Genomic DNA, 115343 nt, shown 5'->3' on the forward strand with positions numbered 1-115343 from the left:
CCTGATCGCGGCGTCGTTGACGTGGTAGGTGCGGACGAGTTCGTTGGCCGCCGCGTGCTTGCGCATCACGCGCTGGTGCGCCTCGGCGTTCCGGGCGTACCCCTCGTAGGGGCCCACGATCCCGGCCAACTCCGCCGACCGTCGGTAGGACACGGCCGTCATCAGCGAGGTGATCGCCGCGGCCAGCGCACGCCCACCCTCGGAGTCGTACGCGTGTCCCGTGGCCATCAGCAGCGCACCGAGGTTGGCGTAGCCGATCCCCAGCTGGCGGAACTTCCGCGTGGTCTCCGCGATGGCCTCGGTCGGGAAGTCGGCGAAGCAGATCGAGATGTCCATCGCCGTGATGACGAGCTCGACCGCCTTGACGAACAGTTCCGCGTCGAACGTGCCGTCGTCACGCAGGAACTTCAGCAGGTTCAGCGAGGCGAGGTTACAGCTGGAGTTGTCCAGGTGCATGTACTCCGAGCACGGGTTCGAGGCGGTGATACGCCCCGACTCCGGGCAGGTGTGCCAATCGTTGATCGTGTCGTCGTACTGGATGCCGGGATCGGCGCATTCCCACGCGGCCTGGGCCATCTTGCGGAACAGCGACCTCGCGTCGACCCGCTCGATGATCTCCCCGGTCGTCCTGGCGCGCAGCCCGAAGTCACCTCCGGTCTCGACGGCCTGCATGAACTCGTCGGAGACACGCACGGAGTTGTTGGCGTTCTGGTACTGCACCGACGAGATGTCGGCGCCGCCGAGGTCCATGTCGAAACCGGCGTCCCGGAGCGCCCGGATCTTGTGCTCCTCCCGCGCCTTGGTCTCGATGAATTCCTCGACGTCGGGGTGGTCGACGTCGAGAACCACCATCTTCGCCGCACGACGCGTGGCCCCACCCGACTTGATGGTGCCCGCGGACGCGTCGGCGCCCCGCATGAACGACACCGGTCCCGAAGCCGTCCCGCCGGAGGACAACAGTTCCCGCGACGAACGGATGCGCGACAGGTTCAGGCCCGCGCCCGAACCGCCTTTGAAGATCAGACCCTCTTCCTTGTACCAGTTGAGGATCGATTCCATGGTGTCGTCGACCGACAGGATGAAGCAGGCGCTGACCTGCTGCTTCGAACTGGTACCGACGTTGAACCACACCGGCGAGTTGAAGCTGAACACCTGGTGCAGCAGCATCCATGTCAGCTCGTGCTCGAAGATCTCGGCGTCGGCGGCACCGGCGAAGTAACCGTGTTCGAGCCCCGCCTTGACGTAAGTCTTGACGACGCGGTCGATGAGCTGCTTCAGGCTGCTTTCCCGTTCGGGACTGCCAACCGCCCCACGGAAGTACTTGCTGGTGACGATGTTCGTCGCGTTGAGCGACCAGAAGTCGGGGAACTCCACACCACGTTGCTCGAAGTTCACCGTGCCGTCACGCCAGTTGGTCATGACGACATCGCGCTTCTCCCATCGCACCTCGTCGTAGGGGTGCACGCCCTCGGTCGTGAAGACGCGCTGGATGCGCAGGCCCTTACGCGCGCCCGAGCTACCCCGCTTCTTGCTCGGTTTCGGCGAGGATTCCGCGCCGACCCCCACGGTTTCTGTCATGACTCCCACTCCCGCGTTCGAAACTGGCGGCGACGCCACGCGTCGTCCGCGTCCTCAGTCGCTGTGGTCCTGCTGGGCCGATGACTCCGACTCGGCGATCGCCTCACGCAGGTTCTTGATCTCGGCCTCGAAGTCCTCGATGGACGAGAAGGACCGGTACACACTCGCGAACCTCAGGTAAGCCACGGCGTCGAGTTCCCTGAGGGGACCGAGTATCGCCAGCCCGACCTCGTGGCTCGGTATCTCCGCGACCCCGGTCGCCCGGATCGACTCCTCGACCTGTTGAGCGAGTTTTTGCAGGGCGTCGTCGTCGACCGGACGGCCTTGACAGGCGCGCCGCACTCCCCGGACCACCTTGTCGCGGCTGAACTGCTCGGTAACCCCCGACCGCTTGACGACGGCGAGGACCATCGTTTCGGACGTAGTGAACCGGCGTCCGCAGGCTGAACACGACCGACGGCGTCGAATCGCCTGGCCTTCGTCCACCTCGCGGGAATCGACGACACGAGAGTCCGCGTGCCGGCAGAACGGACACCGCATCGGTCGAGCACCTCCCTGTTCTCACCCGCAGAGCAGGAACACCGTGTCCCTGTCCTGTGTTCGTCGCGCCGCGGCCACACCACACGTGATCCGTGACCACCGTTGATCACAGCTGTCCGCGATCGCTTACGGCACCTTTTCGAGTACCCCAACGATGAACGACAACCGCGATCGTAACCCAACTTATAGACCAATTACAGCGATGTAACTACTAGATGTGGTGGTTGACCATAGAAGGCCGCGAGGGTGCGCGCAACCGCACCCCCGCCCCCCGACGGGGTGAGAACCGACATAGGATGCTCCCCCTTCGGCCCCATGACCCCTTCGAGCACGGGCACAAACCCCGGACAGCCTACGCGTGGGGCGAACCGGTGACACGGGGGCTACCGGAGGACGGCTCCCACACCCCGAAAGCCCGGCGGACCCTCCGACTGCACGCACCCCGGGGGTTCCCGGAATGCCGCCGTCAACCACCCCACGCTCGACGCCGCCGACCCCGACCCGACACAGCGGCCCTGTTCGACCACCACACGCCATCGCGTCCCGTTCGCGACCACCGTGGCGATCCCCGAACATACCCACCGTCGAACACCCGTGCGAATACCGACACTCCCGCGTGCGAAAATTGGGCGACATCGACGCGCAGGTCGAACAAACGTTTGAGATCCCCGCCGAGGCGGGTTAGCGTCGTGAGCGGAGTTCGACAGAGCCCGACCTCGGGTCGGCCGGCGATTGGGAGGCGTAACGCGGTGGCACGCAAGACAACCGACAGCGGTAAGGTTTCCGACCTTCCGCAGGCGGTCGAGGCCCCGGACACAAACCTCACGCCGCGGCAACAGAAAGTGCTCGAGGTGATCAGGACGTGGGTGGACAAGTACGGGTACCCGCCCAGCGTCCGGGAAATCGGTGAAGCGGTTGGGCTCACCTCCACCTCGTCGGTTTCCCATCAATTGAAGGCGTTGCAGCGCAAGGGATATCTGAGGCGCGACGCCAATCGCCCCCGGGCCGTGGGCGTACTCGCGTTGGATTCGGAGCACCCCATCCCCCCGACCACCTCGGCCACCGCGGAACGCTCCATGCCCCAACCCGCGTTCGTACCCCTGGTCGGCCGTATCGCCGCAGGTAAACCCGTATTGGCAGAGGAATCGATCGAAGACGTCTATCCGCTGCCCAAGGACATCGTCGGTGAAGGCGATGTATTCCTCCTCAGCGTCACGGGCGATTCGATGATCGATGCCGCTATCACCGACGGCGACTGGGTGGTGGTCCGGCAACAACCCACCGCTGAAAACGGCGACATCGTGGCAGCGATGATCGACGGTGAGGCCACGGTGAAAACGTTCAAGCGCAAGGACGGCCATATCTGGCTGGTCCCGCAGAACGAGGCGTACGAACCGATTCCGGGGGACGACGCCACGATCCTCGGAAAAGTGGTCGCGGTTCTCCGACGGTTGTGAACCGCGGCGGATACGTGCTCGGAACACCTCAAAGGCCATTCAAAGCCCATTCCCGATCGTCACCACCGGTGTTTCCGCATCGGACCGCGTAACCGCGTCTTTTCCGCGACCTCACCGGAGTGGTCAACGGCGGCGCCGGCCGAATCCGGCCAGCAACACGGCGGCGAGCGCGATGGCGATGAGGAAACTCGGCACCACTCCGAGACCGGAACCGTGTTCGGTCGACTCGGTGGGCCCGTCCTCGGCGGTTTCCGGTGTCGTGCCCGTTCCTCGTTCCTCGACTCCGGCGGATGCGTCGCCGACGAGACCCACGGCGTCCGGAACGGCCCGCAACGGCTCACCGCGCCCCTCACTGGCCGACAACAACGTCCCGTCGGGGGTGAAGGCGATGGCCTCCCCCTGCCGCTCATGAGGAAGCGGAACCCGCACCGGTTCCCGCGAGAAAGCCGCAACGATGTCGCCCTCGGTCACCGGGTACAGATAGGCGTCGGTGTAGGTCCGTACCGCCACCACACTCCCGTCACTGGACAACGCCGCACCCGTGATCAACACGCTGCCCGCCATGCCGACCGGCCCACCCGGTGTCCGGGTCGGCAACAGTGAGATCGTGGCCACCTTCTCCAACGGGGTGGGCCCAGGACTGGTCAGCGGCTGCGCGGGCCGATAGACCCGGCTGGAACCGAGGACGTCCTTCGTGATGATGTACGGCGTGCCCTCACGGTCCACGACGAGCGCCTCGGCGTCTCGAGGTCCGTCCGGGTAGGTGAGCCGATACAGCACCGACGTGCCGTCCCGCGACAGCGCGTGCAATGCGACCGTCTCACGTTGACCTCTGTTGTCCCCCGTATCGCCGAGCCAGAAAGTGCCGTCGGGTCCGAGCGCGAGGTCCTCGACGTCGTACGGGTCCGTGGGGGCCGTGATGAGGTCACGTACCCGGCAGTCGTCGCCGAGGACCGCCACCTCCAGTCGCGTGCCCCCGTCGTTGACCGCGTAGAGGTGCGTCGAGTCGGCGGCGAGACCGGACAGCTCCTCCAGTCGCGGGTCGTCGATGACACATCGGACCTCGGGTTCGGGCACGGCACCGTCTTGCTCGGCGTACGCGGCCGAGGCGGTCCCGAACAACAGCGTCAACATGAAGGTGACGATGCCGATTCCGAGGCCGAACGTTCTCACACCGCTACGGTAGCCTCACGCTCCGGAACCATTCGTGGCGTAATCCGCAAGAGCCGCCGCGAGCTCGGGATGCACCCTGGCCCGCAGGTGCGTGCCCTCGGGGCGGTGCTCCTCTGCGAGCACCTCGCCCTCGGCGTACGCCTTCGCGACGAGTTCCCCTCGGGTGTAGGGCACCACGACGTCCACGACGGTCTCCGGCTTGGGCAGCCGAGCAGCGATCTCGGACAGGAGGGTGTCGATGCCCTGCCCGCTGTGCGCGGAGACGACGACCGCATCGGGCAGCAGATTACGCAGCCGCGCCAGGGTCATCTCGTCGGCGATGTCGGCCTTGTTGATGACCACCAGCTCAGGCGGTAGCGGTTCGGCCCGCTTCTCGGCGATTTCGGCGAGGACCTCGCGCACGGCGACCACCTGGTCCTCGGGCGCGGCGGCCGCGCCGTCGACGACGTGCAGCAACAGGTCGGCGTCGGCGGCCTCGTCGAGTGTCGAGCGGAACGCGTCGACCAACTGGTGAGGCAGGTGCCGCACGAACCCGACGGTGTCGGTCAGCGTGTACACCCTGCCGTCCGGCGTCTCCGTCCGCCGGGTGGTGGGATCGAGGGTGGCGAACAGGGCGTCCTCCACCAACACCCCGGCCCCGGTCACCGCGTTGAGGATGCTGGACTTGCCCGCATTGGTGTATCCGACGAGCGCGACGCTCGGCACTTCGTTGGCCATCCTGCGTCCCCGCTTGGTGGCGCGGATGGTGTCCATCGCGGCGATCTCCCGGCGCAGCTTCGCGATGCGCTTGTTGATACGCCTGCGGTCGGTCTCCAACTTGGTCTCACCGGGGCCACGCAGACCCACACCGCCGTTCGCGCCGCCCGCGCGACCACCGGCCTGTCGCGACAGCGACTGACCCCACCCACGCAGGCGGGGAAGCAGGTACTCGAGCTGGGCGAGCTCGACCTGTGCCTTGCCCTCGCGGGAACGCGCGTGCTGGGCGAAGATGTCGAGGATCAGCGCCGTACGGTCGATGACCTTCACGTGCAGCCTCTCCTCCAGCTGTCGCAGCTGGCTGGGTGAGAGCTCACCGTCACAGATGACCGTGTCCGCTCCGGTGGAAGCCACGATGTCGGCCAGGGCCTTCACCTTGCCCGACCCGATGTAGGTGGCGGGGTCCGGCCGTGAACGACGCTGGACCAGGCCTTCGAGCACCTCGGAGCCCGCCGTCTCGGCCAGGCGCGCCAGTTCGGCCAGCGACTCCTCGGCCTGTTCCGCCGTCCCTTCGGTCCACACGCCGACGAGGACGACCCGTTCCAACCGCAGCTGTCGGTACTCGACCTCGGTGACGTCGGCCAGTTCTGTGGACAGCCCCGCCACCCTGCGCAGTGACGCGCGGTCGGAGAGTTCGAGCTCCCCGTCGGACAACTCGACGCCGTCGAGGTCGGCCTCGGGAAGGAAGTTCTGCGTCAGTTCTGTCATCGTGCCTCTATCGTCCCACGCTTCGCGGGAAAGAACGACCCATTTATCTGCTCGGATACAGGGCTACGTACACCGCGGTGCGCTCCGCGTCCTCGTCGACCGGCTCGGTGCTGAACTCGTTGAGGACGGTCTGCATCCGCTGTTTGAACTCGTCGAGCCGCTCGGGGGGGACCTGCGCGACCAAACGCCACTGGGCCATGTTCTCCGGGCCCACGTCGGCCACCTCGGCGAGGAACGCCTCGAAGATGGCGTTGCCGACGGCGGGGTCCTGGCCGATGTCGAGCTGCCACGACAGTCCCGTGGAACGGTACGGGATCTCCTTCGCGCCCCGGGCGCCGCGCCGAGCGGGCTCGGGTGTGAGAAAACCTGCGTCCACGAGTTTGCGGACGTGGTGCAGCGTGGTGGCCGGGTCCTTACCCAGCCGCTGCGCCAATTCCTTGTTCGTCAGCGCTTCCGCATAGGTCAACCGGATGATCCGCAACCGTATTCCCGATGCGAGCGCGCTGGCTTCGACCTCTGTGGCTTTACGTCGCCTCGTGACCACAGGGGCACTCTACGTCGTCGAATAAATGATTGACAGTTTCCAATCACTCAGTTCATACTGCCCCCCATGCCTGGGGACACGCTGTGGCGCCATCGCGACTTCCGCCTGCTGTGGGCGGGTCAGACGGCCAGTCAGTTCGGCACCTTCGTCGGTGTGACCGTGCTTCCCGTCCTCGCGGTCACGACCCTGGCCGCGACACCTCTGGAGATGGGACTGCTGACCGCCGCCGAGAACGCCGCGTTCCTCCTGTTGGGCCTCCCCGCGGGGGTGTGGGTGGATCGGATGCGCCGCAGACCGCTCATGGTGCGTGCCGACCTCATCCGAGGACTGCTGTTGCTGACGATCCCACTCGCCTGGTGGGCCGGAGCGTTGACACTGGTTCACCTGGTCACCGTGGCCACGCTGGTGGGCGCCTGCACGGTCTTCTTCGACATCGCGTACCAGTCGTACCTGCCGTCACTGGTGGGACGGGGAAAGCTGGTGGACGGCAATGCGAAGCTCCAGGTCAGCCAGTCGGTCGCCAATGTCGGCGGCCCCGGGCTGGCCGGTACGCTCACCCACTTGCTCGGTGCCGCCAACGCATTGGCCACCGTCGGTGGAAGTTATCTGGCGTCGGCATGGTTCCTGCGTCGTATCCGGACCGAAGAACCCCCGCCGACCCCGCACGCCGGTCAACCGGGTCTGCGTGCGCAGGTGGCCGAGGGGCTGCGGTTCGTGTTCACCACTCCCTCACTGCGGGCCATCACGCTGTGCACCGCCTCGGCGAATTTCGCGGGCGGCATGTTCACCGCGGTGGAGGTACTGTTCTTGACCCGCGAACTGCACCTGTCCCCCGCCGGTGTCGGCTGGCTGCTCGCCTGCCACGGAGTCGGTGGCGTCCTCGGCGCGGTCACCGCGGGCCGACTACTGGAACGCGTCGGTCTCGTCCGTGCCATCTGGCTGGTACCACTGGTGACCTGGCCCGCCCAGCTGCTCGTACCACTGTCCGAACCGGACTGGCGCATCGCCCTCGCCGCGGTGGCGTTCGTGATCGTCAGCTACGGGATCATCGTCTACAACGTCGCACAGGTCAGCTATCGCCAGACCCTCTGCCCCGACCACCTGCTGGGCCGCATGAACGCCAGCGTGCGGTTCCTCGTCTGGGGAGTGCTGCCGATCGGAAGCCTGCTCGGTGGTGTGGCAGGACAGTGGTTGGGCGTATCGGCGACCGTGTGGCTGTGCTCGGCGGGCAACGTCCTGGCCCTGTTGTGGGTGTTGCTGTCCCCGCTGCGCCGCACCCCGGACCTGGTGCCACCGAGTACCCGCCCGGTGGCCAGCTGACCCGGATGCCCCGGATACCGCTGCTGCGCTCAGCCGAGGGCCTCCCACCACGCACGGTCGAGTTCGCCCTTGGCGACGAACTCCGCCGGGCCGGTCAACGTCGAAACGCCCTTGCCCACCGTGACCGACACCCGGCCCCCCGGAATGTCGACGGTGGACTCCCCGGTGTCGACACCGCGCAGGTGCAACGCCGCGGCCACCGCCGCCACCGTGCCGGTACCGCACGCCCGAGTCTCGCCGACACCGCGTTCGTAGACCCTCATACGCAGCTCCTCGGAACCGAGCACGTTGACGAACTCCAGGTTGACCCCTTCGGGGAACACCTCGGTGTCGTACCTCGGCGCGTCCCGAAGGTCGAGCTCGTCGACGTCGTCGTCGAGCACCGACACCAGATGCGGGTTACCGACGTCCACGGCCACACCGGACAGTTCGCGCCCACCCACAACCGCCACGGAGGTGCCGGTGATCGTGGCCGCCCCCATATGCACGGTCACGGAGAGGTCGTCGTGCACGCGGACGTGACGGTCACCCGCCCTCGTCCCCACCGGGAACTCCGGGCCGGCCTCCAGACCGGCTTCGACGAGGTAGCGTGCGAACACTCGCACACCGTTGCCGCACATCTCCGCGATCGAGCCGTCGGCGTTGCGGTAGTCCATGAACCACTCGGCCTCCGAGTCGCTCGGACCGGCGTCCAACGCGGCCGAGCGCACGACTCGCAGCACCCCGTCGGCACCGAGCCCCCGCCGCCGATCACACAGCGCCGCAACCCGTTGGGGGGTCAGTTCCAGCGACGCGTCGGGATCGGGAAGTAGCACGAAGTCGTTCTGCGTGCCGTGCCCCTTGAGGAACTCGATGCCAGCCATGCCGACAAGATTACGGGTCGAGCTGCGAGAGCACGGTGTCGACCAGATCGGGAGCGCCACCGTCGAACCACCGGATGCGGTCGTCCCGACGGAACCACGACCGCTGTCTGCGCACGAACCGGCGTGTCGCCACCACGGTGGCCCGCTCCGCCGCGGCGAGATCACCGTCACCTGCCAACGCGTCGAGTACCTGCCGATACCCGAGCGCCCGCGACGCCGTCTTGCCCTCCCGTAGGCCCTGTTTCTCCAAACGCCGCACCTCGTCGACGAGTCCGGCGGCGAACATCCGCTCGACCCTGCGCTCGACCCGTTCGTCGAGTTCGTCGACAGCGCGATCCACCCCGATCAGCACCGTGCCGTAACGCGGCGGCCCCGGTTCGGGCAGATTGGCCGAGAACGGCTCCCCGGTCAACGTGATGACCTCCAGCGCGCGCACGATGCGGCGGGTGTCGGTGGGCAGGATCGTGTCGGCGGCCTTCGGATCGAGTTCCGACAGTCGTCGATGCAGTGCCGCCGTGCCCTCGACGCGAGCACGCTCCTCCCACTGCTTGCGCACGGCGGGATCGGTGCCCGGGAAGCGAAGATCATCCACGATCGCCTGCACGTACAGCCCGGACCCACCGACGATCACCGGCACCGTGCCACGCTCCAACAACGACTCGATCGTCGCGCGAGCCTGCGCCTGGTAAGCCGCCACCGAAGCCGTCTCGGTGACGTCCAGCACGTCGAGCAGATGGTGTGGCACGCCCCGCCGTTCCTCGGGCGTGGCCTTGGCCGTACCGATGTCCATGCCGCGGTACAGCTGCATGGCGTCGGCGTTGATCACCTCACCGCCCAGCGCGAGCGCGATCTCGACACCGAGCGCTGTCTTGCCGGTAGCGGTGGGGCCGACGACGGCGACGGGAACGATCACCGGCCGACCCACCTCGCGACGTGATAAGCCACCCCGAACGGCGCGTCCGAATACAACACCTCTCCACACCATCCGGTCCTCGTTCGGGCCAGCCCCGCGAGTACCTGCCACGCCGCCCGCCCTTGGGCCTGGAGCTCGGCCGCCAGAGCCGGGTCCACCGCCAACAGGGCTTCGTGGTCCGCCTCCGCCAACGCCGTACGCACCCGGGCGTCGAAGTCCTCCGCCCTGGCGTCGGGCCATCCTGAAGGCGCGGTCTCATGCCGGGTGGAACCGTCGCCCAGCACCAACAGCGCACGCTCCTCCGCGGCTGCGAGCTGCTCGCCGAGCGTCACACACTCGGCGACGTCCGCGTGTTCGGCGACGAGCTCCACTCGCACCGAAGCGGCTCCCACCTGTTCCCGCAACCACCCCGCCACGAGGACGGACAGCGGGAGCTCCCTCGGTGCAGCCGCGGTGGGGGCACTGCTTAGGCTGACAGGGACATCCACACCGAAACCACGGAAGCTGCCCTGTGTGTCAGGCTCGATCGTGGCGCGTCGCGCGCCGACGCCCACCGCCAGCCACTGCTTGCTGACCTCGGCCAACGCACGCGCCGCCGCCAACGTCGCGTCCCGCACGGCGGCGGTACGCTCCACCGCGCCCGGCACGAGCGCAGGCACGAGCAGCGGGGGCTGAGGCACCACGACGGCACACGAGATCACGCGTTCCGAGGTTACCGGCAGAGTCACGGGAGGTACCTATCGAGGTATGGAGTACCCAGAACCGGTGTTACCTGTTTGAATGCGGCCTACAGACCCGTACACGCACGACCCGGCCCCGCACCATAGCGGGGCGCCCGCGGCATCCGCGGGCCGGACAGCGAGAAGGAGCCGGCCATGGCCGAGCAGAACAATCCCCGCGGCAGTGACGCCCACGACGCCTCCGCGGACGTTCCCACGCCCCACCAGGTGACCCAGTCCCCCGGTGGCACACAGGCACCCGCTGTGCCGGCCGCCGAAACACAGCCGTCGCGGTGGGGACGTGTCGACGACGACGGCACTGTGTACGTGCGCACCGCCGACGGCGAGCGTGCTGTCGGTGTGTGGCAGGCGGGCTCGGCCGAAGAGGGACTGAGGCATTACGCGCGCAAATTCGACGACCTCCGCACCGAGGCCGAGCTGCTGGAGACCAGGCTGACCTCCGGCGCGGGCGACCCGAAACAGGCGTTGTCGAGCGCGACGAATCTCCGCGACCGCCTCACCGACGCCGCTGTCGTCGGTGACCTCGACGCCCTGCGTGCGCGGCTCGACCACATCGTCGAACGCGCCGAACAGGAGGTGCAGCGGCAGCGGCAGGAGCGCGAGCGGGCCAAGGCCGAGGCGGTGGCCCGTAAACAGGCGCTCGTGGAGGAGGCGGAGGAGATCGCCGCGTCGTCCACCCAGTGGAAGGCAGCAGGCGATCGACTCAAGGCCATCCTGGAGGAGTGGAAGACCATCCGGGGGGTCGACCGCAAGACCGACGACGAGTTGTGGAAGCGGTTCTCCAAGGCCCGCGAGGCGTTCAGCCGTCGCAGGGGTTCCCACTTCGCCGAGCTGGACAAGCAGCGGGCCGCGGCCAAACGCCGTAAGGAGGAGTTGATCGCGGAGGCGGAGGCGCTGTCCGACTCCACCGACTGGGGCCCCACCACCGCCCGGTACAAGGAACTCATGGCCGAATGGAAGGCCGCAGGCCGCGCCCCCAAGGACGCGGACGAAGCCCTGTGGCAGCGGTTCCGGGCGGCGCAGGACGCCTTCTTCTCCCGTCGTGCCGCGGCGTTCTCGGAACGGGACGCCGAGTTCGCCGAGAACGCGGCCCGCAAGGAGGAACTGCTGGTCGAGGCCGAGAAGATCGACCCGTCGGCCAACTTGGACGCCGCCAAGGCCCAGTTCCGTCGCATTCAGGACAGCTGGGACAGGATCGGCAAGGTGCCTCGGGACCGTGTCCGGGAACTCGACGGTCGGTTGAAGGCCGTGCAGGACAAGATCCGCCAGGCCGAGGAGGCTCGCTGGCGGAGGACGGACCCGGAGGTGCAGGCGAGGGTCGCCCAGTTCCGCGAGCGAGTCGAGCAGTTCGAGGCCCAGGCTGCGAAGGCACGTGCCGCGGGCGACGAGCGCCGCGCGAGACAGGCCGAGGAACAGGCGGCGCAGTGGCGCGAATGGCTGCGCACAGCCGAAGAAGCGGTGGCCAACCGCTAGTGGAAAAGCAAAGCGGTGGGGAGCATTCCACTCCCCACCGCTTTTTACCGCTCTGCTGCTTCTGTTGCTCTACTGTTGATGGTCTTCAGGAACGCGACCAGGCGACCTGCATCCAGTGGACGGCCAGCACCAGCATCGCGACGGTCGCGACGACGAGACCGATTCCGGGGCCTGTTCCCGATGCCCCGCCGAGACTGGACGACTGCTGCGACCACACAGCGAGGATGCCGTCGACGAAGGCGAACCATCCTCCGACAGCGCACACCCACGTCAACCACCACCTGCGGGTCGCCAACGCGAGCGCGGAGGCCAACACCCCGAAGCCGGTGGACGTCGCGGCGAACAGCTGCGGGATCGGGCCCGCCTCACCGAGCAACGCCTCCCAGCCCGCGTGACCACCGGCCCACGGCAGCACGAGCCCCACCACCAACGCGAACACGACGACCGCGATGGTGAAGCCGCGACGCCCGAGCTCGACCGTCTTGACGGCCTTGCCGAGCGTCTCGTTGACGTCGGCGGCGAGCCGCTCGAGTCCCGCGTCGTTCTCAGCCGCGTCCGAATCGGACTTCTCGTTCACAGCGAACACCCTTCCATACCGGCGCTCACGGTGGCCGTGGGCTTCGGGCCGAACGAGGGCAGCCCGAGGCTGACGCCTTTCGTTCGAGGCCGCAGCCCGGCCTCCACATTGTCACCCGCTTTGGTGCGACGATGCGACAACACGTCCCCGTCGGCCACGAGGTGGTGCGGCGCCGCATAGGTGATCGTGGTCTCGACGATGTCGCCCGGACGGATCTCCCGGTCGATGGCGTCACCGCGCGGCGTGAAGTGAACCAACCTACCGTCACGGGCACGGCCACTCATCCTGTGGGTCTCGGCGTCCTTACGACCTTCCCCCGTGGCGACGAGCAGCTCCACCGTGGTGCCGACGAGCTTGCGGTTCTCCTGCCAGGAGATGTCGTTCTGCAGTTCGACGAGCCGGTCGTAGCGCTCCTGCACGACTTCCTTCGGCACCTGGTCGGGCATCTCGGCGGCCGGGGTACCGGGACGCGGCGAGTACTGGAACGTGAAGGCGCTGGAGAACCGCGCCTGCCGTACCACTTCGAGAGTCTGTTGGAAGTCCTCCTCCGTCTCGCCGGGGAAGCCCACGATGATGTCGGTGGTGATGGCCGCGTCCGGCATGGCCGCCCTCACCTTGTCCAAGATGGACAAGAATCGAGCCGACCGGTAGGAGCGACGCATCGCCTTCAACACGCGGTCGGAACCCGACTGCAGCGGCATGTGCAGCTGATGGCAGACGTTGGGGGTCTCCGCCATCGCGTCGATCACGTCGTCGGTGAACGCGGCCGGGTGCGGCGAGGTGAACCGCACGCGCTCCAGACCGTCGATGGAACCGCACGACCGCAGCAGTTTGCCGAACGCGTACCGGTCACCGAACTCGACGCCGTAGGAGTTCACGTTCTGTCCCAGCAGCGTTACTTCCAGCACTCCCTCGGCGACGAGCGCTTCCACTTCGGCGAGGATCTCGCCGGGACGACGGTCGCGTTCCTTGCCGCGCAGTGACGGCACGATACAGAAGGTGCACGTGTTGTTACAGCCCACTGAGATCGAGACCCAGCCCGAATAGGCCGATTCGCGTCGCGCGGGCAGCGTGGACGGGAAGGTCTCCAGCGCCTCCACGATCTCCACCTGCGCCTCGGCGTTGTGCCGGGCCCGTTCCAGCAGCACGGGCAGCGAGCCCAGGTTGTGCGTACCGAACACGACGTCCACCCAGGGCGCACGTCGCACGATCTCTCCCCGGTCCTTCTGCGCCAAACAGCCGCCGACGGCGATCTGCATCCCGGGATTGGCCGCCTTGGCGGCGCGCAGGTGACCGAGATGACCGTAGAGCTTGTTGTCGGCGTTCTCACGCACCGCACAGGTGTTCAACACGACCACGTCGGCTTGCTCGCCCTCGGCGGCAAGTGAGTACCCAGCTTCCTCAAGCTGCCCGGCGAGGCGCTCCGAATCGTGCACGTTCATTTGGCACCCGAAGGTGCGGATCGTGTAGGTGCGGGTCACGCCTGCCAGGGTAGGTCAACGGTGTTCGGCCACTTCGTCGCGCCCGGGTCCCTCACAAGTTAGAGTTCGATAACACCCCACAGGGGCCACTCTCGTCTGCACCCGCCGACACCTAAGGTTACTTTTTGATTCAAAGAGCGCACTGGATTGCCCCAAAGGTGTTAAATCCGAATATTGCCCGTGACAACCCGCGACCCGCGGCTTGCCGTGTGATGGAGGTCAGATGAGCACCGCGACGCCCACGCCGCCGATGATCCAGGCGGTGGCGGTGAACAAACATTTCGGCGACCTGCACGTGCTCATGACATCAACCTCGAGGTCCCGCGGGGCCAGGTCGTGGTCGTCCTCGGACCGTCCGGTTCCGGCAAGTCGACCCTGTGTCGCGCGCTCAACAGGCTCGAGCCGATCGACTCAGGGGAGATCAGCATCGACGGCAAGCCGCTTCCCGCCGAGGGCAGGGCGCTGGCCGCTCTGCGTGCGGACGTCGGAATGGTCTTCCAACAGTTCAACCTGTTCGCGCACAAGACGATTCTCGACAACGTCACGCTCGGGCCGATCAAAGTGCGCAAGGTCAGCGCCGAGGAGGCCCGCAAAACAGCGATGGAGCTGCTCGACCGGGTCGGAATCGCCAATCAGGCCGAGAAATACCCGGCGCAGCTGTCCGGCGGTCAGCAACAACGCGCCGCGATCGCGAGGGCGCTGGCGATGCGTCCCAAGGTGATGTTGTTCGACGAGCCCACCTCCGCCCTGGACCCCGAGATGGTCCAGGAAGTACTCGACACCATGACCGAGCTCGCCGACGACGGCATGACGATGCTCGTCGTCACCCATGAGATGGGCTTCGCCCGGCGGGCCGCTCATCGGGTGGTGTTCATGGCGGACGGCGAGATCGTCGAGGACGCCACCCCCGACGAGTTCTTCACCGCTCCCAAGTCGGACCGGGCAAAGGACTTCCTCGGCAAGATCCTGACGCACTGACAGTTATGGCCAGTCACGGCGGCGTTCGCCGCCCCAACCGGAAACAGGAGAGGCACATATGAAGATCCGCACCCTGACGGCGGGACTGCTGGCGGCATGCCTCGCGCTCACCGCGTGCGGTAAGGAGGGCGGTCCGTCCGACGGCGGCGACGGTGGGAACGGCAACGGCGACACCGCTGCTTTGAGCTACGAGGTGGCCGAGGACGTCACCGTCGAAGGCTCCCCGACCTTCGACCAGATGAAGAAGACCGGCCATGTGGTCGTCGGTGTCAAGGACGACCAGCCGAACCTCGGGTACAAGGACCCGACGAGCGGCGAGTACAGCGGTTTCGACGTCGAGATCGCCCGGCTGATCTCCGCCAAGCTCGGATTCGACCCGAAGAAGATCGAGTACAAGGCCGTCCCGTCCGCGGGTCGGGAACAGGCCATCATCAACGGTGACGTGCACTACTACGTCGGCACGTACACCATCAACGACAAGCGCAAGCAGCAGATCAGCTTCGCCGGCCCGTACTTCATCGCCGGACAGGGCCTGCTAGTCGCCAAGGACAACGAGGACGTCAACGGCAAGGACGACCTCAAGGGCAAGAAGGTCTGCTCGGTGAGCGGGTCCACGCCGATCCAGAACGTCCGCGACGAGGGCCTGACCGAGCCCGAGAACATCGTCGAGTTGCAGACCTACTCGCAGTGCGTGTCCGAGCTGCTCAACGGCCAGGTCGACGTCGTCACCACCGACGACGCCATCCTGCTCGGCTACGCCGCCCAGCAGCCCGACGAGCTGAAGGTCGTCGGCGAGTCCTTCACCGAGGAGCCCTACGGCATCGGCCTGCCGAAGGAGGACGACGCCCTCCGGGACAAGGTGAACGACATCCTGGAGGAAGCCATGGAGGACGGCACCTGGCAGGAGATCTACGATGCCACGCTCGGCAAGTCGGGCACTCAGGCCGACATGCCGGAAGTCGAACGCTACTGACGCCGACGCAAGGCCCTCGGTGGTGACCAACCCCCTCATCGGTGGAACCGCCGAGGGCCACACACGTCGGCAGCCCCATCAGTCCCCGCACCACCGAGGGAAACATGGACGTACTGCTGGACAACCTCGACCTGTACGGGCCGGGTTTTCTCAATACCATCAAACTGTTCGTCTTGTCGGCGATCGGCTCGTTGGTGCTGGGCACCATCCTGGCGATGCTGCGCGTGAGCCCGGTGCCGATCCTGCGCGCCGCGGGCGCGGCATACGTGACGTTGTTCCGTAACACGCCGCTGACACTGCTGTTCTTCTTCTTCGTCTTCGCCTTCCCGCTGCTGGAAGTCGCCGACCTGTCATACTTCTGGGCCGCCGTCGTGGCGTTGACCATGTACACGGCCGCGTTCGTGTGCGAGGTCGTGCGGTCGGGCATCAACACGGTGCCGGTCGGCCAAGCCGAGGCCGCGCGGGCGATCGGGCTCACGTTCGGACAGACGTTGAGTCACGTCGTGCTGCCGCAGGCGACACGCTCCGTCGTGCCGCCGATGGTCAGCACGATGATCGCGCTGCTGAAGAACACCACGATCGCGGCCGGGTTCTCGGTCGTCGAGGCGGGAGCGATCCAGAACTACCTGTCCGAGCGCGGATACAGCGTCTTGATCGGGTTGCTGTGGGTCGCACTCGGCTTCGTCATCCTGATCACTCCCATGACTCTGCTGCAACGCAGTCTCGAGAAGCGCTGGAGCGTGGCCCGATGAGCGCCGTCCTGTTCGACGTCCCGGGGCCGAAGTCGCGAGTACGCCACCGCCTGTACGCGGTGGTGGGGGTGCTCGCCATCGCGGCGGTCATCGGCTACGTCATCTACAAGTTCGCCGACGCCGGCCAGTTCGACGCCGGCATGTGGGAATGGGTCCTCTACGAGCAGGTCCAGCTGGAAGTCCTCGCGGCGCTGGGCAACACGCTGAAGGCGTTCGCCGTGGCGACGGTGTTGGCGCTCGCCTTCGGTGCGATCTTCGCGATCGCCCGACTGTCCGAGCACGCGGCCATCCGGGTCCCCGCAACGCTCGTCGTGGAGTTCTTCCGGGCGGTCCCGCTCGTGGTGATGATCTTCTTCTTCCACTACGGGCTCGCGCTGGGTGCGCCCTTCTATTCCGTCGTACTCGGCCTGACCCTGTACAACGGTTCGGTGCTGGCCGAGGTCTTCCGTGCCGGAATCCTGTCGCTGCCGAAGGGCCAGAGCGAGGCGGCCTACGCCATCGGCATGCGTAAGACGCAGGTGATGCGTCTGGTGCTGCTGCCGCAGGCACTGCGTGCCATGCTGCCCGCGATCATCAGTCAGCTCGTGGTGTTGCTGAAGGACACCGCGCTGGGCTTCCTCATCACCTACGAGGAACTGCTGCTCTACGCCCGCTACCTCGGCAGCATGCTCGAATTCGACCGGCCGCTGATTCCGATCACCATCGTGGTCGGCGCCATGTACATCATCATGTGCCTGGCGTTGACCGGTGTGGCGAAGTGGCTCGAATCGCGCAACCGCCGCAGCGAGAAGGCGATCGTAGCGGACGGTAAGGCCGAAACCGAGGAAGGCGTGCTCACCCCCGACAACCAACCGGTGTAGAACAAGCCCCTCCGAGCCGAGAGAAAGGGGCCGTCGTCCGTGTTCCGGACGGCCCCTTTCTCCACCTTCGCGTCGGTGCGCTCGGCGGTCCTCACCGTTCGCCTCGGCGGAAAAGCTTGTTACCCAGCCACACCACCGGGTCGTAACGACGATCGGCGACGCGCTCCTTCATCGGGATGAGCGCGTTGTCGGTGATGTGGATGTTCTCGGGACACACCTCCGTGCAGCACTTGGTGATGTTGCAGTAGCCGAGTCCGTGTTCGGTCTGCACCTGGTCCACACGGTCGGCCACGTCGAGCGGGTGCATTTCCAGCTCCGCGATCCGCATGAGGTAACGCGGCCCCGAGAAGACGGGCTTGTTCTCCTCGTGGTCCCGGATCACGTGACAGACGTTCTGACACAGGAAGCACTCGATGCATTTGCGGAACTCCTGCGAACGCTGCACATCGACCTGCTGCATGCGGTACTCGCCGAGCTCCAGCTCGGGCGGAGGCGTGAACGCCGGAACCTCCCGCGCCTTGACGTAGTTGTAGGACACGTCGTTGACGAGGTCACGTACCACCGGGAACGTGCGCATGGGGGTCACGGTGATGGTCTCGTCCTCGTCGAAGACCGACAGTCTCGTCATGCACAACAGACGTGGCCTGCCGTTGACCTCCGCCGAGCAGGAACCGCACTTTCCCGCCTTGCAGTTCCACCGCACGGCCAGGTCGGGTGTCTGCGTGGCCTGCAACCGATGGATCAGGTCGAGCACGACCTCACCCTCATTGGCCTCGACGGTGTAGTCACGCAGCTCACCGGCACCGTCGTCGCCGCGCCACACTCGCAGTTTCGCCTGGTAGCCCATATCAGGCCGTCCTTTCCGGATGGTCGGCCAGTTCCTCGTCGGTGTAGTACTTCTCCAATTCGGAGAGCTCGAACAGGGCGAGCAGGTCGGCTCTCATCGGCTCCTGCTCCTTGGTGGTCACCTCGATACGCGGGATGGGTGCTTCCCGGTCGGTGGCCGAACACACCAACAGCGTGTTGCGCCACTGCACGTCCATCTGCGGGTAGTCGTCGCGCGTGTGCCCGCCCCTGCTCTCGGTGCGACGCAACGCCGAGCGCGCCACGCACTCGCTCACCAACAGCATGTTGTGCAGATCCAACGCCAGGTGCCAGCCGGGGTTGTACTGCCGGTGCCCTTCCACCGTGACCGCCCGAAGACGCCCCCGAATCCCGTCGAGCCTCTCAAGGGCCGTCTCGATCTCCTCGGCCGTGCGGATGATGCCCACGAGGTCGTTCATGCACTGCTGCAATTCGATCTGGAGGGAGTAGGGGTTCTCGGCCTCCTGACCGTCCCGAGGTGGGTCGAACGGCGCCAAAGCCGTCCTCTCGGCCATCGCCAGGTCCACTGCGGACACGGTGGGCCGGTCGGTGAGCGAGTCGACGTAGTCCGCGGCGCCGAGCCCCGCCCTACGCCCGAACACCAGCAGGTCCGACAGCGAGTTGCCGCCGAGCCGGTTGGATCCGTGCATACCTCCCGCGCACTCCCCCGCAGCGAACAGGCCGGGCACGATCGACGCTCCCGTGTCCGGATCGACCTCGATGCCGCCCATCACGTAGTGACACGTCGGGCCGACCTCCATCGGCTCGGCGGTGATGTCCACATCGGCCAGTTCTTTGAACTGGTGGTACATCGAGGGCAGCCGCCGTTTGATCTCCTCGGCGGGCAGTCGGCTCGCGATGTCGAGGAACACGCCACCACGCGGCGAACCCCGACCCTCCTTCACCTCGGTGTTGATCGCCCGTGCTACCTCGTCCCGCGGGAGCAGGTCGGGTGTGCGGCGATTGTTGTCGGGGTCCTCGTACCAGCGGTCGGCCTCCTCCTCCGTCTCCGCGTACTGCCCCTTGAACACGTCCGGCACGTAGCGGAACATGAACCGCTCGCCCTCGGAGTTACGGAGCACGCCACCGTCACCACGCACCCCCTCCGTGACGAGGATGCCCTTCACGCTCGGCGGCCAGACCATCCCCGTGGGATGGAACTGCACGAACTCCATGCCGATCAATGTGGCGCCGGCCCGCAGCGCGAGCGCGTGACCATCGCCTGTGTACTCCCACGAGTTCGACGTCACCTGGAACGACTTGCCGATGCCACCGGTGGCGAGAACGGCGGCCGGTGTCTCGAACAGCACGAACCGACCGGACTCCCGCCAGTAACCGAACGCACCTGCGATCGCACCGTCCTGGGTCAACAACTCGGTGACCGTGCACTCGGCGAACACCTTGAGTTTGGCTTCGTAGTCGCCGTAGTCGACGTAATCCTGTTGCTGCAGCGAAACGATCTTCTGCTGCATCGTGCGGATCAGTTCCAGCCCGGTCCGGTCACCGACGTGCGCGAGCCGCGGATACGTGTGTCCGCCGAAGTTCCGCTGGCTGATCCGCCCGTCCGGCGTGCGATCGAACAACGCGCCGTACGTCTCCAACTCCCACACCCGGTCGGGCGCCTCCTTGGCGTGGAGTTCCGCCATACGCCAGTTGTTGAGGAACTTGCCGCCCCGCATGGTGTCCCGGAAGTGCACCTGCCAGCTGTCGTTCGGGTTCACGTTGCCCATCGACGCCGCGCACCCGCCTTCGGCCATGACGGTGTGCGCCTTGCCGAACAGCGATTTGCACACCACCGCGACGGAGAATCCACGCTGCCGTGCCTCGATCGCGGCCCGCAGACCCGCTCCGCCGGCACCGATCACCACCACGTCGTAGCTGTGCCGCTCGACCTCGGTCATGAAAAATTGGCCACCTTCATTGTTCGCGCAGGCCACGCCCTCGCGCGTCGGGCCCGCTCTTCCTGAATCAGTTGACAAAGCGCAGGTCGGGGATCGTCTGAGTGGACACCAGCCACACGTAGAGGTCGGTGAGGACGAGCGTGCCCAACGTGATCCACGCGAACTGCATGTGTCGGACGTTGAGCTTGCTGACCTGCGTCCAGATCCAGTACCGGACAGGGTTTTTCGAGAAATGCTTGAGCCTGCCGCCGGTGACGTGTCGGCACGAATGACAGGACAGGGTGTAGCACCAGAGGAAGAACACGTTGCCCAGCAGGATTAGGTTGCCAAGTCCGATACCGAACCCGCGCTCGCCGCCGAACGCCACGATCGCGTCATACGTGTTGATCAACGTGATGATCAGGGCGGCATAGAAGAAATACCGATGCACGTTCTGCACGACGAGCGGCAACCGCGTCTCCCCGGTGTACTGGGCGTGCGGTTCGGTCACCGCACACGCGGGAGGCGCGAACCACACCGAGCGGTAGTACGCCTTGCGGTAGTAGTAACAGGTGAGACGGAAACCCAACAGCAGCGGCAACGACAAGAACGCCAACGGGATAAAAACGGGAAGCTCGCCGATCGGTGTGCCGAAATGACTCGACCCCGGTACGCAGGAATCGCTCAGGCACGGCGAGTAGAACGGCGTGAGGTAGTGGTTCTCGGCATCCCAGTACCCCTCCCTCATGAACGAACGGATCGTCGCGTACACCACGAACGCGGCGAGCCCCAACGCAGTGAGCAACGGAGGCATCCACCACCGGTCGGTACGCAAAGTGCGTTGAGGCAACGCCACGCGCGCGCTCATGGGCTGCCCGTCGACTCCGTCCTTCGGGTCCGCGGCCCTCTCCGGGTGATCAGTGCTGGTCACGTTGATAACCACCCACGCCCTCGTCATCGGCACCCTTCCACAGCGCCGGGTCGTACGGGGTGTCGGAGATCTTGACGACATCAACCGGCTTTCCGTCGCCTCGCGTGGAGAGCGGTGACAGCTGCGCCAGCTCCGCCACGTCGATGTCGAGGCGGTCCACGTCGTTGATGATCCGGCGCACGGCGGGTGGCTCGCCGTACCGGGTTCGCAGCGCGCCCACACATTGTCTGAGCTGGCCGATGGCCCGGCGCAGCTCCGTCATCTCGGCACTGGACATGCTCACCTTCCGAATTCGTTGTCGCGTCCACCACCGGCATGGCCGGCCTCACCCGGCAACCTCCGGATGCGACAACTAGCACACTCAGACATCTTTTAGTGATCGAGATCACTCGAATGGGGAGCCTGAATCGATTTTGTCACGATATATTCAGGCTGTATCGTTTCAGCCATCACATCGACCACGACGCCGACGCCGACGTCGCACACCCCACGCGATCACACTCGGTGATCGCTTTTTCGATGCACGTACCTCCTGCCGAGCGACCGGAGAACACGCTGTTGAGCCTTCATCCCGCCATCACCGACGTCACCAATCGCATCGCCGAACGCAGCGCGGAGACCAGGCAGGCCTATCTCTCGCGTGTCGCCGATGCCGCCAATGAAGGCCCCGTGCGGGCCGGACTCGGGTGCAGCAACCTCGCCCACGGCTTCGCCGCCTGCTCCGGTCCAGACCTGCTGGCCGTCCGGGAAGCGCGCAAACCCGGTATCGCGATCGTCTCCGCCTACAACGACCTGCTCTCCGCCCACCAGCCGCTCGCCGATTTCCCGGACTGGATCAAGGACGCGGCCAGGGAGGCGGGCGGTGTCGCACAGTTCGCGGGCGGCGTTCCCGCCATGTGCGATGGCATCACCCAGGGCCGCTCCGGCATGGAGCTCTCCCTGTTCAGCCGGGATGTCATCGCGATGGCCACCGGCATCGCGCTGTCCCACGAAATGTTCGACGGCACCCTGCTGCTCGGCGTCTGCGACAAGATCGTGCCAGGCCTCCTCATCGGCGCACTCGCATTCGGACACCTACCCGCCATCCTCGTGCCCGCCGGGCCGATGCCCTCGGGACTGCCGAACAAGGAGAAGGCCCGCATCCGGCAGCTCTACGCCGAAGGCAAAGCGACCCGCGAGGAACTCCTCGACGCCGAAGCCGCCTCCTACCACTCCCCCGGCACCTGCACGTTCTACGGCACCGCGAACTCCAACCAGCTCGTGGTCGAGGTGATGGGCCTGCACCTGCCCGGAGCTACCTTCGTCCAACCCGGAACCCCGCTGCGGCGCGCACTCACCGAACACGCCGCGCGTCGCATCGTCGAGATCTCGAAAGGGGAGCAGTACACCCCGCTCGCGCACGTCATCGACGAACGCGCCGTCGTCAACGGTCTCGTCGCGCTGCTGGCCACGGGTGGTTCCCCCAACCACACCCTCCACCTCGTCGCCGTCGCCGCCGCCGCGGGCATCAAGCTGGCCTGGGACGACTTCGCCGACCTGTCCGCGGCCGTGCCGCTACTCGCGAACGTCTACCCCAACGGCAGCGCCGACATCAACCACTTCCACGCCGCCGGCGGCGTGCAGGTGCTCGTCGGCACCCTGCTCGACGCGGGCCTGCTCCACCCGGACGTCAACACCGTGGCGGGCCTCGGCCTCCACCGCTACCGGCAGGAAGCCGTACTCGACGAGGGTGAACTCACCTGGCGCGACGTGCCCACGAAGACCCTCGACGAAACCGTGCTGCGCACCGTCGACCGCCCGTTCGCTCCCGAAGGCGGACTGCGCATGGTGTCAGGCAACCTCGGACGCGCCGTCATCAAGGTGTCGGCTGTCGCACCGGAGAACCGGGTCGTGCAAGCCCCCGCACGCGTCTTCTCCTCCCAGGCCGACTTCACCCACGCCTTCCGGGCGGGCGAACTCGACCGCGACGTCGTCGTGGTGATCCGCAATCAAGGGCCTCGCGCCAAGGGCATGCCCGAGCTACACGCGCTGATCCCCGCCCTCGGCGTGCTCATGGACCGCGGCCACCGCGTCGCCCTCGTGACGGACGGCCGCATGTCCGGAGCATCCGGCAAGGTCCCGGCGGCCATCCACCTCACCCCCGAAGCCGCTGTCGGCGGACCGCTGTCCCGAGTGCAGGACGGCGACGTCGTTCGGCTCGACGCCGAAACCGGGCAGCTCGACGTGCTCGTGGACGCGGGCACGCTCGCCGACCGCGAACCCGCCGACATCTCCGCCGACGAATGGTTCGGCAACGGCCGCGAGCTCTTCACCGCCCTGCGCAGCACCGTGGGTCCGGCCGACCTCGGCGGTAGCGTCTTCGGCGGTCCCACCGTGCCCGGGTCCGCGAACACCCCCGTCGAGGCGAAAGGACTCGCATGAACACCAAGGACCTGATCGCCCTCTCGCCGGTGCTGCCGGTGGTGGTGCTGCACGACGCCGACCAGGCCGTACCCGTGGCACACGCCCTGCGGGACGGCGGCGTGCGGGTGATGGAACTGACGCTGCGCACCGACGCGGCACTCGAAGCCATCCGTCGAGTCGCCTCCGAAGTGCCCGACGTCGTCGTCGGAGCGGGCACCGTCATCAGTCCCGACCAGGCCAGGCAGGCCGCCGACGCGGGCGCGACCTTCCTCGTGACACCCGGCGCCACCGACACCCTGCTCGACGCCGCACTGGACACCCGGCTGCCACTGTTGCCGGGCGCGTCGACCGTCTCCGAGGCCATGCGTCTGGCCGAACGCGGATTCGACACCCTGAAGTTCTTCCCCGCCGAATCAAGCGGCGGAGCAGCCGCGCTCTCGGCCATCGCGGGGCCGTTGCCGCAGCTACGGTTCTGCCCCACCGGCGGTATCACGCCCGACAACGCCCCCCGCTATCTGGCACTGCCGAACGTGGGTTGTGTCGGAGGTTCCTGGCTCACCCCTCGGGACGCACTCGCCGCACGCGACTACGCGCGTATTGAGACACTCGCCAAGGAAGCCTCCGCCCTCGCGGCGGAGGCGAGAACAACGTAGGCGAGGCACAGCGGCTACGCCACACACCGCGGGAGGAGGCCGGCTGCGACAGTGTTGTCCTGGTTGTCCTGGCTGTCCTGGGACTGGTTCACCGCCGACGAGTACTGGTCGTCACGGCTGGTTTTCCAGCGGATGCTGGCTGCGGTCTACCTGGTGGCGTTCGTGTGCGCACTCAATCAGTTTCGCGCGCTGCTCGGCGAGCAGGGGCTCACCCCCATACCCGACTTCCTCCGCAGGGTGTCCTTCCGCCGCTCGCCGAGCCTTTTCCACCTGCACTACTCCGACGGATTCTTCGCCGCGGTCGCGTGGACGGGCATCGCCGTGTCCGCCGCGTTGCTCGTCGGAGTAGGCGACATCCTGCCCGTGTGGGCCTGCCTACTGCTGTGGGCTCTGCCCTGGGTCCTGTATCTGTCGATCGTCAATGTGGGCCAGATCTGGTACTCGTTCGGCTGGGAGTCGCTGCTGCTGGAAACGGGTTTCCTCGCGATTTTCCTCGGCCCCGCCCACACGGGCGTACCCGTGCTGGTGCTGTGGTTACTGCTGTGGCTGCTGTTCCGCCTCGAATTCGGGGCAGGGTTGATCAAAATGCGCGGGGACAGGGCCTGGCGGGACCTGACAGCTCTCCACTACCACCACGAGACGCAACCGATGCCGGGACCGTTGAGTTGGTACTTCCACCATCTTCCTCCGTGGGCCCACAAGGCGGAGGTGGTGGCCAACCACATCACCCAGCTGGTGATCCCGTTCGTGTTGTTCCTGCCCCAGCCCGCGGCCAGCGTGGCAGCCGGGATCGTCATCATCACACAGAGCTGGCTGATACTCAGCGGCAACTTCTCGTGGTTGAACTTCCTCACCATCACCCTGGCAGTGTCCGCGCTCGACGGCACGTTACTGGGCATACCGCCGCCGAAGGAGCTCGCCGCTCCACCGGTGTGGTACGCGGCCGTGGTGCTCGCGGTGACGGTCCTGGTCGCGGTGTTGAGCTACTGGCCCGTGCGCAACCTCCTCGGACGCAGCCAGGTGATGAACTACAGCTTCAACCAGTTCCACCTGGTCAACACCTACGGCGCCTTCGGCAGCATCACTCGTGACCGGTACGAGGTGATCCTCGAAGGCACCGATGAGGACGGCCTCGGCCCGTCCACCGTCTGGCAGGAGTACGAGTTCAAGGGCAAACCCGGCGATCCATACCGCAGACCACCGCAGATCGCGCCGTATCACCTGCGGCTGGATTGGCTGCTGTGGTTCCTGTCGTTGTCCTCTCGGTACGGAGGCAAGTGGTTGCCCGTCCTAGTCACGAAAATCCTGGCCGGCGATGCCCGAATCCGCCGACTGTTACGACGTGATCCTTTCGAGGGCGCCGCACCGACACACGTGCGGGCGCGACTGTTCCACTACCGGTTCACCACTCCCGCAGAACGTGCCGAGAGCGGTGCGTGGTGGGTGCGTGAGCCGGTAGGCGATGTGGTGCGCACCTGCCGGCTAGGAGCCGACGGCACGCCGGTCCCCGTTTAACGTCCCGCCCGCCACGGACACGGGCGTGACCTGCGCCTGCCGCCTCGCGTGTCAGGGGTCGAGGTCGTCGAGCAGGGTTGATTCCGCGCCCGCGTCACGGAGTTCGTCGCGAACCACCCGATAGGACAGTCCTTGCGGATATCCCTTGCGGGCCAACATACCGAGCAGGCGACGCGTCGCCTTCTGCTCGTCCACATCGACCATGGTGCGCAGTTTCTTGCGCACCAGTTGACGGGCGCGTTCCTCCTCGTCCTCCGAATCGATCGCATCGGCGGCTTCCACCGCGATCTCCGGATCGACCCCTTTGCGTTTCAGTTCCGCGACCAGCGCACGGCGCGCGAGCCCACGGTAGGTGTGACGCGACCGCACCCACATCTCGGCGAACGCGGCGTCATCCACCAGCCCCGCGTCGTCGAGTTTGCCGAGCAGTATCTCACTGACGTCGTCGGCGAAACCCTTCCTCCGCAGGGCTTGGCGAAGTTCCTCTTTAGTCCGCGGCCGGGCGGCCAGGAGATCGAAACAGACCTCCTTCGCTTTCCGCCACGCCTCCTCCGGTGGCAGCTCGCGCATCGGTTCGCGCACGGGCATTAGGAGACCCTAGAAGTCGACGGGCGCGGGCGCGCTGTCATCGGAGTCCTGCGCCCCGATCCCGAGCTTCTCCTTGATCTTCTTCTCGATCTCGTTCGCGACGTCCGGGTTCTCGCGCAGGAACCGCCGCGCGTTCTCCTTACCCTGGCCGAGCTGATCGCCCTCGTACGTGTACCAGGCACCGGACTTGCGCACGATGCCCTGATTCACACCCATGTCGATCAGCGAGCCCTCGCGGGAGACACCCACGCCGTAGAGGATGTCGAACTCGGCCTGTTTGAACGGCGGCGCCACCTTGTTCTTCACGACCTTCACGCGAGTCCGGTTACCGACCGGCTCGCCGGCGTCCTTCAACGTCTCGATGCGCCGCACGTCGAGCCGCACCGAGGAGTAGAACTTCAGCGCCTTACCACCGGTCGTCGTCTCGGGGCTTCCGAACATGACCCCGACCTTCTCGCGGAGCTGGTTGATGAAGATCGCGGTGGTACCCGAGTTGTGCAGGGCACCGGTGATCTTGCGCAGCGCCTGACTCATCAACCGCGCCTGGAGACCGACGTGCGAATCACCCATCTCGCCCTCGATCTCGGCCCTGGGAACCAGAGCCGCCACCGAGTCGATCACGAGGATGTCGAGCGCGCCGGAGCGGATCAGCATGTCGGCGATCTCCAGCGCCTGTTCACCGGTGTCCGGCTGCGAGACCAGCAGGGCGTCGGTGTCGACACCGAGGGCTTTGGCGTACTCCGGGTCGAGCGCGTGTTCGGCGTCGATGAACGCCGCGATCCCGCCCCCCTTCTGCGCGTTGGCCACGGCGTGCAGGGCGACGGTCGTCTTACCCGACGACTCCGGGCCGTAGATCTCCACGATGCGGCCCCGCGGCAGCCCTCCGATACCCAAAGCGATATCCAACGCGATGGCTCCCGTCGGGATGACCTCGACCGGCGGCCTGCTCTCCTCACCGAGACGCATCACCGATCCCTTGCCGAACTGCTTGTCGATCTGGGCAAGGGCTAGGTCGAGCGCTTTGCCCTTGTCCGGTGCTGCTGGCATGGAATCCACCTCATTGGCTCTTGGTATCGGACTGCTATCGGGTCCGTGGGATGTGTGTTGTCTCGAGTCCGACGGTACGACTCGGGTCCGACAATCCGTGGTCCGACCGGCGTGTTGTCCACAGACGGGCCTGGTTGTGGACAATACGATAGCCGAACACGTGTTCGATGTCGAAACGACACCCCGGCCGAGGCGCCCCGCGCGGTCTTCAACGTCGCCGCGGTCCCGGCATGGTTCCAGCGTCACCCCGACGCGCGGGTTCCGGAGCACCGTCCCGACGTCGGTTCGACCGGTTCAACGCCGTTCCTTCGGCACCTCGAACTCCACGCACACCTCGCGCCAGATCTCCTTGGCGGAAACACCCTCGTCGAGCGCCTGGTCGATGGTGCGCCCACCGAGACCGCTGAACACGTGGTCAGCGGCCAACATCTCGGCTCGCGGCGAACCGAACTCCTCCGCCATGAGCCGCCGGAATACCGTGATTCGCATCGGCTTCAGCGTAGTCGTGCGGTGACGACGCAAACCCCCGTAGGGTGAACTCATGGCGTTCGCACAGGCGTTCTCCGAACTCGAGTCCACCGCGCTCACCCTGGCCTCCATCGCCGTCGTCGGGAGCGCGCTCATCGTGTTGATCATCAACATGCGCCGGAGGAAGTGAGCCCGACTCACTCTCCGGGCTGGACGACCTGCTCGAAGTAATCGGCCATCTCGTTCGCCGGGGTGGCACCGCCCTCTCCGGTGATGTTGGCCTGGTACACGAACCCGGCGAGCGGACGATCGTCGACGGTGAACACGATGACCGACGCGGTACGTCCACCCGACGCGGTGTAACGGCCGGAGAGACCATTGCCCTTCCAGTCCGCCTGCACCTGATCGCCGCCACCCGTACGACTGATCAAGCCGTCGGTGTACTCCTCGATGGCCTCGGTGGAACCCGCGTGCAGATACGTGATCTGCGCTCCCGGCAGTCCCGGCGCCGAACAGGTCACCGTCGCCCCCAACTGTTCCTCGTTCGCCGCCGCGGCGGCGCCCGTACCAGTGCCGGGTGCGCATTCGTTGCCCTGCGGCACCGTGCCCGCGAGTTGCCGCAGACATCCGGTGAAACCCTGCTCGTCGGGTGAGCCCGGTTCCTGACACTCCTCCGCGGCGTAGGTGGTGATCGACGACGTGGGCCAGAACCACCACGCCGCCCCTCCTCCGAGCGCTACCACCACGACGGCGAGGGCCACGAGCCAACCCGTGCGTTTACGCCGTTTCTGACCTTGTTCCTTCGGAACCGAGGGGAACTGGGCGGTCTGCTGTGTCGCGCTCACACCGCCCACCATGCCCGGCCCGCTCGCCGGATACGCCGCGGTCTGCGAGTGCTGGGCGTACTGCGGGGACGGTTGGACCAGCCCCGCGGCGGGCGAGTACGGCCCCGTGATGGACGCTGAGGGCGCGGTGGAGGCCGGGGACGTTCCCGACACGGTCGTGGTGGTCGACGCGGCCGGGGGCGGGGCGACGGGCTGCGCGCCGGCCACATCGCCTTCGATCTGCTGGGTGCGCATGGTGAGGCCGTCGGGGCCCACGTGATGCGCGCCGAACGCGACAGCGGTCTCGGGCTGGTCGAGGCTGGAGGGCACCACGCCCAGTTTCTCGGCCAACAGGCTGCCCACGAGAGGAAGCCTGCTGGAACCGCCGACGAGGTAGATACCGGCGAGTCGCTCGGGGCTCAGCCCCGCCGAACGGACGGTACGTGCGAGCAACTCGACACTGCGCAACATCGTGGGGCGGACGAGCGCCTCCAACTCCGCCCTGGTGACCAGGACGTCGGAGAACGGCTCCGGCATCGGCACCTCGGTCTGCGGCAAGCGAGAGAGGGCCTCTTTCGCCGCTTTCACGTCCTCCTGGAGCGCTCTGCGAGCGCGTCGGTCGGCGGTCGATTCGGGCCGGAGGAGCCGCTGCCAACGTTGCGGATCGCTGTGCGAGACCTCGCGGCCCACGTGCACCAGCAGTGCCTGGTCGACGTCGAGTCCTCCGAGGTCGGGTAGACCGTCCTCGGCCAGCACCGTGAAGCCGTTCGGCGTGGCGCCGAGCACCGCGACGTCGAACGTGCCCGCCCCCAGGTCGTAGACGGCGAGGGTCTGTCCGGGGGCGAGGGCCTTGCCGGGGAAAGAGGCGAAGTGCGCCGCGGCGGCGACGGGTTCGGGCACGAGCGTGATCGCGTCACCCATCCCGGCAAGGCGCGCGGCGGACAGCAGCACGTTGCGACGCACAGGCCCCCACTGAGCCGGGTGGGAGAGCCGGACCTCCTCGGGTGGTTCCCCGCCGAGCTGACGCACCGTTTCGTCGAAGACCCGACGCAGCACGGCGGACAGTACCTCGCTGACGGGCACGACGTCGGTACCGAGGAGGAGGGTCTGTTCGTCGACCCTGCGTTTGGGGTTGGGTTCGAAGCGGGTCGGGTCGAGGCGAGCACGCCGCTCGGCGTCCTTGCCGACCACGAGACCGCCGTCTTCCTCGGCGAACACGGCGGAGGGCATCGTGGTCGAACCGTCGACATCGATGACTCTGGGTGGCCTCCCGTGCGCCGAGAGTACTGCTACGGTATTGGACGTACCGAGATCGACGGACAGAATCCCCACCAGTTCTCCCTTGTCGAGTTCCCGAGAATCCGCGAAGATGCTTTCACGTTCGTCGCCGCCGGGAAGACACACCCGCCGAAATCGCCCGCCCGGATCACGTAGGGCCACATGTAGGACCACGTAGAACCACGTAGGACCACACAGTCAGCAGGAATGTCGGCGCGGCGCGCATCATGAGGATGTGCCCGACAACGCAAGCGGCGACGTGTTGAAGTCGTTCTCACCCGCGACCAGGGAGTGGTTCGGAAGCGCTTTCGCCCGCCCCACCGCGACTCAGGAGGGAGCCTGGCGAGCCGCACAGGCCGGTGAACACGCGCTGGTGATCGCGCCCACGGGCTCGGGTAAGACGCTCGCGGCGTTCCTGTGGGCGCTCGACCGGTTGGCGACCACTCCCCCACTCAAGGGGAAGAAGCGGTGCCGGGTGCTTTACGTGTCGCCGCTCAAGGCGCTGGCGGTGGACGTCCAGCGCAACCTGCGCGCACCGTTGGCGGGGATCTCGCAGGCGGCGCGCCGGTTGGGCACGAAAACGCCGGACATCACCGTGGGCACCCGCACAGGAGACACGACCGCCGCCGAACGCCGGGCGTTCGTCCGAACCCCTCCCGACGTCCTGGTGACCACCCCGGAGTCACTGTTCCTGCTGCTGACGTCGTCCGCGCGGGAGTCGCTGCGCGGCGTCGAGACGGTGATCGTCGACGAGGTGCACGCGGTCGCGGGTGGCAAGCGCGGAGCGCACCTGGCGTTGTCCCTGGAACGACTCGACGACCTGCTCGACCGCCCCGCACAGCGCATCGGGTTGTCGGCGACCGTGCGTCCGGTGGACGAGGTGAGCACGTTCCTGGCCGGAGGAAGACCGGTTCGTGTCGTCCAACCGACGAGCGGCAAGATCGTCGAGGTACGGGTGGAGGTCCCCGTCGAGGACCTGGGGGAACTCGACGCGCGGGCCCGTCCGGAGCCGGCCGAACCGGCTCCGTTGCCCACGGAGGCCGATCCCACGGTGGGCGCCGAGGACACCGAGGACACCGAGCGGGCCACACCGCGGACGTCCATCTGGCCCGCCGTGGAGGAGCGGATCCTCGAGCTGGTGCGCGCACACCGGTCGACCATCGTGTTCGCGAACTCGAGGCGGTTGGCCGAGCGGTTGACCGCACGGCTCAACGAGCTGGCGGCCGAGCACACTGGGGCGGGCGGCTCACCGGGTCGGTTCCCCGCCGAGGCGGTCGGCCAGTCCGGCGTCACCGGTGCCGTGCCCGAGGGGATTTCCGTGGTGGCGAGAGCACACCACGGCTCGATGTCGCGGAAGCAGCGGACCCGCGTCGAGGAGGAGCTGAAGTCGGGCAGGCTGCCGTGCGTGGTGGCGACCTCGTCGCTGGAACTGGGCATCGACATGGGAGCCGTGGACCTCGTGATTCAGGTGGAGGCTCCGCCCACGGTGGCGTCGGGACTGCAGCGGATCGGGCGTGCGGGTCACCAGGTGGGGGCCACATCGACCGGGGTGATGTTCCCGAAGTTCCGGGGCGATCTCGTGTCGTGTGCGGTGGTGGCCGAACGCATGGCCGAGGGCGACATCGAGGCGGTGCGTTTTCCCCGCAATCCGTTGGACGTGTTGGCCCAACACGTCGTGGCGATGGTGGCCGTGGAGCCCCGCACGGTGGAGGACGTGGCGGCGACCGTGCGTAGGGCCGCTCCTTTCGTCTCGTTGCCCGACGATGCTCTGTACGCCGTGCTCGACATGCTCGCGGGGCGCTATCCGAGTGAGGAGTTCGGTGAACTGCGCGCACGCATCACGTGGGACCGGGTCACCGGCACGCTGCAGGGCAGGCCCGGCGCGCAGCGGCTCGCCGTCACCTCGGGTGGCACGATCCCCGATCGCGGCTTGTTCACCGTAATGACGCCGAGCGACGGCGAACGTCCGGGGTCGCGGGTCGGTGAGCTGGACGAGGAGATGGTGTACGAGTCCAGGGTCGGTGACACCGTGCTGCTGGGCACGTCGTCGTGGCGGATCACCGACATCACCCATGACCGCGTGGTCGTGGTTCCCGCGCCGGGCGAGCCCGCGAGGATGCCGTTCTGGCGTGGTGACGCTCCGGGAAGACCGATGGAGTTGGGCCGCGCGCTCGGTGGTTTCCTCCGTCATCTGTCCACTGCGGATCGGCAGGAGGCGTTTCACCGTCTGGTGAAGGCCGGTCTGGACGAACGCGCGGGCAAGAACCTGTTGGCGTACTTGGACGAGCAACGTGCGGCCACACGCCATGTGCCGAGTGACCGGACAGTCCTGTTGGAACGGTTCCGGGACGAGCTGGGCGATTGGCGGGTGGTCGTGCATTCCCCGTTCGGTGCGCGGGTGAACGCGCCGTGGGCCCTGGCCATCGCCGCGCGGCTGCGAGACACCCGGGGTGTGGACGCGCAGGTGGCGCACTCGGACGACGGAATCGTGCTGCGTGTTCCCGACGCATTGGACGAGGAGGGACGCGAGGTACTGGTCGGCGCCGAGGACGTCTTACTCGACCCCGACGAGGTCGAGTCGCTGGTCACCGCCGAGGTGGGCGGATCGGCGTTGTTCGCGGCACGGTTTCGCGAGTGCGCGGCACGATCGCTGCTGCTGCCTCGCCGTGACCCTCGACGTCGCACCCCGTTGTGGCAGCAGCGGCAACGGGCGTCGCTGCTGCTCGCGGTGGCGGCGAAGTACGAACGGTTCCCGGTGGTGCTGGAGGCCATGCGAGAGTGCCTGCAGGACGTGTACGACGTGAGCGGTCTGCGGGAACTGATGAGCGGCATCGCGGCTCGGTCGGTACGGGTCGTGGAGGTGGAGACACCCGCGGCGTCGCCGTTCGCGCGTAGCCTGCTGTTCGGCTACGTCGGCATGTTCCTGTACGAAGCCGACGCGCCGCTGGCCGAACGTCGTGCGGCGGCGTTGTCGGTGGATTCGACGTTACTGGCCGAGTTGCTCGGCACCGAGGCGATCCGGGAACTACTCGACGCCGATGTCCTCGCCGAGGTGGAACGGTCGTTGCAACGGCTCGTCCCCGATCGGCATGCCCGCGGGGTCGAGGACACGGCCGATCTGTTGCATTTCCTCGGCGACCTGACCGAAGCGGAGGCGGTCGAACGCGGAGTACGCCCCGAATGGCTGGCCCAGTTGGTGGCCGAGCGACGCGCGCTCGTGGTGCGCATCTCGGGCGAGGAACGTTATCTCGCCGTCGAGGACGCGGCTCGGGTGAGGGACGCGCTCGGGGTGGCGTTACCGGTGGGGGTGCCCGAGTCGTTCACCGAACCGGTCGACGACCCCTTAGGGGATCTGTTGCGACGCTACGCGCGTACGCACACACCGTTCTCGGCGCACGAGGCCGCCGCACGGTTCGGTCTCGGTACGGCGGTGGTCACCGACGTGCTAGACCGGTTGACGGCCGACGGCACACTGGTGCGGGGCGAGCTGCGACCACAGAGAGCAGCGGGTTACGAGGCGGGCATCGAGTACTGCGACGCCGCGGTGCTACGGAGGTTGCGGAGAGCGTCGCTGGCGAAGCTGCGCGCCGAGGTTGAGCCGGTCGAACACGCGGCGTTCGGCCGGTTCCTGCCGAGCTGGCACGGCATCGGCGTGCGACGGCATCGTGCCGAGCCCACCCCGGACGACGTGCTGTCGGTGGTGGAGCAGCTCGCGGGAGCCCCGTTGCCGGCGAGTGCCCTGGAGTCGTTGATCCTGCCGAGCCGTCTGCCGGGCTACCACCCGGCGTTGCTGGACGAGCTGACGGTGGCGGGAGAGGTGACGTGGTGTGGCTGCGGCGCGTTGCCGGGCGGTGACGGTTGGGTGGCTCTGGCACCGGCCGATGTGGCGGGCCTGTTGCTGCCGGAGGTCGAGGATGTTTCCGAGCACGGTCCGCTCCACGAGGCGATCGTGTCGGCTTTGGACAGTGGGGGTCTCTTCTTTCGGCAGCTGGTCGACCGAGTGAGTGTCGAGCTGGGTGAGCTGCGTACCGATGCCGATGTGGTCGAGGCGCTGTGGGATCTCGCGTGGGCGGGGAGGGTGTCGAACGACACGCTGGCGCCGTTGCGCGCCCAGGTCTCCGGCAGGGGTGCCGCGCACAAACCGCGTCGGTCCGCCCCTCGCGGGCGGTATGCACGGCTGCGAGCGGCTCGGCAGGCGATGCCCAGTCGCACCGGCCCGCCGACGGTGGCCGGGCGGTGGGGGCTGACTCCCGCGCGCGAGACGGACCCCACTCGACGTGCTCATGCCCGCACCGAGTCGTTTCTGGAAAGGCACGGTGTGCTCACCCGGCGAGCCCTGGAGACCGAAAGGGTGAGCGGCGGTTTCTCCAGCATCTACAAGGTGCTGCGCGGCATGGAGGACGCGGGCCAGGTCGTACGTGGCTACGTCGTCGAGGGGTTGGGTGCCGCACAGTTCGCGATGCGCGGCGCGATCGACCGGGTGAGAGCGTTCTCCGAGGCCGGAGGCCGGCGCGCGGAACACAGGGCCGTCGTGTTGGCTGCTGCCGATCCGGCCCAGCCGTACGGTGCCGCGTTGCCGTGGCCCGCTGTGGCGGGCACCACCAAGCACAGGCCGGCACGTAAGTCGGGCGCGTTGACGGTACTCGTGGACGGCGTTCCCGCGCTCTACTCCGAACGCGGAGGCCGGTCGTTGCTGTCGTTCACCGATGACGAGATCACTCTGCGTCCCGCTGCCGAGGCGTTGGCGGACGCGGTGCGCGACGGGCGGCTCGGGCAGTTGCAGGTGCAGCGCGCCGACGGCGAAGAGGTTCTGACCTCGAAATTGGCGACCGTGCTCCGCGATGCGGGGTTCCGCGCCACCCCGAAGGGCCTGCGGATACGAGGGTGACGGAGTGCGATCGGGGCACGGGCCCCGCGGCTAAGCTCGGACTTCATGGTGATGCGTGACCTCCGATACTTCGGCGACCCTGTGCTCAAGTCACCCGCGGACCCGGTGACGACGTTCGACGACTCGACTCGGGCACTCGTGGAGGATCTGCTCGACACGGTGGACATCCCGGGTCGGGCGGGGTTGGCGGCGCCGCAGATCGGCGTGGGGCTACGCGCGTTCAGCTACAACGTGGACGGCACCATCGGCTACGTGCTGAATCCCAAGATCGTTGAGCTTTCCGAGGAGAAGCACGAGGTCATGGAGGGCTGTCTGTCCCTTCCCGGACTGTCGTTTCCCACGGTGCGCGCCCGGCGGGCGACGGTCAAAGGTGTGGACCTGCGCAATGAGCCGGTCACGGTGTCGGGCGAGGGGCTGCTCGCGCAGTGCCTCCAGCACGAGGTCGACCATCTCGACGGCCTACTGTACATCGACCGCCTGACTCCGGAGCAGCGGAAGCAGGCACTGCGCGAAGCCAGGAGCAAAGACTGGTTTTGGTCGCGATAGGACATTCACTGCAACGACACGCGCGACCACTGAGATCGTTATAGTTCTGTGTCTATTCCCACTCTCTCGTGACACCTGCGTTGCCGGTTCTTAATCTGACCGGCGCTGAGCTCACCGGAGGATCACGGGAGTAAGGAACCATGGCAGGGCGGCATCGAGCCACGCGTAGTCGCCAACGCAGTCGTTACAGCATCCGCTATCGCGGTCGTCATCGCGCACCGAGATCAGCGACTTCCTGGATGGGTCCCACAGCACTTGGCACCGTCGCCGCCGGTCTTTTGGCATTGACTGTCCACACCACCAGCGGCCTCATGCAGAACGAAGACGCATTGCCCGCGGCCATGGCACTCCAGACCACGCCGGTATCCAGCTCCCCGAGCCCCACGTCGTCGTCCTCCCCATCGTCGACCACCGCGGAGAGCACGACCTCGACGGCGCCGGAGACAACCGAGACGACGAAGACCAGCGAGACCAGCGAGACTCCCGAAACCACGGAAACCACGGAGACCGTCGAAACCGCCGAGGCGGCCGCACCCGAACCGGCCGAATCCTCGGAGTCGACTCTCCAACCCTGCCCGACCGACCTGGAGGGCACCGAACCCCACGTTGCACAGGTCGGCCACCATGTGCTGACGAAGTTCGATGTGGACGCCGTGGGTGGCCGAGCCGAGCGCTCCAACCCGAGTGATCACCCACTGGGACTCGCTCTCGATTTCATGGTCAGCCCCGAGGTCGGCGACGCCCTGGCGGAATACGTCGTTGCTCACCGCGAGGAGTTCGGCGTCACCTACGTCATCTGGGAACAACGGATCAACAGTGGTAACGGCTGGTCGCTGATGGAGGACCGGGGCAGCCCCACGGCCAACCACATGGACCATGTGCACGTGTCCTTCGCCGCCGGGGCAGAGGTGCCCGTCACCTGCTGAGCCGATTCCCACCGAAGCGGTCGACCACGGCGGCGCCACGGCCGCCGACGTACCCATGCCTTCGACAGGGTGGTCCCGGACCACCCCAGGCCACCCCGTCGTTGTGAACAGGCGAAAAGCCACAGACCCCGCGCGACACTTCCGCCGGCTGACACCGAGCCCGGAAAGCGGCACCGCACCGCCGGTCACAGCGGACATCAAGCCGTAGTCTTCACATCCATCGCCCTCATTCCGCGACTCGACGTTGTCGGGCGCGAGGCCACGGCCCGCGGCACGATGCTCGAGCGCCGTGCTCGCCTTGGCTGCCATGCACTACGCGGTGCGCCAACGCGACGAACTCTCCCGCCCTCCGCCGCAGGTCGTCGGCTGTCGCGGCATCGATGCCGCGCATGATGCCGGCCTGCGCCGAGGCATGGGTGGCCGAGCGCGCCGCGAAGTACTCGGCCCACTGCTCCACCTCGGGCGCGGCCGAGGCCAGCAGTGTCCAGGTGCTCTGCGGCTTCGCCGCCCGACGGTGGGGACGGCCCTTCGCCACCAGGATCGCCGCACCCGCTCGCAGCGCCGACAGGTACGACGCGACGAATCGCGCGGCGGGCGCGTGTTCCCGCCCGGCCTCGGCGAGCCCATGACGAGCCTGGGCGAGCAACGACACGGCTTCGGGCGACGCGGGTGGTCTCGGTTCGAACGGCAGCGCCGCCTCCGGCCGATGTGGCACGAATCCGACCGTCATGGCTCCAGCTCCTTCCGATGCGGAGGCCGGCGATGTTCGGCGCGAGGCGCTTCCCCTCGCCATCGCGCCGAACACCCTTCGCCGATCCGCACCCGTCGACGAACCAACCACCACAATCTCGAACATACGTTCGAGTGGGTCCACACTATCCTGTCCGTCCTCTTCGTTCAAGACCGAAAACCGGAACGATCCGCATCGCACCTCGAAACCGGACCGTCGAACACCGCCGAGGACATCCGGCCGCTGTCCGACGCGACACGCGGACACCGGCCGGGCACCCTCAGGCGAAGGGATCGGCGCCGTACTCCCAGGCCTGCCGCCCCGGATCACTACACTCGTGGACGAGGCCCTACGTGATCACAAGACGACGTGGGAGGCTGCCGGACGCCCCCGCGCCGTCTTCCCGGCCACGTGCGCCGACCCGACACCGCGACAGAATCCAGCACCGAGAGGGCCGTACCCGATGACCAGCACCTCGCCCGGCCACAAGCGCGTCGTTCGGCTTACCGGTGAGGAGTTCCGCGCGCTACTACCGGACGCCCTGGCCATCTATGTGGCGGCCATGAACTATCCACCCGGCACCGCGCAGCAGAGGGCGCCCATGTGGCTCACCCACATCCTGCGCGCGGGTTGGCGTGGCGTGGCCGCGTTCGACTCCGACGACACGCTGGTGGGTCTGGCCTACGGTTATCAGGGCAGTCCCGGCCAGTGGTGGTACGAACAGGTGCGCCGTGGCGTGCTGGAAAGCGCAGACCAGGCCACCGCAGATGCTTGGCTGGCCGACTACTTCGAACTGACCGAAATCCATGTGCGCCCCGACCGCCATGGCCGGGGCCTCGGTGAGGCTCTTCTGCGCACGCTGCTGGACGGCGTGGAACAGCGGCACGTGTTGCTCTCCACCCCGGAAGGACCGACCCGAGCCTGGAGGTTGTACCGCAGGATGGGGTTCGTCGACGTACTCCGGCACTACCACTTCGCGGGCGATCCGCGCGCGTTCGCCGTGTTGGGCCGCACGTTGCCGCTGGAGTGAGCCCCGGACCACGGAAACAAGATCAAGCCACCGCGTACAGGTCGTAGGCCACGGCGTCGGCGAGCCGTGCGGCGTAGGCGACGAACACCGTGCGAGTCAGCCACGCGTACCGTTCGTCGCCCGTTTCGAGCCGGACCCCGAGCCGGAAGTAGTACTCCCGCGGGTCCACGGGCTCGCCGTCCGCCAGTCGTCGGAGCACCGTGGCGGGGCCGTGCCGGACCCCCGAGGTGGCGAGGTAGATCAACGCACCGTCGTCCGTGCGAGCGGTGTACCGGGTGTCGATCGTGGTACTGCCGTCGCCGTGCATCAGTTGCCAGTCCGCACCGCCGGGGAGGATCTCCCCGCTCAACCGGTCACCGTCGATACGGCCACCGACGATCGGCACGATACGGCGGAGTCCCATCGCGGTGGGTCCCACCGTGAGGAGGTCGCCGAGTTCCACCCGCACGTGGGCGACCCGGTCGAGGCCGGGTTCCGGTAGTTCCACCGCGCATCACCTTTTCGTGTCGTCGCGCGGAGAGTAACGGGATTCACGCTCCTGCTTCAACGGCCTCGACGGGCCTCGGCGGACTTCGGAGGACTTCGACGGTTCGGGGCTTCGGTGGGTCGGACGCAGGTAGCTGCTCGCCACCGCGGTGACGAGCAGTACGGCACCGCACCATCCGACGACGCCAAGGTCCTCTCCGAGCAGTACCGCGGCCAGCACCGCGGCCGTGAGCGGCTCCAGCAACGCGGACAACGCCGCCACGACCGGCCGGGCTCCGCCGAGTCCGCGGAAGTAGGCGGCGTAGGCCACCGCCGTGGGAACCAGTCCCAGGTAGAGCGCGAGGAGCGCCACGTCGAGTCGCGCCGGCGGCAGCAGTTCGGAGAGCCGACCCGACGACCACGCCGCCATCGGCACCAGCAACACCCCGCCCACGAGACAACCGAACGCCGTCGTGCGCAGCGAGTCCAGCCCCGGCACGGGCCTGCGGGTCACCAGGGTCAACGTCGCGAAACTCGCCCCGGAGACGAGGGCACACACCAGTCCGCCGACCAAATTCCCGGTGTCGACGACCTCACCGGGCGACCAGCTCAACAGGACCAGACCCACCACCGCGCTGCCCACGGCCACCGCCGTGGGCAGGTCGACGGTGTGCCGATCGAGCACCGTGCTCGCGAGGGCGACGAACACGGGAACGCTGCCGATGGTGACCATGGTGGCGACGCTGACCGAGGTCAGAGTCACCGCACCGAAGTAGCACGCCTGGAAGACGGCCAGCAGTACGCCGGTGACGAGCAGCCTCCGCCCCACCTCGACTGTGCGGGGTAGGCAGCGCAAACGGCCCGTGCTCCCCGACAACAGCAGGGCGAAGGCACCACCGAACAGCAGTCGGTACACCGCGACCGTGGTCGAGGACAACTCGGCCCGTTCCGACAGCACCGCTCCGGCAAGGCCGCCGGTACCCCACAGGACTCCGGCGGTGACCAGGCTGAGGGAGGCCGCACGCGGCCGAGAAACGCCGAGCGAGGACATGGGGACGCGCTCCAACGTCGAGAAGGACGGACACGGGGGCACGGGCGGAACAGGCGGCCACGGTCGGCCAGTCGGCCGGTCGTTCGAGCCACCCGCGTCAGAGGCTTCGGGACGACGGAGTGAGAGGACCGGACCGCATGGCGTGATCCTAAGCATAGGACCGCCCAGGGGACAGCGATGCGCAGAGTTGTTTTGATCATAACTTCGCCGGGAATGTGAGACGGGTGCCGGACGCTGCTCACCGCCTGACACCGCCCTTGCCCATCGCGGTCCTCGTCGCGACCCCAGGGCTGTACTTGGGCGGCGCCGACTATCTCGGATTGCCACACCCGCAGGTCGTCGCGCCGCTGGCGGCCCTGATCTACGGAATCGCGATCATCGGCGCGGCCTTCATCCTGTCGTGGGCGGCGGAAGCGGCGCAGGTCGACATCAACGGGGGCCTCGCCCTGGCCCTGCTGGCGTTCCTGGCCGTACTGCCCGAGTACGCCGTGGACTTCGTGTTCACCATGCGTGCGGGGCTGATCAACGCCGAACACGGGCACTGTATGGCCGGAAGTGAAGGCTCGAACCCGTGTTCACTGGCGTTGGCGAACATGACGGGAGCGAACCGGATCCTCGTCGGTGTCGGTTGGCCGTTGGTGGTGCTCGTGGCGACGCTGGCGGTGCTGTGGGCACGGCGCCACGGCAGGACGAGCACCCCGTCCACCCACGTCGGCTGGGTGAAACTGCCGCGCCGCATGTCGGTCGAGCTCGTCTTCCTGGGAGCGGCGACCCTGTACTCGCTGCACTTCCCGCTGCGGCACTCGTTGACGCTGGTGGACGCCGCGGTGCTGGTGTCGCTGTTCGTGGCGTACGCGTTGCGGTTGGCGAAGGCGCCGGTTGAGGAACCCGACCTCACGGGCACCTCGGCATGGGTCGGCTCGCACTCGAAGTCGGCACGGCGCTGGCTCTACGGTTTCATGTTCGGCTACGCCGCCGTGGTGATCCTCGCGACCGCCGAACACTTCGCCCACAACCTGGTGGAGACGGGCACCGAACTGGGGATCGACCACTTCCTGCTCGTGCAGTGGGTCGCGCCGCTGGCCAGCGAGTCACCGGAACTGATCGTCGCGTGCCTGTTCGCGTGGAAACTGCACGCCAGTTCCTCGCTCGGGACACTGATCTCCAGCAAGGTCAACCAGTGGACCCTGCTGGTGGGCACCATCCCACTCGTCTTCGCCGTCTCCAGCGGCTCCTTCGACGGGCTTCCGATCGACCCGCACCAGCGCTTCGAACTGATGCTCACCGCCGCACAGTCGCTGTTCGCCGTGTCCATCCTGGTGTCGCTGACGATGACGGCGCGGTGGGCCACGGTGCTGCTCGTCCTGTTCCTCACCCAGTTCATCACCAGCATCGTGCTGCCCACGGAAGTCGACCGCGTCATCATCGCGGTGCTCAGCGCCGTGTACGTGGCACTGTCGATCGGGCTGCTGAGCTACCGGTTCCGCACTCTCGGACGGGTGATCCGCGACGGGTTGGCCACCCCGTACGACGCGTTGCAGCGGGCCGACGAGCAGGAGTCCCTGCGTCTCACCGGGAAGTGAGCCGGAAAGGCCTTCGGGTGTCGGGCGGCCTTTCCGGCTCCTTTCCGTCGACCCGCTCACATCAGCGCCGTGAGCTGCTCCTTGAGCGTGTCCAGACCCATGCCTCCCAGCCGCAGGGCCTTGGTGTGGAAGTCCTTGAGATCGAACACCTCACCCTGGTGACGACGGGCGTCCTCGCGGGCCTGCAGCCACAGCCGTTCGCCCAGCTTGTAGGAGGGCGCCTGCCCCGGCCAGCCCAGGTAACGGTCGATCTCGTCGTGCACGTGTTCGGCATCGGTGATCGTGCGGGTGAGCATGAATTCCAGGCCCAGTTCCGGGGTCCAGCGCTCGCCCTCGTGGAAACCCGTGCCCGCCGGGATCTCCAGTTCCAGGTGCATGCCGATGTCCACGATCACCCGTGCCGCGCGGAACAGGTGAGCGTCGAGCATGCCCAGCAGGTCTCCGTCGTCGGAGAGGAAACCCAGCTCCCGCATCAGCCGCTCCGCGTAGAGCGCCCAACCCTCGGCGTGGCCGGAGGTCGAGGCGAGCAGCCGTTGGAACCGGTTCAGCGACTGCTCCTGCACCGCCGTCGCGATCTGCAAGTGATGCCCCGGGGCGCCCTCGTGGTAGACGGTGGTGACCTCCCGCCACGTGGAGAACTCCTCCTTGTCGGCGGGCACCGACCACCACATCCGGCCCGGCCGGGAGAAGTCCTCGCTCGGACCGGTGTAGTACGCGCCGACGTGTCCCCCGGGTGGCGCGATCTTGCATTCCAGGGCCCGCAGCCGGTCGGAGGTCTCGAAGTGCGTGCCGCTCAACGCCGACAGCGCCTCGTCCGACAGGTTCTGCATCCATTCCTCGAACCGGGCCTGGCCGTGCACCTTGTACCGGGCGTCGGCGTCGAGAGCGGCGGCGGCCTCCGCCAGCGTCGCGCCGGGCTTGATGCGGTTCGCGACCTCCTTGGCCTCCCGCTCCACGCGGAAGAATTCCTCCCACCCCCATTCGTACGCCTCACGCGGGTCGAGGTCGGCGCCGAGGAAGTACCGGGACCACAGCCGGTAGTTCTCCTCGCCGACGGCGTCCTTCGAGGGGGCCTTGGGGGCGAGTTCGGCCCGCAGGAAACCGGCCAGTTCGGCGTACGCCTCCTGCGCCTCACGCGCCGTGTTCCGCAGCTTCTGCTTCAGGGTGTCGGAAACACCTTCCACGCCGCCGGCACCGGCGACGAGCTTGTCGAAGTAGCCCGTTCCACCGCTCATTCCCGCCCAGTAGTCGGCCTGTTCGGCCACCTTGGTGACCTGCCGCAGCGCGGAGACCCTGCCCGCCTCGGACGCCGCCAACAGTGAGGCCCGCACACCGTCGAGCGCGGAAGGCACCTGGGACATCCGGGCGGCGATCGTCTCCCAGTGCTCCGGCGTGTCCGTAGGCATGAGGTCGAATACCTCGCGCACGTCCTGCACGGGGCTGGCGATGGTGTTCAGCGACGCGATGTCGAGCCCAGCGTCGTGGATCGCGTACTCGTTGCTGATCCGCTCCATGAAGACTGCCTTGGCCACCCGCTCGCCGTCGTCGGCCGGTTCCGCGGCCTTCATGTCGTTCAAGGCCCTGCGCTGGATCGCAGCCCTCGCCGCGTGTCCTTCGGGTGAGAAGTCAGTGAGCTGGTCATCGTGGTCGCCGACGCCGATGTAGGTCGCCAGGATGGGTTCCGCTGCGGCGTAGTCGTCGACGAACTGGTCGCTGATCTTGTGGACGCTCATGCCGGCACGCTACCCCCTTCATGCATATGGGTGACATCGATTTATGCCCGCCTGGGACGATGGAGGTATGCCCGTCTTCGACGCTGACCTGCCGTCCGAGCTCGAGCGCGTGCTGAGCGACTTCCTCCACCAAGCCGGGGAATCGATTCTCCGCGTCGAGCCGACGTTCGGCCCGGCCGTGTCCACCTTGAGCGACTTCGTGCTCGGAGGCGGCAAGCGGCTACGACCCACTTTCGCCTGGTGGGCATGGCGCGGCGCGGGTGGCGCTCCGGACTCGGACGAGGCCGAGGGAGTGCTCCGAGCCGTGGCCAGCCTGGAGCTGATCCAGGCGTGCGCGCTGATCCACGACGACGTCATCGACTCCTCGGATTCTCGCCGTGGCTCACCCACCGTGCATGTGGCCTTCGCTGCTCGACACACCCGAGAGCGCTGGCTCGGCTCGGCGGAAGCGTTCGGGCGGGCCGCCGCCGTGCTCATCGGGGATCTGGCGTTGGCTTGGGCCGAGGACATGTTCGCCGAATGCGGTCTGCCTCACGCGACGGTCGCGGCCGCGCGTCCCGCGTGGCGGGCCATGCGCACCGAGGTCCTGGCCGGGCAGTACCTCGACGTCCACACGCAGGCCACCGGGGACACCTCCGCGGAGGCCGCGCTGCGGGTCGACCGGCTCAAGACCGCCGCCTACACCGTGCAGCGGCCCCTCCACCTGGGGGCCGCGCTCGCCGGAGCCGACCGCGAGCTCATCGACGCGCTGCTGGACTTCGGTGGTGAACTCGGGGTCGCCTTCCAGCTTCGGGACGACCTGCTCGGTGTGTTCGGGGATCCGTCCGTCACCGGTAAGCCCGCCGGGGACGACCTCCGCGAAGGCAAGCGCACCCTGCTGCTGGCGCTCGGCCTGGACTACGCCGAGCGGCAGGGCCGGGAGAACGAGCGGAAAGTGATCGCCGAAGCGGTGGGCGAGGTGGAACTGACCGACGCGGAAGTGGACGACGTGCGGCAAGTGCTCGTCGACGTCGGCGCGGTGGCCGAAGTGGAACGCCGGATCGAGGCGATGACCGACAACGCGCTGTCCTCACTCCGCAAGGCTTCCCTCGCCGAACCCGCCGCGCAACGGCTCGTCGAACTCGCGGACCGAGCGACTCGCAGAACGTCCTGACGTCCACCGCCGGAGGGCGAGCCCGCGTCGAACCGCGCCGTCCACTTCGCACGCCAGTAAGGTCGGAGAACATGACGACCACGACAGGACGGCTGATCCGTATCGGGTTACAGCTCCAGCCGCAACACGCCGACTACGGCGATATCCGCCGGGCGGTGGCGGAGGCCGAGGAGCTCGGGGTGGACATCGTCTTCAACTGGGATCACTTCTACCCGTTGAGCGGTGATCCCGAGGGCAAGCACTTCGAGTGCTGGACCATGCTGGGCGCCTGGGCCGAGGCGACGTCCCGGGTCGAGATCGGCGCGCTCGTGACCTGCAACAGCTACCGCAATCCCGAGCTGCTGGCCGACATGGCCCGCACTGTGGACCACATCAGCGGAGGCAGGCTCATCCTCGGTATCGGGGCCGGGTGGTTCGAGAAGGACTACGTGGAGTACGGCTACGAGTTCGGCACGGCGGGCAGCAGGATCGCCGACCTCGGCAACGCCCTGCCCCGAATCGAGCAGCGGTTCGAGAAGCTCAACCCGGCACCGACGCGCAAGATTCCCGTGCTCATCGGCGGCGGCGGGGAGAAGAAGACACTGCGGCTGGTGGCTCGGCACGCCGACATCTGGCACAGCTGGGGCGACGTCGAAGTGGCTCGACGGAAGATCGGGATCCTCGAACAACACTGCGCGGACGTGGGCCGCGACCCGGCGGAGATCGAACTCTCCGTCGGCGCGTCGGGTTCGCCGTCCGAGAACGGTGATCAACTGGCGGATCTCGGCATCACGCTGTTCACGGTGAGCGCCAGCGGCCCCGACTACGACCTCGGCCAGCTGCGGGAGTGGCTGGCGTGGCGGGACCGTCGGAACGGCTGATCGGTAGATTCCCGATCGGACGTCTTCCCGCGCGGTGATCAAGGAGCGACACTGTCGAGATGCTCGCCGTGTGGGATGACACGTCCGCGTACCCGGTGCGTGGGCGGGATCGTGAACTCGCGACTTTGACCGGGCTTCTCGACAACACTTCCGGCCGAAGAGGCGCCGGAATGGTCCTCGTGGGGGCCCCGGGGACAGGCAAGACCACCCTGCTCGGTGCGCTCGTCGAGCGCGCCGAAGGGTTCCGGGTGCTCCGGGCCGAGGGCAGCGCGGCCGAATCCACCGTCCGTTTCGCCGGTATCGAGCAGCTTCTGCGACCACTCGAGGCCTTGGTGCCGCTCCTACCGAAGGACCGGGCCCGCGCGTTGCGACCGGTGTGGGGGCTTCCCGACGACGATGGTGGGCGCACCGGTTCGCTCGCGGTACCGGCGGCCGTCTCCGCGCTACTCGATCTGGCCGCGCGACAACAGCCCGTGCTGTGCTGTGTCGACTCGGCTCACCTGCTGGACGACGCGTCCCTGTCCGCTCTCACGTTCGCCGCTCGCCGCGCGCACCACGCCTGCGTGGTCTTCGTGTTCACCGTCGACTGCACGGCCGATCCGGATGCGGACACGGAGACGTCGGTATGGGGCGAACTGCCCCGGCTGCGACTCGGCAGGCTGGGCGACGAAGCCGCGCACGCGCTGCTGCGTGACCGGCTCGGCGCGTCCTTGTCCCACGACCTCGCCGACCCACTCCTGGACGTCGGTCACGGCAACCCTCTTGCGCTGGTCGAGCTCGCCGATAGCCTGACACCGGACCACTTGTGCGGCAGAGCGGTCCCTCCCTCGTCGCCTCCTCCAGAGGGAAGACTGTGCCGCACGCTCGGACACCGCCTGTCGGCCTTGTCAGCGCAGGCGCGCGAGGTGGTGGCGCTCGCCGGGATGTCCGAGGGTTTCGACGAGCAACTCACCTACCTCGTGCTCCCTCACAGTCACGAGGAAGCCCTGGCCGAGGCCACCCGTTCGGGGTTGGTGGTGCTCGACGGCGACACGATCCGCACCGCGGCTGACATCGTGCCCTCCGCGGTACTCGCCGCCCTGACACCGCAGGACATCGCGAGAGCGCACCACCGAGTGGCCCAGGTGGCCGAGGCCGTCGGCGACCGCGATCGGGCCGTGTGGCATCGGGCCGCTACGGCCATGGCACCCGCTCCGGATCTCGTGGCGAACCTGGACGACGTCGCGCAGCGGGCCCGTGCCGCCGCCGCCCATTCCACGGCCGCCGCGGCGAGCGAACGAGCGGCCGTCCTGTCGTCGGACACGACGGAACGCGCTCGTCGCCTGGTGGCAGCGGCCGCGGACCACTGGGCCTCCGGCCGCCCCCAGCGGGCTCGCACCGCGTTGCGACTCGCCGCCCCACTCGCTGACGGTGATCTCGGCGCACGGGTCAGCAGATTGGCGGGCGAGATCGAGCTGCGCCGAGGTGACCCGTCCGTGGCCGCGACCGAGTTGGCCTCCACCGCGCGACAGTTGGCCCCCACCCACCGCGCACTCGCCGCGACCACGCTCATGTTGGCGGGTGAGGCGAGCTTCGTCGCGGGCGACAACGCACGTTACTGCCTCACCGCCGAGGACGCCGCCCTCCTCTGTGGTCCGGAGGAATGGCCGGTCACGCGAGTGGTGCGTGAGCATTTCACCGCCATGTCGGCGACCTTCCGGGGTCAGCACAGCGCTGCGGCCACACCGCTGCGCAGCCTCGTCGAACTCGGCGAGACGACCCTCGATCCGATCGCGAAAACCCTCGCGAGCCAGGCCGCTTTCACCCTCGGCGACGCCGAACGGTCCCGCGACCTTGCGCTCCAGGCCGTCGTGTGTGCTCGTGCCCGTGGTGACGAGTCCGGGGTGCCGTGGGCCCTGGTGTACGCAGCGCTGTCGGCGTTGTTGTCCGGACAACTCTCCACGGCGACCGCCTCCTCGTTGGAGGGCCTGCAGGTCGCGCGTTCGCTGGGGCAGTCCAATTCGGCCGTCGACCATGTCACGGTGCTCGCCATGTTGGCCGCGTTGCAAGGCGACCAGGAAACCGCCTTGGAGAGGCTGCGAGCCGCGGACACCGAACTCGTCGAACGGGGGTTGGGCCGCCCGAGCGCGCTGGCGACCTGGGCGGCGGCCTGCGTGGACCTCGCCCACGACCGCCCCGCCGACGCCTTCGACCGGTTCCGCCGGATGGCGGTGGGCCGGTCCCGGCACTGCGCGCCGCTGCGGGTGATGGCGGTGCCGCACTTCGTGGAGGCGGCCGTGCGCTGCGGTGAGAAGGACGTGGCCCGGCGTTCCCTGGTGACGTTCGAACAGTGGGCCAACACCACGGGAGGTACCGCCCGGGTCGCGTTGGCCCATCGCTGTCACGCCTTGCTCGCCGAGCAGGACGGTGAAGCGCAGGCGCGGTTCGCCGAGGCGATCCGACTCCACCGCGAGGCCGACGCGCCCTACGATCTGGCCGTCACCGAGCTGCTGTACGCCTCGCACCTGCGGCGTTCCCGCAGGCCCAAGCAGGCTCGCGAGCTCTTGCGGGAAGCCGTCCAGCTGTTCGACGACCTCGGTGCCACGCACTGGGTGGAACGGGCGTCGCAGGAACTACGCGCCTGCGGTCATCCGGGCCGGGGCAAACCCAACCTGTCCCGGGGACTGAGCCCGCAACAGGAACGTATCGCGCAGCTCGTGGCCGACGGCGCCACCAACAAGGAGATCGCCACGCAGCTGTTCATCAGCCATCGCACGGTGGACCACCACCTGCGCAACATCTTCGCCAAGCTCGACGTGCGTTCGCGCGTGCAACTGGCGGCCCTCTTCCGGTGAGAACCGGCCGACCCGCCTGCCTACCCGCCGGTAATAACTGGTGATTCTACCGATGTTACGCCGCTCCGATCCGGCCAGAATCATCACTGTTCGTCATTGGGCGAACGCAGGTAGCGACTCAGTTGCCTGGACTTTCCGGACGTAAAGGAGCGACGCAGTGCGAATTCGCAGGCAGGCGGGCACCGGCGCCCGCGCCTCGATGGCGCGAGCGATCGGCGCGATGACCGCCGCTTTGGCCGTGCTCGTCGGTGCGGCGGGCGGCGTGGCGGGAGCTGAGGTCTCCACAGCCCAGGACAACCCCTACGAACGCGGCCCCGACCCGACCGAGGACAGTATCGAGGCCATCCGTGGCCCGTTCCGGGTGGACGAGGAGCGGGTGTCCGTCTTGGCCCCGGGCTTCGGCGGCGGGACGATCTACTACCCCACCGACACCAGCGAAGGCACTTTCGGTGCCGTCGCCGTCGCCCCCGGCTTCACCGCCGACGAGGGCAGCATGTCGTGGTACGGCGAGCGCATCGCCTCACAGGGCTTCATCGTGTTCACCATCGACACCAACACGCGTCTCGACCAGCCGGGGCAGCGCGGTGACCAGCTGCTGGCCGCGCTGGACTACCTGGTGGAGCGCAGTGACAGCGACGTCCGCGAACGCCTCGACCCGAACCGTCTCGCGGTCATGGGTCACTCGATGGGCGGTGGCGGCTCGCTGGAGGCGGCCGTGGACCGGCCGTCGCTGAAGGCGTCCATCCCCCTGACTCCGTGGAACCTGGACAAGACCTGGGGCGAGGTCCAGGTGCCGACGTTCATCATCGGCGCGGAGCGCGACACCATCGCGTCGGTGCGGACCCACGCCAAGCCTTTCTACGAGAGTCTGCCGGACTCGTTGGAGAAGGCGTACATGGAGCTGGACGGCGCCACTCACTTCGCGCCGAACCTGCCCAACACCACAATCGCGAAGTACACGATCTCGTGGCTCAAGCGGTTCGTGGACGAGGACACCCGCTACAGCCAGTTCCTCTGCCCCAACCCAAGCGACCGCTCGATCGAGGAGTACCGCTCGACCTGCCCGTACTGAGGTCGAATCTCGACTGAAACCGAGCAACGGGCACCGCGCGTTTCACGCGCGGTGCCCGTGTCTTGTTTTTCGGAACGGCCGTCAGAAAGCCATCGCCTGCGCGCGCCGCTTGACCTCGGTGCCGTGATTGGTCCGCAACGCGTTGACCGGCGTCAAACCGGGCAGTGTCTCATCCTCCGAATACAACCATCGCAACATCTCGGTCCGGCTGAACCCGGCGTCGGACAGCACCGTGATGGTTCCGGGCAGGCCCTTGATCGCACCACCTGCGTTGACGAAGTCGGCGGGGATGAGGAGTTCGCCGTTCCGGCGTACTGCGATCAGGTGGCCGTCCCGCAGCATCTGCCGGATCTTGTTCTCCGACGACCCGATCGTCTTCGCCACTTCGGCGACGGTCAACACAGCAACGTCGGGGCCAAGTACGTCGTCAGCGACTGGAATCGCACTCACGTACCCCACCTTGCCATAATCGGGGCGCCCGAGAGAGCGCCCTTCTCCACTTCGTCACCATGGGTGCTCATCGGTTTCCAAACAGACCCGACCGTAGGACGACCGCTGTGACACGCACCGAACCCAGCCTCGCCGGCGCACTCCTCGACAGGCGGTATCGCGTCGAGGACCTCATCGCCCGAGGTGGCATGTCATCGGTGTATCGCGGGGTCGACACCCGATTGGACAGGCCGGTCGCCGTGAAGGTCATGGACTCGCGGTTCGCGGGCGACCGATCGTTCGTCGACCGGTTCGAGCGGGAGGCCCGAGCGGCGGCCCGGCTGCACCACCCGCACGTGGTCGCGGTGCATGATCAGGGCTTCGACACCTCCACGGGTCCGGAGAACCCCAGAGCTTTCCTGGTGATGGAACTCGTGGACGGCGGTACCCTGCGGGACCTGCTCGACGAGCGGGGGCGGCTCGACGTCCCACTGGCCCTCACCATCGCCGAACAGGTCTCCTCGGCGTTGGCCGCCGCCCATGCGGCCGGTCTGGTGCACCGCGACATCAAGCCCGAGAACGTGCTCATCGGCCCGGCCGGCGACACGGGCGGTGTCGCCAAGGTCGCCGACTTCGGCCTGGTCCGCGCGGTGGCCAGCACCGGCACCACCAGTGCGAGCGTCATCCTCGGCACGGTCGCGTACCTGTCCCCCGAGCAGGTCACGACGGGCGCGGCGACCGCACAGTCGGACGTCTACTCAACGGGCATCCTGCTGTACGAGATGCTCACCGGTCAGGTTCCCTACAGCGGTGACACGGCACTGTCGGTGGCCTACCGCCACGTCAACGACGATGTGCCCGCGCCGAGCGCCGCGGTACCGGAGTTGCCCTCGGCACTCGACGATCTCGTGTTGCGGGCCACTCGGCGTGACGCCGAGGCACGCCCCGCCGACGCCGAGGCGCTTCTGGCGGAACTAGGCCGGGTGAGGTCCGAACTCGGCGTGTCCACTGTTCCGATCCCGGTGGTCACCTCCCCCGGCCATTCCCATGCCTCGCGGAACGCGCCCACCGAGACGGTCTCGGAACTGACCGTGCCCGCCATACCCGCCGTCACCGAGAACCCGGTAGCCGGCCCCCGCGGTACGCAGGCTCTACCGCGCGGCGCGGTCGAGAACTCGCAGCGACTCGACGCCGAGCGGGACGGTCCGGCAGACGCTCCGACACGCCGCCGCCCACCGCTCGCGGTCCTGGCGTTGGTGGTGTTGGTTCTGCTGGGTGGAATCGGCGCCGGCGTGTGGTGGTTCTCCGCGGGCCGCTACGTCGACGTTCCCTCGCTCGCCGGGATGAGCCGACAGGAGGCGGAGGCAGCGTTACGGCAGGCGGAACTGACCCCCGTGTTCACCGAGGAGCGCCACAACACCACCCCGGCAGGCGCGGTGATCCGCAGTGACCCGGACGACGGCTCGCGCGCGTTGCAGGGTGACGAGGTGACCGTGGTGCTCTCCCTGGGCAAGCCCGTGGTGCCCGACGTCCACGCGGGCGCTTCCGTCGAGGAGGCCGAACGCGCCATCCGCGACATGCAGTTGGAACCCCGGCTGGACGAGGAGGCCGACGCCTACGACGCCGAGGTGCCCGAGGGCGCCGTGGTCACGCTGGCACCGAAACCGGGTACCCAGGCCAACGTCGGCGACACCGTGACCATCGTGCGGTCGAAGGGGCCGCCGCCGACACCGGTGCCCGACGTCAACGGCATGTCCCGGGACGAGGCGTTCCAGGCATTGCGGAACGCGGGGTTCGAACCCTACGAAGCCGGTGAGGAGTTCTCCGCGGGCGTGCGCCCCGGCCACGTCGTACGCACCGATCCCGGCAACGGCAGCACACCCGAGCAGGGCAGTCGTGTCGGGGTGTTTGTGTCCAATGCGGTGGAAGTGCCGTCCGTGGTGGGACGTCGGACCGAGAAAGCCGTGGAGATCCTCCGCGACGCGGGCTTCAAGGTGGAGGCCGAGGAATCGCGCGGTCCCATCAGTTTGGTGATAGAGCAGAGCCCCGACGGCGGTGAATTCGTCGAACCCGGTTCGACGGTCAGCCTGTCGGTGATCCCCTGATCGCGCGTTCTACGCGTGCCCACGTCACGACGGACTGCGGCGGGGCGGGGCGTGGCCGAAGATGAGTGTGGTGCCGCTGTCCCCGCATCCCCTCGTGAGGGCGGCGAACCACGTCACCGACTTTTCGAAAGAGACCGCCGATGCCAGCCGACCGGCTCAGCGCCCTGGACATCGCCTTCCTGTGTATCGACGGCCCCGCGACCCCCATGCACCTGGGTGCTGTCGCGCTGTTCTCGGCGCGGGATCCCGATGTACACCGGCTCGCCGCGCTCCTGGCGCAGCGGGCCGAGGCGTTGCCACGGCTGCGGCGACGGGTGCGCACCGAACTCACCGGGGGCGCTTGCTGGGAGGTCGATCCGGGCTTCGACGCGTCCTCCCACATCAGCGTCCACCGCCTGACGAGCGAGGGAGCCGATCCGCTCACCGCCCACGCCTCACGCTGGCTCGCGGCCCCGTTAGACACGAGCGGTCCGTTGTGGAGTGTTCAGCTCGTCACAGGGTTGCCGGAAGAACGTTTCGCGTTGCTCGTCAAGTTCCACCACGCTCTGTGTGACGGTGCGGGCGCGGTCGAGCTGGTGTTGGGGCTGCTCGACGAGACATCGATCTCCCGTCCCGCGCCGCGTATGTCGCCCGCCGACGCCGCGGACGACTCGCCGCTGCGGGCGCTGTGGCGGGACACCCGCGCGACCGTCGAGCAAGTCGTCGGCAACGCCGTCGAGACGGCCGGTATCGCCGGGGCGATGCTGCGGGCGGCGAGGCCGTTCCCGTTGTCGCCGACGGTGACCACGTGTTCGACTCGACGGCGGCTCGGGTTCGTGCGGCTCGATCTCGGTGACATCCGGCGGGTGCGCAGGGCCCACGGCGGCACGACCAACGACGTCGTGCTCGCGCTCATGGCCGGGGCGCTGCGCGAGTGGTTGACGAACCGCAACGACGATCCCGTGCACCCGCTTCGCGCACTGATTCCCGTCGGCATGCGGCGGCGGCGCGGTGAACAGGCGGGCGGCAACGCCCTGTCGGGATATCTATGCGAACTACCGGTCGACCTGGAGTCGCCGGTCGACCGGCTCCACGCGGTGACCGAGGCGATGAACCGCAACAAACAGGCGGGACCCTGGCGTGGTCCGGGAGCGTTACCCGTGCTCGCCGAGCGGCTTCCGGGCGCGGTGCACCGGCTGGCCACACGCACCGTCGCCCACGCGGCGCCCCTGCTGTTCGACACCGTGGTCACCAACGTGCCGTTACCGGGGATGCCGTTGACCCTCGACGGCGCTGCCTTGTGCGAGGTGTATCCCGTGGTGCCGCTGGCCCCTCACCAATCGGTCGCCTGTGCCGTCTCGACATACCGGGACGGGGTGCACATCGGCCTGCACACCGGAGGGGACGCCGTGAGTGGCGTCGGCTCACTCGCCGACGCCGTCACCAAGTCGATGGCGGCGCTGCTCCAGCACTGCCCCTGACGGCCCGGCCGTCGTCCTCAGGCGCGCAACATCTCGGCGACGAGGAACGCCAGCTCCAGCGACTGCTGCGTGTTCAGCCTCGGGTCGCACGCCGTCTCGTAACGGCCGGACAGGTCGAGGTCCGAGATGTCCTGCGCACCGCCCAGGCATTCGGTGACGTTCTCACCGGTGAGCTCGACGTGGATGCCACCCGGGTAGCTGCCGATCTTGCGATGCACTTCGAAGAAGCCCTGGACCTCGTCGACGATGCGGTCAAAGTGCCGGGTCTTGTAGCCGTTCGACGACTCGTGCGTGTTGCCGTGCATCGGGTCGCACTGCCAGATGACCTTGTGCCCGGATGCCTCGACCTTCTCGACGATGGGAGGCAGCACCTCACGCACCTTGCCGTTGCCCATCCGGGAGATGAGGGTGAGCCTGCCGGGCTCGTTTTTCGGGTCGAGGCGCTCCACGTACTCCAGGGCCTGCTCGGGCGTGGTTGTGGGCCCGATCTTGATGCCGATCGGGTTGGACACCAGTTCGGCGAAGGCGATGTGCGCGCCGTCGAGCTGGCGGGTGCGCTCGCCGATCCACAGGAAGTGCGACGACAGGTTGTACAGCGACGGGTCGTCGGAGGCGGGGTCGTCGAGGCGGAGCATGGCGCGCTCGTAGTCGAGCAGCAACGCCTCGTGGCTGGCGAAGATCTCGGTGGAGTGCAGCGACTGGTCGCTGACCCCGCAGGCCGCCATGAACCGCAGGCCCCGGTCGATCTCCGCGGCCAGCGCCTCGTACCGCTCCCCCGCGGGTGAGGTGCGCACAAAGTCCTTGTTCCAGGCGTGCACCTGGGCCAGGTCGGCCATGCCGGCGCCCGTCAGCGCGCGCACGAGGTTCATCGCGGCACCCGCGTTGGCGTAGGCGCGGATCATGCGCCCAGGGTCGGGCACGCGTAGTTGGGGATCGGGGGCGAGCGAGTTGACGATGTCGCCCCGGTAGACCGGCAGCCCGAGGGCGTCGGTGTTGTTGGAACGCGGCTTGGCGTACTGCCCCGCGATGCGGCCCACCTTCACCACCGGAAGGCTCGCGCCGTAGGTGAGCACCACGGCCATCTGCAGCAACGTGCGCAGGTTGGCGCGGATGTGGGGTTCGGTGTTGGACTCGAACGTCTCCGCGCAGTCACCGCCCTGGAGCAGGAACGCCTCGCCGCGCGCGACCATGGCGAGCCGTTCGCGTAGGCGGTCGACCTCCGCGGGCACCGTGATCGGCGGTACGCTCTCCAGCACCGTCCGGACCCGGGAGACCGCCTCCGCGTCGGGCCATTCGGGCTGCTGCGCCGCGGGGCGAGACAGCGCGTCGTCCAGGCGCTTGCGCATCTCGGCAGGCAGCGGCGGCAGCGAGGGCAGGGCGTCGATGGGGACGTCAACAGTCCAATTCACGCAACCCAGCATACGAATCGGCGTCCGGCCATCATCCCGAGGGCAGTGAGCAACGCCTCACATCACCGAGCCGCCCGTGGCGCACCATCCCGGTTATGCGCCGTCTCCACCGACCGATACAGTCCCCCGAACGCTGGGGGAACGAATCATGACCGATTTCACCGTCGATATCGGCGGCCTCGACGCGCTGGGGAAGAACCTCGACCGCACGATCGAGAACGTCGAGAACGCGACGAAACGCATGAAGGACATCGGCCCCGATTCCATCGGGCCGAAACAACTTGACGAGGCGCTCGCCGACTTCCGTGCCGATTGGGAGGAAGGACTCGAACAGCTCCGTGAGGCTGTGAGCGAGATCCGCGACGGCCTGGATCAGGCCAAAAAAGCCTATGCCGAGGTGGAAAGCGATCTCCGAGAGAGCCTTTCGAAGATGGCGGACAACCTCGAAGCTGCAGAGACACAGAACTCGTGAGTGACAACAAGTACCCAAACCTGGGTTTCGATCCAGCTCCGGGGAACGTATCCTCGGTTCGCGACCTCGCTCAACAGGCCACCGACACCGGCATCTACGCCCGGGAAGCCCACGATGTCCTGGTATCCATCCAGGGCAAGAAGGACGTCTGGACGGGAGAGGCGGCCAAGGCGTTCGCCGACCGGATCGGGGACCTGCCCGAGTACGTGGAGAACGCGCATATCTCCCTGAAGAACGCGGGGAAGGCGCTCGACACCTGGGCCGACCGGCTCGAGACCCACCAGAAACGCGCCGCCGAACTGGAGGAAGAGGCACGTAAGGCTGTCGAAGCAGCGGAGAAGGCGGATGCCGCGGCCCAAGAGGCTTCGGCCAAGGCCAACGTGTCGATCGCCTACGACCCCGGTGATCCCTCCTCTGCGGAAGCAGCTCGCCAGGAGCTCCAGTCCAGGGCCGACGCCGCGGCCGAAGCTCGTGGAAAAGCCGACCGGGCCTGGGGCAGCGTCGAGGAGATCCGACGACAAGCTCGTAATCTTCAGGACACGTGGGAGGACGACGCCAGGAAGTGCGCCGAGGCGTTGAACCGTGCGGCCGAGCACGCTCCTGACAAAGGGATGTTCGAGGCCATCGGCGACGCGCTCAGCGCAGCAGGCGAATGGGTGCTGGGTAACCTCGGACCCATCGGCGACGTCGCGGGCATGATCTCGGCCGTAGCCGGCGCGCTGTCCTTCATCCCGTGTCTGGCCCCGATCACGGGGCCGATCGCACTGATCTCCGGTGGTGTCGCACTGGCCGCTCACTGCGGTGAGATGGTGGCCGAAGGCAAGTGGACGGACATAAACGCCTGGGGCGGTCTTGGCACCGATGTCCTCGGCTTGGTGCCGGGTGTTGGTGCGGCGACGAAGGGGTTCTCCGCAGCCACCGATACCTTCCAGATGGTCGAAGGCCTGGGCACTGCCGCCGGCACGGGTACCCGGGTATTTCTGCAGGAAGCGGGCACAGTCGCAAAACCGGCGGAAATGTTCAAGTGGTGGGGAAATCGAACGTCCGACCTCATCGGAGGCGACGCCGGAATTATCGCAAAAGCGTCCCAGAGCACCGTCAATCTTGGTCTTCAAGCCCCGGTGGCCGCCGATCTGTTCATCGGCAATGACACCACGGAAGACGTTAAGAACGCCACAGGCTGGGTCTCGGGGGGCGCGGCAGGCGGCTCCACGGTCGGAACCTGGGGCGAAGGGTTGGACGGGATAAAGGGGCTCGGTACGTCACTGTCCAGCTTCGTGAAGGCGCTGGGATGACCGCGAAGGCGCCAGAAAAGGAAGCGATCCTGTGAGCACGGACACGGCACTCAACACTGACCGTACGTTTCCTCTGCGATTCGCTTTACCTCGCGAATTCGTGCCCGTCGATCTCACGGCCGAACCGGCTGAACGCGCCGAAAAGCTACATCGGCGACTGGTCGAGTCACTGCCGCAACTCACGGACGAGCAAAAACTCCACGTGCTGATGGCGAATCAGTACGTGGTGGGACGGATGCTCGCGGAAGGTGTGCTCTACGCCGCGACGTTCCTGGGTCGCTCCGACCATGATCCCACCGCTCTGACCACGGCGCAGTTCATCGTATAGGTGCAGAAAGCGGGTGGCCTTGGAAGTCGTCCGTTGCAAGGAGTCATGGACGCCTTGCGCACTCATCGTCCTCGCAGTGAGGCGCAATTGGTGGATCTTCCGGTCGGCCGCTGCCTCAGTGTCGTGGACGAGACGATGTTCCAAACACCGACGAACATTGCGGGAGGGCAGGCGGCGACCGTGCACCGCGTGCGGCAATTGCAGCTGATCCATCCCTTGGCCGGTCGCGGTGAGCTGGCGTTCTTCACCATGAGCACCGAATGCCTGCGCGACTGGGAGGACTATGTCGCGATGATGGCCGAGATCTGCAAGACCATCGAATGGTCCGATGCAGGAGGCCACACCACAATCGGCAGCGTCTTGGAAGGATGACGTGGATACCGCGCTGTGGATTTACTCCGGCTTGCTCTGCTTCTTTGTGCTGGTCGTCTTCGTCCTCGCGGGAACGTATGTAGTGGAACAGCTCCGGACACCGATCGAAAAGCGCTACGAACAGGTCAAGCAGGAACTGTTGGAGGGCGAAACCGCGACCGGGGCCACGTCGATCCTGTCCGGCAGCCGCATCGGCGTGAAGGACGACAAGGTTCGGGAGCTCGCCGACGAACTCGGCTTCGACTGGACCGGCTACTCCGGTCGCAACGATCGTCAACTCAACTTCCAGCGTCGGCTGAGCCCCGCCACCTCGCAGCCGGGTTCCGAAACGGACAGCGGGGAACCTGTGGACCAGAACACCGGCGGACCGTTCGCGGCCTTCCTCGCCCGCGTGGGGCGGCTGCAGCCGGACCTCGGTGGTACCGCCCGCCTCGACATCAGCGACGTACCGACCACACACTGGCGGCAGTGCCGGGAGATCGTCGAGGCACGTGGATGGCGCATACACGAGGTACGGCGCGAGGAAGGCACGGTGCGACTCGTGCTCAGTCGCCGCGGCACCACCGCCGTGGACCGCCAGGACCCGTATTTCATCACCGGCCCGTCGCTGTCCGAATTACGCCGCTATCCCGCCGCTCGCCGGGCCGCGGCCGAAGCAGCCCGCGAATTCGGTGTGGACCCGTTGTCCGAGACCGCTCTCGAGGAAACCCGCGCCCGACACAAGGCGCTGATGCGTAAAGCTTATCGATTCGGCGCTCTCGCCTCCTTATGCGGACTGACCCTGATGGTGCTGCTCATCACGGCCTGGCGTCCCCTCACCGAAGGAGGTGTCGCCGCCGTCCTCGTCGGTTCGCTCGACCTCGTCCTGCTGATCGCCACCGTGGTCGGGGGTGTGGGAAGCGCTCGGACACTCCGCGCTCGAGCGGAAGCCACGCGCCCGTTCACCGAGGGCTACGAGCGCGTGGCGCAGGCGGCTCTCCGCGACCGATAACGCCCCCCGGTCGAGCGACCTCGTCCGCGCACACGGGCGGCCACGCTCACTCTGCGCGGTGATGTCCGTCGAATACACCCCCAGCTCACCTGATAGTGTCGCCATTCGACGTGAGCGGGAGCGAAGTCCGGTGAGAATCCGGCGCTGTGCCGCAACTGTGATGGACCCGTCATGACGCCCGGAGTCGGCCCGAGACCGGGCTCATGACGGGTCCGAGCCAGGTCGCCTCCCGTGTTCACGCGACGCCACTACCGCCTCCGGCGCAGAGGTACGGCGTCCGCGACCACCCGACGGTCTCGGCGCGGCCCCCGCGCCGGCCGAGGAGTCGAGGTCCGATGTTGCCTGTCAGACGGTTGTTGCGGTTGCTGCTCCTTCCGTTACTGCTGGTGCTTTCCCTCACCGCCTGCGCGGAACGCCAGGAGGACACCTCCCGGGAGTCGACGGAAACCGGTGACTTCCCCGTCGAGTTGCAGCCCGAGGGCGCTCCCCCCGTCACGTTGGAGAAGCGTCCCGAGCGCATTGTGTCACTGTCACCCGCCACCACCGAGACGTTGTACGCCGTCGGGGCCGGTGACCAAGTGGTGGCGGTGGACGAGATGTCCACCGTCCCCGAGGAGGCGCCCCGCACCGCGTTGTCGGGGCTGAACCCCGACCCCGAGCAGATCGCGAGCCACAACCCCGACCTGGTGATCGTCGATTCGGACACCGACGGGAAACTCGCCGAGGCATTGGACAAGACCGGCGTCCCGACCCTCGTCCTGCCCGCGCCGGAGACTCTCGAAACCATGTACACGCAGTTCGAGCTCCTCGGCGAAGCCACGGGACACGTACAGGCGGGCGCCGACCTCGCCCGCCAGACCCGGGAGGAGATCGACAAACTCGTCGCCGACGTGGGTGAGGCGGGCAAGGGCCTGGACTACTACCACGAGCTCGACCCCAGCTTCTACACGGTGACCTCGGCGACCTTCATCGGCCAGGTCTACGACCTGTTCGGCCTCACCAACATCGCCGACCAGGGAGATCCGTCCGCGCACGGCGGCTACCCCCAACTGTCGGCCGAACGCATCCTCGAAGCCGATCCCGATCTGATCTTCCTCGCCGACACGCAATGCTGCGGCCAGAACGTCGACACCGTGGCGGAACGCCCCGGCTGGGACACCCTCAGCGCTGTGCGGGACGGTCATGTGATCGAGCTCGATGACGACATCGCGTCACGGTGGGTGCCGAGAATCGTCGACTTCGTCCGGGCCGTGGCCGACGCCGTGTCGCAGGCCGCCTGATCATGCTGAAAAGCTCGGTGCGGCGCCGACGCCAACGAGCGGAACCCGAGGTCACCACCCGCCTGAAACCCGGCGCGGTCGTGCTCGGGCTGGTATGCCTGGTCCTCGTGTGCGGGTTCGCCGTCGTGGTCGGTGCGGGCGAGCTGGGCTGGCAACGGGTCCTCGGCGAGCTCGTCGCGCAGGTCACCGGCACCACCTCGCCACTGTCCGAACGTGAGGCCGCCATCGTGTGGGAATTGCGGGTTCCCCGCGTGTTGCTCGCCGGCATCGTGGGCGCCGCGCTCGCCGGGGCGGGCGCGGCGTTTCAAGGAGTGTTCCGCAACCCGCTGGCCGACCCGTACCTTCTGGGTGCAGCCGCGGGCGCGGGTATGGCGGCCACCCTGGTGATGGTGCTCGCCCCGGCGGTGACCGCCTGGTTCATCGGCCCCGTCCCTCTGGCGGCCTTCGCCGGCGCGCTCGGCGGCGTGGGGTTGAGCTGGCTGCTGGGGCGTTCGTCGGGCGGGCACGGCACCGGGACGTTGCTGCTGGCCGGTGTCGCCGTCACCGCTTTCCTCACCGCCGTTCAGACGTTCGTGCAGCAACTCAACACCGACACGCTCAAGCAGGTCTACACGTGGACGCTCGGCGGGCTCAACGTCAGCGGCTGGATCGACGTGTGGCTCGCCCTGCCGTACGTGGCGGTGGCGGCGATCGTGCTGTGCGCGTGTGCACGACTGCTCGACGTGCTCGCCCTCGGTGACGCCGAGGCAGCCTCCCTCGGTCTGCGGCCGGGGCTGCTGCGGCTCGTCCTGCTCGGCGCGGCATCGCTGGCCACGGCGGCCGCCGTGGCGGTGAGCGGACTCATCGGCTTCGTGGGCATCGTGGTCCCGCACATCGTGCGATTGCTGGCCGGTGCCAGCTACCGCGTGATCGTGCCGCTGTCTTTGATCGGCGGGGCCGTGTTCCTCATCCTCGCCGACTACGTGGCCCGCACGGCGATGCCCGGCGAACTGCCTCTGGGAGTGGTCACGGCATTCGCCGGGGCACCGTTTTTCGCCCTCGTCCTGCGCACGACGAAAGGACACACACCGTGACGGCGTTGCGGCTGGACCAGGTCGGCGTCGCCTACAACGGCACACCGATGGTGCACGACGTGTCCACCGCACTGGAGCCCGGCAGCTGGCTGGCGATCGTCGGCCCCAACGGAGCCGGTAAGTCCACATTGCTGAAAGCCATCGCCGGGCTCCTCCCCCATACCGGGTCCATCACGCTGCACGGTCAAAGCACCGACACGCTGAACCGCAAACAGCGTGCCGAACTGCTCGGCTACGCGGCACAAAGCCCTGTACTGCCGGAGAGGCTGACCGTCACCGACTACGTGCTGCTGGGACGCACACCGCACCTGGGCCCCCTGGGTCGGGAGGGCGCCGCCGACCTCGATGTGGTGCGGCAGTCGCTGGATCGGCTCGGACTCGGCGAGCTCGCGGGACGGAAACTCGGCACCCTGTCCGGCGGTGAACAACAACGAGCCGTCCTGGCCCGCGTACTCGCCCAGCGGACGCGGCTGCTGTTGCTCGACGAACCCACGGCGGGCCTCGACATCGGCCACGCCCAAGTACTACTGGAACGCCTCGACCAACTCCGCACCGAGGACGGCACGACCGTAGTCACCACCCTGCACGACCTATCGTTCGCCGCGCAGTACGCCGACACGCTGTTACTGCTCGACGGTGGCCGTGTGGTCGTGACCGGTCCTGGACACGAGGTGTTGACGGCCTCCCGGCTTCGCCGGCACTACACGGCGAACGTCGAAGTGCTCACCACCAGCACCGGCCACCCGGTGGTAGCCCCCATCCGGGAGTCCTGAACCGGCGTCAGTGACTGCTCCGGCGCGGGACCTCACCGCCGACCCCGCCGACACCATCGTCACGGCCGGTGGGATTCCTTCCCTCCTCGCCAGCACCACCGTTCTCGCCGCGCCCACCGTCGTTGTCGGTGGCGCCGTCGGGGTCAGTCGCGAGTGTCTCCGGTGCCTCCCTCGGCCCACGTCGACGGGCGAGCACGAAGTAGGCCACCGCACCGGCGAAGACCAGAAGCGACGTCCAGACGTTGACCCGCAGGCCGAGGATGTGGTTGGCCTCGTCCGTGCGCATGAGCTCGATCCAGAACCGACCGGCCGTGTAGCCCGCGACGTACAGGGCGAACGCGCGGCCGTGACCGAGGCGGAACTTACGGTCCGCCCACACGACCAGCAGAGCCACACCGAGGTTCCACAGCAGTTCGTAGAGGAACGTCGGGTGCACCACCTGAATGGGCGTGTCGCTGATCGCCACACCGTTCAGCGGGTCCAACAAGCCCGTGGTCGGGTCGACGCGCTCGTAGATCTCCAGCCCCCACGGCAGATCGGTGGGGCCGCCGTAGAGTTCCTGGTTGAAGTAGTTGCCGAGGCGCCCGACGGCCTGCGCCACCACGATCCCGGGTGCGACGGCGTCCGCCACCGCCGGCAGGGGGATGCCCATGCGGCGACACGCGATCCACGCACCCACCGCCCCCAACGCGATGGCACCCCAGATGCCGAGACCACCGTCCCAGATGTAGAGCGCCCGCAGCGGGTCCTTGCCCTCGCCGAAATACAACTGGTTGTCGGTGATGACGTGATACAGCCGCCCACCGATCAACCCGAAAGGCACGGCGAACACGGCGATGTCGACGATGGTGCCCTTCGTTCCGCCGCGCCGCACCCAACGCCGATCGCCCCACCAGATGGCGATGACGATGCCCGCGATGATGCACAGAGCGTAGGCGCGTAGCGGAACGGGCCCGATCTGCCAGACACCCCTGTCCGGGCTGGGAATGTTGGCGAGGAAAAGGGTTGAGGCGGTATTCACGAAGTCACCGTAACGCGACGTCGCGCGCCCCACCTCGCGCCCCGCCCGGAACGACCACGTTCCGGGCTTTCCGCTTTCGTCACCGCGCCGGGCGACGGACTCCGTCGGCCAGTTCCGCCGTGAGTTCGGCGAGTGGTTCGGTGCCGTCGGCGGCCTTCGCCACCAGGGCGGAGCCCACGATCACGGCGTCGGCGAACCCCGCCACCTCGGCGGCCTGGTCGCCGGAACGCACACCCAACCCGACACCCACCGGCAAGTCCGTGTGCTGCCGCGTGCGCTGCACCAGCTCGGCCGCGTGGGCGCCCACGGAATCCCGCGCTCCGGTGACACCCATGACCGCGGTCGCGTAGACGAAGCCCGTGGTGGCCTTGGTGGTCAGCGCGATGCGGTCGTCGGACGACGACGGTGCCACCAAGAAGATCCGGTCGAGCCCGTGCTCGGTCGACGCCGCCAGCCACTCCGACGCCTCGTCCGGGGTGAGGTCCGGCGTGATCAGCCCGAGTCCGCCCGCCGATGCCAGGTCGCGGGCGAACGCGTCGACACCGTAGCGGTACACGGGGTTGTAGTAGGTCATGACGACCGCCCTACCGCCCCGTTCGGAAACCGACTCCACCACCTCGAACAGGTGCTTGAGCTTGAAGCCGTTGCGCAGCGCAGTATCGGCCGCGGCCTGAATGGTGGGTCCGTCCATCACCGGGTCCGAGTACGGCACCCCCACCTCGACGAGATCGGTGCCCGCGTCGATCGTCGCGGCCATCAGCTCCTTCGAGGCATCCACTGTCGGGTACCCGGCGGGCAGGTAGGCCACCAGCGCCGCCCGCTGCTCCGCTTTCGTCTTCTCGAACAGCTCGCCGAGCCTGCTCACACGTCCTCCACGAGCTTGAAGTATCGGGCGGCGGTGTCCACGTCCTTGTCGCCTCGTCCTGAGAGACTGACGACGATGTGCGCGTCCGGCCCGAGCTCCTTACCCAGCTGCAACGCACCGGCGAGCGCGTGGGCGGACTCGACGGCAGGAATAATGCCCTCGGTGCGGGACAGTAGTCGGAACGCGTCCATCGCCTCGGCGTCGGTGACGGCCCGGTACTCGGCGCGGCCGCTGTCCTTCAGCCACGAGTGTTCAGGCCCCACGCCCGGGTAGTCCAGTCCCGCCGAGATCGAGTACGCCTCGATGGTCTGGCCGTCGGAGTCCTGCAGCAGGTACGACAGCGCGCCGTGCAACGTTCCGGGACTTCCCTGGGTGAGGGTAGCCCCGTGCTCGCCGCTGTCGAGCCCCTTTCCGCCGGGCTCCAAACCGACGAGCCTCACCTCGGGATCGTCGAGGAAACCGTGGAATATGCCGATGGCGTTGGAACCCCCGCCGACGCACGCGGCGACAGCATCGGGCAGCCGACCGGTCAGCTCCAGGATCTGGCGGCGCGCCTCTTCTCCGATGGCCCTGTGGAAGTTACGCACCATGAGAGGGAACGGGTGCGCACCCGCGGCCGTTCCCAACAGGTAGTGCGTGGTGTCCACATTAGTCACCCAATCACGCAGCGCCTCGTTGATGGCGTCCTTCAGCGTGCGCGAACCGGTCCGTACCGGGACCACCTCGGCACCCAGCAGCCGCATCCTCGCGACGTTGAGCGCTTGCCGCTGCGTGTCGACCTCGCCCATGTAGATCACACAGTCGAGGTCGAGCAACGCGCACGCCGTGGCGGTGGCCACCCCGTGCTGGCCGGCACCGGTCTCGGCGATCACGCGGGTCTTGCCCATGCGCTTGGTGAGCAGCGCCTGCCCGAGCACATTGTTGATCTTGTGGGAACCGGTGTGGTTGAGGTCCTCGCGCTTGAGGAAGATGCGTGCACCACCCGCATGCTCGGCGAACCGAGGTGCCTCGGTGAGCAGCGACGGCCTGCCCGCGTACCCGGAGAGCAGCCGTCCGAACTCCTGCGTGAACTCGGGGTCCGACCTCGCCTTGTCGTACTCGGCCGCGAGTTCGTCCAACGCGCCCATCAGCGCCTCGGGCAGGTAACGCCCCCCGTAGGGGCCGAAGTGCCCGCGCTCGTCGGGATCGTGCTTGGTGCGCTGCTGGTCAACACTCATCGCGCTCACCGACTCGGCCTCGGGCAGGCGGGGTGCGATCCCGCCGTGACCAGCTTGACCAGTGCCCCCTTGGGGTCCTCGGAGGAGACCAGACCCTCACCGACCAGCACCGCGTCGGCACCGTGACCCGCGTACGCCATCAGATCGCCGGGGCCCCGCACTCCGGACTCGGCCACCTTGTAGACGTCCATGGGAAGTCCGGGGGCGAGCCGGGAGAACACGTCCCTGTCCACTTCGAGCGTGTGCAGGTTCCGCGCGTTGATACCGATGACGGACGCACCCGCCTCGAGCGCACGGTCGGCCTCCTCGGCGTTGTGCACTTCCACCAACGCGGTCATGCCCAGCGATTCGACCCGGTCGAGCAACGACACCAAGGCGTTCTGCTCCAGGGCCGCCACGATGAGCAGCACCATGTCGGCACCGTGCAGTCGCGCCTCGTGCACCTGGTACGGACTGACGATGAAGTCCTTGCGCAGCAGGGGCACGTCCACCGCCGCCCGCACGGCGTCGAGGTCGGCCAGCGACCCGCCGAATCGGTGACGCTCGGTGAGCACACTGATCACTCGTGCACCGGCGTCCTCGTAGTCCTTCGCCAGCGCCGCCGGATCGGGAATCGTCGACAGTGTCCCCTTGGAGGGACTGCGACGCTTCACCTCAGCGATGACGGCGATACCGGATTCCTGCAACGCCGCCATGGCATCCCTGGGTTCGGGTGCGGCGGCGGCACGACGCTTGAGTTCGTCGAACGGCAATGCCGCCTCGCGCTCGGCGAGATCGGCACGAACGTCAGCGATGATGTCTTCCAGAACGCTCACCGGACGGCCCTACCGGGAGTCACGACGGCTGCTGATTCACTCGCAAGGTGGCTCACAAAAACCTTCCCCTTCCCGCCGATTCGATGCTAACCCGCGCAGTGTCCCGCATCGGCCTCGGGTCGTGTTTCACCTTGTCCGCCAGGCATAAACACCGGCATCAACGATCGCGTGTAGTCGGGTCCTCCCCCTCCGAGAGCGCGTTCCACAGGTCGGTGTCGGAATCGCGGGACCGCGCCCGCTCCCGCCTGTCACCCGGTGCGGAGTACTTCGCACCCATGCGGGGCATGCGGTGTCCGCGCCATCCGAGCAGCACGCCGGATATCGCCAGCAACGCCGCCCCGGCGAGCGCCGAAGCGGGCCCCCACCACACCTTGGTGGGCGAGCCTGGCAACGAATCGTATCCGGGCGCCCTTGCGGACAGGTCGACGTCGTAAGCCGAACCGCCCAGCACGAGCACCACCACCCACACCGCGACCCCGACGAGCACGACGCCCAACAACCGGCGGGCGACACCGCGCAACGCGAGGACCGCCGCCACCGCCGCGAGCGCCAACAACGCGAGAGGACCGGGCCACGACACCAGGTCGTCGCCGGCCAGGTCGTCGCGTAGTTCGCCGTTGAACACCGTGCCCTCGGGCACGTCGATCCACGTGAGCGTCGAAGCACCCCACAGGGCCGCCGCGGCGAGCACCGACAACACCACGACAATCCACAGTGGACGCTTGTCGGGCTCAGACACCGGACTCGGCCGCCCTCGCGGGGACCATGGTGTTCGCCGCGGCCACGGCCGACAGCACGGTCCTCGCCTTGTTGAGGGATTCGTTGTCCTCGTAGTCGGCCTCGGAATCGGCCACGACACCACCTCCTGCCTGCACGTAGGCCACGCCGTCCCGTATGAGCGCGGTGCGGATGGCGATCGCGGTGTCGGCGTCGCCCGCGAAGTCCAGGTAGCCCACGATGCCGCCGTAGAGACCGCGGCGCGTGGGTTCGAGTTCCTCGATGAGTTCCATCGCCCGGACCTTGGGGGCCCCCGAAAGCGTGCCCGCGGGGAAGCACGCCAGCACCGCGTCGAACGCCGTGGCGTCCTCGGCCAACTCGCCCGTGACCGTCGACACCAGGTGCATGACGTGGCTGTACCGCTCCAAGGCGAAGAAGTCCACCACCCGCACGCTGCCCGGGCGGCACACCTTGCCCAGGTCGTTACGGCCGAGATCCACCAGCATCAGGTGCTCGGCACGTTCCTTCTCGTCGGCGAGGAGGTCCTTGGCCAGCTGCGCGTCCTCCTCCGCATCGGCACCCCGCCACCGGGTGCCCGCGATGGGGTGCGTGGTGGCGCGCCCGTCGCGCACCGTGACGAGCGACTCGGGGCTGGAGCCCACGATGTCGAACCCGTCCAGCCGCAGCAGGTACATGTACGGACTCGGGTTCGACGTGCGCAACACGCGGTAGACGTCGAGCGCGTCGGCCTGCGTGCGCATCTCGAACCGCTGGGACGGCACGATCTGGAACGCCTCACCCGCTTGGATGGCTTCCACGGCCTTGTGCACGGCCTCGTGGAATTCCTCTTTGCTGCGCTGACGGGTGAACTCGGGCGCGGGCCGGGAGAACACCGCGTTGGTGGCGGGCGCGGAAGCGGCCAGCCGCTCGGTCATCGCGTCGAGCCGTTCCTGCGCGTCGTCGTAGGCGGCGTCCACCCGCTCGGGCGAGTTGTCCCAGTTCACCGCGTTGGCGATGAGCGTCACCGTGCCCTCGTGGTGATCGAACGCGGCGAGGTCGGTGGCCAACAGCATGGTCAGCTCGGGGATGTCGATGTCACGTTCCGCCAACTCGGGCAGACACTCCAACCAGCGCACGGCGTCGTACCCGATGTAACCGACCATGCCCCCCGTGAGCGGCGGCATGCCGGGCAACGGCTCGGTGTGCAGGGTCGCGACGGTTTCCCGGAGAACGGTCAGCGGGTCACCCTCGGTGGGCAGTCCTGCCACGGGGGTGCCCGTCCACACCGCGCGGCCGTCCCGCACGGTCAACGCCGCGGGACTGTCGACCCCGATGAACGACCAACGCGACCACGACTGCCCGTTCTCGGCCGATTCCAGCAGGAAGGTGCCGGGACGGTCCCCCGCCAACTTGCGGTACAGCGCCACGGGCGTGTCCGCGTCAGCGAGCAACCGCCGCACCACAGGGATGACGCGACGGTCCCGCGCGAGTGCCCGGAATTCCTCACGGCTCGGGCTGACCTCGCCCAGTCCGCGCGCCGCGGTGGGGAGAGTTTGGGCAGTCACCATGGATTCATTGTGCCGCCGACGACAGTGCCGTCGTCACCGGGCTTTCTTCCCCGCAAGGCGAGGGACACGGTCGGTGGTGGGACATGATGGCGAACGTGACGACTGGGAAGGGAAGCAGCGCAGAGCAGTCCCCGCCTCGCAGGCGGGGGCGGCGTCCCGCGGGTGAGGACACGAGGACCGCGCTTTTGGAGGCCGCACGCGCCGTGTTCGCCGAGCACGGTTACCACCGCGCCACCGTGCGGGCCATCGCACGACGCGCGGGCCTGGACCCCGCGATGGTCAAGCACTGGTTCGGGAGCAAGGAAGGCTTGTTCGCCCAGGCCGTGTTGCAGGTGCCGTTCGACTTCAGGGACCTGGTGTCCGACATCACCGCCGACGGCCCCGAACGTCTCGGGGAGAACATCGTGCGCCTGTTCGTCACCAGCTGGGACGGCGCGGGCGGCAACAGGTTCGTCGCGCTCGTGCGCAGCATCACCTCGCACGAGGAGGCACTCGACGTGCTTCGGGACACGCTGCTGAACCAGCTCTTCACCGCCGTCACGCAGGTGGCGGGCAGCGATCACCCCGACCTGCGCGCCTCTCTGTGCGCCACCCAGGTCATCGGGCTCGGCATGGCCCGTTACGTGGCCGGGATCGAACCCGTCGCCTCCGCCGGCGTCGACACGCTCGTGGCCCTGGTCGCCCCGACACTGCAGCGCTATATCACCGGCGACCTCGGTGAGGCGACGAACTGAAACGGGACTGAAACGGACCGAGACGAGCTGAGACGGACCGGGGCCGCGGATGAACGCCGGTCGCGGCTACACACCCGGGTCGGCGAGCAGGACCCTCTCGTCGGTGTCGAAACAGGTGTGGGTACCGGTGTGACAGGCGGGGCCGGTCTGGTCCACCCGCACCAGCAGCGTGTCGGCATCGCAGTCGAGCCGCACCTCACGCACGTACTGGGTGTGCCCCGACGTCTCCCCCTTGACCCACAGTCGGCCGCGACTGCGCGAGAAATACGTCGCCCGCCGCGTGGTCAGCGTGCGGTGCAACGCCTCGTCGTTCATCCACGCCACCATGAGCACCTGCGAGGTGGAGTGTTCCACCACCACCGCGCACACCAACCCGTCCGGGGTGCGTTTGAGCCTCCGGGCGATCTCGGGATCCAGTTCGCTCACCGGACCTCCACGCCTTCCTTCCGCAGAACGGCCTTCACGTCGCCGATCTTCAGCTCGCCGAAGTGGAAGACGCTGGCCGCCAGCACGGCGTCGGCACCGGCCCGCACGGCGGGCGGGAAGTGCTCGAGCGCCCCGGCGCCACCGCTGGCGATGAGCGGGACCCGGACCGCCGCCCGCACGAGTTCGAGCAGCTCCAGGTCGAAACCCGCCTTCGTGCCGTCGGCGTCCATCGAGTTCAGCAGGATCTCGCCGACACCGAGCTCCTCGGCACGCGCGGCCCACTCGACGGCGTCGATACCGGTGCCTTTACGTCCGCCGTGAGTGGTGACCTCGAAACCGGACGGCGTCGGCCGCTCGCCCTCGGGCACGCGCCGGGCGTCCACCGACAGCACCACACACTGGGCGCCGAACCGGCGTGAGGCCTCGCGCAGCAACTCCGGCCTCGCCACGGCGGCCGTGTTGATGCTCACTTTGTCGGCACCGGCTCGCAGCAACCTGTCGACGTCGTCGGTGCTGCGCACGCCGCCCCCCACCGTGAGGGGAATGAACACCTGCTCGGCGGTCTTGCGCACGACGTCATACGTCGTCTCCCGGTCGCCCGACGACGCCGTGACATCGAGGAACGTGAGTTCGTCCGCGCCCTCGGCGTCGTAGAGCCGGGCGAGTTCGACAGGGTCACCCGCGTCCCGGAGATCGGCGAAGTTGACCCCTTTGACCACACGCCCCGCGTCGACGTCGAGACAGGGAATGACTCTCACCGCGACGGACATGCGTTCAGCCTAACCAGCCGGGTCACCACGAACTCACCAGGACTCACCTCGCCACGACACAGGGTGTTCGTCACAAACAGGACGTGACCCGAACGTGAGGGAATGCGACCGCTCTCTAAGGTGAGCACATGACACTCGCCTCGGTGGGGGACGTGCGGACCGTCCACGAACCACAACCGGGGGATGGCGCGACCCCACACCCGGGGTCTTCGCGACGCGCCCGTTTAGCCCCCATCGTCTCGGTGTCCGCCGGAACAGCGCTCATCGGATTGCACGCGTCGCTGTACGGCAACTGGCTCATCGACGACGCGGCGATCACGTTCGCCTACGCCCGCAGTTTCGCCGAGGGCCTCGGCCCCGTGGTCCAGCCGGGCGCTCTGCCGGTGGAGGGCTACTCCAACCCGACGTGGCTGCTCCTACTGGTCCTCGGCAAGTTCGTCGGTCTCTTCGACAACGGCAGCATCTTCGGAATCCCGGACTACGTGCTGTTCCCCAAGGCGCTGGCCCTGCTGTGCTGCGCGGGCATCCTCACCGCCGGCTACCTGGCCGCCCGCAAGGTGTTCCCGCGCCCCTGGCTGGTGCCGCTCGTCCTCGGTGCCGCCCTCGCCGCCATCCCGTCGTTCGTGATCTGGAGTTTCTCAGGACTGGAGAACTCGCTCTACGGCCTCGTACTCGCCTCACAGGCGGTACTGCTGTTCCGCGCCGTGCTGGACAACCGGCTACTCACCACCAAAGTGGCCGTCGCGGCGGGTGGGCTCGCGGCGCTGGCGGCTCTCACCAGGCCGGAGGGCCTCATCTACGCGGGCACCTACCCGATCGTGCTGCTGGTTCTGCTGCGACGCTCCACGCTGAAACTCAGCGTGCGGCGGTGTGTGGAATCCACGATGGCCTTCGCCGTTCCGGTCGGCGCCTACTTCGGCTGGCGCTTCGCCACCTTCGGGGAGCTGCTGTCCAGTCCCTCGATCGCGAAGGCACAGGACCTGCCCACGCTGCAGGACATGACCCGCCCCGGCGAGCTCGTCTCCTACGCGGGCGCGCTCGCGGTGCTGCTGCTGGTGGCGGTGATCGGCGTCGCCCTGTCCAGGGCCTCGTGGTGGCGTTCGGGGCTGCTGGCCATGCTGGTTCCGCTCGGTCTCGCGGTAGTCGCCTACGCCGTGCTGGAGTCCGACTGGATGCACCAATACCGGTTCGCCACACCCATCTGGGTGCTCGGCGCCCTGGTGGGAACGTTCGCGGTCATCGAGGTACTTCGCACCACGACCGTGCGCGCCCGCGCCTGGCTGTCCACTGCGCTGGTCGCCACCCTGGTGCCGACCGGTGTGTCGTTCGCCGAGGCCGCGGACGACTTCCGCACGGGACCGAACATCACCGCCTGCTACGTCGCCGACCGCTTCGGCAGAGTGTTCAACGGCTACGCCGACATCCTCGGGCTGGAAGAGGCCAGCCTGCTCCTCCCCGACCTGGGCGGCACGGCCATGACCAGCCGGCTGACGGTGATCGACATGGCCGGTCTCACCCACTCGAGATTCGCGGAGATGGCCCGCAACGGCGACCGGGCAGCGCAGGCCGAATACGTCTACACGGAGGCCAAGCCCACGTTCATCCACGTCCGCGAACCGTGGACCAGCGGCACAAGCATCGGCTGGGACCCGCGGCTGAAGCGCGACTACCACCCGATCCACTACGACATCTACCAGGGAGAGCCGCACGGGGACTGGGTCCGCAAGTCCGCGGTGCCCACGCCCGAACTGCTCACCGAATTGCGCGACTACGCGGCCCGGGAAGCCGCGTGGGTCGAACAACGCGCCGGGGTGTCACCGTTACGGGACTGCGGGCCCACGCTTCAGCGGGGCCAGACCGGACTCAGCGAACCGCCCCCGGGCGACCAGCGAGGCATCGACAGCCCGCCGCAGCCGGAAGCCGCGGCGGGGTGACGATCATGGACCAAGAGGCCGAACTGGCGCGGCTGGACGCCGAGAAGTACGTCTCGCTGGTGACTTTCCGCAAGAACGGAACGGGTGTGGCGACCCCGGTGTGGATCGCGCAAGACGGTGCCGAACTGCTCGTGTTCAGTGAACGCGACGCGGGGAAGGTGAAACGCATCCGGCACACCCCCCGGGTGGAGCTCACCGCGTGCGACATGCTCGGCAAGAAGACCCACGGCACGACCGTCACCGGCAAGGCACGGGTACTCGACGACGCGGGCAGCGAACACGCCAGGCGGGTGGTCGCACGCCGCTACGGTGTCGTGGGCAGGGTGACGATGCTGCTCAGCCGTCTCCGTGGAGGCCCGCAACGCACCGTCGGGATCGCCATAGCATTGACCGAGCATTGACCGATTAGATCCTCGCGGGAAAGCGGTGCGGGCCCCGAGCTGAACGGGACTCAGCGAAATTCAGCGCTGGACGGTTCGCGGGTGGTTCAGTGCTGAGCCACGGCCGCGAGAGCCTCCGGCAGCGTGAAAGCGCCCGCGTACAGCGCCTTGCCGACGATGGCCCCTTCCACGCCGTCACGCTCCAGCGAGGCGAGCGCACGCAGGTCGTCGAGGCTGGACACCCCGCCCGAGGCGATCACAGCGGCGTCGGTGCGCGCCGTCACCTCACGCAGCAAATCCAGGTTTGGTCCGCGCAACGTGCCGTCCTTGCTGACATCGGTGACGACGTAGCGCTGAGCGCCATCACGGTCGAGACGCTCCAGCGCCTCCCACAGGTCGCCGCCGTCCTTGGTCCAGCCCCGTGCCGCGAGCCGGTGCCCCTCCTCGGTGATGCGCACGTCGAGACCGATGGCGACCCGGTCACCGTGGGTGGACACCACCTTCGCGCTCCACTCGGGGTCCTCCAGCGCGGCGGTGCCGAGGTTGATCCTGCGCGCCCCCGTGGCGAGTGCGGCGGCCAGGGACTCGTCGTCCCGGATACCGCCGGACAGTTCCACGTTCACATCCAGCTTGCCGACGACCTCGGCCAACAGCTCCCGGTTGGAGCCCTTGCCGAACGCGGCATCGAGGTCCACGAGATGGATCCATTCCGCGCCGTCGCGCTGCCAGGTCAGCGCCGCCTCCAGCGGGGAACCGTAGGAGGTCTCGGTCCCCGCCTCACCCTGCACCAAGCGCACTGCCTGTCCGTCGGCCACGTCCACGGCCGGAAGTAGTGTGAAACTCACCCGGCCACTATAAGAACCGGATACAGCGGCACTGTTCAGAGGGTGCGCACCCAGTTGCGCAGGACGTGCGCCCCGGCGTCGCCCGACTTCTCCGGATGGAACTGTGTGGCCCACAGCGGCCCGTTCTCCACGGCGGCCACGAAATCCTCACCGTGGTGGGCCGTCGTCACCTTCGGCGTCACACCTGGCAGGTCAGACCGCAACTCCCAGCGCCGCACGGCATAGGAGTGCACGAAGTAGAACCGGGTGTCGTCGTCCAGCCCCGCGAACAACTCCGAGTCGGCGGGCGCGCGCACGGTGTTCCAACCCATGTGCGGCAGCACGTCGGCGTTCAGCCGTTCGACCGTGCCCGGCCACTCACCGACCCCTTCGGCCTCCACGCCGTGCTCGACACCCCGCTCGAACAGGATCTGCATGCCGACGCAGATCCCCAGCACGGGCCTGCCACCCGCGAGTCGGGTGCCGATGATGCGGTCACCGCCCACGGACAGCAATCCCTCGCTGCAAGCGGCGAAAGCACCCACGCCCGGCACGATGAGGCCGTTGGCCTCCAGGGCGGCGCGGCGGTCCGAGGTCACCTCCACGTCGGCGCCCGCGCGGCGCACGGCGCGTTCGGCGGAGCGGAGATTGCCGGAGCCGTAGTCGAGGATGACGACTGAGGTCATCTTTTCAGCTTAATCGCCCCGCCTGCCTCTTCCGCCCGCCTTCCAGGCCACGGGGAGCGCGGTGAGTGCCGCCACACCCAGCAGCCCGAACCCGGCGCCGACGGTCGTCGCCGAGATCACCGCACCCACCGCGACGGCGCCGATCCCCTGTCCGGCGTCGTAGGCGACGTTCCACGCGACACTGGCCTGGGCCGCGGGAGCACGGGCGAACATCACCACCAGCGCATCGTTCTGCACAGCACCGAATCCGACACCGAACACCGCGACGGCCACCACCGCCGCGACCATCCAGCCATCGCTTTCGGCGACGAGACCGAACAACAGCAGTCCCGTCGCCCCCGCCGCGAGCGCGGGCAGCAACAGTCGGCCCGGAACGGCTATGCGGTCACCGAAATGCCCGGCGAGCCAGCGGGCGAGCATCGCGGTACCGGGGGTGAGGAGCAACGCGATCGTCGCCACGGACGGAGCGAGCACGATGGGCAGGAAGGTCGCCAACGCGCCGTAGCCCGTGGACACGGCGAACATGGGCAGCCACGGCCGCCACGTGGCCGTCACCACGTCGGCGGCCCCGCGCAGCCCGGTTCGGGATGTCGCCGTCCTCGGATATGTACGCGGCAGCCCCAGCAACGGCACGATCGCGACCACCGGCAATGCCGTGGCGAGCACGAAGACGGGCACGAAACCCCAGTTCTCGGCCACGGCGGGCCCGAGCGGCAGGCCCACGAGCTGCGGCGCTCCCGCCGCAAGGCCGTAGAGCCCGGAGCCTCGCGCCAGCGATCCCCGGGGCAGTAGCTCGGCGACGAGGGCACTGCCACACACCGTGATGAGGCCGAATCCCAACCCCCGCACGAACGACAGGCCGAGGATCGCGGCAGCGGAGGGGAACACCGTCAGTAACGACGCGGGCAGACCGATCAGCGCGGCACCCAGCACCAGACCCGCGCGGTAGCCGAACGATCGCACGAACGCGGGGACGACGAACTGCACCAACACGGTGCTGGCCATGAAGACGCCGGTGGAGGCGCCCGCGATGACCGGCCCTGCGCCCTGTTCCACGGCCCACATCGGGACGACGGGAAGCAACAGCGAGAAACCGCTGAAAGTGCCGGCCGAGGCGATCAGCATGAGCACGAACGGCCGGTAGCGCAGGGGGGAGGGCGCCTCATCACCGATGTCGGCGCGGGAACTGGGCATGGACACGTCCCTCTTCTAGTACGGCCGTACCCGTTTTGTCGAACACCGCCGAGCACCGTCGAGCCCCGCAGTCACGCACGGCTCAACCGCCTTACGGCCACACGATGCTCGGACCTCGGCGCACGGAGACACTCACAGTCGGTCACAGCCCGGTGGGTTCGCTGCCGCGCCGGTGTGCACACCGGCGCCGAGGGCGACCGAGCGCGCCGGAGAGCCCGCTCGTGCACGGGGCTCGAACGCCGAGGCCCCGACGGGGCCTCGAGCTCTCACCGCACGTCAGCCGCCCTGGTTGGAGATCTCGACGTGCAGGCCGGCGGCGATCTCCTCGTATTCCCTCGCCGAGGGTTCCCGGTCACCGAACCGAGCACGCAACTCGTCCCGACCGGCGACCTCCAACGCCCCCGCGTAACGGGGAGATCGCAGCTCGTCCTCCCCCAGTACCCGGAATACACCTTCGTGGAGGACCAGCTGCGCGGACGGTGCCTTGCTGGCGAGCAGTGCCCGAACGTCATCGGCGGTGAGGCGCATGGGACCTCCAGGTGATCCGGCAGCTGTCGAAACGACTCACCGTCGGTGTACCCGGGATGCAGCAACCGCAATGAAACCAAACTGGTACATCACCATGACAGGAGTAACTTCGCCTCAACACCGCCGCAGTTAGCCCAGAGTCACACTGCCGACCTGCGGAGACGAGGAAACTACCGACAACGGGGGCTCGTGGCACTCCGGTCGTTACCACCCGTATCTTTGCCTGCGGAGTCCTGGCCTTTCGACGCCGGACGTGGAGGGGTTGCCTTGCAGCAAGATCGCCAGTGGCCCGAGTCTCACAGCGAAGAGACGGACATACTTCCCCGAATCGACGCGGGGCCTGCTCAGGCTGCTCCTGAGCCCGAGCCGAACGCCGCGGATCCCACCCAGCACATCGACTCGCACAACGCGCCCACGCATCAGTTCACACCGGCGGGCGCGACCGGTGGTGGTGTGCCTCCCACATCTGGGGACGACGGGAACGGATCAGCGTCCGCGGACCGTCCGCGCTGGCGCAAGCCCGGTTTCATCGCCGCCGCCGTAGTCGGATTCCTGGTCCTGCTGTACGGGCTCGACCTGCTCGTCACCAACGGCAACGTTCCCCGCGGGGTGAGCGTCGCCGGTGTCGACGTGGGCGGCATGAGCCATGCCAAGGCCGAGGACCTGCTGCGAGAGAAGCTCGACCCGAGGCTCGACCAGCCGGTGTCCTACACCGCGGGTGAGGTGTCGGGTGAGTTCCACCCGAAACAAGCCGGATTGTCGCTCGACTGGAACGCCACGCTGGAACAGGCGGGTGACCAACCCCTCAACCCCTTCACCCGCATCACGTCGTTCTTCACCACGACCGAACTGGGCGTGGTGACCAAGCCCGAACGCAACCAGTTCGCCAACGCCATGAAGGCGTTGCGTAAGGAGATCGACCAGGAACCCGTCGAGGGCAACGTCGTCTTCGAGAACGCCCAGCCGAAGGCCGTGGAACCCAAACAGGGACAGCAGCTCAAGGAGGACCAGGCCCGCAACCTGATCCTCAAGCACTGGGTCTCCGGTGAGCAGCTCGACCTGCCCGTGGAGTCGACGCCGGTCACGGTGTCCATGGACGAAGTGCAAAGGGCGCTCAAACAGGTCGCCGAACCCGCCATGTCCGGCCCCGTCGTGGTGCGCGGTGAGGGCGCCGACGGCGTCCTGGAGCCCGAGGAGATCGCGGCCGGGCTGTCGTTCGAGGCCAAGGACGGCTCCCTGATCCCGAAGATCGACCAGAAGAAGATCGTCGAAGGCGTCGAGGAGGAATTGGCCTCCACCGAGAAGGAGGGCAAGGACGCCACCATCGTCTTCAAGGACGGCAAGCCCACCGTCGAACCGTCCGAGGACGGCGTCCAGATCAAGTGGGACGAGACGCTGAAGCCTCTGCTCGACGTGCTCAAGCAGACCGAGGATCGCGAATTGCACGCGACCTACGAGGAGCAGCCCGCCGAGCTCACCACGGAGGAGGCTGAGGACCTCGGCATCAAGGAGGTCATCGGCGAGTTCACGACCGGTGGGTTCGCCCCCGACTCGGGCGTAAACATCCGCGTGGTCGCCGAGAAGGTCAACGGCGCGATCGTCAAGCCGGGCGAGACGTTCAGTCTCAACGAGTTCACCGGCCCCCGCACCAAGGCGCAGGGCTACGTCGAGGCGGGCATCATCGAGAACGGCGCCCCGGGCAAGGCCGTCGGTGGCGGGATCTCCCAGTTCGCCACGACGTTGTACAACGCGTACTACTTCGCGGGCCTGAAGGACGCGGGACACCAGGAGCACAGCTACTACATCAGCCGGTACCCGAAGGGCCGCGAGGCCACCGTGTTCCAGAACCCCGACGGCTCCAGTGTCATCGACGTGAAGTTCACCAACGACAGCCCGCACGGTGTGGCGATCCAGACGATCTGGACCGAATCGGACATCACCGTGCGGTTGTGGGGAACCAAGCGGTACGAGGTCAGCTCGGAGACCGGACCCGAGACCAACAAGGTGCCACCGCAGGAGAAGGAGGGCCCGGCGGAGAACTGCCAGCCGAGCTCGGGCACCCCGGGCTTCACCGTGACCGACACCCGAATCATCAAGGACATCGAGACGGGGCAGGAAGTGCGCAGGGAAGAGCGCACGGTGAAGTACAACCCGCAACCGAAGATCGTCTGCAAGAACGAGGACAAGGACGATGACTGAGAACGGCGACGCCTGAGGACGGCACCGTGCTCCGGTGACCTCCTCGGTCTTCCGCCACGGCCGTTGTCGGAAAAGGTCCCCACCCGAGAAACGATCGAAGGGGCGTGCACCTGGACGGGCACGCCCCCTTCAGCGTCGAAAGCGCCGTTCTTCTTCAGAGGGTGGGATCAGCGGATCGTACGCAGCCTCGACACCTCGGCTATGCGCCGTTCCGCGAGCCGGTCGGCCGCGGTCGCCGGCGGCACGTCCTCCTCCTCGGCGAGGGCGAAAACCCGTTTCGTCACGTCGTACAGGCCGCTCACCTTACGACGGGCACGCTCGTAGTCGAATCCGTGCAACTCGTCGCTGACCTGGACGACCCCGCCGGAGTTGACCAGGTAGTCGGGGGCGTAGAGGATGCCGCGTTCGTCGAGCAGCTTCTCGACCCCGGCGTGCGCGAGCTGGTTGTTCGCCGAACCACAGACGATCTTGGCCCGCAGCGCGGCCACCGTGGTGTCGTCGAGCGCTCCACCCAGAGCGCACGGCGCGTAGATGTCGAGCTCGGAAGAGATCAGTTCGGCCGTGTCAGCCACTGCGGTCACCGAGGGGTGGGCCGCGCGCACCCGCTCGATCGCGGCCTCGGAGACGTCGGTGACGACGACCCCCGCGCCCGCCTCGACGAGGTGGCCCACGAGAATGTGACCGACCTTGCCGACGCCCGACACGCCGACGCGCTTGCCGCGCAGGTCGGGGCTTCCCCACAGGTGCTCGGCCGACGCGCGCATACCTTGGAAGACGCCGTAGGCGGTCAGGCCCGAGGGGTCTCCGGAACCACCGTCGTCCTGGGACCGTCCGGTGACGAAGGTCGTCTCCCTCGCGATCATGTCCATGTCCGCTACGTACGTGCCCACGTCGCAGGCGGTGATGTAGCGCCCGCCGAGCGACTCGACGAAGCGACCGTAAGCCCGCAGCAGTGGCTCCGACTTCAGCGTGTCGGGATCACCGATGATGACGGCCTTGCCCCCGCCCAGGTCGAGTCCGGCCAGCGCGCTCTTGTACGACATACCCTTTGACAGGGCCAGGACGTCGTTCAGGGCGTCCTGTTCCGACTCGTACGGATAGAAGCGGACTCCGCCGAGCGCGGGCCCCAAAGCGGTGGAGTGCACCGCGATGATCGCCTTGAGCCCGGATTGCGGGTCTTGGCAGTAGACCACCTGCTCGTGGCCGCCGTCGCGGCCGAATACACCCTCGGTCACGGTCGTGACTCCTTTGTCTTGCCGTTGGCGCGGCTTGTGGCGCGCGCACGCGGTGTTTTCATCGGTTGTGGACGGCGAAGGCCCGAAAGGTCGTTTCCGGTCGGTCACCGCCGCCTGCGAATCTAACCCACCCACCGCGCCGCCGGGAACGGCTGACGAAAGGTCTTTCAGGACTTCGGTGAACGCAGCGCTTCGACCGCCGAGGCGAACATGGTGGACTTGATGGCACCGAGGGTGCCCTTGTCCTTGCCCGCCAGTGCGCGGACCCGCTCGCACGCGGTCGACAGCACTTCGTCCTCCCCGACGGCGGCGTCCACGAGTCCGATCTCGACTGCCTTGTGTCCGCCGAAGCGCTGCCCGGTGGTCATCGAGGCGATCGCCGCGGCCGGCGTGAGCTTGCTTTGGATGAGCGCGGCCATACCCGGCGTGAACGGGATGTTGATATCGGCCTCGGGGAAGCAGAAGAAGCCGCGGTCGGCACGCATGACCCGGAAGTCGTGTGCCATCGCCAACATGGCGCCCGCACCGAACGCGTGACCGTTCACGGCGGCCACGGTGGGAACCGGCAGGGTGAGCACGCGGGCGAACAGCTCGTGCACGTCGGCCACGTAGCGCTCGGCCTGATCACCGTTGGCCATCAACCATTCCAGGTCGAGTCCGTTGGAGTAGAACTTGCCGCGCCCGATGGTCACCAAAGCGGCGGGGCCGTCGTGGTCACCGATGGTGTCCAGATGAGTGTGGGTCTTTTGCAACCACTCCGGGGAGAAACGGTTCTCCCCGTCTCCGAGATCCAGCACGAACACGGAATCCTGGTGGCTCAGCGTGGGCACGATCGTCCTTCTTTCTCGGAAAACAGCGCGACACAAGCACTGGTTACTCACGGGTAACCTATCCTGAGGCTAACAGAACACGTGCTCACCGCTGCTCGTGGAGAACCATCGCGGTACCCGGCGGCCGATTCCGCTCCCGCGACGATCCGAGAGCCGTCACGGGTCGGCGACACGGCCCGACCCCTGCGAAGACGGAGACCGTGCCGAGCTCGGAGGACACCGACGCCTGGGCCAATGCGGCCAACTCCCGCCGATCCGTGGCACGCCCGGACGCGATCTCGGGACACACCATCAGTTCGAGCGTCAACCCCCGCATCCGGACCGTCCGCCGTACCGAGGCCACCAACGCACCACATCCCCGAACGGAGCCGCGTGTGCCCCGCACGACCAACCGCACACCGCCGGCAACGCACGCGACACCAGCCGGACCACCCATCGTCGTGCACTGGCACGCGGCAGAGCCAGCATCGGCGCCACCATTACCTCGACGAGCGAGGACCGCAGGGCCGCCAGCGCGGAGAGGTCGAACTCGTTGTCGGAGTACAGCCCGCCCGCCTCGTTCGCCCCGGAGGGCGGAAGCATCCGGTAGGTGCCGACCAGTAGCTGTGACCGCGTCATGGTCATCGATGCTCGGACGGCGATACGACCGGCAGGAAGGATCTTCGCAACGTCCGTGCGTCCATCGCGTGAACTCCGCCCACACATACCCCTCGAACGACGAAGGGCCACCTCCGCCGCGGACGGCGAAGGTGGCCCTTGAAGTCGCAGGCTTCAAAGCCGGACGCCCGGCTCAACCCTTGCGCTTGGTGACCTCCTCGGTCAACTGCGGGGCGACGTCGAACAGGTCGCCCACCACACCGAAGTCGGCGATCTCGAAGATCGGAGCCTCGGGGTCCTTGTTGACCGCGACGATCGTCTTCGAGGTCTGCATACCCGCGCGGTGCTGGATCGCACCGGAGATGCCGAGCGCGATGTAGAGCTGCGGCGACACGGTCTTACCGGTCTGTCCGACCTGGAACTGGGCCGGGTAGTAGCCGGAGTCGACCGCCGCGCGAGAGGCGCCGACGGCCGCGCCGAGCGAGTCGGCCAGCTTCTCCACGACGTCGAACTTCTCGGCGGAGCCGACACCACGGCCACCCGAGACCACGATCGAGGCCTCGGTCAGCTCGGGACGGTCACCGGCGACGACCGGCTCGACACCCGTGATCTTGGCGGACTTGGCCGGGTCCACGGCGGGCAGCGAGACGGTCTCCTCGGCAGCCGCGCCCTCGGCCTGCTCCGCCTCGACAGCACCGGGCCGCACCGAGATCACCGGGATGCCGCGGGTGGCCTTCGCCTTCACGGAGAACGCGCCACCGAAGATCGACTGGTCGACGCTGCCGTCGGAGTTCACGCCCACGGCGTCGACGAGCCAGCCGGAACCGATGCGCACGGCCAGCCGCGCGGACACCTCCTTGCCCTCCGAACCGGCGGGGACGAGGACGGCAGCGGGCGAGGCCTGCTCCACGACGGCCGCCAACGCGTCGACCTTCGGCGTGACGAGGTAGGAGTCGGCGTCGTCGGACTCGGCCACGTACACCTTCGCGGCGCCGTAGGACGCCAGCGACTCCTTGGCCTTCGCCGCCGAGCCGGGCGCACCGACCACGACGGCCGACGGCTCGCCAAGCGCACGGGCGGCGGTCAGCAGCTCGTACGTGACCTTCTTGACCTCACCGTCGACGTGGTCGACGAGGACGAGTACTTCGCTCATGAGTTCTTTTCCTTGTCTGTCGTCGTTCGATGAAGTCAGATGATCTTCTGGGCCACCAGGTACTCGGCGACCTTCGCGCCACCGTCGCCTTCGTCGGTGATCTTCTCACCGGCGGTCCGCGGCGGCTTCGGAGCCGCTTCCAGCACGGTGGACCCGGCGTTGGCGAGGCCGAGCTCGCCCGCGTCGACACCGAGGTCGGCGACGGTCAGGGTCTCCACCGGCTTCTTCTTGGCGGCCATGATGCCCTTGAAAGAGGGGTAACGCGGCTCGTTGATCTTCTCGGTCACGCTGACCACGGCGGGCAGGTTGGCCTCGAGGTGGGTGATGCCGTCCTCGGTCTCCCGGTCGACCTTGATGGTGTCGCCCTCGACCGTCACCGCACGGGCGTGGGTGAGCTGCGGCATGCCGAGCAGCTCGGCCAGCACCGCGGGAACGGCACCTCCCCGGCCGTCGGAGGCCTCGTTACCGGCGATGACCAAGTCGACGCCCTCGACCTTGCGCACGGCCGCGGCCAACACCTTCGCGGTGGCCAGCAGGTCGGAGCCGTGCAGGATCTCGTCGGAGACGTGGATCGCCTTGTCGGCACCCATGGACAGCGCCTTGCGGATCGCGTCGGTGGCGCGGTCGGGGCCGACGCACAGGACGGTTACCTCGCCCTCACCGGCTTCCTTGATCTTGAGCGCCTCCTCGACGGCGCGCTCGTTGATCTCGTCGATCACCGCGTCGGCGGATTCACGGTCAAGAGTGTGGTCGTTCTCGTTGAGCTTTCGCTCCGAGTAGGTGTCTGGCACCTGCTTGACCAGAACAACGATGTTGGTCATGGGTCTCCTTCGGCGCACACGCAGGGCGTTACTGGCCGGTAGATTACGGCCTTTTCTCTACCGTACGCCCCCCGAGGTGACTACCTTCACCCGGATTCGGCATTTACCGGGACGATCGTTCCAGTACCCTGGTTGTGATGCTTCAAGTACACACCGAAACGGCTTGTGCGCCAAAAGTCGCAATCCACTGCTTCTAATGGGTGGATCAAGCGGTTAACCTGCCGACGTGCCAGTAGCAGTGATCACCGACTCGACAGCCTGCCTACCAGAGCAGTTGGCCGCTCAATGGGGGATTTCGGTCGTCCAACTCCAAATCCAGGCAAACGGCCGAATCGACGACGAATCCCGCTTCGAAAGGGCGGAACTGGTCGAAACCCTGCGCTCCGGGAATCCGGTCACCACGAGTCCACCCGACCCGGGAGCATTCTTTTGGACCTTCCAGGACGCGGTCAGCGCGGGCGCCGACGCCATCGTCAGCCTTCACATCTCCCGCCGCCTGTCGGCCACCGCGGACGCGGCGAGGGAAGCCGCGAAACAGGTGCGTGTTCCCGTCCACGTCGTCGACACCACCACCACCGGCATGAGTCTCGGATTCGCCGTGCTGTCGGCCGCACGCGCGGCCGCGGCGGGCGCCGGACCGCAACGCGTCCTGGAGATAGCGGGCCGTCGCTACCTCTCCAGTCAGGAATTCGTCTACGTCGACACGCTGGAATACCTGCGTCGGGGTGGCCGTATCGGCGCGGCCGCCGTCCTGCTCGGCAACGCGTTCTCCCTCAAGCCCCTACTGACCGTGCGCAACGGCGAGATAGCGCCGCTGACCAAGGTGCCCGGCAGCAAACGCGCGCTGGCCAGGCTCACCGACCTCGCGGTGCAGCACGCGGGTGAACGCCCGGTGGACATCGCCGTCGCCAGCGTGACGCCGTCCGCCCGAGAGATGGACATGGTGCAGCAACTGCGCAACCGCATTCCCGAGTTGAACGACATCATGCTCGTGAACATCGGCACGGTGCTCACTGCGCACGTGGGCCCCGGCACGCTCGGCATCACCGTCGCCCCGGTCCCGTAGCTCGCCACGACACGGATTTCGAAGCGACACCGGTCCCGTTCGGGCATGACGTGGCGATCCGGTGCTGCGTCCTCGGTGTCCTCGGTGTCCTCGGTGTCTCTGTGCCCTCTGCGCCCTCTGTGTCCTCGGCCCCTCTGCCATGTCGATGGCCGTGGAGGTGGACTTCGGGCATTCCGACTGACACGCTGCTGCCGAGAACGAGGCCCACTCGCCTCACCGGTCCACGAGTTCGTCGGTCAAGGTAGTTTCCCTGTACGGAAACGCCGAGCAGCCAGGAGAAAGCACGAGTGTCACTCACAGCCGAGGACAGAGCCACCGCCCTGCACCTCACCGGCGAACGCACGGTTCCGGGGGTTCCCGAGGAGAACTACTGGTTCCGCAGGCACGAGGCCGCCTATCACGCGCTGGTGCCGTTCTGTCGGGACGCAGTGGTGCTGGAGGCGGGTTGCGGCGAAGGCTACGGTGCCGCACTCGTGGCCGAGCACGCGTCGCGGGTCGTGGCACTCGACTACGACGAGCCCACCACGACGCACGTGGCGGAACGCTACCCCACTGTGGACGTGGTGCACGGCAACCTGGCGTTTCTGCCCGTGCGAACCGGATTGATCGACGTGGTCGCCAACCTGCAGGTGATCGAGCACCTGTGGGACCAGGCGGGTTTCCTCGCCGAATGTCGCCGGGTGTTGCGGCCCGGTGGCCGGTTGTTCGTCACCACACCCAACCGGCTGACGTTCACCCCGGATTCCGACACCCCGCTCAACCCGTACCACACCAGAGAACTTTCCCCGTCCGAATTGGACCAGTTGTTGCGCGAGGCGGGATTCACCGTGGAGAGCCTGCGTGGGCTCCGGCACGGCCCCGCTCTGACCGAATTGGACCGACGCCACGGTGGCTCGATCATCCAGGCCCAGCTCGACGTCGTGCTGGGCAGCCTCCCGGGACAGGCGACGTGGCCGCGGGCTCTGCTCGCCGATGTGGAGTCGATCACCGCCGAGGACTTCGAACTCCACGACGATGCCCTCGACGACACCCTCGATCTCGTCGCCGTGGCGGTGCGCTCGTGAACGACACCGAAGGCACCTTCTGTCTGGTCCTGCACAGCCACCTGCCGTGGCTGCCCCACCACGGGAACTGGCCGGTCGGCGAAGAATGGCTCTACCAGGCGTGGGCCCACTCCTACGTGCCCGTGATGGACCTGCTGCGCCGGTTCGCCGACGAAGGGCGCCACGACGTCCTCACCCTGGGCGTCACCCCGGTGCTGGCAGCCCAGCTCGACGACCCGTACGCGCTGCGATCATTCTCCGAATGGCTCGGCCACTGGACGCTGCGAGCGCAACAGGCGGCTTCGCTGTGGCGCGGACACGACCTGCTCTCCGAACTCGCAGCAGCCGAGTACCGCTCGGCGCACCGCGTACTCGCCGAAGCGGAATCCCACTGGCGGCACGGATTCTCCCCACTGCTTCGGTCCTTGGTGGACTCGCAGGTGATCGAACTGCTCGGTGGCCCGGCCACCCACCCGTTCCAACCGTTGCTCGACCAACGGGTGCGAGCGTTCGCGCTGCACACCGGACTGGACGACACCGCACTGCGGACCGGGCACCGGCCCGAGGGCATCTGGGCACCCGAATGCGGTTACGCGCCGGGCATGGAGGACGGCTACGCCGCGGCCGGTGTGCGCCGATTCCTCGTCGACGGGCCGTCCCTGCACGGCGACACCGCCTCGGCCCGCACCGTCGGTTCGACCGACGTCGTATGCTTCGGGCGCGACCTGGAGGTGACCTACCGGGTGTGGTCCCCCAAGGCCGGTTACCCGGGACACAGCGCCTATCGCGACTTCCACACGTGGGACCACGAAGTGGGGATCAAGCCGTCGCGGGTGACCGGTAAGCACATCGCTCCCCAGGACAAGGCCCCGTACGACCCGGCGCTCGCGGCCGACGCGCTCCGCCGGCACGTGGACGACTTCGTCGAAACGGTGGTGCAGCGACTACGTCAGCTGCGGGAACGACACGGGCGCCCCTCCCTGGTGGTGGCCGCCTACGACACCGAGCTCTTCGGCCACTGGTGGTACGAGGGCCCACAGTGGCTGGAAGCCGTGCTGCGGGCCCTGCCCGAGGCGGGCGTTCGGGTGACCACGTTGCGGGGCGCGTTGGAGGCCGGTCACCTCGGTGGCCCCGTGGAGGTGCCCGCCTCCTCGTGGGGTTCGGGCAAGGACTGGCGAGTGTGGGACGGCGAACAGGTCGCCGACATGGTGGAGGCCAACGCCGCGCTCCAACAGCGGTTACTGGCGCTGCCCGGCGACGGCCCGGTCCGGAACCCCGTGGCCGACCAGGCCGTCACCGAGGCACTGCTGGCCCTGTCCAGCGACTGGGCGTTCATGGTGACGAAGAACTCGGCCGCCGACTACGCCCGCAGGCGGGCGCGTGAACACACCGAACGCTTCGACCGCCTCTCGGACGCGCTGCGCACCGGCCGACCCGACGCACGCGCGCTCGCCGAGAGTTACCGCGCCGCGTCCCTGCCCTTCGGGCACCTGGACGCGCGAGGGCTGTTCAGGCCCGTGAGCCCGCGGCGATGACGGCGCGGTTGCGTTCGGCCACCACCGGCACCGTCACCTTCACGACCCTGCGGTCATAGGTGAGCAGCCCGTTGACCTCGTTCTCCACATCCGCGAGTTGGGTGTAGACGGCTCCGGACAGGCGATCGCGGGCCAGGGACTCCAGTTCCTCGCTGAGCTCCACGTACCGTTCGGTGAGGCGGTCGCGGTCGGCCACCATCTCGTACGCCACCGGCTCACCGGGCCAGACGTGCCCGTCCACGACCAGCCCCACGCCACCGAACTCGCCGTCGACGACGGCCCTGGAATCGGTCACCTCCGGCCGCCCCGGCCCCACGTAGGTGTGGTCGTCGTAGACATCGCCCGCCCCCGAATCGGGCTGGGAATGGCAGCAGTTGACCCCGCTGGCCGCGATGACGAGCCGGGTCGGGTCGGCGGCCTTGACCTCCTCGGTGATGCGGGCGGTGTCGTATTCGCCCCACCCCTCGTTGAACACCACCCACAGCACGAGTGACGGGACATTGCGCAGCTGGGCGAGCAGTTCGTGAAGCTCGGCCTCGAAGCGCCGCCTCGCCGCAGCCACCGGCGAAGGCTGCGGGCCGGGAGGGTTGTCGAGCACCACGGGCAGCGACGGCATGTCCTGCCACACCAGCAGGCCCAACCGGTCGGCCCAGTGGTACCAGCGCATCGGCTCCACTTTGACGTGTTTGCGCACGCTGTTGAAGCCGAGCGCCTTGGTGCGTTCCAGGTCGAACCGCAGCGCCTCGTCGGTGGGCGCGGTGTAGATGCCGTCCGGCCAGTAGCCCTGGTCCAAGGGCGCGTGGAGGAACACCGGCTCGTCGTTGAGGAAGATACGTGGAGGACCTTCACCGGCCTCCCTGGGCCGGACCGCGATCGTGCGCAGAGCCGCGTAGCTCGCCACCTCGTCGAGTACCGTCCCGTCGCCGTCGAGCAGGCGCACCGTGACGTCGTAGAGATGCGGATCGTCCGGGCTCCACAGACGTGGCTCGGGCACGTCGAGGCGCAACGGTTCCCCCGGCTCACCGCGCGCGTGAGCCACCTGCTCGCTCGCGGTGGAAAGTGACACGTCGACGGTGTGGCCGTCGACCGCACCGGCCACGCGGACGGTGAGATCGAGGCCACGGAGATCGGGCACGATGTCGAGGTCGGCGACATACACGGTGGGCACGGCCTCCAGCCACACGGTCTGCCAGATCCCCGAGCAACCGGTGTACAGGATGCCGCCGGGCCGGTTCGCCTGTTTGCCGACAGGGAACGTGCCACGGTTGCCCTCGTCCTCGGCCCGCACCAGGATCTCCTGCTCGGCGTCGGAGCGCAGCACGTCGGTGATGTCCACGGAAAACGCCGTGTAGCCACCCTCGTGCCGGGCGAGCAGCTGGTGGTTCACCCACACCGTCGCGACCTGGTCGACGGCACCGAAGTGCAGCAACACCCGTCCGCCACGCCAATCGGCGGGGATCTCGACGGTGCGCCGATACCACATCGTCTCGTCCCGGCGGCCGATGCCCGACAGCCGCGATTCCGGCGGATACGGCACGAGGATGCGCTCGCCGCGATGAGTGGTTCCGTCGTCGTCGCGGCCCACGTACTCCCAGAGCCCGTTCAGGGTGCACCAGCGTGGACGCACCAACTGCGGCCGAGGGTGTTCGGGTAGAGCGTTGTCCGGACTCACCTGGTAGGTCCACGGCGTGGACATCGATTGTGCGCTCATCGCCCCCGATGCTGGCACAGAAGTAGGACGGGCCGCCGCTACTCAAGCGACCGATGAGTAACCTCGCCCTATGCGCGTGCTGATGCTGTCCTGGGAATACCCGCCGGTGGTGGTCGGAGGTCTCGCCCGGCACGTCCACGCGCTAGCGAGGCACCTCGTGCACGCCGGGCACGAGGTGGTGGTGCTGTGCCGGCACGCCGCGGGCACGGACGCCGAGACACACCCCACCACCGACGAGGTGGTCGACGGGGTGCGTCTGATCAGGGTCGCCGAGGACCCCATGCACGTGACCTTCGAGCGAGATCTCGTGGCCTGGACGCTCGCCATGGGGCACGCGATGATCCGCGCGGGCATCCGGTTGTTCCGTACCTGGCGCCCCGACGTGGTGCACGCGCACGACTGGCTCGTGACCCACGCGGCCATCGCGTTGGCCGAGTCGGCCCAGGTGCCCTTGGTCGGCACCATTCACGCCACCGAGGCGGGAAGGCATTCGGGCTGGCTGTCACACCCGCTCAACCAGCAGATCCACTCCGCGGAGTGGTGGCTGGCCAACCGTGTGGACGCCCTCATCACCTGCTCGGAAGCCATGCGCCGCGAGGTGGTGCATCTGTTCGAGGTGCCGAACGAGGACATCACCGTGATCCACAACGGCATCGAGGAACAAAGCTGGTGCGTGGCCGACGAGCAGGTCGCCCACGCCCGCGCCACGCACAGCCCCGACAGCACTCCGCTGCTGCTGTACTTCGGCAGGCTGGAGTGGGAGAAAGGCGTGCAGGACCTGCTCGACGCCTTGCCCGAGATCCGCCGCAGGCATCCGGGCACCCGGCTGGTGGTGGCGGGAACCGGCAGGCATCGGGACGAGCTGGTCGCGCAGACGGCCAGGTTGTCCCTGGACGATGCCGTGGATTTCGTGGGCCATTTGTCCGATGCCGGCTTGCGTGCGGTGCTCTCGGCCGCCGACGCGGTGGTATTGCCCAGTCGGTACGAACCGTTCGGCATCGTGGCCCTCGAAGCGGCCGCCGCCCAGGCTCCGCTGGTGGCGTCCACGGCCGGTGGCCTCGGGGAACTGGTGATCAACGGCGAAACAGGACTGTCGTTTGCCCCCGGCGACGTCGACGGCATCGTCCGCACGGTGGACGCGGTGCTCGCCGACGCCGAGGCGGCGGAACGCCGCGCGCACGCCGCCCGCTCCCGGCTGGCGACCGACTTCGATTGGGGCCGCATCGCCCAGCAGACCGCACAGGTCTATCGACGGGCCAAGGCGTCCCCTCCGCAGGAGTTCGGCCGCCCCAAGATCGCGACAGGGAACGCCTTCGAACCGTGAGCCACGCGGCCACACGTCACCGACGCGGCCCCGTGGGATCTCGGCTCGACTACTCCGCGCTACCGCGATACAAGGTGTTGTATCGCTCCCGCATCGCGGCATCGGTCTCGGCGCGCGCCGCTGCGCGGATCTGCCGCGCGGTTCCATACGGGTAGCCGTGTTTGGCTATGCGGTGCTCGCAGTTCTCGTCGGCGTAGGCGAACGAATAGAAGTAACCGACCAGCACCGCCAAAAGACACAGCATCAGCCGCAGGACGAGCGGACCCGGCAGGAGCAACCACACCGCCGCCAACGGGCCGACGAGCACCGTGCTGCGAGCGGCGTGCCGCCACAGGTAATGCTTGCTGGTGACGTCGTGCAGTACCCATTCCCGGTACTCGTCGGGGAGAGCTCCCCCGGCGGCGTACCACAACCACTGGATCGGATTCGGTCGTCGACGGGCCATATGCCCCACCCTAACCGGCGACAAGATCTCCCCCGTCAGTGCGAGCATTGTGGAGATCACCATCACCGGGAGACCTTGTCTCGGGCGTGTCAGGCACGGTGTCGCGCGGCCCCGGCCCGATCGTCACCCGATCGCCACAGGCACTGGCGAACACCGGCTCCGCCTCCCGTTTTATGGAACCATCGAATTACGAAGACGCACTCGTCGTCCGTCGCTCAAGCTTCGATCGGTGGAGGCCACCGCCTCACAAGCGGTGGCCTCCACCGATCTTTCCCCGTGACCTCCTCCGACTTTGTCCGGCAGCCGGGCGGTCAGCTCGGTGTCGTCAGGTACCGCGCATAGGCACCCGTGGTGAAAAAGCTCGGCAGTTTCTCCGACAACGCCGTCTCGACGAAGATCTCGCGTGCCTCGGCGAGCCGATTATCCGGCCCGAGATCGGCGTGCACGTCGACGAGTTCGGCGTCCAACCAGTCCGTCACCCGCTCCCGCGTGACGGCGGTTCCGTCGTCCAGCTTCGTACCGTTGCGGATCCACTGCCACACCTGGCAGCGGGCGATCTCCGCCGTGGCGGCGTCCTCCATGAGGTTGAAGATCGCCGCGGCGCCCGTGCCCCGCAGCCACGCGTTGATGTAGCGCAGTGCGACGTTGATGTTCGACCGCACGCCCTGCTCGGTGACCTCGCCGCCCGCGCTCGCCACGTCGAGCAGGTCCTCGGCGGACACGACGACGTCCTCGCGCAGCTTGCCGAGCTGGTTCGGCCACCCGCCGAGCACCGCGTCGAACACCTCCCGGCAGACCGGGACCAGGCCGGGGTGGGCGACCCACGATCCGTCGAAGCCGTCACCGGCCTCGCGTTCCTTGTCCTGCCGGACCTTCTCCAGCGCGGTGGCGTTGACCTCCGGGTCGCGGCTCGGGATGAACGCCGCCATCCCACCGATGGCATACGCCCCACGCTTGTGGCACGTCCTCACCAGCAGCTCGGTGTAGGCCCGCATGAACGGCACCGTCATCGTGACCTGGTCCCGGTCCGGCAGCACGAAGTCCGCGCCGTGCGAGGCGAAGGTCTTGATGATGCTGAAGATGTAGTCCCAGCGACCCGCGTTCAGCCCCGCGGCGTGTTCCCGCAACTCGTACAGGATCTCGTCCATCTCGAACGCCGCGGTGATCGTCTCGATCAACACGGTCGTCCGGATGCTGCCCCGTGGGATGCCGAGTTCCTCCTGCGCGAACAGGAACACGTCGTTCCACAGCCGCGCCTCGAGATGGCTCTCCAGCTTCGGCAGGTAGAAGTACGGACCGCTGCCCCGAGCCAGAAGCTGTCGCGCGTTGTGGAAGAAGTACAGGCCGAAGTCGACGAGACTGGCCGACACGGGACGACCGTCGATCCGGATGTGCTTCTCCACCAGGTGCCAGCCCCTGGGCCTGGCGACGATCGTGGCCGGCTCGTCGCCGATCACGTATCGCTTGCCCCGGTCGGTGAAGTCGATGTTGCGCCGGATCGCGTCGTACAGGTTGAGCTGCCCCGACACGATGTTGTGCCACGTCGGTGACGTCGCGTCCTCGAAATCGGCGAGCCACACCTTCGCGCCGGAGTTCAACGCGTTGACCGTCATCTTGCGATCGGTCGGGCCGGTGATCTCCACCCTGCGGTCCTCGAGACCGGGTGCGGGCGGAGCCACCTGCCACGACTCGTCGTTGCGAATCCGCCGGGTCTCGGGGAGGAACCCCAACGTCTCCTCCCCCGAGGCCAACCGTTCCCTGCGCCGACGGCGTGCGTCGAGCAGTTCCCGGCGGCGGCCCGCGAAGGCGTTGTCCAGCTTCGCGACGAACTCCAGCGCGGCCGGAGTGAGGATCTCGTCGTAACGCTCGTGTGTGGGACCGGCGACCTGCAGCCGGCCGTTCATCGTGTCAGCCATGTCTCGTCCCCTTCGAGCCGATGCAGCGGTTCGGCCTAGAACTGCGCTTCTTCGGTGGAACCGGTCAGCGCCGTGGTGGAGCTCTCCGGGTTCAGGGCGGTGCTCACCAGGTCGAACCAGCCCGTGCCCACCTCACGCTGGTGCTTGGTGGCGGTGTAGCCGCGCTCCTCGGCCGCGAACTCGCGCTCCTGCAGGTCGACGTAGGCGGTCATGCCGTCGGAGGCGTAGCCCTTGGCGAGGTCGAACATCGAGTAGTTCAGGGCGTGGAAGCCCGCCAGCGTGATGAACTGGAACTTGTAGCCCATGTGGCCGAGTTCGCGCTGGAACTTCGCGATGGTCGCGTCGTCCAGGTGCTTCTTCCAGTTGAACGACGGCGAGCAGTTGTAGGCCAGCATCTGGTTCGGGTACTTGTCCTTGATCGCCTCGGCGAACTGGCGCGCCACGTCGAGGTCCGGCTCCGAGGTCTCCATCCACAGCAGATCGGCGTACTCGGCGTAGGCCAGGCCGCGCTCGATGCACGGCTCGATGCCGTTGCGGACCCGGTAGAAGCCCTCCGAGGTGCGCTCACCGGTGAGGAACTTCTGGTCCCGCTCGTCCACATCGCTCATCAGCAGTGTGGCCGCCTGGGCGTCGGTGCGGGCGACGATCAGCGACGGGACGTTCAACACGTCCGAGGCCAACCGCGCGGCGTTCAACGTGCGTTCGTGCTGCTTGGTGGGGATGAGCACCTTGCCGCCGAGGTGACCGCACTTCTTCTCGGAGGCGAGCTGATCCTCCCAGTGCACGCCCGCGGCACCCGCGGCGATCATGCCCTTCATCAGCTCGAACGCGTTGAGCGGGCCGCCGAAGCCGGCTTCGGCGTCGGCGACGATCGGCGCGAACCAGTCGATGTCGGTGTTGCCCTCGGCCCAGGTGATCTGGTCGGCGCGCATCAACGCGTTGTTGATGCGGCGCACCACGGCCGGAACGGAGTTCGCCGGGTAGAGGCTCTGGTCCGGGTAGGTCTGGCCGGCCAGGTTGGCGTCGGCGGCGACCTGCCAACCCGACAGGTAGATGGCCTTCAGTCCGGCGCGGACCTGCTGGACGGCCTGGTTACCCGTCAGCGCGCCCAAAGCGTGGACGTAGTCCTCGGTGTGGAGCAGATCCCACAGCTTCTCGGCGCCGCGCCGGGCGAGAGTGTGCTCCTCGACCACACTGCCCCGCAGCTTGATGACGTCCGTCGCGGAGTAGGACCGCTTCACGTCACGCCAGCGGGGGTTGGTCTTCCACTCCTGCTCCAGGGCGGCCGCTTCCTGTTCAAAGCTCTTCTGGGTCTCCGCCATCGTGCTCTCTCCAACTTTGCGAACGTTGCGATCACTCGCCTGTTAACGAGGACCATGGCATGCGCAGCGGAAACGGCGCCAGATCTCCAACTTGCCAAGTTGTGCGAATTTTTCGTAGCATTCTGCGAACGTTGCGAACACCGATGTTCACAACACGTGGATTCCGGGTTCTTGACCGTTCCCGGAAAGGAAGTCCTTCACGAGGGATTCGATTCAGTGGACAAGACTTTCGCCGGCGCACGGCTGCGCCATCTGAGGGAAAGCCGCTCGATGACCCAGGCGGAGCTGGCACGACTGCTCGAAATCTCGCCGAGCTACCTCAACCAGATCGAGCACAACACCCGTCCGCTGACCGTGCCGGTACTGCTTCGCATCACCGAGGCGTTCGGTGTGGACGCCGAGTTCTTCGCTGACAACGACACCTCTCGACTCGTCGCCGACGTCAGGGAGGCACTGCTGGACGAGGCGGTCAACGCCGACATCTCGCCCGGAGAGATCAACGACCTGGCGAAGAACCTGCCGTCGGTGGCGCAGGCTCTGGTCAAACTGCACCGCAACTACCGCAACGCCGTCGAGACCACCGCGGCACTCGTCACCGAGGACGGTCGCGGCACCCATGGCAGCCCCGCCGCACCCCTACCTCACGAGGAGGTTCGGGACTTCTTCTACGAACGCGAAAACTACGTCGCCGAACTCGACGAACGCGCCGAGAAGATGTACCAGGAACTGGGCCTGCGCCGCGACGAGATCCGAAACGGCCTCCGAGACCGCCTGTCCGAACACTACGGCGTCACCGTCACCACCGAAGGACTCGACCTCACCGCGGGCGAACAGCACCGTTACGAACCGAACGCGAAGGTACTGCGCCTGGCACCGACGCTGCGCATCGGACAGCAGGCGTTCCGGATGGCCTCACAGATCGCGCTGTTGGAGTACGACGACCTGATCACCGAACTGGCCGACTCGTGGGCCTTCTCCGGCCCGGCGGCACGTTCGTTGGCGCGAGTGGGTTTGGCGAACTACTTCGCGGGCGCGCTCATCCTGCCCTACCGGGCCTTCCACAGCGCCGCCGAACGGTTCCGCTACGACATCGAGCTGCTGTGCGACCACTTCGGCGTCGGATTCGAGACGGTCTGCCATCGACTCTCCACACTGCAACGCCCCAAGATGCGTGGCATCCCGTTCTCGTTCGTGCGGGTCGATCGCGCGGGCAACATGTCGAAGCGCCAGTCCGCCGCGGGATTCCACTTCTCGCGCGTGGGCGGCGCTTGCCCATTATGGATCATCTATGAGGCGTTCACCCGGCCCGGCAAGGTGCTCCCCCAGGTCGTGACGCTACCGGACGGCAAGAGCTACTTCTGGATCGCGCGCACCGTCTCCCGCAACATCGGTGGATACGGCAGCCCGGGCAAGATGTTCTCGGTGGGGCTGGGCTGCGAACTGCGACACGCCCACCGGCTGGTCTACTCCGCGGGACTGAACCTCGACGACAAGTCCGCCGCCACCCCCATCGGCATGGGCTGCAAGGTGTGCGAACGGCCGGCCTGCCCTCAGCGGGCGTTCCCGACGATCGGCAAACAACTGACCGTGGACGAGAACACCAGCACATTCGTCCCGTATCCCGCCGTGCCGAAGACCGAGTGACACCGCCCGGGGTGGGACCTCACCCCCATCGACGGAAAGGTCCCACCCCGAAACGGCTCGGCTCACCTAGTCGTGTGAGGCCACCGTTGGGACCTCGGCGTCACTGCCGATGCTCGGCCCCCGGGGCGGGATCGCGTCGTAGGCGGCCGGGTCGAGCTGGTTCACCCTCCCGCTGGCCACCGCGGAGAGCATCCCGTCGAGGCCGATGTAGACAGCACGGGTCAACACCGCGCGGTACTGCTGGCCGAGCGTCTGAGTCTGCCCGCGCACCTCGAACAACACCGTGCCACTCCCGTTGAGCGCGAAGCTCCCGAGCCCGGTCCCCGGCAGGTTGGTGTCCTGGGGGTACAACGTGACGTTGCCGAACAACGGCCGGTTGTTCGCCGCACCCTGCAACGCGTTGTAGACCGCGACGTTGAGCCGCTTGGAATAGTCCAGGTCGTAGTCCGCGGCGTACTGCTCGTACCCGGGCATGGTGGCCGGGTCGTCGACGAACTTACCGGAGATCGACAGCGTGACGAACTCGTCCGGATCGTCCGGCATCACGTAACACGCGCCCTGATGGTGCAGGTCGACGTAGGTGTCCACCTCGCCGAACTCGGCCTGCAATCCGCGATAGACATCGCGCACCGTCCGGCTCTCCGGCGTGATGTACCAGCCGGTCGAGTCGGAATCGCCGGGGAAGTCCTCGGCGCGCGGCACGTAGTTCAGGTCCGGGTGGTAGTCCCGGTTGACGTCGAATCCGGGCCGCTTCGAGTAGTCGTCGCCCTGTCGGGGCCCGGTGTAGTAGTTCCAGGCGGGCTCGCTCCCGCGCAGCTGCGGGAACCTGGCCGTCACTTCCTCCCAGGTCATGTCGTTGCCGCGCCGGTCCAGCTCAGCGCCGTCGGGGTTCATCTTCGGGATCGCGACGATGGTCAACTCGTCGAGCCACCGCTGCGCCTTCGCCGAGTCGCTGGTGGCCAGCCAGTCCAACAGGTCGAGAATGGCGTCGGTGCCGGTCTTCTCGTTGCCGTGGATCTCGCTGGTGATCAGCACCGCCTTGGGACCCGTGCCCACCCGCGCGCTCCAGATCTCGCGTCCGCGGTTGCTCATGCCGACCTGCTGAACGTCCACTCGGCCCTCGCTGATCCGCTCGATGCGGTCCAGTTCGATACCGAGCTCGCGGTGGTCGGTGAATTCGTTGATCGGCAGGTCACGTGGCTGGTCACTGCATTCCCGGTCCGCGGCGACGAATGCGTCGTCGGTGGGTTGGGGCCGGTCGAGCTGAGCCGAGTAGGCGGGTAGTTCGGAGAGGTCGGTCGAGTCGGCGATGGCCGGGGAAGCGGTCGCGATCAACGCGAACGCTCCGACTCCGACCACGGCCGCCCGCACAGGGCGTCTGTTTGCTACCACGAGCGACTCCGAAAGAACAGGGACCACTCCTCGCGTGGAGTGATCACGACGTCACGGACGAAAGTTAGTTGTAGCAACGAACGTCCCCGCCGAAAAGGGCCGGCAAGGGCAGGCGTCGGGTTTGCCTGTTTCACAGCGACGCTCGACTACGCCCACGTTCGACGTGCTCGTGCCACCTTTCACGCTGCGGACACGGCGACACAATCTGCGGACACAGCTGCACAGCCTGCGGACACGGTGACACAGGCTGCGGACACGGAGTACGGGTGGGCGTTAAGTGGCTTCGCCGAGGGTCTTCTTCAACGCCTTGTTGGCCTTACGAGCCATGTCCTTGACGGCTTCGCGGCGTTCGGCGTCGGCCTCGTAGTCGGCCTTGCGATCACGCACCACGCGCGCCGGTGAGCCGACCGCGATGCCGTAGTCGGGGATGTCGCCACGCACGACGGCGTGGGCTCCCAGCACACAGCCCCGGCCCACACGGGTTCCCCGCAGCACCGACACCTTGGTACCGATCCACGTGTCGGGACCGATCCGCACCGGTGACTTCACGATGCCCTGGTCCTTGATGGGCAGAGTGATGTCCGAGGTCACGTGGTCGAAATCGCAGATGTAGACCCAGTCGGCGACGAGTGTGGCCGAGCCGATCTCGATGTCGAGGTAGCCGTTGATCACGTTCTGCCGGCCGAACACCACTTTGTCGCCGATACGCAGCGAGCCCTCGTGGCAGCGGATGGCGTTACCGTCGCCGATGTGCACCCAGCGCCCGATCTCCATCCGACCATATCCGGGACGACAGTGGATCTCCACGTCCCGGCCGAGGAACACCATCCCCCGCAGGATGATGTGCGGGTTGGCGATTCGGAACTTGAGCAGTCGCCAGTAACGCACCAGGTACCACGGTGTGAAGGCACGGTTTCGCCACACCCAGCGCAGTGAGTCGATCGTGAGAAACCGCGCCTGACGGGGGTCGCGTCGAGCTCGACGCCACGCCTGCACCCGCGACAACACGGGAGAACCCCACATCGATGTCATGGGGTGACCGTAACGTGTGTACCGCGAGCACGAACGAGGGAGTGACGAGTGGGCACCAAGCTGATCATCGACACCGACCCGGGAGTGGACGACGCCTTCGCCATCGCGTTGGCGGCACTGTCCGAGGACGTCGACCTGCTGGGAGTGACGACGGTGTTCGGCAACGTACCGATCGAGGTGACCACCCGGAACGCGCGCCGGATATTGGCACTATGCAAACGTGGTGACGTGCCGGTGGCGGAGGGTGCCGCCCGCCCGCTCGTGCACCCCCATCTGCGCAGGGCGGAGTACGTACACGGCGTCGATGGCCTGTCGGGCCGTTCGGCGGCACTGCCCGAGGCGGAACGGCCCGTCGAACCGGGCGGCGCGGTGTGGCTGCTGTCCCGATTGCTGGAAAGCTCCACCGAACCGGTGACGATCGCGCCGATCGGACCGCTCACGAACATCGCCACGTTCCTGGCGGCCCGCCCGGATCTGCACCACAGGATCGACAGAGTCGTGATCATGGGTGGTGCGCTGACGCACGGCAATTCCAGCGCCGCGGCCGAGTTCAACATCTGGAGCGACCCGGAGGCCGCGCACCGGGTGCTCACGGGCGGGGAGGTGCCGCGCGTGCTGGTACCCATGGACCTCACCTATCGCTGTGCGGTGGACAGCGAGTGGCTCGACGAGCTCGCGGCCTCGGGGCCCCTCGGGGCGGCGCTGACCGCGCTGACACCCGACTACCTTGCCCACTACCGCAAGGCACTCGAGTGGGACGGCATGGTGCTGCACGACGCGGTGGCGGTCGCGGAGGCCATCCGTCCCGGAACACTGCGCACCGAGTCGCTGCCCGTGTCGGTGGAGACGTCGTTCGGTCCCGCCCGCGGCGCGACGGTGGTGGATCAGCGTCGCCCCGAAATACGGGCGGACACCGAGGTACCCGACGGAACCACATCGGTGGATGTGGCCGTGGACGCCGATCTGGACGCTCTTCGCGCGTTCCTCCTGGAACGGCTCACCCTGCGCTGATCACTACACCCGGACGGGCAAGGAATCCGTTCGCCCCGACGCGGGATGTCCTCACGCACCGTGGCCTCTCAGTGCTTATCCTGTGCTCATGAGAGCTGGCGGCGGACCGCGGACCCGAAGGCTGTTGCTCGCGGTGATGTCGGCGGTGGTCGCCGTGAGCGTGTTCGTCGTGGCTCTGCGCTTCACCTCGCGAGATGCCGAGAGCACAGCGGCCCCGCCCCCGAACGCGGATCGCAGTGCGGTCACGTCGTCGGAGCTCTCCACGCCACCTCCCACGTCGACGAGTGCCGCACCACCGGCCTCGTCGGTGCCCTCCACCTCCGAACTGCGTTTCGAGGAATGGGTGGACGACGTAGCCGACTGGCTCGACATCCCCCGCCGAGCGATGTACGCCTATGCCACCGCAACGGTGACTCTGGGTGATGAGCAGCCCGACTGTCATCTGTCGTGGGTGACGCTGGCCGGGGTCGGCCGCACCACCACCGACCACGGCCGGGTGAACGACGGCACGGTGTCCGAGGACGGGACCATGTCCGAGCCCATCGACACGGTGGAGGTCCGCGACTTCGCCGGTGACCTGGTGTCCGCGCCCGGCGCGGCCGGACCGCTCCAGCTCTCCCCGGAGGTCTGGGAAAGTTTCCAGGCGAGCCCCACAGGCGGGACTCCGGACATCCAGAACATCGACGACGCGGCACTGACGGCGGGCAGGGCGATGTGCGCCGATGGTCGGGACCTCTCCGACGGTGACGGCTGGTTGGACGGCGTGTCGGTGCTGCAGGACGAACCGCTGTTCCTGCACCGGGTGCTGGCCACCGCCAACATCTACGGCACCGTGGGAGAAAGCCGCAGCAAGCCGAACACCGCCGCGTTGCAGGCCGTCATGTTCGCCGTCGACAAGATCGGCCTGCCGTACGTGTGGGGCGGCAACGGCGAGGAGGCCGGCCACGACGGCTTCGACTGCTCGGGACTGACCACGGCGGCGTACGGCAGTGCCGGGATCTCGCTGATGCGCACGGCGCACACGCAGTACCACAGTGTTCCGTTGGTGCCCGCCGACGAGGAACTTCAACTCGGGGATCTCGTGTTCTTCGGCGATCCCGCGACCAAGATCCACCACGTGGGCATCTACATCGGCAACCGGCAGATGATCGACGCGCCGACCTTCGGTCAGGCCGTGCAGGTGCACAACTACCGCAAGCCGGGTGACAACTACGCGGGCGCGGGCAGGCCGACGGCGGAGCAGTAGGTCCGCCCTCGCCTGCCGCTCAGCCCGACTCCCCGTCGCGCTCCGCCGGTGTCCGCTCCGCGCGACACACGAACGCCGTGGGGGTACGACCGATGCGGGTGAGCACCACACTCGCCTCGTTCGTCCCCCGTGGTTTGAGCCTGCGACGCAGCGCGTCCGGGTCGACGTCGAGGCCGCGCACGAGGATCTCCAGCCGGCCCACGTCGTGTCGTCGCAGTGCCGCTCGCAGCGTCTTCTCGCTGTAGCGGCCCGATTCCAGTACCCGAAACGCCCGCACTCCCGGTGGCGGCGTGTCGCCGGTGAGGTAGGCGATGCGCGGATCGAGCTGCCACAGTCCGTGCCGGGCGGCGTAGTGGCGGACGAGCCCGGCCCGCACCACGGCGCCGTCCGGGTCGATGATCCACTGCCCGGCCTCGCCCACGGGGATGTCGTCGGATTCGGCGTCGGTGATCGACCACGCCTCACCGGCGGAGTTCAGCACGGTGGCCCGGCGAGACGCGGTGGCCAGTCCTTCGCTGTACAGGCTCGCCTCACGCACGCGGCCGTCCAACGAGATGATCTCCACTTCGCGCGCCCAGGGAGCGACCTGCGGGTCGAGGCCCGGTGAGCATTTCACCGCCAGCTCGCGCCCCGCGTACACCGAGGCGAGGTCGTCGAGCGCGGGCACGAAGTCCTCCGGCCGCCAACGCCGCCGTCCCGACGCGTCCCGGCGCGCGGGATCGGCGACCACCACGGCGTCCCGTGTCACCGGGCGCAGCGCGTCCGCCCGTACGAGCGCGGGCCGCACCTCGGACACCGCACAGTTGTGTGCGGCCATCGCTAGCCGTACCGGGTCCATATCGGACCCCACACAGCAGCGTGTCGTGCGGGCCAGCTCCACGAGGTCGGCTCCCACCGAACACGTCACGTCGTGCACATCGCGTCCCGACAGTCGCCTCGCCCGATACGCGGCCACGACCGACGCGCTCGCCTGCTGCAAAGCCTCGTCGGTGAACAGCCACCGACAGCCACCGGCCACTTTGTCACCGGCTCTGCGGCGAAGCAGGAGCGTCTCCAGCACCGCGGGCGCGTACCGGGCACCGACCACACGGCGTGCGGCGGCCACGTCGGACAGCCTGCTCGCCTCCGTGAGATCGAGCCCGGAACACGCCTCCAACGCCGCACCGCCCTCCCGCGAACGCAGGAACGCGACATCGTCGAGCGAGAAGGCGTACGACACCTACAGTTCCGTGGGCGCGGCCGGTTTCGTGCCGGTGATCATCACGTTGTAGAACAGCTCCCTGGGCAGCACCTTGGACAACACCTTGCGGTCCAGGGCCGACAGCCGCAGCCAGGTGTGGTAGGCGAACAACCGCCACCGCAACGTCAGCTTCTCCTGCGGAACGGCGGCCTCGAACGTCCGCACGGGCCACCCCACCAAAGCGGCACTGAACTCGTCCGTCACCGCCCGCACGTCCACCGCCCCGGCACCGAGCGCCATCCGCTCCAATTCGGACGGATCGAACGTGTGCAGGTCAACCACCGCCTCCAGAGCCGCGGCCCGGGACGACTCGTCGAGTTCCTGCTGCGGGCGCCTCCACTCGCGCAACGGTGCCAACTTGGTGAGGTTCGTGGTCAGCCACCAGGTGAGCCTGCCGAGCCTGCGAGCGTAAAAGTCACCGATCTTGGTCGGTTCGCCCGCGAAGACGAACCGACCACCGGGCTTGAGTACCCGCAGCACCTCGCGGAACGCCGCCCGCACGTCGGGAATGTGGTGCAGGACGGCGTGCCCGACCACCAGGTCGAAACTGTTGTCGTCGTACGGGATGCGCTCGGCATCGGCCACGCGGCCGTCCACGTCGAGCCCGAGGTTCTCCGCGTTGCGCAACGCGACCTGCACCATGCCCGGTGACAGGTCGGTCACCGACCCCTTCTCGATGACCCCGCCCTGCATGAGGTTCAGCAGGAAGAACCCGGTACCACTGCCCAGTTCCATGGCGTGGCCGTAAGGCTGTCCCTGCGTACCCGCGACGGCGTTGAAGACATCGGTGGCGTACGAGATGCAGCGCTCGTCGTAGGAGATCGACCACTTCTCGTCGTAGGTGCCCGCTTCCCAGTCGTGGTAGAGCACGTTGGCGAGTTTGGGGTCGTGGTAGGCCGCCTGCACCTCGTCGGCGGTGGCGTGCGGGTTCGGCGCTGGATCGGACACCCGGGTCACGTCACTTCCCCTCGAAGGTGGCCTTGCCCGGCCCGTTCTCGATGAACGATTCCATGCCGCGCTTCTGGTCCTCGGTCGCCCACAGGGCGGTGAACAGCTGGGTCTCCAGCTTCAAACCGTTGCGCAGGTCCATGTCGAGACCACCGTCGATGGCGGTCTTCGCCGCCCGCAGCGCCACGGCCGGGCCGTTCACGAACTGCGAAGCCCAACGGTGGGCGGCGGCGTACACGTCGTCGGGTGCCACGACCTCGTCGACCAGGCCGATGGCCAGCGCCTCCTCGGCCTTGACGAACCGGCCGGTGAACACGATGTCCTTGGCCTTGCTGGGGCCCACCAGCCTGCTCAAACGCTGCGTACCGCCCGCGCCGGGGATGATGCCGAGCTGGATCTCCGGCTGGCCCACCTTGACGTTGTCGCCCGCCACCCTGCGGTCGGCGGTCAGCGCCAATTCCAGGCCACCACCCAGCGCATAACCGGTGATCGCGGCGACCGTGGGCTTCGGCAGCTCCGCGATCAGAGTCAGCGACTCGGACAGAGCCGTACCGAACCGTTGCATCTCGACGTAGGACTTGGCGGCCATCTCCTTGATGTCGGCGCCGCCCGCGAAGGTCTTCTCCCCGCCGTAGAGGATGACGGCCCGCACGTCGTCACGCTCGGTGGCTTCCTTCGCGGCCTCGGCCAACTCCGCCTGCACCTGGTTGTTCAGAGCGTTCACCGGCGGCCGGTCCAGCCGGATGGTGCCAACACCCGCGTCGACCTCGAGACGCACGAACTCGCCCACGCCTTCCTCCTTCGTTGCCGCGATCGCGAGCCGACCGCGTCGGCCCGCTTCCCACTCTTCCGCAGGCTACCCGTCGGTAAAAGAGGTTATCGACGTCGGGCGAAGTAGCGGTCCCCCGAACGTTGCAACATCAACTCCTGCCCGAATGCCTGCGACAGGTTCTCACTGGTCAGAACATCGTCCATGAGACCGGCCGCCACCGCCCGGCCCTCCGAGAGCAGCAGCGCGTGGGTGAACCCCGGTGGGATCTCCTCCACATGGTGGGTGACCAGCACCATCGCGGGCGCGTCGGCGTCGTATGCCAGGTCCGACAACCTGGCCACCAGGTCCTCGCGACCACCGAGGTCGAGCCCGGCCGCGGGCTCGTCCAACAACAGCAACTCGGGGTCGGTCATCAGCGAACGCGCGATCAGCGTCCGCTTGCGTTCTCCCTCGGAGAGGGTGCCGTAGCTGCGGTCGGCGAGGTGTCCGATGCCCAACGCCGCCAACAGTTCCTCGGCTCGATCGGTGTCGAGTTCGTCGTAGGTCTCACGCCAACGGCCCAGCACCGCGTACCCGGCGCTGACCACCACGTCCCGCACCTTCTCCTCGGCCGGGACCCGGCCGTTGACCGCGGCCGAGGTGAACCCGATCCTGGTGCGCAGTTCGAACACGTCCACCCGGCCGAGCCGCTCGCCCAGCACGTGCACGACGCCCGTCGTGGGGTGCAGTTCAGCGGCGGCGAGTTTGAGCAACGTGGTCTTGCCCGCGCCGTTCGGGCCGAGCACCACCCACCGTTCGTCCAGCTCCACCGACCAATCGAGGTCGGCGAGCAGGTTGTTCTTCCCCCTCCTGACCCCCACACCGGACATGTGGATCACGAGATCAGCGAGGTTCTCCGGGACCGCCACGTCATTCACGTGGGTCATTGTCACCGACCGACGGAAGAAGACGTGCATGGCCCCGCGTTCGACGTGTCGGCGTGCTCAGGCCAACACGACCCTGCCCAGTTCGGCCGGGGTCGCCAACAGCGGATGCTTGGGCAGCACACGCACGGTGTAACCGAGGGACCCGGCGAACGGCAGTCGCAGGGAAGTCACGAACTCGCCGCGTCCGCACGGCGCCATGGTGGCGGTCACGACGTCGCTGAGGTCGTCGGTGTCCCCGACCCTGCCCACGACGGCCTGGACCTCCACATCGTCCTCATCCAATTCCGCGAGCTCGACGCGGGCGGTGATCCGGGCGCGGGCGCCCACGACGGGCACGTCACTGTCCTCCACCGACAACTCCGTGGACACCACACGCAACAACGGCCAGCACGCGTCCACCCGGGCCCGGTAGGCGGCCAGCGAACGCGCCCCCGCGTAGTCGTCGGCCACCGCGGCCGCCACGGTGGTCGCCGCGGGACGGTAGAAGGACTCCACGTACTCGCGCACCATGCGCGACGCCTGGACGCGCGGTCCGAGTGTGCGCAGGGTGTGCCAGATCATCGACAACCAACCCCGCGGCACCCCGTTCTCGTCCCGGTCGTAGAACAGAGGCGCGACCTGTTGGCCCAACAGGTCGTACAACGCGGCGGCCTCGAGATCGTCCCGCAGCAGCGGATCGGTGACGCCGTCGGCGGTGGGGATGGCCCACCCGTTGCTGCCGTCGTAGTACTCGTCCCACCACCCGTCACGGATCGACAGGTTCAGACACCCGTTCAACGCGGCCTTCATGCCCGAGGTACCGCACGCCTCCAACGGCCGGGTCGGGTTGTTCAACCACACGTCGCAGCCGCGGTACAGGTACCGGGCCATCGACATGTCGTAATCGGGCAGGAAGACGATGTGCTCCCGCACGGCCGGGTCGTCGACGAACCGCACGATCTGCTGGATGAGCGCCTTGCCACCCTCGTCGGCCGGATGGGACTTACCCGCGACCACGATCTGGATGGGCCTTTCGTCGTCCAACAGCAACGCACGCAACCGTTCGGGGTCCCGCAGCATCAGGGTGAGCCGCTTGTAGGTGGGGACACGTCGGGCGAAACCGACGGTGAGCACGTCGGGGTCGAAGATGCGCTCGGTCCAGCCGAGTTCCAACGCCGAGGCGCCGCGCTGCAACCACGCCTCCCGCGCCCGACGCCGCACCTCGGCCACCAGATTGCCGCGCAACTCCCGGCGCAACGCCCACAGCTGTTCGTCGGTGACGTTCGGGTCGATCCCCGAACCGTTGCCGTCATGGCCCCATTCCTCGTCGCTGCCGCCCAGCAGGGCGCTCATCTCCCGGGCCACCCAGGTCGGGCCGTGCACACCGTTGGTCACCGAGGAGATCGGCACCTCCTCGATGTCGAAGCCGGGCCACAGCCGGCTGAACATCCGCCGCGACACCTTCCCGTGCAGGGCCGACACGCCGTTGGCGCGCTGCGCCAACCGCAACCCCATGTGCGCCATGTTGAACCGCTCGGGGTTGTCCTCGCTGCCGAGCGCGAGCACCCGCTCGACGTCCACCCCCGGAAGCAGCCGCCCGTCACCGAAGTAGTGCCTGACCAGGTCCACCCCGAACCGGTCGATGCCGGCCGGCACCGGTGTGTGCGTGGTGAAGACCGTGCCCGCCCGCACGGCCGACAACGCCTCCTCGAACGTCAGCTCCCCCTCGGCCAGCACCTCCCGGACCCGTTCCAGCCCGAGGAACCCGGCGTGGCCCTCGTTGGTGTGGAACACCTCGGGCTGCGGATGTCCCGTCAGCTCGCAGTAGCGCCGTACCGCGCGCATCCCGCCGATCCCCGCGAGGATCTCCTGCCGGATGCGGTGGTCGTCGTCGCCGCCGTACAGCCGGTCGGTGACACCACGCAGATCCTCGTCGTTGCCCTCCACGTCGGTGTCGAGCAACAACAACGGCACCCGACCCACCCGCGCCAGCCAGATCTGCGCCAGCAGGTCCCGCCCCCCGGGCATGGCCACGTGCACGTACACCGGCTCCCCCGACGGCTCGGTGAGCAACTCCAGCGGCAGCCCACTGGGATCGATCACCGGGTAGTGCTCCACCTGCCAGCCGTCCAAGGACAACGACTGCCGGAAATACCCCGCCCGGTACAGCGGTCCGACACCGATCACGGGCACGCCGAGGTCGGAAGCGGCCTTGAGGTGGTCTCCCGCCAGCACGCCGAGTCCGCCGGAGTAGTTCGGCAACGCCTCGTGGACCCCGAACTCCATGGAGAAGTACGCGATGGCCCGCGGGAAACGTTCGCCGTCCTCGGCCTGCTCCATTCGGCGCTGGTACCACCGCGGCTCGGTGAGATACCGCTGCAGGTCCTCACTCGCTTTGCGGGTGCGGTCCAGAAACTCCGGATCGCGTGCCAGTTCGTCCAACCGGGAAGCGGGCACTTCGGCGAGCATGCGCAGCGGATCCCGGATCCGCCGGAACAGGGCGTCATCCATCGACGCGAACAGGTCGCGCGTCGGCGGATGCCAGGTCCACCGAAGATTGGTGGCCAATTCGGCCAGACCCGACAACTCGTCGGGCACACGCGCGTGCACGGTGAACCGGCGGACAGCTTTCATGAAGATCGACCATAACGCCACGGGCGGTAACCGGCGCGAGCGCTCACTCCGCCGCGCAACAGCCGCGCCACGTCAGCCGTATCACAGCCGAGTTCCCCGGGACCGCCCCGGAAGGACCAGCCGGTCCGCTACTGTCCCCAGCCATGGAACGCTCAGGGGGACGAAAAAGAAAGCGACCCTTACTGACCATCGCCGCCGTTCTCTCCATGCTCGCGGTCACGGGCTGTGCCAACGAGATCCACGGTGAGCCGTCCAGCGAAGGCGAGATCGCCGGTCTGCCCATCACGCACTTCGAGAGCGGGCTCAAGGACGAGGCTCCCACTCCGAATCTGTCGGTGACGAACATGTCGAGCAGTCAGGAGGACCAACTCGCGGTCGCCGCCATCGCCGACGTGTCCGCGTTCTGGAGCAAGCAGTTTCCCCTGCACTTCGGCCAGGAGTTCGAACCGGTGGCGGAGCTGCTGTCGTACGACCCCCACGAAGACGACATGGAGGTGTGCGGGGCGAGCACCTCCGAGGCCGCCATGAACGCCTTCTACTGTCCGGCCGCGGACCTGGTGGCGTGGGATCGTGGAATGTTGCTGCCGCTGCTAAGGCAACAGTTCGGGCCGATGGCCGTCGTGACCGTGCTCGGCCATGAATTCGGTCACGCGGTGCAGTACCGGCTCGGCGAACAGGCCGGCATCAACCAAGGGACCTCGACGATCGTCAAGGAACAGCAGGCCGACTGCTTCACGGGCGCGTACTTCCGGTGGATCGCGGAAGGCAACAGCGAGTACTTCAGGGTGTCGACGTCCGAGGGACTCAACCAAGTGATGGCGTCGCTGTTCTTCATCCGCGACGAGCCGGGCCAGTCGGCCTCCGCCCAGGGCGCGCACGGAACCGCGTTCGACCGCACGTACGCGTTCCAACTCGGGTTCGAACAGGACGCCTCGAGGTGCGCGGAGATCGACCAAGCCGAGGTGGACTCGCGCATCACCGAACGACCTTTCGCCCCCAACGACACCGGCATGGGCGACATCCCCGTCAACGACAACACGATGGCCATGCTTCAGACGAGTCTCGACGAGTCCTTCGCGGGCACCGGTGTGCAGGGGCCGAGGATCGTCAACGACGGCGGCTCGTGCCCCCAGGGTGTCTCCACCCCACCGGCCTCCTACTGCCAGGAGACCAACACCGTCTCCATCGACATGGCCGCCCTGGCGGAACTGGGACAGCCCATCGACCGGGAGGCCGAGTTCACCGGACGGGATTCAGGAGGTGGGCTCGGGGACTTCGCCGCGTTCGCCGAGGTCGTGTCCCGGTACGTGCAGGGCATCCAAGCGGGCCTGGACATCCCGATCGACAACCGCAACGCGGGGCTCCGCACCGCGTGTCTGGTGGGCGCGTGGACCAAGGCCCTCGAAAGCGGCGGCACCGCCCTGCAGCCCTCCCCCGGCGACCTCGACGAGGCGATCGCCGAACTCCTCCAGCCCCGCAGCCTCATCGCGGCCGATGTCAACGGACATCCCGCCGCGAACGGATTCGCCCGCATCGAGGCGCTGCGGCTCGGCTACTACGACGGCTCACCGGCCTGTAGCCAGAAATACCCCTAAGTGAAGGCAGGCCACCGCGTCCGCACGGTGACGCGGTGGCCTGTTCGGCTCACGGACACGGGCCGATCCGCTCTAGAACAACGCGCTGGCCAAGTCGCGCCGTGCCTTGGCGACCCGTTCGTCGGCGGGGTCGAACAGTTCGAACAACCCCACCAGGTGCTCCCGCACCCGGTCACGGTCGCTGCCGCTCGTCCTGCGGATGGCGGCGATCAGCCTGGCGAAGCCCTGCTCCACCTCACCGCGAGCGACCTCCACATCGGCGGCGGAGAGTTGGGCGTCGAGGTCGTTCGGATCCTCGTCGGCCTTGGCCACGACCGACGGGTCGACGTTCGCGGCTCGTTCGGCGAACTCCACCTGAGTCAGCGCCGCCTTGGCCTGCTCGTTGTTCGGTTCGCTGTCGAGGATGCGCTGATAGGCAGCCTTCGCGGCGGCGTAGTCACCCTGCGCGAAGGCGTTCTCGGCCTCGGCGAACCGGGGGTCCTGCGGCTCTTCGGGCTGCGCACCGCCCTGTTGCGCGGCCTGGATACCGGGAAGCTTGTCCCGCAGGGCGTCCAACAACTGGCTCAACCACTGCCTGATCTGCGGTTCGGGCAACGCTCCCGAGAACGCGTCCACCGGCTGCCCGCCCGCGATGGCGATGACGGTGGGGATCGACTGGACTCCGAACAGTTGCGAGATTCGCGGGTTGACGTCCACGTCGACCTTGGCGAGCACCCAGGCACCGTTGCTTTCGCCCGCGAGCTTCTCCAACACGGGGCCGAGCTGCTTGCACGGCCCACACCAATCGGCCCACAGGTCCACCACGACCAGCTGCCGCAGCGACCTCTCCACGACCTCGGCCTGGAAGGTGGCTTCGGTGACGTCGATGACGTTCCCACCCGCCGCCCCGTTCGTCGCCTGGCCACCGGCGCCGCCCTGCGACGCCTGCCGTGCCGCCGCCTCGGCCCGCGCCTTCACGGCCGACAGGTCCACGGCTCCGGAGAGCGAGGCGGAGACGGCTGGTGAGTTACTTCCTGATCCGCGTGGCTGTGTCACGGTGTCCATCCTGGCATGGACGGTCGACGACGTCAGCGCTGGTCCGGGGCTTGTTGAAAGACCTCACCGGAGTCACCCGTCGTTTCGTGCCAGGTGTTGTTCCACCCGCTCGACCTTCGCCGCCAACTGCCCCTCGTGCCCTGGGCGGATGTCGGCTTTGAGCACCAGGCTCACGCGAGCAGCCCCTTCACCCGCCGCCTCGACGGCCCGCTTGACGACGTCCATCACCTCATCCCACTCGCCCTCGATGTTGGTGAACATCGCGTTGGTCTCGTTCGGCAGTCCCGACTCCCGAACGACCTGCACGGCACGGGCCACGGCCTCGCTGACGCTGCCGTCCTCCCCACCCGACGGACTCACGCTGAACGCCACGATCAATGTCCTTCGCCTCCTCTTTCACACCGGCTTCGGTGACATCACACCGTCCCCGTCCTCAGCCTGCCGGGGATCACTGCTAACTTCGAGCCTCATGAAAGGTCCGTTGCCGTTCGACCCGATCGCGCGCGCGGCGCAACTGTGGGAGGACCGCATCGGGCCTTCCACCACGATGGCCGCCGTCACCGGGTTGATGCGCGTCCAGCAGATCATCCAGTCTGCCGTCGACACGGCGCTCAAACCCCACGGCCTGACGTTCGCGCGGTTCGAGGCGCTGACACTGTTGACCTTCGCGCGGCAGTCACGGTTGCCGATGCGGGTCATGGGCGAACGTCTTCAGCTCCACCCGACGAGCGTGACCAACATCGTGGACCGGCTTGAGAAGGACGGTCTCGTCGAACGGCTTCCTCATCCCACCGACCGGCGGACGACGCTGGTCGAGATCACCGAGGAAGGCATGCGGCGACGGGAGGAGGCCACCAAGGCCATCACCGACATCAACTTCGGCCTCGTCGGACTCACCCAACGGCAGACGGAACAGCTCACCGAGCTGCTGACGAAGGTGCGTAAGGCCGCGGGCGACTTCATCGACTGAGAAGCCGCCCGCTGAAGCGGATCACGCGCTGGCGACCGCGTCGCCGTCGTCACGGCGCACGAACAGAGCGGTGCCGCCGTAGCGCAGCCGCTCGGGGCCGTCGAGCTTGCCGCGGCGCAGCGCCCACCTTTCGAACAACCAGGTGAACAGCGGCGGGACGGCGGCGAGCAGGGCAGCCAGCACGGTGCCGAACCGCCAGCCGAGCGGACGTGCGACCGCGAGTGTCGTGACGGCGTAGATGACGAACAGTGCGCCGTGCACAGCGCCCAGTACCGGGACGCCCCCCTCGCCGAGCTCCACGACATATTTCAGGAACATGCCGACCAGGAGCCCCATCCACGAGAAGGCTTCAGCGATGGCCACGACACGGAACAAGACAGCAGCCTTGTTCGACAAGGAATCCTCCTCGGATCGCTGATCGCCGGGTCAGGCGATCGCACAGCACACTTGAAAAACCACGTCAACCACGCTGTCGGGACGTCGCGATATCCAGTGTGAGCCGTGATGTCCGTCACCGGCCTACCGGGGCGGTACACGCGGCGTCGACAAGGTCGTGGCCCTGGTCGGAGCCTCCAACATAAAACCTTCTACGGGGCGACCTCACCATGCCATCACGCAAATCACAGGGATGTCGAATCTCCTCGCCCGCGCCCGGGCACAGCCTCCTTCCGAGGACCCGGCCGTTCTCGGGCAGGGAGGCGGGGTGCGTGATCGACGATGGGGTACCGGGAACGGCGAACCCCGATCATGGAATCGGCGATCGACACGGAGGCATACAGAGGCATTCCGGTATCCCGTGCCGATCACCACCACACGGAGCGAGCCCGCCGGTAGATTCCACAACCATGATCGCACCGCTGCGTCCCGTCCGACTTCCCGCGAACCAACCCACGCAGTTCTACCGGGGCGGCACGGCCATCGCCGCGTTCCGCTCGGCGGGAGCTCCCACCGGATCGACCGGGCGCGCCGACGCCTTCGGCCCGGAGGACTGGGTGGCGTCCACGACCACGTTGTTCGGACACAGCACCGAGGGCTTGACGCGGCTGCCCGACGGGCGGTGGTTGCGCGACGCGGTGCAGGCCGACCCGATCGGTTGGCTCGGCCGACGCCACGTCGACGCCCACGGCACCTCGACGGCACTGCTGGTGAAGCTGCTCGACGCCGGGCAGCGGCTGCCGGTGCACTTCCACCCGGACGACGATTTCGCACGTCGCCACTTCGACTCGCACTTCGGCAAGACCGAGGCGTGGATCGTCGTGGGAACACGCGGTGCGGACCCCACGGTGTACGCGGGTTTCCGGGAGACCCTCGACGCCCGCACCATCCGTGACTGGGTCGCGGAACAGGACGCCCCCTCGATGGTGAACGCGTTGAACGCGATCACCGTGGAACCGGGCGACACCGTGTACATACCGGCGGGCCTACCGCACGCGATCGGCGAGGGCGTGTTCGTGGTCGAACTGCAGCAACCCACCGACTTCTCACTGACCTTGGAATGGCGTGACTTCCTCGGCTCCGCGGAGAGGGGTCATCTCGGTCTCGGCTTCGACACGGCTCTTCAAGCACTGGACCGCTCGGGCTGGGACGCCGAACGACTGGCGGGTCTGATTCGGCGTACGGCTGGCGTGACCGAGTCCAGAAGTGACCTGCTCGTACCGGATTCGCGGAGGTTCTTCCGCGCCGACCGGCTCCGGCCAGCGACGCCACTGGCTGTCGACCCGTCGTTCGCGGTCCTCATCGTCAGCGAAGGAGAGGGACGGCTGCGCACCGAACACGGCGAGGTCTACCCACTGTCCACAGGGGACACCTGGGTGGTGCCGTACGCGGCGGGCGAACTCGAACTCGACGGCGACATCACCGTCCTGCGCTGCCGCCCGCCCGCGGCCGCCGCCTGAGCAGGCGCTCGACGACGCACATCGGCTTGGTGAGACCTCACCGCCCCGGCCCACTGACCGTGCCGGGGCGGTCGGTCCCGAAAACCCCGTCGGTTCGGCCGCTGTCCACGCCTCGGCGCGGGAACGGTCAGACCTTGATCAGCAGCGCGTCGCCCTGGCCGCCACCGCCGCACAGCGCCGCCGCACCGAGCCCACCGCCCCGACGACGCAGCTCGTGCACCAGGTGCACCACGAGCCGAGCACCGGACGCCCCGATGGGGTGTCCCAGCGCGATCGCCCCGCCGTTGACGTTGACCCTCTCCTCGTCGAGGCCGAGTTCGCGCATCGACACCAGGCCCACCGCGGCGAACGCCTCGTTGATCTCCACGAGGTCGAGGGCGCTCGCCTCCAACCGCGCCTTGGCCAACGCGGCCTTGATGGCGTTGGAGGGCTGTTCGTGCAGGCTGGCGTCCGGGCCCGCCACCACACCGTGCGCACCGATCTCGGCCAAGGGGGTGATGCCCAGCTCCTCGGCCTTGGCCTTGCTCGCCACGACCACGGCGGCGGCGCCGTCGGAGATCTGGGACGACGACCCCGCGGTGATGGTGCCGTCCGCGGCGAACGCGGGCCGCAGCCTCGCCAGCCCCTCGACGGTCGTGTCGGGTCGCACGCCCTCGTCCGCGGTGAACTTCACCGGATCTCCCTTGCGCTGCGGGATCTCCACGGCCACCAGCTCGTCGTCGAAGACCCCGTTGGCCGCCGCCTTGGCGGCACGCTGGTGCGACCGCGCTGAGAAGGCGTCCTGCTCCTCGCGGGTCAACCCGTAGCGGGCGTTGTACCGCTCGGTGGACTCGCCCATGGCCACCTGGTCGAACGCGCAGAAGAGGCCGTCATAGGCCATGTGGTCCACCAACGTCGTGTCGCCGTACTTCACACCGGTACGCGACTTCGGCAGCAGGTGCGGAGCCTGCGACATCGACTCCTGCCCACCCGCGACGACGAGGTCGAACTCACCCGCGCGGATCAACTGGTCGGCCAACGCGATCGCGTCGAGCCCCGACAGACACACCTTGTTGATCGTCAGCGCGGGGACCTCCATCGGGATACCCGCGGCCACCGCCGCCTGTCGCGCCGGGATCTGTCCCGCCCCCGCGGTGAGCACCTGCCCCATGATCGTGTACTGGACGGCCTCGGGGGACACACCGGCTCGCTCCAAGGCCGCCTTGATGGCGATCCCGCCGAGCTGTGCGCCGGAGAAGTCCTTCAACGAGCCGAGAAGCCGACCAATGGGGGTACGGGCGGCACCCAGGATCACGGAACCGGACACAACGGGCCTCCTGCGAGTCATCGACGTCGACGCTGCCGGACTGTTACAGCGCATCAGCGATGATCCGACGATACCGCTTCCGAGGCCATTACCGGTCGAGGGCGATCGACGTCACGCTGACGCCGACCGATGTCATGCCTATCCTCCTGCTCATGCAGCAGGCATTGCAGCCTTTCGTCACCGCCGTCGATCACGTCGGCGTCGCGGTTGCCGACCTGGACGCCGCCATCGCCTTCCACACCGAGCATTTCGGCCTGGAGGTCACCCACGTCGAAGTGAACGAGGAGCAGGGCGTGCGGGAGGCCATGCTGCGCGCACCGGGGGACGCGGACGGCACCGCCATCCAGCTGCTCGCGCCCTTGAACGACGAGTCGACGATCGCGAAGTTCCTCGACCGTAACGGACCCGGCCTGCAACAACTCGCCTATCGGGTGACCGACGTCGAGGCCGCCGCGGAGGCGTTGCGGAACAAGGGCTTGCGGGTGCTGTATCCACAGGCCCGTCGAGGCACGGCAGGCAGCAAGGTCAACTTCGTGCATCCCAAGGACGCCGGCGGTGTCCTCGTGGAACTGGTCCAGCCCGGAGACGAGCACTAACCACTGAGCCGACCGCGCCCGACGCCGCCGCGGACGGACCCGAAACTCCCGTCCTCGCTCCATCGGACTCTCCGAGACGTGCTCGACCGACACGACCGCTAGGGTGGAGGTCATGAGCCTTGGCGAGGAACGGGAGCTCGTGCCACTGGGAGCCGGTTTCGACTTCGAGAAGCGTGGCTACAACCGCGCGCAGGTCGACGAGCACTTGGAACGGCTCGACGCCGACATCAAGATGCTCATGTCCGATCGCGACGCGGCCATCTCGCAGGCCGATGACTTAGCGAGGCAGCTGGAAGCCGCCCGGATCGAGATCGACGACCTGCGTGGACAAGTGGAACGACTCGCGCAGCCGCCCACCACCATCGAGGGGCTGTCCGAGCGGCTGCAGCGCATGCTTCGACTCGCTCAGGAGGAAGCGAGTGACACGAAGGCACGCGCCGAGGCCGAGGCGAGCCATATCCGTGCGAAGGCCGAGTCCGACGCCAGCGCCATGCGGGCCCGTTACGAGCAGATGCTCACCGAACTGGCCGAACGGCGTAAGCAGATGGAGGCCGAGCACGCCAAGGTCCTCGAGGACGCGCGCGCCGAGGCCCAACGCATCCTCACCGAAGCCGCCGAGGAACGCGACCGACTCGACCGCGAGGCCGAGCAACGGCGTACGCAGATCGAGGAAGACTTCGAGATCGCGATGTCACAGCGGCGCACCGAAGCGATGCGCGTGCTCGCCGAACAGGAAGCCGCGAGCAAGGCGGAAGCCGAGCGCCGGGTCCGGGAAGCGAGCGAGGAGGCCGCGGCCATCCGCGCCCAGGTCGCCGACGAGAAGGCCAAGGCCCAGGCGGAGATCGAACGCAGGCGTCGCGAGTCGATCGAGGACGCCAACCGGCGCAAGCAGGACTCGATCAGCGAGGCCAACGCCCGGGTGGCCGAAGCCTCCGACGAGGCCAAGCGTCGCGTGCGGGAGGCGGCCGAGGAGGCCGACCGGCGGATCAACGAAGCCACCGCCAAGGTCGAGGAGCTGCGCAAGTTGCGTGCCCGCATCGCCGCGCAGGTCCAGGCCGCGAGGTCCATGCTGGCGGAGGCCGAGGCCGCTCTCGGACACAGCGAGACCAGAAACGGCGACTCCGGCGAAGCCAAGGGCAAGGCCGGCACCGCGGACACTTCCGACAAAGCCGCCAAGCCTTCCGACAACGGCGAGGTGAGCGGGCAACCGGACGGTACCGCGCCATCCAACGGGAACAACGCGGATCAGCCGACGGTGCAGGTGCCCACGGCGGCGACACCAAAACCGACTCACGAGTAGGTAACTGCTGCGAGGGGGCGGCCGACCGGCTACTGTCAGCCTCCAGACCCGGTACGACACCCCATTGGAGGACCGGATGGCCGCCTACAACACCATCGTCGTCGGCACCGATGGTTCGGACTCGTCACTGGCCGCCGTGGAACGCGCAGCGAGGGTCGCGGCCGACTCCGCCGCCACCCTCGTCATCGCCTGCGCCTACTACCCCGCGGGCAAGGACAAGATCGACAAAGCTCAGGACGTGCTCGGTGCGGAGGCGTATCAGGTGGTGGGGTCCGCCCCTGCCGAGGAGACGCTGCGCACGGCCCGGGAGCGGGCTCTGAAAGCGGGCGCCACCTCGATCGAATGCACCGCCGTCGTCGGTGAGCCGGTGAGTTCGCTGCGCAAGGTCGTCAAAGAGCATGCGGCCGATCTGCTCGTGGTCGGTAACCGTGGGCTCAACACGCTCGCGGGCCGCATCCTGGGTTCAGTGCCGTCGGAGGCGGCCCGTAAGACGGGTGTGGACGTGTTGATCGTCCACACCACCTGATGCGCATGTCCGACGAGCTCCAACGCAAACTCGAACACGCCCTCCTCGGCGGCCCACGTCGGTATACCCGGCTGGAAGTGGCCGCGAAGTCGGGTGTCTCCCCGGAGCGGGTTCGCCAGTTGTGGCGGGCCCTCGGGTTCGCCTCGGTCGGCGACGACGAGGTCGTCTTCACCGACGCGGACGTCGAGGCGGTCCGCATCGCCGACCGGCTTGTGGGCGAAGGCCTGCTCGATCGGGACCTGGAGACGTCGGTGGCCAGGGCCGTGGGGCTGCACATGTCCCGCTTGGCCGAATGGCAGTCGCAACTGTTGCGCTCGCTGATCGCCGACAACCCGCATCTGGCCGAGCGGCCCGAACAGTTGGCCGAACTCGTCGAACGGTTACTGCCCCAGCTCGGCCGCCTCCACGACTTCGCCTGGCGACGGCATCTGGTGGCGTACTCCGGACGGGCCCTGGCCGCCTCGCACGAACAGCTGGAGTCCCGTCACCAGGTCGTCGGTTTCGTCGACATGGTGGGCTACACGCGCATGGTGCGCCGATTCGACGAGGCCGAACTGAGCGCCGTGCTGGAGCGGTTCGAGTCCCTGGCCACGGAAGTGGTCGTCGAACACCACGGCCGTGTCGTCAAGCTCATCGGTGACGAGGTGTTGTTCGTCTGCTCGCAACCCGTGGAGGCCGCCGAGATCGCCTTGACGCTCACCGAACAGGCCGGTGCGGACGAGAGGTTGCCCGAGGTTCGTGCCGGGCTGGCCTCGGGCAGGGTGTTGAGCCGGTTCGGGGACGTCTACGGCTCGGTGGTCAACCTCGCCAGCCGACTCACCGAGCTCGCCCGGCCAGGCACGGTCCTGGTGAACGCCACGCTGGCCGACGCGCTCGCCGAGGAGCCCGGCTATTGGGTACGCCAGCTGCGGACGATGCAGGTGTCCGGTTTCCGGCGGGTGCGTCCCGCTGTCCTTCGTCGGGCTCGGCGGAGACCGAACTCCGAGTCGATCACCGGGCCGTCCGACGCTCGCGGCGAACGATCACTTTCCGGCCCTTGATGCTGCTGTCCCGCAGCGCCGTGATCACCTCGTCGGCAGCGGCGTCCGGAACGTCCACCAAGGAGAAGCGGTCGGCGATTTCGATGGCACCGACGTCCTTACCCCGCAGGCACGATTCGCCGGCGATGGCGCCCACCAGGTCCTGCGGACGCACCCCGGCCTGACGACCGAGACCGACGAACAGCCGCGTCATGCCTCCGCTCGTGCGCCTCCCCTTACGACCGTTCTTCGGGAGCCGACGAGTCCGGACTTCGGGCCGCAATTCGACGTCCGGGATCTCCTCCTCGTCGGTGGCGTGTTCGGCGTCGTGTGCGAGCTTCACCGCGGCGAGCGCGATCTCGGTGACGTCGAACTCCTCCGTCAGAGGTTCCACCACGGCGCGGTA

The 115343-nt window shown here is 67.8% G+C and carries 103 protein-coding genes, 2 pseudogenes and 1 riboswitch (1 of these 106 running past the window's edge); of the genes and pseudogenes, 47 read left to right on the forward strand and 58 right to left on the reverse strand.

The features are described 5' to 3' along the window. The coding region (locus M7H19_RS15055; RefSeq protein ID WP_298181877.1) for a vitamin B12-dependent ribonucleotide reductase at nucleotides 1-1578 on the reverse strand (1578 nt) is incomplete at its 3' end. 54 nt (nucleotides 1579-1632) lie between these two features. Continuing rightward, complete coding sequence (gene nrdR, locus M7H19_RS15060; protein WP_015787051.1) at nucleotides 1633-2118, reverse strand: transcriptional regulator NrdR; 486 nt, start codon at nucleotides 2116-2118, stop codon at nucleotides 1633-1635. A gap of 749 nt (nucleotides 2119-2867) precedes the next feature. Here nrdR and lexA point away from each other — a divergent pair. After that, nucleotides 2868-3575 (forward strand): transcriptional repressor LexA, encoded by a 708-nt coding sequence (lexA, locus tag M7H19_RS15065; protein WP_015787052.1) that lies wholly within the window; start codon nucleotides 2868-2870, stop codon nucleotides 3573-3575. Nucleotides 3576-3698: 123 nt separating this feature from the next. Here the strand turns inward: lexA and M7H19_RS15070 are convergent, their stop codons facing one another. From M7H19_RS15070 to M7H19_RS15080, 3 genes are read right to left on the reverse strand one after another with little or no spacing between them, the layout of a single operon-like run. After that, complete coding sequence (locus M7H19_RS15070) at nucleotides 3699-4709, reverse strand: hypothetical protein (protein ID WP_049824599.1); 1011 nt, start codon at nucleotides 4707-4709, stop codon at nucleotides 3699-3701. Nucleotides 4710-4763: 54 nt separating this feature from the next. Beyond that, the gene (hflX, locus tag M7H19_RS15075) at nucleotides 4764-6212 is read right to left on the reverse strand and encodes a GTPase HflX (protein WP_015787054.1); all 1449 of its coding nucleotides are present in this window, start codon (nucleotides 6210-6212) and stop codon (nucleotides 4764-4766) included. A 43-nt stretch (nucleotides 6213-6255) separates the two neighbouring features. Continuing rightward, a complete protein-coding gene (locus M7H19_RS15080; RefSeq protein ID WP_015787055.1) occupies nucleotides 6256-6756 on the reverse strand; it encodes a winged helix-turn-helix domain-containing protein in 501 nt (166 codons plus the stop codon). A gap of 66 nt (nucleotides 6757-6822) precedes the next feature. Here M7H19_RS15080 and M7H19_RS15085 point away from each other — a divergent pair, with 66 nt between their 5' ends. Continuing rightward, nucleotides 6823-8076: an MFS transporter gene (locus M7H19_RS15085; protein WP_298181882.1), complete on the forward strand. Its 1254-nt coding sequence runs from the start codon at nucleotides 6823-6825 to the stop codon at nucleotides 8074-8076. Between the two features lie 29 nt (nucleotides 8077-8105). Here M7H19_RS15085 and dapF read toward each other — a convergent pair whose 3' ends face one another. From dapF to M7H19_RS15100, 3 genes are read right to left on the reverse strand one after another with little or no spacing between them, the layout of a single operon-like run. After that, a complete protein-coding gene (dapF, locus tag M7H19_RS15090) occupies nucleotides 8106-8939 on the reverse strand; it encodes a diaminopimelate epimerase (RefSeq protein WP_015787057.1) in 834 nt (277 codons plus the stop codon). Nucleotides 8940-8949: 10 nt separating this feature from the next. Further along, a complete protein-coding gene (gene miaA / locus M7H19_RS15095; RefSeq protein WP_197054578.1) occupies nucleotides 8950-9852 on the reverse strand; it encodes a tRNA (adenosine(37)-N6)-dimethylallyltransferase MiaA in 903 nt (300 codons plus the stop codon). Then, nucleotides 9849-10553: a hypothetical protein gene (locus M7H19_RS15100; protein WP_282770819.1), complete on the reverse strand. Its 705-nt coding sequence runs from the start codon at nucleotides 10551-10553 to the stop codon at nucleotides 9849-9851. The genes miaA and M7H19_RS15100 overlap by 4 nt, the downstream gene beginning before the upstream one ends. Before the next feature lie 174 nt (nucleotides 10554-10727). On the opposite strand from M7H19_RS15100, the gene M7H19_RS15105 reads away from it, so the two are divergent. Continuing rightward, nucleotides 10728-12065, forward strand: a complete 1338-nt coding sequence (locus tag M7H19_RS15105) for a DUF349 domain-containing protein (protein ID WP_037307335.1) — start codon at nucleotides 10728-10730, stop codon at nucleotides 12063-12065. 85 nt (nucleotides 12066-12150) lie between these two features. On the opposite strand, the gene M7H19_RS15110 is transcribed toward M7H19_RS15105, so the two are convergent. Both M7H19_RS15110 and miaB read right to left on the reverse strand, forming a co-directional pair. Beyond that, on the reverse strand, nucleotides 12151-12642 hold the full coding sequence (locus tag M7H19_RS15110; protein WP_015787061.1) for a hypothetical protein: 492 nt from the start codon (nucleotides 12640-12642) through the stop codon (nucleotides 12151-12153). Further along, nucleotides 12639-14123 carry a tRNA (N6-isopentenyl adenosine(37)-C2)-methylthiotransferase MiaB gene (gene miaB / locus M7H19_RS15115; RefSeq protein WP_037307350.1) on the reverse strand — a complete coding sequence of 495 codons (1485 nt, stop codon included), beginning with the start codon at nucleotides 14121-14123 and terminating at the stop codon, nucleotides 12639-12641. Before miaB ends, M7H19_RS15110 begins: the two co-directional genes overlap by 4 nt. Before the next feature lie 250 nt (nucleotides 14124-14373). Here miaB and M7H19_RS15120 point away from each other — a divergent pair. The 4 genes and pseudogenes from M7H19_RS15120 to M7H19_RS15135 all read left to right on the forward strand — a co-directional run bounded on the left by M7H19_RS15120 (nucleotide 14374) and on the right by M7H19_RS15135 (nucleotide 17686). Next, nucleotides 14374-15101, forward strand: a pseudogene (locus M7H19_RS15120) (amino acid ABC transporter ATP-binding protein). A 58-nt stretch (nucleotides 15102-15159) separates the two neighbouring features. Further along, nucleotides 15160-16074, forward strand: a complete 915-nt coding sequence (locus tag M7H19_RS15125; RefSeq protein WP_298181890.1) for a glutamate ABC transporter substrate-binding protein — start codon at nucleotides 15160-15162, stop codon at nucleotides 16072-16074. A 104-nt stretch (nucleotides 16075-16178) separates the two neighbouring features. Next, nucleotides 16179-16826 (forward strand): amino acid ABC transporter permease, encoded by a 648-nt coding sequence (locus M7H19_RS15130; protein ID WP_298181892.1) that lies wholly within the window; start codon nucleotides 16179-16181, stop codon nucleotides 16824-16826. Then, complete coding sequence (locus M7H19_RS15135) at nucleotides 16823-17686, forward strand: amino acid ABC transporter permease (RefSeq protein ID WP_298181894.1); 864 nt, start codon at nucleotides 16823-16825, stop codon at nucleotides 17684-17686. The genes M7H19_RS15130 and M7H19_RS15135 overlap by 4 nt, the downstream gene beginning before the upstream one ends. A 91-nt stretch (nucleotides 17687-17777) precedes the next feature. On the opposite strand, the gene M7H19_RS15140 is transcribed toward M7H19_RS15135, so the two are convergent. The 4 genes from M7H19_RS15140 to M7H19_RS15155 all read right to left on the reverse strand — a co-directional run bounded on the left by M7H19_RS15140 (nucleotide 17778) and on the right by M7H19_RS15155 (nucleotide 21638). Next, nucleotides 17778-18533 (reverse strand): succinate dehydrogenase/fumarate reductase iron-sulfur subunit, encoded by a 756-nt coding sequence (locus M7H19_RS15140; RefSeq protein ID WP_298181896.1) that lies wholly within the window; start codon nucleotides 18531-18533, stop codon nucleotides 17778-17780. A gap of 1 nt (nucleotide 18534) precedes the next feature. Next, nucleotides 18535-20451, reverse strand: a complete 1917-nt coding sequence (locus M7H19_RS15145) for a fumarate reductase/succinate dehydrogenase flavoprotein subunit (protein ID WP_298181898.1) — start codon at nucleotides 20449-20451, stop codon at nucleotides 18535-18537. Between the two features lie 67 nt (nucleotides 20452-20518). After that, complete coding sequence (locus tag M7H19_RS15150; protein WP_298181900.1) at nucleotides 20519-21361, reverse strand: hypothetical protein; 843 nt, start codon at nucleotides 21359-21361, stop codon at nucleotides 20519-20521. Further along, the gene (locus M7H19_RS15155; protein ID WP_298181902.1) at nucleotides 21348-21638 is read right to left on the reverse strand and encodes a hypothetical protein; all 291 of its coding nucleotides are present in this window, start codon (nucleotides 21636-21638) and stop codon (nucleotides 21348-21350) included. Before M7H19_RS15155 ends, M7H19_RS15150 begins: the two co-directional genes overlap by 14 nt. A gap of 242 nt (nucleotides 21639-21880) precedes the next feature. Here M7H19_RS15155 and edd point away from each other — a divergent pair, with 242 nt between their 5' ends. The 3 genes from edd (at nucleotide 21881) to M7H19_RS15170 (ending at nucleotide 25932) form a co-directional block, all read left to right on the forward strand. Further along, nucleotides 21881-23782, forward strand: a complete 1902-nt coding sequence (gene edd / locus M7H19_RS15160; RefSeq protein WP_298181904.1) for a phosphogluconate dehydratase — start codon at nucleotides 21881-21883, stop codon at nucleotides 23780-23782. Continuing rightward, a complete protein-coding gene (locus tag M7H19_RS15165; protein WP_298181906.1) occupies nucleotides 23779-24417 on the forward strand; it encodes a bifunctional 4-hydroxy-2-oxoglutarate aldolase/2-dehydro-3-deoxy-phosphogluconate aldolase in 639 nt (212 codons plus the stop codon). Before edd ends, M7H19_RS15165 begins: the two co-directional genes overlap by 4 nt. Nucleotides 24418-24489: 72 nt before the next feature. Beyond that, nucleotides 24490-25932, forward strand: a complete 1443-nt coding sequence (locus M7H19_RS15170) for a lipase maturation factor family protein (protein WP_298182072.1) — start codon at nucleotides 24490-24492, stop codon at nucleotides 25930-25932. A 51-nt stretch (nucleotides 25933-25983) separates the two neighbouring features. On the opposite strand, the gene M7H19_RS15175 is transcribed toward M7H19_RS15170, so the two are convergent. From M7H19_RS15175 to M7H19_RS15190, 4 genes are all read right to left on the reverse strand, one after another. After that, a complete protein-coding gene (locus M7H19_RS15175) occupies nucleotides 25984-26520 on the reverse strand; it encodes a regulatory protein RecX (RefSeq protein ID WP_298181908.1) in 537 nt (178 codons plus the stop codon). A 9-nt stretch (nucleotides 26521-26529) separates the two neighbouring features. Continuing rightward, nucleotides 26530-27567, reverse strand: coding sequence for a recombinase RecA (gene recA, locus M7H19_RS15180; protein WP_298181910.1), 1038 nt, complete (start codon nucleotides 27565-27567; stop codon nucleotides 26530-26532). Between the two features lie 294 nt (nucleotides 27568-27861). Further along, entirely contained in the window at nucleotides 27862-28056 is a 195-nt protein-coding gene (locus M7H19_RS15185) for a DUF3046 domain-containing protein (RefSeq protein ID WP_298181913.1), read from the reverse strand. 176 nt (nucleotides 28057-28232) lie between these two features. Next, nucleotides 28233-30191, reverse strand: a complete 1959-nt coding sequence (locus tag M7H19_RS15190; protein ID WP_298181915.1) for an Hsp70 family protein — start codon at nucleotides 30189-30191, stop codon at nucleotides 28233-28235. A gap of 181 nt (nucleotides 30192-30372) precedes the next feature. On the opposite strand from M7H19_RS15190, the gene M7H19_RS15195 reads away from it, so the two are divergent. From M7H19_RS15195 to M7H19_RS15205, 3 genes are all read left to right on the forward strand, one after another. After that, complete coding sequence (locus tag M7H19_RS15195) at nucleotides 30373-35025, forward strand: ATP-dependent helicase (protein WP_298181917.1); 4653 nt, start codon at nucleotides 30373-30375, stop codon at nucleotides 35023-35025. A 45-nt stretch (nucleotides 35026-35070) separates the two neighbouring features. Beyond that, complete coding sequence (def, locus tag M7H19_RS15200) at nucleotides 35071-35571, forward strand: peptide deformylase (RefSeq protein ID WP_298181919.1); 501 nt, start codon at nucleotides 35071-35073, stop codon at nucleotides 35569-35571. Nucleotides 35572-35810: 239 nt separating this feature from the next. Next, nucleotides 35811-36497, forward strand: coding sequence for a hypothetical protein (locus M7H19_RS15205; RefSeq protein WP_298181921.1), 687 nt, complete (start codon nucleotides 35811-35813; stop codon nucleotides 36495-36497). 226 nt (nucleotides 36498-36723) lie between these two features. Here M7H19_RS15205 and M7H19_RS15210 read toward each other — a convergent pair whose 3' ends face one another. Beyond that, on the reverse strand, nucleotides 36724-37227 hold the full coding sequence (locus M7H19_RS15210) for an SAV_6107 family HEPN domain-containing protein (protein ID WP_298181923.1): 504 nt from the start codon (nucleotides 37225-37227) through the stop codon (nucleotides 36724-36726). Nucleotides 37228-37690: 463 nt separating this feature from the next. Between M7H19_RS15210 and M7H19_RS15215 the strand changes: the two genes are divergently transcribed. Beyond that, the gene (locus M7H19_RS15215) at nucleotides 37691-38257 is read left to right on the forward strand and encodes an N-acetyltransferase (RefSeq protein WP_298181926.1); all 567 of its coding nucleotides are present in this window, start codon (nucleotides 37691-37693) and stop codon (nucleotides 38255-38257) included. Nucleotides 38258-38279: 22 nt separating this feature from the next. On the opposite strand, the gene M7H19_RS15220 is transcribed toward M7H19_RS15215, so the two are convergent. After that, complete coding sequence (locus tag M7H19_RS15220) at nucleotides 38280-38744, reverse strand: DUF3237 domain-containing protein (RefSeq protein ID WP_298181928.1); 465 nt, start codon at nucleotides 38742-38744, stop codon at nucleotides 38280-38282. 6 nt (nucleotides 38745-38750) lie between these two features. Then, nucleotides 38751-39773 (reverse strand): EamA family transporter, encoded by a 1023-nt coding sequence (locus M7H19_RS15225; protein WP_298181931.1) that lies wholly within the window; start codon nucleotides 39771-39773, stop codon nucleotides 38751-38753. A 224-nt stretch (nucleotides 39774-39997) separates the two neighbouring features. Between M7H19_RS15225 and M7H19_RS15230 the strand changes: the two genes are divergently transcribed. Beyond that, on the forward strand, nucleotides 39998-41356 hold the full coding sequence (locus M7H19_RS15230) for a sodium:proton exchanger (protein WP_298181933.1): 1359 nt from the start codon (nucleotides 39998-40000) through the stop codon (nucleotides 41354-41356). 56 nt (nucleotides 41357-41412) lie between these two features. Here the strand turns inward: M7H19_RS15230 and M7H19_RS15235 are convergent, their stop codons facing one another. Beyond that, complete coding sequence (locus M7H19_RS15235) at nucleotides 41413-43089, reverse strand: DUF885 domain-containing protein (RefSeq protein ID WP_298181935.1); 1677 nt, start codon at nucleotides 43087-43089, stop codon at nucleotides 41413-41415. Nucleotides 43090-43156: 67 nt separating this feature from the next. Here M7H19_RS15235 and M7H19_RS15240 point away from each other — a divergent pair, with 67 nt between their 5' ends. The 4 genes from M7H19_RS15240 (at nucleotide 43157) to M7H19_RS15255 (ending at nucleotide 49008) form a co-directional block, all read left to right on the forward strand. After that, the gene (locus M7H19_RS15240; protein ID WP_298181937.1) at nucleotides 43157-44242 is read left to right on the forward strand and encodes a polyprenyl synthetase family protein; all 1086 of its coding nucleotides are present in this window, start codon (nucleotides 43157-43159) and stop codon (nucleotides 44240-44242) included. Nucleotides 44243-44313: 71 nt separating this feature from the next. Continuing rightward, nucleotides 44314-45102 carry an LLM class F420-dependent oxidoreductase gene (locus M7H19_RS15245; RefSeq protein WP_298181939.1) on the forward strand — a complete coding sequence of 263 codons (789 nt, stop codon included), beginning with the start codon at nucleotides 44314-44316 and terminating at the stop codon, nucleotides 45100-45102. Nucleotides 45103-45161: 59 nt separating this feature from the next. Further along, on the forward strand, nucleotides 45162-47936 hold the full coding sequence (locus M7H19_RS15250; protein WP_298181940.1) for a LuxR family transcriptional regulator: 2775 nt from the start codon (nucleotides 45162-45164) through the stop codon (nucleotides 47934-47936). Nucleotides 47937-48093: 157 nt separating this feature from the next. After that, nucleotides 48094-49008, forward strand: coding sequence for an alpha/beta hydrolase (locus M7H19_RS15255; protein WP_298181942.1), 915 nt, complete (start codon nucleotides 48094-48096; stop codon nucleotides 49006-49008). Between the two features lie 81 nt (nucleotides 49009-49089). On the opposite strand, the gene M7H19_RS15260 is transcribed toward M7H19_RS15255, so the two are convergent. After that, nucleotides 49090-49458 (reverse strand): Rv2175c family DNA-binding protein, encoded by a 369-nt coding sequence (locus M7H19_RS15260; RefSeq protein WP_298181944.1) that lies wholly within the window; start codon nucleotides 49456-49458, stop codon nucleotides 49090-49092. Nucleotides 49459-49565: 107 nt separating this feature from the next. On the opposite strand from M7H19_RS15260, the gene pknB reads away from it, so the two are divergent. Both pknB and M7H19_RS15270 read left to right on the forward strand, forming a co-directional pair. Continuing rightward, the gene (pknB, locus tag M7H19_RS15265; protein WP_298181946.1) at nucleotides 49566-51542 is read left to right on the forward strand and encodes a Stk1 family PASTA domain-containing Ser/Thr kinase; all 1977 of its coding nucleotides are present in this window, start codon (nucleotides 49566-49568) and stop codon (nucleotides 51540-51542) included. 140 nt (nucleotides 51543-51682) lie between these two features. Further along, nucleotides 51683-53002, forward strand: a complete 1320-nt coding sequence (locus M7H19_RS15270) for a wax ester/triacylglycerol synthase family O-acyltransferase (RefSeq protein ID WP_298181948.1) — start codon at nucleotides 51683-51685, stop codon at nucleotides 53000-53002. A gap of 17 nt (nucleotides 53003-53019) precedes the next feature. Here M7H19_RS15270 and M7H19_RS15275 read toward each other — a convergent pair whose 3' ends face one another. Then, on the reverse strand, nucleotides 53020-54423 hold the full coding sequence (locus M7H19_RS15275) for a class II 3-deoxy-7-phosphoheptulonate synthase (protein ID WP_298181950.1): 1404 nt from the start codon (nucleotides 54421-54423) through the stop codon (nucleotides 53020-53022). Nucleotides 54424-54559: 136 nt separating this feature from the next. On the opposite strand from M7H19_RS15275, the gene M7H19_RS15280 reads away from it, so the two are divergent. The 8 genes from M7H19_RS15280 to M7H19_RS15315 all read left to right on the forward strand — a co-directional run bounded on the left by M7H19_RS15280 (nucleotide 54560) and on the right by M7H19_RS15315 (nucleotide 60995). Beyond that, complete coding sequence (locus tag M7H19_RS15280; RefSeq protein WP_298181952.1) at nucleotides 54560-54883, forward strand: type VII secretion target; 324 nt, start codon at nucleotides 54560-54562, stop codon at nucleotides 54881-54883. Then, nucleotides 54880-56178 carry a hypothetical protein gene (locus M7H19_RS15285; RefSeq protein ID WP_298181954.1) on the forward strand — a complete coding sequence of 433 codons (1299 nt, stop codon included), beginning with the start codon at nucleotides 54880-54882 and terminating at the stop codon, nucleotides 56176-56178. Before M7H19_RS15280 ends, M7H19_RS15285 begins: the two co-directional genes overlap by 4 nt. A 31-nt stretch (nucleotides 56179-56209) precedes the next feature. Further along, entirely contained in the window at nucleotides 56210-56506 is a 297-nt protein-coding gene (locus M7H19_RS15290; protein WP_298181956.1) for a hypothetical protein, read from the forward strand. 45 nt (nucleotides 56507-56551) lie between these two features. Next, nucleotides 56552-56878, forward strand: coding sequence for a hypothetical protein (locus M7H19_RS15295; RefSeq protein ID WP_298181958.1), 327 nt, complete (start codon nucleotides 56552-56554; stop codon nucleotides 56876-56878). A 1-nt stretch (nucleotide 56879) separates the two neighbouring features. Beyond that, nucleotides 56880-57869 (forward strand): hypothetical protein, encoded by a 990-nt coding sequence (locus M7H19_RS15300; protein WP_298181960.1) that lies wholly within the window; start codon nucleotides 56880-56882, stop codon nucleotides 57867-57869. Nucleotides 57870-57994: 125 nt separating this feature from the next. After that, nucleotides 57995-58091, forward strand: a riboswitch (cobalamin riboswitch). A 113-nt stretch (nucleotides 58092-58204) separates the two neighbouring features. Beyond that, nucleotides 58205-59149 carry an ABC transporter substrate-binding protein gene (locus tag M7H19_RS15305; protein WP_298181962.1) on the forward strand — a complete coding sequence of 315 codons (945 nt, stop codon included), beginning with the start codon at nucleotides 58205-58207 and terminating at the stop codon, nucleotides 59147-59149. Nucleotides 59150-59151: 2 nt separating this feature from the next. Next, nucleotides 59152-60222, forward strand: coding sequence for an iron ABC transporter permease (locus tag M7H19_RS15310; RefSeq protein WP_298181964.1), 1071 nt, complete (start codon nucleotides 59152-59154; stop codon nucleotides 60220-60222). Then, entirely contained in the window at nucleotides 60219-60995 is a 777-nt protein-coding gene (locus tag M7H19_RS15315) for an ABC transporter ATP-binding protein (protein ID WP_298181967.1), read from the forward strand. Before M7H19_RS15310 ends, M7H19_RS15315 begins: the two co-directional genes overlap by 4 nt. Nucleotides 60996-61002: 7 nt before the next feature. On the opposite strand, the gene lgt is transcribed toward M7H19_RS15315, so the two are convergent. The 6 genes from lgt to M7H19_RS15345 all read right to left on the reverse strand — a co-directional run bounded on the left by lgt (nucleotide 61003) and on the right by M7H19_RS15345 (nucleotide 67198). Continuing rightward, nucleotides 61003-62016, reverse strand: coding sequence for a prolipoprotein diacylglyceryl transferase (gene lgt, locus M7H19_RS15320; RefSeq protein WP_298181968.1), 1014 nt, complete (start codon nucleotides 62014-62016; stop codon nucleotides 61003-61005). Between the two features lie 79 nt (nucleotides 62017-62095). Beyond that, the gene (gene trpA, locus M7H19_RS15325; RefSeq protein ID WP_298181970.1) at nucleotides 62096-62881 is read right to left on the reverse strand and encodes a tryptophan synthase subunit alpha; all 786 of its coding nucleotides are present in this window, start codon (nucleotides 62879-62881) and stop codon (nucleotides 62096-62098) included. Beyond that, nucleotides 62878-64098, reverse strand: a complete 1221-nt coding sequence (gene trpB, locus M7H19_RS15330; protein ID WP_298181972.1) for a tryptophan synthase subunit beta — start codon at nucleotides 64096-64098, stop codon at nucleotides 62878-62880. The genes trpA and trpB overlap by 4 nt, the downstream gene beginning before the upstream one ends. A 5-nt stretch (nucleotides 64099-64103) precedes the next feature. Continuing rightward, the gene (gene trpC, locus M7H19_RS15335; protein WP_298181974.1) at nucleotides 64104-64913 is read right to left on the reverse strand and encodes an indole-3-glycerol phosphate synthase TrpC; all 810 of its coding nucleotides are present in this window, start codon (nucleotides 64911-64913) and stop codon (nucleotides 64104-64106) included. Nucleotides 64914-65070: 157 nt separating this feature from the next. Then, nucleotides 65071-65652, reverse strand: coding sequence for a Trp biosynthesis-associated membrane protein (locus M7H19_RS15340; RefSeq protein ID WP_298181976.1), 582 nt, complete (start codon nucleotides 65650-65652; stop codon nucleotides 65071-65073). Beyond that, nucleotides 65645-67198 (reverse strand): anthranilate synthase component I, encoded by a 1554-nt coding sequence (locus M7H19_RS15345; protein ID WP_298181978.1) that lies wholly within the window; start codon nucleotides 67196-67198, stop codon nucleotides 65645-65647. Before M7H19_RS15345 ends, M7H19_RS15340 begins: the two co-directional genes overlap by 8 nt. Nucleotides 67199-67284: 86 nt before the next feature. Here M7H19_RS15345 and M7H19_RS15350 point away from each other — a divergent pair, with 86 nt between their 5' ends. Next, entirely contained in the window at nucleotides 67285-67932 is a 648-nt protein-coding gene (locus tag M7H19_RS15350) for a TetR family transcriptional regulator (RefSeq protein ID WP_298181980.1), read from the forward strand. A 66-nt stretch (nucleotides 67933-67998) separates the two neighbouring features. Here the strand turns inward: M7H19_RS15350 and hisI are convergent, their stop codons facing one another. Together hisI and hisF are read right to left on the reverse strand one after the other, a co-directional pair. Further along, nucleotides 67999-68358, reverse strand: a complete 360-nt coding sequence (gene hisI, locus M7H19_RS15355) for a phosphoribosyl-AMP cyclohydrolase (RefSeq protein ID WP_298181982.1) — start codon at nucleotides 68356-68358, stop codon at nucleotides 67999-68001. Further along, the gene (gene hisF / locus M7H19_RS15360) at nucleotides 68355-69128 is read right to left on the reverse strand and encodes an imidazole glycerol phosphate synthase subunit HisF (RefSeq protein ID WP_298181984.1); all 774 of its coding nucleotides are present in this window, start codon (nucleotides 69126-69128) and stop codon (nucleotides 68355-68357) included. The genes hisI and hisF overlap by 4 nt, the downstream gene beginning before the upstream one ends. A gap of 128 nt (nucleotides 69129-69256) precedes the next feature. Between hisF and M7H19_RS15365 the strand changes: the two genes are divergently transcribed. Next, on the forward strand, nucleotides 69257-71062 hold the full coding sequence (locus tag M7H19_RS15365; RefSeq protein ID WP_298181987.1) for a hypothetical protein: 1806 nt from the start codon (nucleotides 69257-69259) through the stop codon (nucleotides 71060-71062). A 5-nt stretch (nucleotides 71063-71067) separates the two neighbouring features. Further along, complete coding sequence (locus tag M7H19_RS15370) at nucleotides 71068-71463, forward strand: PPOX class F420-dependent oxidoreductase (protein ID WP_298181989.1); 396 nt, start codon at nucleotides 71068-71070, stop codon at nucleotides 71461-71463. 86 nt (nucleotides 71464-71549) lie between these two features. On the opposite strand, the gene priA is transcribed toward M7H19_RS15370, so the two are convergent. The 4 genes from priA to M7H19_RS15390 all read right to left on the reverse strand — a co-directional run bounded on the left by priA (nucleotide 71550) and on the right by M7H19_RS15390 (nucleotide 74674). Further along, a complete protein-coding gene (gene priA, locus M7H19_RS15375; RefSeq protein ID WP_298181991.1) occupies nucleotides 71550-72287 on the reverse strand; it encodes a bifunctional 1-(5-phosphoribosyl)-5-((5-phosphoribosylamino)methylideneamino)imidazole-4-carboxamide isomerase/phosphoribosylanthranilate isomerase PriA in 738 nt (245 codons plus the stop codon). A 35-nt stretch (nucleotides 72288-72322) separates the two neighbouring features. Continuing rightward, entirely contained in the window at nucleotides 72323-72952 is a 630-nt protein-coding gene (gene hisH / locus M7H19_RS15380; protein ID WP_298181993.1) for an imidazole glycerol phosphate synthase subunit HisH, read from the reverse strand. A 9-nt stretch (nucleotides 72953-72961) separates the two neighbouring features. After that, nucleotides 72962-74146 (reverse strand): MFS transporter, encoded by a 1185-nt coding sequence (locus M7H19_RS15385; RefSeq protein ID WP_298181995.1) that lies wholly within the window; start codon nucleotides 74144-74146, stop codon nucleotides 72962-72964. A 276-nt stretch (nucleotides 74147-74422) separates the two neighbouring features. Further along, nucleotides 74423-74674 (reverse strand): hypothetical protein, encoded by a 252-nt coding sequence (locus tag M7H19_RS15390; protein WP_298181997.1) that lies wholly within the window; start codon nucleotides 74672-74674, stop codon nucleotides 74423-74425. Between the two features lie 267 nt (nucleotides 74675-74941). Here M7H19_RS15390 and M7H19_RS15395 point away from each other — a divergent pair, with 267 nt between their 5' ends. Beyond that, nucleotides 74942-76873, forward strand: a complete 1932-nt coding sequence (locus M7H19_RS15395) for a VanW family protein (RefSeq protein ID WP_298181999.1) — start codon at nucleotides 74942-74944, stop codon at nucleotides 76871-76873. A gap of 167 nt (nucleotides 76874-77040) precedes the next feature. Here M7H19_RS15395 and M7H19_RS15400 read toward each other — a convergent pair whose 3' ends face one another. The 6 genes and pseudogenes from M7H19_RS15400 to M7H19_RS15425 all read right to left on the reverse strand — a co-directional run bounded on the left by M7H19_RS15400 (nucleotide 77041) and on the right by M7H19_RS15425 (nucleotide 81509). Next, complete coding sequence (locus M7H19_RS15400; RefSeq protein WP_298182001.1) at nucleotides 77041-78108, reverse strand: Glu/Leu/Phe/Val dehydrogenase dimerization domain-containing protein; 1068 nt, start codon at nucleotides 78106-78108, stop codon at nucleotides 77041-77043. 167 nt (nucleotides 78109-78275) lie between these two features. Further along, entirely contained in the window at nucleotides 78276-78938 is a 663-nt protein-coding gene (locus M7H19_RS15405; protein ID WP_298182003.1) for an enoyl-CoA hydratase/isomerase family protein, read from the reverse strand. A gap of 85 nt (nucleotides 78939-79023) precedes the next feature. Continuing rightward, nucleotides 79024-79254, reverse strand: a complete 231-nt coding sequence (locus tag M7H19_RS15410; RefSeq protein WP_298182005.1) for a hypothetical protein — start codon at nucleotides 79252-79254, stop codon at nucleotides 79024-79026. 167 nt (nucleotides 79255-79421) lie between these two features. After that, nucleotides 79422-79538: pseudogene (locus tag M7H19_RS15415) on the reverse strand (GNAT family N-acetyltransferase); the annotation flags it as partial. 190 nt (nucleotides 79539-79728) lie between these two features. Next, nucleotides 79729-80688, reverse strand: coding sequence for an electron transfer flavoprotein subunit alpha/FixB family protein (locus M7H19_RS15420; RefSeq protein WP_298182006.1), 960 nt, complete (start codon nucleotides 80686-80688; stop codon nucleotides 79729-79731). Nucleotides 80689-80723: 35 nt separating this feature from the next. Next, nucleotides 80724-81509 carry an electron transfer flavoprotein subunit beta/FixA family protein gene (locus M7H19_RS15425; RefSeq protein WP_298182009.1) on the reverse strand — a complete coding sequence of 262 codons (786 nt, stop codon included), beginning with the start codon at nucleotides 81507-81509 and terminating at the stop codon, nucleotides 80724-80726. A gap of 226 nt (nucleotides 81510-81735) precedes the next feature. Between M7H19_RS15425 and M7H19_RS15430 the strand changes: the two genes are divergently transcribed. From M7H19_RS15430 to M7H19_RS15440, 3 genes are all read left to right on the forward strand, one after another. Next, complete coding sequence (locus tag M7H19_RS15430) at nucleotides 81736-82575, forward strand: DegV family protein (protein ID WP_298182011.1); 840 nt, start codon at nucleotides 81736-81738, stop codon at nucleotides 82573-82575. A gap of 287 nt (nucleotides 82576-82862) precedes the next feature. Next, nucleotides 82863-83639: a class I SAM-dependent methyltransferase gene (locus M7H19_RS15435; protein ID WP_298182013.1), complete on the forward strand. Its 777-nt coding sequence runs from the start codon at nucleotides 82863-82865 to the stop codon at nucleotides 83637-83639. Further along, a complete protein-coding gene (locus M7H19_RS15440) occupies nucleotides 83636-85153 on the forward strand; it encodes a glycoside hydrolase family 57 protein (protein ID WP_298182015.1) in 1518 nt (505 codons plus the stop codon). Before M7H19_RS15435 ends, M7H19_RS15440 begins: the two co-directional genes overlap by 4 nt. On the opposite strand, the gene M7H19_RS15445 is transcribed toward M7H19_RS15440, so the two are convergent. Continuing rightward, nucleotides 85128-86864 (reverse strand): sugar-binding domain-containing protein, encoded by a 1737-nt coding sequence (locus tag M7H19_RS15445; RefSeq protein WP_298182017.1) that lies wholly within the window; start codon nucleotides 86862-86864, stop codon nucleotides 85128-85130. The two genes, M7H19_RS15440 and M7H19_RS15445, sit on opposite strands and share 26 nt — an antisense overlap. A 70-nt stretch (nucleotides 86865-86934) precedes the next feature. Here M7H19_RS15445 and M7H19_RS15450 point away from each other — a divergent pair, with 70 nt between their 5' ends. Beyond that, nucleotides 86935-88188 (forward strand): glycosyltransferase family 4 protein, encoded by a 1254-nt coding sequence (locus M7H19_RS15450; RefSeq protein WP_298182019.1) that lies wholly within the window; start codon nucleotides 86935-86937, stop codon nucleotides 88186-88188. A gap of 49 nt (nucleotides 88189-88237) precedes the next feature. On the opposite strand, the gene M7H19_RS15455 is transcribed toward M7H19_RS15450, so the two are convergent. The 3 genes from M7H19_RS15455 to aceA all read right to left on the reverse strand — a co-directional run bounded on the left by M7H19_RS15455 (nucleotide 88238) and on the right by aceA (nucleotide 91871). Further along, complete coding sequence (locus M7H19_RS15455; protein WP_298182020.1) at nucleotides 88238-88633, reverse strand: DUF5313 family protein; 396 nt, start codon at nucleotides 88631-88633, stop codon at nucleotides 88238-88240. Between the two features lie 311 nt (nucleotides 88634-88944). Next, complete coding sequence (gene aceB, locus M7H19_RS15460) at nucleotides 88945-90549, reverse strand: malate synthase A (protein ID WP_298182022.1); 1605 nt, start codon at nucleotides 90547-90549, stop codon at nucleotides 88945-88947. Between the two features lie 35 nt (nucleotides 90550-90584). Next, nucleotides 90585-91871, reverse strand: a complete 1287-nt coding sequence (gene aceA, locus M7H19_RS15465) for an isocitrate lyase (RefSeq protein ID WP_298182025.1) — start codon at nucleotides 91869-91871, stop codon at nucleotides 90585-90587. A 216-nt stretch (nucleotides 91872-92087) separates the two neighbouring features. On the opposite strand from aceA, the gene M7H19_RS15470 reads away from it, so the two are divergent. Further along, a complete protein-coding gene (locus M7H19_RS15470; protein WP_298182028.1) occupies nucleotides 92088-93515 on the forward strand; it encodes a short-chain fatty acyl-CoA regulator family protein in 1428 nt (475 codons plus the stop codon). 66 nt (nucleotides 93516-93581) lie between these two features. Here M7H19_RS15470 and M7H19_RS15475 read toward each other — a convergent pair whose 3' ends face one another. Next, on the reverse strand, nucleotides 93582-94907 hold the full coding sequence (locus M7H19_RS15475) for a M14 family zinc carboxypeptidase (RefSeq protein WP_298182030.1): 1326 nt from the start codon (nucleotides 94905-94907) through the stop codon (nucleotides 93582-93584). Nucleotides 94908-95180: 273 nt separating this feature from the next. Further along, a complete protein-coding gene (locus tag M7H19_RS15480) occupies nucleotides 95181-95939 on the reverse strand; it encodes an acyltransferase (protein WP_298182032.1) in 759 nt (252 codons plus the stop codon). Between the two features lie 48 nt (nucleotides 95940-95987). On the opposite strand from M7H19_RS15480, the gene M7H19_RS15485 reads away from it, so the two are divergent. Beyond that, complete coding sequence (locus M7H19_RS15485) at nucleotides 95988-96950, forward strand: nucleoside hydrolase (protein WP_298182034.1); 963 nt, start codon at nucleotides 95988-95990, stop codon at nucleotides 96948-96950. Nucleotides 96951-97038: 88 nt separating this feature from the next. Continuing rightward, complete coding sequence (locus M7H19_RS15490; protein ID WP_298182036.1) at nucleotides 97039-98196, forward strand: C40 family peptidase; 1158 nt, start codon at nucleotides 97039-97041, stop codon at nucleotides 98194-98196. Nucleotides 98197-98215: 19 nt separating this feature from the next. Here the strand turns inward: M7H19_RS15490 and M7H19_RS15495 are convergent, their stop codons facing one another. From M7H19_RS15495 to glgP, 5 genes are all read right to left on the reverse strand, one after another. Further along, entirely contained in the window at nucleotides 98216-99415 is a 1200-nt protein-coding gene (locus M7H19_RS15495) for a class I SAM-dependent methyltransferase (RefSeq protein ID WP_298182038.1), read from the reverse strand. Then, the gene (locus M7H19_RS15500; protein WP_298182040.1) at nucleotides 99416-100393 is read right to left on the reverse strand and encodes a class I SAM-dependent methyltransferase; all 978 of its coding nucleotides are present in this window, start codon (nucleotides 100391-100393) and stop codon (nucleotides 99416-99418) included. Nucleotide 100394: 1 nt separating this feature from the next. Continuing rightward, on the reverse strand, nucleotides 100395-101174 hold the full coding sequence (locus M7H19_RS15505) for an enoyl-CoA hydratase-related protein (protein ID WP_298182042.1): 780 nt from the start codon (nucleotides 101172-101174) through the stop codon (nucleotides 100395-100397). Between the two features lie 86 nt (nucleotides 101175-101260). Beyond that, nucleotides 101261-102082 carry an ABC transporter ATP-binding protein gene (locus M7H19_RS15510; protein ID WP_298182044.1) on the reverse strand — a complete coding sequence of 274 codons (822 nt, stop codon included), beginning with the start codon at nucleotides 102080-102082 and terminating at the stop codon, nucleotides 101261-101263. Between the two features lie 57 nt (nucleotides 102083-102139). Next, nucleotides 102140-104695, reverse strand: coding sequence for an alpha-glucan family phosphorylase (gene glgP / locus M7H19_RS15515; protein WP_015787141.1), 2556 nt, complete (start codon nucleotides 104693-104695; stop codon nucleotides 102140-102142). 206 nt (nucleotides 104696-104901) lie between these two features. On the opposite strand from glgP, the gene M7H19_RS15520 reads away from it, so the two are divergent. After that, nucleotides 104902-106290: a neutral zinc metallopeptidase gene (locus M7H19_RS15520; protein WP_015787142.1), complete on the forward strand. Its 1389-nt coding sequence runs from the start codon at nucleotides 104902-104904 to the stop codon at nucleotides 106288-106290. A 72-nt stretch (nucleotides 106291-106362) separates the two neighbouring features. On the opposite strand, the gene M7H19_RS15525 is transcribed toward M7H19_RS15520, so the two are convergent. Next, nucleotides 106363-107325, reverse strand: a complete 963-nt coding sequence (locus M7H19_RS15525; RefSeq protein WP_298182049.1) for a tetratricopeptide repeat protein — start codon at nucleotides 107323-107325, stop codon at nucleotides 106363-106365. Between the two features lie 72 nt (nucleotides 107326-107397). Then, nucleotides 107398-107703 carry an MTH1187 family thiamine-binding protein gene (locus tag M7H19_RS15530; RefSeq protein ID WP_015787144.1) on the reverse strand — a complete coding sequence of 102 codons (306 nt, stop codon included), beginning with the start codon at nucleotides 107701-107703 and terminating at the stop codon, nucleotides 107398-107400. Between the two features lie 91 nt (nucleotides 107704-107794). Here M7H19_RS15530 and M7H19_RS15535 point away from each other — a divergent pair, with 91 nt between their 5' ends. Continuing rightward, on the forward strand, nucleotides 107795-108295 hold the full coding sequence (locus M7H19_RS15535) for a MarR family transcriptional regulator (protein WP_015787145.1): 501 nt from the start codon (nucleotides 107795-107797) through the stop codon (nucleotides 108293-108295). Between the two features lie 21 nt (nucleotides 108296-108316). Here M7H19_RS15535 and M7H19_RS15540 read toward each other — a convergent pair whose 3' ends face one another. Beyond that, a complete protein-coding gene (locus M7H19_RS15540) occupies nucleotides 108317-108691 on the reverse strand; it encodes a DUF3817 domain-containing protein (RefSeq protein ID WP_015787146.1) in 375 nt (124 codons plus the stop codon). Between the two features lie 449 nt (nucleotides 108692-109140). Between M7H19_RS15540 and M7H19_RS15545 the strand changes: the two genes are divergently transcribed. Continuing rightward, nucleotides 109141-110190: a class I mannose-6-phosphate isomerase gene (locus tag M7H19_RS15545; RefSeq protein WP_037307477.1), complete on the forward strand. Its 1050-nt coding sequence runs from the start codon at nucleotides 109141-109143 to the stop codon at nucleotides 110188-110190. 127 nt (nucleotides 110191-110317) lie between these two features. Here M7H19_RS15545 and M7H19_RS15550 read toward each other — a convergent pair whose 3' ends face one another. Next, nucleotides 110318-111496: an acetyl-CoA C-acetyltransferase gene (locus tag M7H19_RS15550; RefSeq protein ID WP_015787148.1), complete on the reverse strand. Its 1179-nt coding sequence runs from the start codon at nucleotides 111494-111496 to the stop codon at nucleotides 110318-110320. Nucleotides 111497-111648: 152 nt separating this feature from the next. Here M7H19_RS15550 and mce point away from each other — a divergent pair, with 152 nt between their 5' ends. From mce to M7H19_RS15570, 4 genes are all read left to right on the forward strand, one after another. Then, complete coding sequence (mce, locus tag M7H19_RS15555) at nucleotides 111649-112092, forward strand: methylmalonyl-CoA epimerase (protein ID WP_037307963.1); 444 nt, start codon at nucleotides 111649-111651, stop codon at nucleotides 112090-112092. Between the two features lie 112 nt (nucleotides 112093-112204). Continuing rightward, nucleotides 112205-113392 carry a DivIVA domain-containing protein gene (locus M7H19_RS15560; RefSeq protein ID WP_015787150.1) on the forward strand — a complete coding sequence of 396 codons (1188 nt, stop codon included), beginning with the start codon at nucleotides 112205-112207 and terminating at the stop codon, nucleotides 113390-113392. Between the two features lie 76 nt (nucleotides 113393-113468). Beyond that, a complete protein-coding gene (locus M7H19_RS15565; protein ID WP_015787151.1) occupies nucleotides 113469-113918 on the forward strand; it encodes a universal stress protein in 450 nt (149 codons plus the stop codon). Then, the gene (locus M7H19_RS15570) at nucleotides 113918-114958 is read left to right on the forward strand and encodes an adenylate/guanylate cyclase domain-containing protein (protein ID WP_282770898.1); all 1041 of its coding nucleotides are present in this window, start codon (nucleotides 113918-113920) and stop codon (nucleotides 114956-114958) included. The genes M7H19_RS15565 and M7H19_RS15570 overlap by 1 nt, the downstream gene beginning before the upstream one ends. On the opposite strand, the gene M7H19_RS15575 is transcribed toward M7H19_RS15570, so the two are convergent. Continuing rightward, a protein-coding gene (locus M7H19_RS15575; protein WP_282770900.1) for a DEAD/DEAH box helicase crosses the window boundary here: on the reverse strand, nucleotides 114909-115343 show its 3' portion. The gene runs 1278 nt beyond the window's last position; 435 of the gene's 1713 nt are visible here — the last part of the coding sequence; its start codon lies beyond the right edge, outside the window; its stop codon occupies nucleotides 114909-114911. The genes M7H19_RS15570 and M7H19_RS15575 overlap by 50 nt on opposite strands.

Origin of the sequence: Saccharomonospora sp. (assembly GCF_027317685.1) — a bacterium.
Taxonomy (GTDB): Bacteria; Actinomycetota; Actinomycetes; order Mycobacteriales; family Pseudonocardiaceae; genus Saccharomonospora.

Coding starts and splice junctions, on each gene's coding strand:
- nrdR (WP_015787051.1), bottom strand. CDS start 2,118: ATGCGGTGTCCGTTCTGCCGGCACGCGGACTCTCGTGTCGTCGATTCC.
- M7H19_RS15070 (WP_049824599.1), bottom strand. CDS start 4,709: ATGTTGACGCTGTTGTTCGGGACCGCCTCGGCCGCGTACGCCGAGCAA.
- hflX (WP_015787054.1), bottom strand. CDS start 6,212: ATGACAGAACTGACGCAGAACTTCCTTCCCGAGGCCGACCTCGACGGC.
- M7H19_RS15085 (WP_298181882.1), top strand. CDS start 6,823: ATGCCTGGGGACACGCTGTGGCGCCATCGCGACTTCCGCCTGCTGTGG.
- dapF (WP_015787057.1), bottom strand. CDS start 8,939: ATGGCTGGCATCGAGTTCCTCAAGGGGCACGGCACGCAGAACGACTTC.
- M7H19_RS15105 (WP_037307335.1), top strand. CDS start 10,728: ATGGCCGAGCAGAACAATCCCCGCGGCAGTGACGCCCACGACGCCTCC.
- M7H19_RS15125 (WP_298181890.1), top strand. CDS start 15,160: ATGAAGATCCGCACCCTGACGGCGGGACTGCTGGCGGCATGCCTCGCG.
- M7H19_RS15130 (WP_298181892.1), top strand. CDS start 16,179: ATGGACGTACTGCTGGACAACCTCGACCTGTACGGGCCGGGTTTTCTC.
- M7H19_RS15135 (WP_298181894.1), top strand. CDS start 16,823: ATGAGCGCCGTCCTGTTCGACGTCCCGGGGCCGAAGTCGCGAGTACGC.
- M7H19_RS15140 (WP_298181896.1), bottom strand. CDS start 18,533: ATGGGCTACCAGGCGAAACTGCGAGTGTGGCGCGGCGACGACGGTGCC.
- M7H19_RS15145 (WP_298181898.1), bottom strand. CDS start 20,451: ATGACCGAGGTCGAGCGGCACAGCTACGACGTGGTGGTGATCGGTGCC.
- M7H19_RS15155 (WP_298181902.1), bottom strand. CDS start 21,638: ATGTCCAGTGCCGAGATGACGGAGCTGCGCCGGGCCATCGGCCAGCTC.
- edd (WP_298181904.1), top strand. CDS start 21,881: ATGCACGTACCTCCTGCCGAGCGACCGGAGAACACGCTGTTGAGCCTT.
- M7H19_RS15165 (WP_298181906.1), top strand. CDS start 23,779: ATGAACACCAAGGACCTGATCGCCCTCTCGCCGGTGCTGCCGGTGGTG.
- M7H19_RS15175 (WP_298181908.1), bottom strand. CDS start 26,520: ATGCCCGTGCGCGAACCGATGCGCGAGCTGCCACCGGAGGAGGCGTGG.
- recA (WP_298181910.1), bottom strand. CDS start 27,567: ATGCCAGCAGCACCGGACAAGGGCAAAGCGCTCGACCTAGCCCTTGCC.
- M7H19_RS15185 (WP_298181913.1), bottom strand. CDS start 28,056: ATGCGAATCACGGTATTCCGGCGGCTCATGGCGGAGGAGTTCGGTTCG.
- def (WP_298181919.1), top strand. CDS start 35,071: ATGGTGATGCGTGACCTCCGATACTTCGGCGACCCTGTGCTCAAGTCA.
- M7H19_RS15205 (WP_298181921.1), top strand. CDS start 35,811: ATGGGTCCCACAGCACTTGGCACCGTCGCCGCCGGTCTTTTGGCATTG.
- M7H19_RS15210 (WP_298181923.1), bottom strand. CDS start 37,227: ATGACGGTCGGATTCGTGCCACATCGGCCGGAGGCGGCGCTGCCGTTC.
- M7H19_RS15215 (WP_298181926.1), top strand. CDS start 37,691: ATGACCAGCACCTCGCCCGGCCACAAGCGCGTCGTTCGGCTTACCGGT.
- M7H19_RS15225 (WP_298181931.1), bottom strand. CDS start 39,773: ATGTCCTCGCTCGGCGTTTCTCGGCCGCGTGCGGCCTCCCTCAGCCTG.
- M7H19_RS15235 (WP_298181935.1), bottom strand. CDS start 43,089: ATGAGCGTCCACAAGATCAGCGACCAGTTCGTCGACGACTACGCCGCA.
- M7H19_RS15240 (WP_298181937.1), top strand. CDS start 43,157: ATGCCCGTCTTCGACGCTGACCTGCCGTCCGAGCTCGAGCGCGTGCTG.
- M7H19_RS15245 (WP_298181939.1), top strand. CDS start 44,314: ATGACGACCACGACAGGACGGCTGATCCGTATCGGGTTACAGCTCCAG.
- M7H19_RS15250 (WP_298181940.1), top strand. CDS start 45,162: ATGCTCGCCGTGTGGGATGACACGTCCGCGTACCCGGTGCGTGGGCGG.
- M7H19_RS15270 (WP_298181948.1), top strand. CDS start 51,683: ATGCCAGCCGACCGGCTCAGCGCCCTGGACATCGCCTTCCTGTGTATC.
- M7H19_RS15275 (WP_298181950.1), bottom strand. CDS start 54,423: ATGCTGGGTTGCGTGAATTGGACTGTTGACGTCCCCATCGACGCCCTG.
- M7H19_RS15280 (WP_298181952.1), top strand. CDS start 54,560: ATGACCGATTTCACCGTCGATATCGGCGGCCTCGACGCGCTGGGGAAG.
- M7H19_RS15295 (WP_298181958.1), top strand. CDS start 56,552: ATGGACGCCTTGCGCACTCATCGTCCTCGCAGTGAGGCGCAATTGGTG.
- M7H19_RS15305 (WP_298181962.1), top strand. CDS start 58,205: ATGTTGCCTGTCAGACGGTTGTTGCGGTTGCTGCTCCTTCCGTTACTG.
- M7H19_RS15310 (WP_298181964.1), top strand. CDS start 59,152: ATGCTGAAAAGCTCGGTGCGGCGCCGACGCCAACGAGCGGAACCCGAG.
- trpB (WP_298181972.1), bottom strand. CDS start 64,098: ATGAGTGTTGACCAGCAGCGCACCAAGCACGATCCCGACGAGCGCGGG.
- M7H19_RS15345 (WP_298181978.1), bottom strand. CDS start 67,198: ATGGTGACTGCCCAAACTCTCCCCACCGCGGCGCGCGGACTGGGCGAG.
- M7H19_RS15350 (WP_298181980.1), top strand. CDS start 67,285: ATGGCGAACGTGACGACTGGGAAGGGAAGCAGCGCAGAGCAGTCCCCG.
- hisF (WP_298181984.1), bottom strand. CDS start 69,128: ATGTCCGTCGCGGTGAGAGTCATTCCCTGTCTCGACGTCGACGCGGGG.
- M7H19_RS15365 (WP_298181987.1), top strand. CDS start 69,257: ATGACACTCGCCTCGGTGGGGGACGTGCGGACCGTCCACGAACCACAA.
- M7H19_RS15370 (WP_298181989.1), top strand. CDS start 71,068: ATGGACCAAGAGGCCGAACTGGCGCGGCTGGACGCCGAGAAGTACGTC.
- hisH (WP_298181993.1), bottom strand. CDS start 72,952: ATGACCTCAGTCGTCATCCTCGACTACGGCTCCGGCAATCTCCGCTCC.
- M7H19_RS15385 (WP_298181995.1), bottom strand. CDS start 74,146: ATGCCCAGTTCCCGCGCCGACATCGGTGATGAGGCGCCCTCCCCCCTG.
- M7H19_RS15390 (WP_298181997.1), bottom strand. CDS start 74,674: ATGCGCCTCACCGCCGATGACGTTCGGGCACTGCTCGCCAGCAAGGCA.
- M7H19_RS15410 (WP_298182005.1), bottom strand. CDS start 79,254: ATGCGGGGGTTGACGCTCGAACTGATGGTGTGTCCCGAGATCGCGTCC.
- M7H19_RS15420 (WP_298182006.1), bottom strand. CDS start 80,688: ATGAGCGAAGTACTCGTCCTCGTCGACCACGTCGACGGTGAGGTCAAG.
- M7H19_RS15425 (WP_298182009.1), bottom strand. CDS start 81,509: ATGACCAACATCGTTGTTCTGGTCAAGCAGGTGCCAGACACCTACTCG.
- M7H19_RS15445 (WP_298182017.1), bottom strand. CDS start 86,864: ATGAGCGCACAATCGATGTCCACGCCGTGGACCTACCAGGTGAGTCCG.
- M7H19_RS15450 (WP_298182019.1), top strand. CDS start 86,935: ATGCGCGTGCTGATGCTGTCCTGGGAATACCCGCCGGTGGTGGTCGGA.
- M7H19_RS15455 (WP_298182020.1), bottom strand. CDS start 88,633: ATGGCCCGTCGACGACCGAATCCGATCCAGTGGTTGTGGTACGCCGCC.
- aceB (WP_298182022.1), bottom strand. CDS start 90,549: ATGGCTGACACGATGAACGGCCGGCTGCAGGTCGCCGGTCCCACACAC.
- aceA (WP_298182025.1), bottom strand. CDS start 91,871: ATGGCGGAGACCCAGAAGAGCTTTGAACAGGAAGCGGCCGCCCTGGAG.
- M7H19_RS15480 (WP_298182032.1), bottom strand. CDS start 95,939: ATGACATCGATGTGGGGTTCTCCCGTGTTGTCGCGGGTGCAGGCGTGG.
- M7H19_RS15490 (WP_298182036.1), top strand. CDS start 97,039: ATGAGAGCTGGCGGCGGACCGCGGACCCGAAGGCTGTTGCTCGCGGTG.
- M7H19_RS15510 (WP_298182044.1), bottom strand. CDS start 102,082: ATGACCCACGTGAATGACGTGGCGGTCCCGGAGAACCTCGCTGATCTC.
- glgP (WP_015787141.1), bottom strand. CDS start 104,695: ATGAAAGCTGTCCGCCGGTTCACCGTGCACGCGCGTGTGCCCGACGAG.
- M7H19_RS15520 (WP_015787142.1), top strand. CDS start 104,902: ATGCTCGCGGTCACGGGCTGTGCCAACGAGATCCACGGTGAGCCGTCC.
- M7H19_RS15535 (WP_015787145.1), top strand. CDS start 107,795: ATGAAAGGTCCGTTGCCGTTCGACCCGATCGCGCGCGCGGCGCAACTG.
- M7H19_RS15545 (WP_037307477.1), top strand. CDS start 109,141: ATGATCGCACCGCTGCGTCCCGTCCGACTTCCCGCGAACCAACCCACG.
- mce (WP_037307963.1), top strand. CDS start 111,649: ATGCAGCAGGCATTGCAGCCTTTCGTCACCGCCGTCGATCACGTCGGC.
- M7H19_RS15560 (WP_015787150.1), top strand. CDS start 112,205: ATGAGCCTTGGCGAGGAACGGGAGCTCGTGCCACTGGGAGCCGGTTTC.
- M7H19_RS15565 (WP_015787151.1), top strand. CDS start 113,469: ATGGCCGCCTACAACACCATCGTCGTCGGCACCGATGGTTCGGACTCG.
- M7H19_RS15570 (WP_282770898.1), top strand. CDS start 113,918: ATGCGCATGTCCGACGAGCTCCAACGCAAACTCGAACACGCCCTCCTC.